Origin of the sequence: Haloarcula marina (genome assembly GCF_024218775.1) — an archaeon.
GTDB classification, from domain to species: domain Archaea; phylum Halobacteriota; class Halobacteria; order Halobacteriales; family Haloarculaceae; genus Haloarcula; species Haloarcula marina.
This window is the reverse complement of the sequence record NZ_CP100404.1, coordinates 2090541-2198065: the sequence shown is the minus strand read 5'-3', so window position 1 is coordinate 2198065 and position 107525 is coordinate 2090541. Positions and strand designations below refer to the sequence as shown.

The 107525-nt window shown below is 66.4% G+C and carries 124 protein-coding genes, 3 tRNA genes and 1 pseudogene (2 of these 128 cut by a window edge); 68 read left to right on the top strand and 60 right to left on the bottom strand.

Annotated elements, in window-relative coordinates:
- The 8 genes from NJQ44_RS11470 to NJQ44_RS11435 all read left to right on the top strand — a co-directional run.
- Positions 1 to 632, top strand: the end of a protein-coding gene (locus tag NJQ44_RS11470) for a cytochrome P450 (protein ID WP_254271488.1). The gene continues 706 nt to the left of window position 1, outside the view; the window shows 632 of its 1338 coding nt (coding positions 707-1338); its start codon lies beyond the left edge, outside the window; it ends in the stop codon at positions 630 to 632.
- Between the two features lie 63 nt (positions 633 to 695).
- Entirely contained in the window at positions 696 to 1679 is a 984-nt protein-coding gene (gene mvk, locus NJQ44_RS11465) for a mevalonate kinase (protein WP_254271487.1), read from the top strand.
- Positions 1676 to 2428 carry an isopentenyl phosphate kinase gene (locus NJQ44_RS11460; RefSeq protein WP_254271486.1) on the top strand — a complete coding sequence of 251 codons (753 nt, stop codon included), beginning with the start codon at positions 1676 to 1678 and terminating at the stop codon, positions 2426 to 2428. Before mvk ends, NJQ44_RS11460 begins: the two co-directional genes overlap by 4 nt.
- Before the next feature lie 74 nt (positions 2429 to 2502).
- Complete coding sequence (locus tag NJQ44_RS11455) at positions 2503 to 4134, top strand: hypothetical protein (RefSeq protein WP_254271485.1); 1632 nt, start codon at positions 2503 to 2505, stop codon at positions 4132 to 4134.
- Positions 4135 to 4405: 271 nt separating this feature from the next.
- Positions 4406 to 5752, top strand: coding sequence for a ribonuclease J (locus tag NJQ44_RS11450; RefSeq protein WP_254271484.1), 1347 nt, complete (start codon positions 4406 to 4408; stop codon positions 5750 to 5752).
- Between the two features lie 4 nt (positions 5753 to 5756).
- Positions 5757 to 6797, top strand: coding sequence for a geranylfarnesyl diphosphate synthase (idsA3, locus tag NJQ44_RS11445; RefSeq protein WP_254271483.1), 1041 nt, complete (start codon positions 5757 to 5759; stop codon positions 6795 to 6797).
- A gap of 70 nt (positions 6798 to 6867) precedes the next feature.
- A complete protein-coding gene (locus tag NJQ44_RS11440) occupies positions 6868 to 7797 on the top strand; it encodes an ArsA family ATPase (RefSeq protein WP_254271482.1) in 930 nt (309 codons plus the stop codon).
- A 45-nt stretch (positions 7798 to 7842) separates the two neighbouring features.
- Positions 7843 to 9576, top strand: a complete 1734-nt coding sequence (locus NJQ44_RS11435) for a glutamate--tRNA ligase (RefSeq protein ID WP_254271481.1) — start codon at positions 7843 to 7845, stop codon at positions 9574 to 9576.
- A 6-nt stretch (positions 9577 to 9582) separates the two neighbouring features.
- On the opposite strand, the pseudogene NJQ44_RS11430 reads toward NJQ44_RS11435, so the two are convergent.
- A pseudogene (locus NJQ44_RS11430) lies at positions 9583 to 9828 on the bottom strand (sensor histidine kinase); the annotation flags it as partial.
- Positions 9829 to 10217: 389 nt separating this feature from the next.
- Here NJQ44_RS11430 and NJQ44_RS11425 point away from each other — a divergent pair.
- The 7 genes from NJQ44_RS11425 (at position 10218) to NJQ44_RS11395 (ending at position 16984) form a co-directional block, all read left to right on the top strand.
- On the top strand, positions 10218 to 11138 hold the full coding sequence (locus NJQ44_RS11425; protein ID WP_254271480.1) for an alpha/beta hydrolase: 921 nt from the start codon (positions 10218 to 10220) through the stop codon (positions 11136 to 11138).
- A gap of 51 nt (positions 11139 to 11189) precedes the next feature.
- On the top strand, positions 11190 to 11519 hold the full coding sequence (locus tag NJQ44_RS11420) for a 4Fe-4S dicluster domain-containing protein (protein ID WP_254271479.1): 330 nt from the start codon (positions 11190 to 11192) through the stop codon (positions 11517 to 11519).
- A 133-nt stretch (positions 11520 to 11652) separates the two neighbouring features.
- Positions 11653 to 12507, top strand: coding sequence for an electron transfer flavoprotein subunit beta/FixA family protein (locus NJQ44_RS11415; protein WP_254271478.1), 855 nt, complete (start codon positions 11653 to 11655; stop codon positions 12505 to 12507).
- 2 nt (positions 12508 to 12509) lie between these two features.
- The gene (locus tag NJQ44_RS11410) at positions 12510 to 14168 is read left to right on the top strand and encodes an electron transfer flavoprotein subunit alpha/FixB family protein (RefSeq protein ID WP_254271477.1); all 1659 of its coding nucleotides are present in this window, start codon (positions 12510 to 12512) and stop codon (positions 14166 to 14168) included.
- Positions 14161 to 15819, top strand: a complete 1659-nt coding sequence (locus NJQ44_RS11405) for an FAD-dependent monooxygenase (protein ID WP_254271476.1) — start codon at positions 14161 to 14163, stop codon at positions 15817 to 15819. Before NJQ44_RS11410 ends, NJQ44_RS11405 begins: the two co-directional genes overlap by 8 nt.
- The gene (locus NJQ44_RS11400; RefSeq protein WP_254271475.1) at positions 15816 to 16175 is read left to right on the top strand and encodes a DUF8055 family protein; all 360 of its coding nucleotides are present in this window, start codon (positions 15816 to 15818) and stop codon (positions 16173 to 16175) included. The genes NJQ44_RS11405 and NJQ44_RS11400 overlap by 4 nt, the downstream gene beginning before the upstream one ends.
- Positions 16176 to 16252: 77 nt before the next feature.
- Complete coding sequence (locus tag NJQ44_RS11395; protein WP_254271474.1) at positions 16253 to 16984, top strand: GNAT family N-acetyltransferase; 732 nt, start codon at positions 16253 to 16255, stop codon at positions 16982 to 16984.
- On the opposite strand, the gene NJQ44_RS11390 is transcribed toward NJQ44_RS11395, so the two are convergent.
- The 3 genes from NJQ44_RS11390 to tmcA are packed head-to-tail and all read right to left on the bottom strand — an operon-like array spanning position 16985 to position 19901.
- Complete coding sequence (locus tag NJQ44_RS11390) at positions 16985 to 17149, bottom strand: DUF8014 family protein (protein WP_254271473.1); 165 nt, start codon at positions 17147 to 17149, stop codon at positions 16985 to 16987.
- Positions 17146 to 17637, bottom strand: coding sequence for a DUF456 family protein (locus NJQ44_RS11385; protein WP_254271472.1), 492 nt, complete (start codon positions 17635 to 17637; stop codon positions 17146 to 17148). The genes NJQ44_RS11390 and NJQ44_RS11385 overlap by 4 nt, the downstream gene beginning before the upstream one ends.
- Complete coding sequence (gene tmcA / locus NJQ44_RS11380) at positions 17634 to 19901, bottom strand: tRNA(Met) cytidine acetyltransferase TmcA (protein ID WP_254271471.1); 2268 nt, start codon at positions 19899 to 19901, stop codon at positions 17634 to 17636. The genes NJQ44_RS11385 and tmcA overlap by 4 nt, the downstream gene beginning before the upstream one ends.
- A gap of 276 nt (positions 19902 to 20177) precedes the next feature.
- Between tmcA and rpl7ae the strand changes: the two genes are divergently transcribed.
- The 5 genes from rpl7ae (at position 20178) to NJQ44_RS11355 (ending at position 21914) form a co-directional block, all read left to right on the top strand.
- Complete coding sequence (gene rpl7ae, locus NJQ44_RS11375) at positions 20178 to 20540, top strand: 50S ribosomal protein L7Ae (protein ID WP_254271470.1); 363 nt, start codon at positions 20178 to 20180, stop codon at positions 20538 to 20540.
- An 11-nt stretch (positions 20541 to 20551) separates the two neighbouring features.
- A complete protein-coding gene (locus NJQ44_RS11370; RefSeq protein ID WP_254271469.1) occupies positions 20552 to 20779 on the top strand; it encodes a 30S ribosomal protein S28e in 228 nt (75 codons plus the stop codon).
- Between the two features lie 2 nt (positions 20780 to 20781).
- Positions 20782 to 21126, top strand: a complete 345-nt coding sequence (locus NJQ44_RS11365; RefSeq protein WP_254271468.1) for a 50S ribosomal protein L24e — start codon at positions 20782 to 20784, stop codon at positions 21124 to 21126.
- Positions 21126 to 21590 carry a nucleoside-diphosphate kinase gene (ndk, locus tag NJQ44_RS11360; protein ID WP_254271467.1) on the top strand — a complete coding sequence of 155 codons (465 nt, stop codon included), beginning with the start codon at positions 21126 to 21128 and terminating at the stop codon, positions 21588 to 21590. The genes NJQ44_RS11365 and ndk overlap by 1 nt, the downstream gene beginning before the upstream one ends.
- An 84-nt stretch (positions 21591 to 21674) precedes the next feature.
- Entirely contained in the window at positions 21675 to 21914 is a 240-nt protein-coding gene (locus NJQ44_RS11355; RefSeq protein ID WP_254271466.1) for a glutaredoxin family protein, read from the top strand.
- Between the two features lie 27 nt (positions 21915 to 21941).
- Here NJQ44_RS11355 and msrB read toward each other — a convergent pair whose 3' ends face one another.
- The 10 genes from msrB to NJQ44_RS11305 form a co-directional block, all read right to left on the bottom strand.
- Complete coding sequence (gene msrB, locus NJQ44_RS11350; protein WP_254271465.1) at positions 21942 to 22349, bottom strand: peptide-methionine (R)-S-oxide reductase MsrB; 408 nt, start codon at positions 22347 to 22349, stop codon at positions 21942 to 21944.
- A gap of 79 nt (positions 22350 to 22428) precedes the next feature.
- Positions 22429 to 22502, bottom strand: a tRNA-Thr gene (locus NJQ44_RS11345).
- Positions 22503 to 22532: 30 nt separating this feature from the next.
- Positions 22533 to 23000 carry a GNAT family N-acetyltransferase gene (locus NJQ44_RS11340; protein ID WP_254271464.1) on the bottom strand — a complete coding sequence of 156 codons (468 nt, stop codon included), beginning with the start codon at positions 22998 to 23000 and terminating at the stop codon, positions 22533 to 22535.
- A 48-nt stretch (positions 23001 to 23048) separates the two neighbouring features.
- Positions 23049 to 23630: a CBS domain-containing protein gene (locus NJQ44_RS11335; protein ID WP_254271463.1), complete on the bottom strand. Its 582-nt coding sequence runs from the start codon at positions 23628 to 23630 to the stop codon at positions 23049 to 23051.
- 78 nt (positions 23631 to 23708) lie between these two features.
- The gene (locus tag NJQ44_RS11330) at positions 23709 to 24470 is read right to left on the bottom strand and encodes a GTP cyclohydrolase III (RefSeq protein ID WP_254271462.1); all 762 of its coding nucleotides are present in this window, start codon (positions 24468 to 24470) and stop codon (positions 23709 to 23711) included.
- A gap of 49 nt (positions 24471 to 24519) precedes the next feature.
- Positions 24520 to 24852 carry a DUF7344 domain-containing protein gene (locus NJQ44_RS11325; RefSeq protein ID WP_254271461.1) on the bottom strand — a complete coding sequence of 111 codons (333 nt, stop codon included), beginning with the start codon at positions 24850 to 24852 and terminating at the stop codon, positions 24520 to 24522.
- 71 nt (positions 24853 to 24923) lie between these two features.
- Complete coding sequence (locus NJQ44_RS11320) at positions 24924 to 25223, bottom strand: DUF5785 family protein (RefSeq protein ID WP_254271460.1); 300 nt, start codon at positions 25221 to 25223, stop codon at positions 24924 to 24926.
- Positions 25224 to 25284: 61 nt separating this feature from the next.
- A complete protein-coding gene (locus NJQ44_RS11315) occupies positions 25285 to 26691 on the bottom strand; it encodes a PGF-pre-PGF domain-containing protein (protein WP_254271459.1) in 1407 nt (468 codons plus the stop codon).
- 426 nt (positions 26692 to 27117) lie between these two features.
- Positions 27118 to 27201: transfer RNA gene (locus NJQ44_RS11310), tRNA-Ser, on the bottom strand.
- 26 nt (positions 27202 to 27227) lie between these two features.
- Complete coding sequence (locus tag NJQ44_RS11305; RefSeq protein WP_254271458.1) at positions 27228 to 27980, bottom strand: glycosyltransferase family protein; 753 nt, start codon at positions 27978 to 27980, stop codon at positions 27228 to 27230.
- 80 nt (positions 27981 to 28060) lie between these two features.
- On the opposite strand from NJQ44_RS11305, the gene NJQ44_RS11300 reads away from it, so the two are divergent.
- Positions 28061 to 28489, top strand: coding sequence for a CBS domain-containing protein (locus NJQ44_RS11300; protein WP_254271457.1), 429 nt, complete (start codon positions 28061 to 28063; stop codon positions 28487 to 28489).
- Between the two features lie 22 nt (positions 28490 to 28511).
- Here NJQ44_RS11300 and NJQ44_RS11295 read toward each other — a convergent pair whose 3' ends face one another.
- Both NJQ44_RS11295 and aroC read right to left on the bottom strand, forming a co-directional pair.
- Positions 28512 to 29138: a uracil-DNA glycosylase gene (locus NJQ44_RS11295; RefSeq protein WP_254271456.1), complete on the bottom strand. Its 627-nt coding sequence runs from the start codon at positions 29136 to 29138 to the stop codon at positions 28512 to 28514.
- Positions 29139 to 29142: 4 nt separating this feature from the next.
- Positions 29143 to 30342, bottom strand: coding sequence for a chorismate synthase (gene aroC / locus NJQ44_RS11290; protein WP_254271455.1), 1200 nt, complete (start codon positions 30340 to 30342; stop codon positions 29143 to 29145).
- 139 nt (positions 30343 to 30481) lie between these two features.
- Here aroC and NJQ44_RS11285 point away from each other — a divergent pair, with 139 nt between their 5' ends.
- The 3 genes from NJQ44_RS11285 to NJQ44_RS11275 all read left to right on the top strand — a co-directional run bounded on the left by NJQ44_RS11285 (position 30482) and on the right by NJQ44_RS11275 (position 31887).
- On the top strand, positions 30482 to 31150 hold the full coding sequence (locus tag NJQ44_RS11285) for a helix-turn-helix domain-containing protein (protein ID WP_254271454.1): 669 nt from the start codon (positions 30482 to 30484) through the stop codon (positions 31148 to 31150).
- Between the two features lie 73 nt (positions 31151 to 31223).
- Positions 31224 to 31580: a DUF7344 domain-containing protein gene (locus tag NJQ44_RS11280; RefSeq protein WP_254271453.1), complete on the top strand. Its 357-nt coding sequence runs from the start codon at positions 31224 to 31226 to the stop codon at positions 31578 to 31580.
- Positions 31581 to 31605: 25 nt separating this feature from the next.
- On the top strand, positions 31606 to 31887 hold the full coding sequence (locus NJQ44_RS11275) for a HalOD1 output domain-containing protein (protein WP_254271452.1): 282 nt from the start codon (positions 31606 to 31608) through the stop codon (positions 31885 to 31887).
- Positions 31888 to 31891: 4 nt separating this feature from the next.
- Here the strand turns inward: NJQ44_RS11275 and aroA are convergent, their stop codons facing one another.
- From aroA to NJQ44_RS11260, 3 genes are all read right to left on the bottom strand, one after another.
- Positions 31892 to 33178: a 3-phosphoshikimate 1-carboxyvinyltransferase gene (aroA, locus tag NJQ44_RS11270; protein WP_254271451.1), complete on the bottom strand. Its 1287-nt coding sequence runs from the start codon at positions 33176 to 33178 to the stop codon at positions 31892 to 31894.
- 73 nt (positions 33179 to 33251) lie between these two features.
- Positions 33252 to 33680: a DUF6069 family protein gene (locus NJQ44_RS11265; protein ID WP_254271450.1), complete on the bottom strand. Its 429-nt coding sequence runs from the start codon at positions 33678 to 33680 to the stop codon at positions 33252 to 33254.
- Positions 33681 to 33751: 71 nt separating this feature from the next.
- Positions 33752 to 34192, bottom strand: coding sequence for a luciferase domain-containing protein (locus NJQ44_RS11260; protein ID WP_254271449.1), 441 nt, complete (start codon positions 34190 to 34192; stop codon positions 33752 to 33754).
- A 96-nt stretch (positions 34193 to 34288) separates the two neighbouring features.
- On the opposite strand from NJQ44_RS11260, the gene NJQ44_RS11255 reads away from it, so the two are divergent.
- From NJQ44_RS11255 to NJQ44_RS11245, 3 genes are all read left to right on the top strand, one after another.
- A complete protein-coding gene (locus tag NJQ44_RS11255) occupies positions 34289 to 35464 on the top strand; it encodes a M24 family metallopeptidase (protein ID WP_254271448.1) in 1176 nt (391 codons plus the stop codon).
- Between the two features lie 141 nt (positions 35465 to 35605).
- Entirely contained in the window at positions 35606 to 35767 is a 162-nt protein-coding gene (locus NJQ44_RS11250) for a hypothetical protein (RefSeq protein WP_254271447.1), read from the top strand.
- Positions 35768 to 35812: 45 nt separating this feature from the next.
- The gene (locus NJQ44_RS11245; RefSeq protein ID WP_135303121.1) at positions 35813 to 36022 is read left to right on the top strand and encodes a CopG family ribbon-helix-helix protein; all 210 of its coding nucleotides are present in this window, start codon (positions 35813 to 35815) and stop codon (positions 36020 to 36022) included.
- Here the strand turns inward: NJQ44_RS11245 and NJQ44_RS11240 are convergent, their stop codons facing one another.
- Both NJQ44_RS11240 and NJQ44_RS11235 read right to left on the bottom strand, forming a co-directional pair.
- A complete protein-coding gene (locus NJQ44_RS11240) occupies positions 36023 to 36433 on the bottom strand; it encodes a JAB/MPN domain protein-containing protein (RefSeq protein ID WP_254271446.1) in 411 nt (136 codons plus the stop codon). It abuts the gene before it with no gap.
- Between the two features lie 50 nt (positions 36434 to 36483).
- Complete coding sequence (locus NJQ44_RS11235; RefSeq protein WP_254271445.1) at positions 36484 to 37164, bottom strand: hypothetical protein; 681 nt, start codon at positions 37162 to 37164, stop codon at positions 36484 to 36486.
- A 120-nt stretch (positions 37165 to 37284) separates the two neighbouring features.
- On the opposite strand from NJQ44_RS11235, the gene NJQ44_RS11230 reads away from it, so the two are divergent.
- Positions 37285 to 37974, top strand: coding sequence for a VOC family protein (locus tag NJQ44_RS11230; RefSeq protein ID WP_254271444.1), 690 nt, complete (start codon positions 37285 to 37287; stop codon positions 37972 to 37974).
- 18 nt (positions 37975 to 37992) lie between these two features.
- Here NJQ44_RS11230 and NJQ44_RS11225 read toward each other — a convergent pair whose 3' ends face one another.
- Positions 37993 to 38292, bottom strand: a complete 300-nt coding sequence (locus NJQ44_RS11225) for a DUF5779 family protein (RefSeq protein WP_254271443.1) — start codon at positions 38290 to 38292, stop codon at positions 37993 to 37995.
- A gap of 110 nt (positions 38293 to 38402) precedes the next feature.
- On the opposite strand from NJQ44_RS11225, the gene NJQ44_RS11220 reads away from it, so the two are divergent.
- The 11 genes from NJQ44_RS11220 to pfkB all read left to right on the top strand — a co-directional run bounded on the left by NJQ44_RS11220 (position 38403) and on the right by pfkB (position 49274).
- A complete protein-coding gene (locus NJQ44_RS11220; RefSeq protein WP_254274334.1) occupies positions 38403 to 39650 on the top strand; it encodes a LeuA family protein in 1248 nt (415 codons plus the stop codon).
- A gap of 336 nt (positions 39651 to 39986) precedes the next feature.
- Positions 39987 to 41756: a biosynthetic-type acetolactate synthase large subunit gene (gene ilvB, locus NJQ44_RS11215; RefSeq protein WP_254271442.1), complete on the top strand. Its 1770-nt coding sequence runs from the start codon at positions 39987 to 39989 to the stop codon at positions 41754 to 41756.
- Between the two features lie 14 nt (positions 41757 to 41770).
- Positions 41771 to 42358, top strand: coding sequence for an acetolactate synthase small subunit (ilvN, locus tag NJQ44_RS11210; protein ID WP_254271441.1), 588 nt, complete (start codon positions 41771 to 41773; stop codon positions 42356 to 42358).
- Positions 42351 to 43385 (top strand): ketol-acid reductoisomerase, encoded by a 1035-nt coding sequence (gene ilvC, locus NJQ44_RS11205; protein WP_254271440.1) that lies wholly within the window; start codon positions 42351 to 42353, stop codon positions 43383 to 43385. The genes ilvN and ilvC overlap by 8 nt, the downstream gene beginning before the upstream one ends.
- On the top strand, positions 43378 to 43614 hold the full coding sequence (locus tag NJQ44_RS11200) for a DUF7989 family protein (RefSeq protein WP_254271439.1): 237 nt from the start codon (positions 43378 to 43380) through the stop codon (positions 43612 to 43614). Before ilvC ends, NJQ44_RS11200 begins: the two co-directional genes overlap by 8 nt.
- Entirely contained in the window at positions 43611 to 45032 is a 1422-nt protein-coding gene (leuC, locus tag NJQ44_RS11195) for a 3-isopropylmalate dehydratase large subunit (RefSeq protein WP_254271438.1), read from the top strand. Before NJQ44_RS11200 ends, leuC begins: the two co-directional genes overlap by 4 nt.
- Positions 45029 to 45673 (top strand): 3-isopropylmalate dehydratase small subunit, encoded by a 645-nt coding sequence (gene leuD, locus NJQ44_RS11190; RefSeq protein ID WP_254271437.1) that lies wholly within the window; start codon positions 45029 to 45031, stop codon positions 45671 to 45673. The genes leuC and leuD overlap by 4 nt, the downstream gene beginning before the upstream one ends.
- Positions 45674 to 45843: 170 nt before the next feature.
- The gene (locus NJQ44_RS11185; protein WP_254271436.1) at positions 45844 to 46485 is read left to right on the top strand and encodes a hypothetical protein; all 642 of its coding nucleotides are present in this window, start codon (positions 45844 to 45846) and stop codon (positions 46483 to 46485) included.
- Positions 46486 to 46539: 54 nt separating this feature from the next.
- Positions 46540 to 47520 (top strand): isocitrate/isopropylmalate dehydrogenase family protein, encoded by a 981-nt coding sequence (locus tag NJQ44_RS11180; RefSeq protein ID WP_254271435.1) that lies wholly within the window; start codon positions 46540 to 46542, stop codon positions 47518 to 47520.
- A gap of 84 nt (positions 47521 to 47604) precedes the next feature.
- Positions 47605 to 48366 carry an HTH-type transcriptional regulator GlpR gene (gene glpR, locus NJQ44_RS11175; RefSeq protein ID WP_254271434.1) on the top strand — a complete coding sequence of 254 codons (762 nt, stop codon included), beginning with the start codon at positions 47605 to 47607 and terminating at the stop codon, positions 48364 to 48366.
- On the top strand, positions 48363 to 49274 hold the full coding sequence (gene pfkB, locus NJQ44_RS11170; protein WP_254271433.1) for a 1-phosphofructokinase: 912 nt from the start codon (positions 48363 to 48365) through the stop codon (positions 49272 to 49274). The genes glpR and pfkB overlap by 4 nt, the downstream gene beginning before the upstream one ends.
- A gap of 9 nt (positions 49275 to 49283) precedes the next feature.
- Here pfkB and NJQ44_RS11165 read toward each other — a convergent pair whose 3' ends face one another.
- Positions 49284 to 50411, bottom strand: a complete 1128-nt coding sequence (locus NJQ44_RS11165) for a hypothetical protein (protein WP_254271432.1) — start codon at positions 50409 to 50411, stop codon at positions 49284 to 49286.
- 2 nt (positions 50412 to 50413) lie between these two features.
- Positions 50414 to 51196 carry a class I fructose-bisphosphate aldolase gene (locus tag NJQ44_RS11160; protein WP_254271431.1) on the bottom strand — a complete coding sequence of 261 codons (783 nt, stop codon included), beginning with the start codon at positions 51194 to 51196 and terminating at the stop codon, positions 50414 to 50416.
- Between the two features lie 116 nt (positions 51197 to 51312).
- Here NJQ44_RS11160 and NJQ44_RS11155 point away from each other — a divergent pair, with 116 nt between their 5' ends.
- The gene (locus tag NJQ44_RS11155) at positions 51313 to 51462 is read left to right on the top strand and encodes a DUF7557 family protein (protein WP_254271430.1); all 150 of its coding nucleotides are present in this window, start codon (positions 51313 to 51315) and stop codon (positions 51460 to 51462) included.
- Here NJQ44_RS11155 and NJQ44_RS11150 read toward each other — a convergent pair.
- Together NJQ44_RS11150 and NJQ44_RS11145 are read right to left on the bottom strand one after the other, a co-directional pair.
- Positions 51459 to 51905, bottom strand: coding sequence for a DUF5799 family protein (locus tag NJQ44_RS11150; RefSeq protein WP_254271429.1), 447 nt, complete (start codon positions 51903 to 51905; stop codon positions 51459 to 51461). The two genes, NJQ44_RS11155 and NJQ44_RS11150, sit on opposite strands and share 4 nt — an antisense overlap.
- 94 nt (positions 51906 to 51999) lie before the next feature.
- A complete protein-coding gene (locus NJQ44_RS11145) occupies positions 52000 to 52395 on the bottom strand; it encodes an OsmC family protein (RefSeq protein ID WP_254271428.1) in 396 nt (131 codons plus the stop codon).
- 90 nt (positions 52396 to 52485) lie between these two features.
- Between NJQ44_RS11145 and NJQ44_RS11140 the strand changes: the two genes are divergently transcribed.
- Positions 52486 to 53382, top strand: coding sequence for an NAD(P)-dependent oxidoreductase (locus tag NJQ44_RS11140; RefSeq protein WP_254271427.1), 897 nt, complete (start codon positions 52486 to 52488; stop codon positions 53380 to 53382).
- On the opposite strand, the gene NJQ44_RS11135 is transcribed toward NJQ44_RS11140, so the two are convergent.
- Together NJQ44_RS11135 and NJQ44_RS11130 are read right to left on the bottom strand one after the other, a co-directional pair.
- On the bottom strand, positions 53383 to 54102 hold the full coding sequence (locus tag NJQ44_RS11135) for a metal-dependent hydrolase (protein WP_254271426.1): 720 nt from the start codon (positions 54100 to 54102) through the stop codon (positions 53383 to 53385). It abuts the gene before it with no gap.
- A 67-nt stretch (positions 54103 to 54169) separates the two neighbouring features.
- Positions 54170 to 54424: a hypothetical protein gene (locus NJQ44_RS11130; protein WP_254271425.1), complete on the bottom strand. Its 255-nt coding sequence runs from the start codon at positions 54422 to 54424 to the stop codon at positions 54170 to 54172.
- Between the two features lie 80 nt (positions 54425 to 54504).
- Between NJQ44_RS11130 and NJQ44_RS11125 the strand changes: the two genes are divergently transcribed.
- Positions 54505 to 55617 (top strand): S1C family serine protease, encoded by a 1113-nt coding sequence (locus NJQ44_RS11125; RefSeq protein WP_254271424.1) that lies wholly within the window; start codon positions 54505 to 54507, stop codon positions 55615 to 55617.
- Here the strand turns inward: NJQ44_RS11125 and NJQ44_RS11120 are convergent, their stop codons facing one another.
- The 4 genes from NJQ44_RS11120 to NJQ44_RS11105 are packed head-to-tail and all read right to left on the bottom strand — an operon-like array spanning position 55618 to position 58818.
- Positions 55618 to 56106, bottom strand: a complete 489-nt coding sequence (locus NJQ44_RS11120; RefSeq protein ID WP_254271423.1) for a TspO/MBR family protein — start codon at positions 56104 to 56106, stop codon at positions 55618 to 55620. It lies immediately after the preceding gene.
- A 54-nt stretch (positions 56107 to 56160) separates the two neighbouring features.
- Positions 56161 to 57114 carry a hypothetical protein gene (locus NJQ44_RS11115; protein WP_254271422.1) on the bottom strand — a complete coding sequence of 318 codons (954 nt, stop codon included), beginning with the start codon at positions 57112 to 57114 and terminating at the stop codon, positions 56161 to 56163.
- 6 nt (positions 57115 to 57120) lie between these two features.
- The gene (gene priS / locus NJQ44_RS11110; RefSeq protein ID WP_254271421.1) at positions 57121 to 58299 is read right to left on the bottom strand and encodes a DNA primase small subunit PriS; all 1179 of its coding nucleotides are present in this window, start codon (positions 58297 to 58299) and stop codon (positions 57121 to 57123) included.
- A gap of 39 nt (positions 58300 to 58338) precedes the next feature.
- Positions 58339 to 58818, bottom strand: coding sequence for a GNAT family N-acetyltransferase (locus NJQ44_RS11105; RefSeq protein ID WP_254271420.1), 480 nt, complete (start codon positions 58816 to 58818; stop codon positions 58339 to 58341).
- 118 nt (positions 58819 to 58936) lie between these two features.
- Between NJQ44_RS11105 and NJQ44_RS11100 the strand changes: the two genes are divergently transcribed.
- The gene (locus NJQ44_RS11100; RefSeq protein WP_254271419.1) at positions 58937 to 59950 is read left to right on the top strand and encodes a DUF502 domain-containing protein; all 1014 of its coding nucleotides are present in this window, start codon (positions 58937 to 58939) and stop codon (positions 59948 to 59950) included.
- 66 nt (positions 59951 to 60016) lie between these two features.
- Entirely contained in the window at positions 60017 to 61111 is a 1095-nt protein-coding gene (locus tag NJQ44_RS11095) for a DoxX family protein (RefSeq protein WP_254271418.1), read from the top strand.
- Between the two features lie 20 nt (positions 61112 to 61131).
- Here the strand turns inward: NJQ44_RS11095 and NJQ44_RS11090 are convergent, their stop codons facing one another.
- The 7 genes from NJQ44_RS11090 to NJQ44_RS11060 all read right to left on the bottom strand — a co-directional run bounded on the left by NJQ44_RS11090 (position 61132) and on the right by NJQ44_RS11060 (position 66669).
- Complete coding sequence (locus NJQ44_RS11090; RefSeq protein WP_254271417.1) at positions 61132 to 61488, bottom strand: FxLYD domain-containing protein; 357 nt, start codon at positions 61486 to 61488, stop codon at positions 61132 to 61134.
- 147 nt (positions 61489 to 61635) lie between these two features.
- On the bottom strand, positions 61636 to 62124 hold the full coding sequence (locus NJQ44_RS11085) for a cupin domain-containing protein (protein WP_254271416.1): 489 nt from the start codon (positions 62122 to 62124) through the stop codon (positions 61636 to 61638).
- Positions 62125 to 62169: 45 nt separating this feature from the next.
- On the bottom strand, positions 62170 to 64428 hold the full coding sequence (locus NJQ44_RS11080) for a DHH family phosphoesterase (protein ID WP_254271415.1): 2259 nt from the start codon (positions 64426 to 64428) through the stop codon (positions 62170 to 62172).
- Positions 64429 to 64493: 65 nt separating this feature from the next.
- Positions 64494 to 64757, bottom strand: a complete 264-nt coding sequence (locus NJQ44_RS11075) for a hypothetical protein (protein ID WP_254271414.1) — start codon at positions 64755 to 64757, stop codon at positions 64494 to 64496.
- 24 nt (positions 64758 to 64781) lie between these two features.
- Positions 64782 to 65414, bottom strand: coding sequence for a YIP1 family protein (locus NJQ44_RS11070; RefSeq protein ID WP_254271413.1), 633 nt, complete (start codon positions 65412 to 65414; stop codon positions 64782 to 64784).
- A 39-nt stretch (positions 65415 to 65453) separates the two neighbouring features.
- A complete protein-coding gene (locus tag NJQ44_RS11065) occupies positions 65454 to 66038 on the bottom strand; it encodes a thymidine kinase (protein WP_254271412.1) in 585 nt (194 codons plus the stop codon).
- Between the two features lie 52 nt (positions 66039 to 66090).
- Positions 66091 to 66669, bottom strand: a complete 579-nt coding sequence (locus NJQ44_RS11060; RefSeq protein ID WP_254271411.1) for an NADPH-dependent FMN reductase — start codon at positions 66667 to 66669, stop codon at positions 66091 to 66093.
- A 105-nt stretch (positions 66670 to 66774) separates the two neighbouring features.
- On the opposite strand from NJQ44_RS11060, the gene NJQ44_RS11055 reads away from it, so the two are divergent.
- Complete coding sequence (locus NJQ44_RS11055; protein ID WP_254271410.1) at positions 66775 to 66957, top strand: hypothetical protein; 183 nt, start codon at positions 66775 to 66777, stop codon at positions 66955 to 66957.
- Here NJQ44_RS11055 and NJQ44_RS11050 read toward each other — a convergent pair.
- Positions 66947 to 67888, bottom strand: coding sequence for an HhH-GPD family protein (locus NJQ44_RS11050; RefSeq protein ID WP_254271409.1), 942 nt, complete (start codon positions 67886 to 67888; stop codon positions 66947 to 66949). The genes NJQ44_RS11055 and NJQ44_RS11050 overlap by 11 nt on opposite strands.
- Positions 67889 to 67933: 45 nt before the next feature.
- Positions 67934 to 69745 carry an ATP-binding protein gene (locus NJQ44_RS11045; protein WP_254271408.1) on the bottom strand — a complete coding sequence of 604 codons (1812 nt, stop codon included), beginning with the start codon at positions 69743 to 69745 and terminating at the stop codon, positions 67934 to 67936.
- Between the two features lie 163 nt (positions 69746 to 69908).
- Here NJQ44_RS11045 and NJQ44_RS11040 point away from each other — a divergent pair, with 163 nt between their 5' ends.
- Positions 69909 to 70238, top strand: coding sequence for a ribbon-helix-helix protein (locus tag NJQ44_RS11040; protein ID WP_254271407.1), 330 nt, complete (start codon positions 69909 to 69911; stop codon positions 70236 to 70238).
- 3 nt (positions 70239 to 70241) lie between these two features.
- On the opposite strand, the gene NJQ44_RS11035 is transcribed toward NJQ44_RS11040, so the two are convergent.
- Positions 70242 to 71507, bottom strand: coding sequence for an MgtC/SapB family protein (locus NJQ44_RS11035; protein ID WP_254271406.1), 1266 nt, complete (start codon positions 71505 to 71507; stop codon positions 70242 to 70244).
- 83 nt (positions 71508 to 71590) lie between these two features.
- Between NJQ44_RS11035 and NJQ44_RS11030 the strand changes: the two genes are divergently transcribed.
- Entirely contained in the window at positions 71591 to 72868 is a 1278-nt protein-coding gene (locus tag NJQ44_RS11030) for an AI-2E family transporter (protein WP_254271405.1), read from the top strand.
- 6 nt (positions 72869 to 72874) lie between these two features.
- Here NJQ44_RS11030 and NJQ44_RS11025 read toward each other — a convergent pair whose 3' ends face one another.
- Positions 72875 to 73150, bottom strand: coding sequence for a PadR family transcriptional regulator (locus NJQ44_RS11025; RefSeq protein WP_254271404.1), 276 nt, complete (start codon positions 73148 to 73150; stop codon positions 72875 to 72877).
- Positions 73151 to 73360: 210 nt separating this feature from the next.
- Between NJQ44_RS11025 and NJQ44_RS11020 the strand changes: the two genes are divergently transcribed.
- Complete coding sequence (locus tag NJQ44_RS11020; protein ID WP_254271403.1) at positions 73361 to 73648, top strand: amphi-Trp domain-containing protein; 288 nt, start codon at positions 73361 to 73363, stop codon at positions 73646 to 73648.
- 219 nt (positions 73649 to 73867) lie between these two features.
- On the opposite strand, the gene NJQ44_RS11015 is transcribed toward NJQ44_RS11020, so the two are convergent.
- Positions 73868 to 74014, bottom strand: a complete 147-nt coding sequence (locus NJQ44_RS11015; RefSeq protein WP_254271402.1) for a DUF8555 family protein — start codon at positions 74012 to 74014, stop codon at positions 73868 to 73870.
- Positions 74015 to 74072: 58 nt separating this feature from the next.
- On the opposite strand from NJQ44_RS11015, the gene NJQ44_RS11010 reads away from it, so the two are divergent.
- Positions 74073 to 74792, top strand: a complete 720-nt coding sequence (locus NJQ44_RS11010) for a DUF7117 family protein (protein WP_254271401.1) — start codon at positions 74073 to 74075, stop codon at positions 74790 to 74792.
- A 5-nt stretch (positions 74793 to 74797) separates the two neighbouring features.
- Here NJQ44_RS11010 and NJQ44_RS11005 read toward each other — a convergent pair whose 3' ends face one another.
- From NJQ44_RS11005 to glyA, 4 genes are all read right to left on the bottom strand, one after another.
- Positions 74798 to 75280, bottom strand: coding sequence for an NUDIX domain-containing protein (locus NJQ44_RS11005; protein WP_254271400.1), 483 nt, complete (start codon positions 75278 to 75280; stop codon positions 74798 to 74800).
- On the bottom strand, positions 75281 to 76174 hold the full coding sequence (locus tag NJQ44_RS11000) for a bifunctional methylenetetrahydrofolate dehydrogenase/methenyltetrahydrofolate cyclohydrolase (protein ID WP_254271399.1): 894 nt from the start codon (positions 76172 to 76174) through the stop codon (positions 75281 to 75283). It abuts the gene before it with no gap.
- A gap of 100 nt (positions 76175 to 76274) precedes the next feature.
- Entirely contained in the window at positions 76275 to 76523 is a 249-nt protein-coding gene (locus NJQ44_RS10995) for a hypothetical protein (RefSeq protein ID WP_254271398.1), read from the bottom strand.
- 65 nt (positions 76524 to 76588) lie between these two features.
- On the bottom strand, positions 76589 to 77836 hold the full coding sequence (gene glyA, locus NJQ44_RS10990) for a serine hydroxymethyltransferase (protein ID WP_254271397.1): 1248 nt from the start codon (positions 77834 to 77836) through the stop codon (positions 76589 to 76591).
- 163 nt (positions 77837 to 77999) lie between these two features.
- Between glyA and NJQ44_RS10985 the strand changes: the two genes are divergently transcribed.
- From NJQ44_RS10985 to NJQ44_RS10975, 3 genes are all read left to right on the top strand, one after another.
- Positions 78000 to 80072 (top strand): hypothetical protein, encoded by a 2073-nt coding sequence (locus NJQ44_RS10985; protein ID WP_254271396.1) that lies wholly within the window; start codon positions 78000 to 78002, stop codon positions 80070 to 80072.
- Positions 80073 to 80294: 222 nt separating this feature from the next.
- On the top strand, positions 80295 to 81113 hold the full coding sequence (gene tbsP, locus NJQ44_RS10980) for a transcriptional regulator TbsP (RefSeq protein ID WP_254271395.1): 819 nt from the start codon (positions 80295 to 80297) through the stop codon (positions 81111 to 81113).
- A gap of 31 nt (positions 81114 to 81144) precedes the next feature.
- Positions 81145 to 82857, top strand: a complete 1713-nt coding sequence (locus NJQ44_RS10975; RefSeq protein WP_254271394.1) for a YcaO-like family protein — start codon at positions 81145 to 81147, stop codon at positions 82855 to 82857.
- A gap of 4 nt (positions 82858 to 82861) precedes the next feature.
- Here NJQ44_RS10975 and NJQ44_RS10970 read toward each other — a convergent pair whose 3' ends face one another.
- The 4 genes from NJQ44_RS10970 to NJQ44_RS10955 form a co-directional block, all read right to left on the bottom strand.
- Positions 82862 to 84010, bottom strand: coding sequence for a DUF63 family protein (locus NJQ44_RS10970; protein ID WP_254271393.1), 1149 nt, complete (start codon positions 84008 to 84010; stop codon positions 82862 to 82864).
- Between the two features lie 77 nt (positions 84011 to 84087).
- Positions 84088 to 84927: an inositol monophosphatase family protein gene (locus NJQ44_RS10965; protein ID WP_254271392.1), complete on the bottom strand. Its 840-nt coding sequence runs from the start codon at positions 84925 to 84927 to the stop codon at positions 84088 to 84090.
- Between the two features lie 54 nt (positions 84928 to 84981).
- Positions 84982 to 85182, bottom strand: a complete 201-nt coding sequence (locus NJQ44_RS10960) for a hypothetical protein (RefSeq protein ID WP_254271391.1) — start codon at positions 85180 to 85182, stop codon at positions 84982 to 84984.
- Positions 85183 to 85449: 267 nt separating this feature from the next.
- Positions 85450 to 85533 (bottom strand) — tRNA-Leu (locus NJQ44_RS10955).
- A 97-nt stretch (positions 85534 to 85630) separates the two neighbouring features.
- Between NJQ44_RS10955 and NJQ44_RS10950 the strand changes: the two genes are divergently transcribed.
- The 3 genes from NJQ44_RS10950 (at position 85631) to NJQ44_RS10940 (ending at position 87262) form a co-directional block, all read left to right on the top strand.
- On the top strand, positions 85631 to 85849 hold the full coding sequence (locus NJQ44_RS10950; protein WP_254271390.1) for a hypothetical protein: 219 nt from the start codon (positions 85631 to 85633) through the stop codon (positions 85847 to 85849).
- A 50-nt stretch (positions 85850 to 85899) separates the two neighbouring features.
- Positions 85900 to 86385, top strand: coding sequence for a DUF309 domain-containing protein (locus NJQ44_RS10945; protein WP_254271389.1), 486 nt, complete (start codon positions 85900 to 85902; stop codon positions 86383 to 86385).
- A gap of 88 nt (positions 86386 to 86473) precedes the next feature.
- On the top strand, positions 86474 to 87262 hold the full coding sequence (locus NJQ44_RS10940; RefSeq protein WP_254271388.1) for a M14 family metallopeptidase: 789 nt from the start codon (positions 86474 to 86476) through the stop codon (positions 87260 to 87262).
- A 31-nt stretch (positions 87263 to 87293) separates the two neighbouring features.
- On the opposite strand, the gene NJQ44_RS10935 is transcribed toward NJQ44_RS10940, so the two are convergent.
- Both NJQ44_RS10935 and NJQ44_RS10930 read right to left on the bottom strand, forming a co-directional pair.
- On the bottom strand, positions 87294 to 87746 hold the full coding sequence (locus NJQ44_RS10935) for a UPF0179 family protein (RefSeq protein ID WP_254271387.1): 453 nt from the start codon (positions 87744 to 87746) through the stop codon (positions 87294 to 87296).
- A gap of 32 nt (positions 87747 to 87778) precedes the next feature.
- On the bottom strand, positions 87779 to 88156 hold the full coding sequence (locus NJQ44_RS10930) for a DUF5820 family protein (protein WP_254271386.1): 378 nt from the start codon (positions 88154 to 88156) through the stop codon (positions 87779 to 87781).
- A gap of 465 nt (positions 88157 to 88621) precedes the next feature.
- Here NJQ44_RS10930 and NJQ44_RS10925 point away from each other — a divergent pair, with 465 nt between their 5' ends.
- From NJQ44_RS10925 to NJQ44_RS10895, 7 genes are all read left to right on the top strand, one after another.
- Positions 88622 to 90694 carry a PrkA family serine protein kinase gene (locus tag NJQ44_RS10925; RefSeq protein ID WP_254271385.1) on the top strand — a complete coding sequence of 691 codons (2073 nt, stop codon included), beginning with the start codon at positions 88622 to 88624 and terminating at the stop codon, positions 90692 to 90694.
- On the top strand, positions 90695 to 92977 hold the full coding sequence (locus NJQ44_RS10920) for a PrkA family serine protein kinase (protein ID WP_254271384.1): 2283 nt from the start codon (positions 90695 to 90697) through the stop codon (positions 92975 to 92977).
- On the top strand, positions 92968 to 94281 hold the full coding sequence (locus tag NJQ44_RS10915; RefSeq protein ID WP_254271383.1) for a YeaH/YhbH family protein: 1314 nt from the start codon (positions 92968 to 92970) through the stop codon (positions 94279 to 94281). The genes NJQ44_RS10920 and NJQ44_RS10915 overlap by 10 nt, the downstream gene beginning before the upstream one ends.
- Positions 94278 to 96311, top strand: a complete 2034-nt coding sequence (locus NJQ44_RS10910) for a SpoVR family protein (protein WP_254271382.1) — start codon at positions 94278 to 94280, stop codon at positions 96309 to 96311. The genes NJQ44_RS10915 and NJQ44_RS10910 overlap by 4 nt, the downstream gene beginning before the upstream one ends.
- A gap of 66 nt (positions 96312 to 96377) precedes the next feature.
- A complete protein-coding gene (locus NJQ44_RS10905; protein WP_254271381.1) occupies positions 96378 to 97658 on the top strand; it encodes an outer membrane protein assembly factor BamB family protein in 1281 nt (426 codons plus the stop codon).
- Between the two features lie 48 nt (positions 97659 to 97706).
- Positions 97707 to 98978 (top strand): histidinol dehydrogenase, encoded by a 1272-nt coding sequence (gene hisD / locus NJQ44_RS10900; protein ID WP_254271380.1) that lies wholly within the window; start codon positions 97707 to 97709, stop codon positions 98976 to 98978.
- Positions 98979 to 99003: 25 nt separating this feature from the next.
- Positions 99004 to 99378 carry a HesB/IscA family protein gene (locus tag NJQ44_RS10895; RefSeq protein ID WP_254271379.1) on the top strand — a complete coding sequence of 125 codons (375 nt, stop codon included), beginning with the start codon at positions 99004 to 99006 and terminating at the stop codon, positions 99376 to 99378.
- On the opposite strand, the gene NJQ44_RS10890 is transcribed toward NJQ44_RS10895, so the two are convergent.
- On the bottom strand, positions 99379 to 99579 hold the full coding sequence (locus NJQ44_RS10890) for a dodecin (protein WP_254271378.1): 201 nt from the start codon (positions 99577 to 99579) through the stop codon (positions 99379 to 99381).
- Between the two features lie 104 nt (positions 99580 to 99683).
- On the opposite strand from NJQ44_RS10890, the gene NJQ44_RS10885 reads away from it, so the two are divergent.
- On the top strand, positions 99684 to 101138 hold the full coding sequence (locus NJQ44_RS10885; protein ID WP_254271377.1) for an RtcB family protein: 1455 nt from the start codon (positions 99684 to 99686) through the stop codon (positions 101136 to 101138).
- A gap of 12 nt (positions 101139 to 101150) precedes the next feature.
- Here NJQ44_RS10885 and NJQ44_RS10880 read toward each other — a convergent pair whose 3' ends face one another.
- Positions 101151 to 101585, bottom strand: coding sequence for a type IV pilin domain-containing protein (locus NJQ44_RS10880; RefSeq protein ID WP_254271376.1), 435 nt, complete (start codon positions 101583 to 101585; stop codon positions 101151 to 101153).
- 96 nt (positions 101586 to 101681) lie between these two features.
- On the opposite strand from NJQ44_RS10880, the gene NJQ44_RS10875 reads away from it, so the two are divergent.
- Positions 101682 to 102533, top strand: coding sequence for an eIF2B alpha/beta/delta subunit family protein (locus NJQ44_RS10875; protein ID WP_254271375.1), 852 nt, complete (start codon positions 101682 to 101684; stop codon positions 102531 to 102533).
- Here NJQ44_RS10875 and NJQ44_RS10870 read toward each other — a convergent pair.
- Both NJQ44_RS10870 and NJQ44_RS10865 read right to left on the bottom strand, forming a co-directional pair.
- A complete protein-coding gene (locus tag NJQ44_RS10870; protein WP_254271374.1) occupies positions 102530 to 102724 on the bottom strand; it encodes a DUF8106 domain-containing protein in 195 nt (64 codons plus the stop codon). The genes NJQ44_RS10875 and NJQ44_RS10870 overlap by 4 nt on opposite strands.
- Before the next feature lie 124 nt (positions 102725 to 102848).
- Positions 102849 to 103595: a proteasome assembly chaperone family protein gene (locus tag NJQ44_RS10865; RefSeq protein ID WP_254271373.1), complete on the bottom strand. Its 747-nt coding sequence runs from the start codon at positions 103593 to 103595 to the stop codon at positions 102849 to 102851.
- Positions 103596 to 103671: 76 nt separating this feature from the next.
- Here NJQ44_RS10865 and NJQ44_RS10860 point away from each other — a divergent pair, with 76 nt between their 5' ends.
- On the top strand, positions 103672 to 104706 hold the full coding sequence (locus tag NJQ44_RS10860; RefSeq protein ID WP_254271372.1) for a mechanosensitive ion channel family protein: 1035 nt from the start codon (positions 103672 to 103674) through the stop codon (positions 104704 to 104706).
- On the opposite strand, the gene NJQ44_RS10855 is transcribed toward NJQ44_RS10860, so the two are convergent.
- On the bottom strand, positions 104691 to 105110 hold the full coding sequence (locus NJQ44_RS10855) for a universal stress protein (RefSeq protein ID WP_254271371.1): 420 nt from the start codon (positions 105108 to 105110) through the stop codon (positions 104691 to 104693). The genes NJQ44_RS10860 and NJQ44_RS10855 overlap by 16 nt on opposite strands.
- A gap of 32 nt (positions 105111 to 105142) precedes the next feature.
- Complete coding sequence (locus NJQ44_RS10850; RefSeq protein WP_254271370.1) at positions 105143 to 106501, bottom strand: bifunctional metallophosphatase/5'-nucleotidase; 1359 nt, start codon at positions 106499 to 106501, stop codon at positions 105143 to 105145.
- A gap of 357 nt (positions 106502 to 106858) precedes the next feature.
- Here NJQ44_RS10850 and NJQ44_RS10845 point away from each other — a divergent pair, with 357 nt between their 5' ends.
- From NJQ44_RS10845 to NJQ44_RS10835, 3 genes are all read left to right on the top strand, one after another.
- The gene (locus tag NJQ44_RS10845; protein WP_254271369.1) at positions 106859 to 107098 is read left to right on the top strand and encodes a DUF5816 domain-containing protein; all 240 of its coding nucleotides are present in this window, start codon (positions 106859 to 106861) and stop codon (positions 107096 to 107098) included.
- A 76-nt stretch (positions 107099 to 107174) separates the two neighbouring features.
- The gene (locus tag NJQ44_RS10840; protein ID WP_254271368.1) at positions 107175 to 107483 is read left to right on the top strand and encodes a DUF7116 family protein; all 309 of its coding nucleotides are present in this window, start codon (positions 107175 to 107177) and stop codon (positions 107481 to 107483) included.
- A gap of 24 nt (positions 107484 to 107507) precedes the next feature.
- Positions 107508 to 107525, top strand: partial view of a mechanosensitive ion channel domain-containing protein gene (locus tag NJQ44_RS10835; RefSeq protein ID WP_254271367.1) — the 5' portion only. It continues 516 nt past the right edge of the window; the window shows 18 of its 534 coding nt (coding positions 1-18); its start codon is at positions 107508 to 107510; its stop codon lies off the right edge, out of view.

The window sequence follows — 107525 nt, the reverse complement described above, 5'->3', positions numbered from 1 at the left end:
CGCGCGACGACGGGAAGCAGTCGCCCGACCAGTTGCGCGACGAGATGATGACGATGCTGTTGGCGGGCCACGACACGACGGCGCTGACGCTCACGTACACGTGGTTCCTGCTGTCGGAGCATCCGGAAGCCGAACGCCGCGTCCACGAGGAACTGGACGACGTGGTCGGCGACGAGCGACCCGGGATGGAACACGTCCGGGAACTCGACTATCTGGAGTGGGTGATTCAGGAGTCGATGCGGCTCTACCCGCCGGTGTACACGATTTTCAGGGAATCCACCGAGGCCGTCGAACTGTCCGGCTACCCCGTCGACGCGGGAACGACGCTGATGCTCCCGCAGTGGGGCGTCCACCGCTCGGCGCGGTTCTACGACGACCCCGAGGCGTTCGACCCCGAGCGGTGGCGGCCTGAGCGGGCCAGTGAGCGCCCGCGGTTCGCGTACTTCCCGTTCGGCGGCGGGCCGCGACACTGCATCGGCAAGCACCTCGCGATGCTGGAGGCACAACTCATCGTCGCCACCGTCGCCCAGCGGTACCGACTGGAGTTCCTCGGCGAGACACCCCTGGAGTTGCTGCCGTCGCTGACCGCGCACCCGCGACAGGAGATGTCGATGCGCGTGGCCGAACGCTGACGGCCATAGTTTCGGCCTCGGGAGTCCGAAAACGCCTAACCCCCTGCGGCCACAGGAGCGGGTATGGTTACGTCGAGCGCTCCCGGCAAGGTGTATCTGTTCGGGGAGCATGCGGTCGTCTACGGTGAGCCAGCGGTCCCCTGCGCGATAGAGCGCCGCGCACGGGTCACGGCGACGGAGATAGACGAGGGGTTGCGAATCCACTCCGATGACCTGAAACTCGACGGCTTCACGGTCGAGTACACCGGCGACGGCGACGGGCGGCCGGACGTCGACGCCGCGGAACCCCTGCTCGAAGCGGCGATGGGGTACGTCAACGAGGCCGTCGCGCAGGTCCGCGACGCCGCCGACGCTCCGGACGCGGGGTTCGAGATAGAGATAGAGAGCGACATCCCACTCGGCGCGGGACTCGGGTCGTCGGCCGCCGTCGTCGTCGCGGCTATCGACGCCGCCACGCGGGAGTTGGGGGTCGAACTTTCGCCCGAGGAAATCGCCGAGCGCGCCTATCGGGTCGAATCGGCGGTCCAAGACGGACAGGCCTCGCGCGCCGATACGTTCTGCTCGGCGATGGGCGGCGTGGTCCGCGTCGAGGGCGACGACTGCCGCCGCCTCGACGGCGTCGGTAACTTGCCGTTCGTCATCGGGTTCGACGGCGGTGCGGGCGACACGGGCGCACTCGTCGCGGGCGTCCGGAGTCTCCGCGAGGAGTACGACTTCGCCGCGGACACCGTCGGCGCTATCGGCGACGTGGTCCGCGAAGGCGAGTCGGTACTGGCCGCTGGCGACCACGAGACGCTCGGCGAGTTGATGGACTTCAATCACGGCCTGCTGGCGGCGCTCGGCGTCTCCTCGCGGTCGCTCGACTCGATGGTGTGGGCGGCCCGGGACGCCGGGGCGATGGGCGCGAAACTCACCGGCGCGGGCGGCGGCGGATGTATCGTCGCGCTGGACGACACGGACGACTCGCTGACGGCGCTGAAGTACACGCCGGGGTGCGCCGAGGCGTTCCGGGCCGAACTCGACACCGACGGGGTCCGGCGCGAATGACGACCGTCCTGAAACTCGGCGGGAGCGTCGTCACCGAGAAAGCGGAACCGGAGACGGTCGACGAAGACGCCCTGGCGGCCGCCGCGGACGCCGTCGCCGCGGGAACCGACGACCTCGTGGTGGTCCACGGCGGCGGGAGTTTCGGTCACCATCACGCCGCCGACTACGGCGTGAGTACGACGCAGGGCACACACGACGTGGCGGGGGTCGCCGCCATTCACGGCGCGATGAAGCGGCTGAACGCCGCGGTGGTCGACGCCCTGCAAGAACGGGGCGTCCCCGCCGTCCCGGTCCACCCGTTCTCCGCGGCGTCGCGGGACGCCGACGGGGCGCTCACGCTCCCGACCGGACAGGTCCGGACGCTCTTGGGCGAGGGGTTCGTCCCGGTCCTCCACGGTGACCTCGTCGCCCACGAGGGCGAGGGCGCGACGGTGGTCAGCGGCGACGAACTCGTGGTCGAACTCGCCACGGCGGTCGGCGCGACTCGCGTCGGCGTCTGTTCGACGGTTCCGGGCGTCCTCGACGAAGACGGGGACGTCGTCGACCGAATCGAAGCGTTCGCGGACGTGGCGGCCGCGCTCGGCGGGAGCGACGCGACGGACGTGTCCGGCGGAATGGCCGGGAAAGTGCGAGCGTTGCTGGCGCTCGATAGCCCGTCGTCGGTCTTCGGTCCCGAGGCGCTGGCGGCGTTCCTCGCGGGCGAGTCGCCCGGGACCACCATCGATTCGACCGGCGCGGAACCGCGGTAAGCCGACCCCAATCGGCGGGGGCGGCGGGTACGGTCGGCGTAACCTATTTCACCGGCGTTGTCAATTGTCGAACCATGTCCGCTGTTAGCCTGCCCGATGTCTACCGCTACGGCGCTCGCTTCGTGGGGTACGTACTCGTCGTCGCCGTCGTCGGCGGCGCGTTCGTCGGTATCGGGTTCGTCCTCGCCGGGTCGCCGGGTCCGTCGGCCGCCGTCGAGACGAACCGTGCCCTGCTGGGTATCGCCGTCACCGCCATCGGCGTCCTCCTCTCGCTGTCCGGCCTGTTCGGACTCCTCCACAAACTCGTCGCCGACGCGACGATGGTCGGCACGACTGCGGCCGTCGCGAGTCGACCGGCGCCCCCGGCCGCCGAAACGGCTGGTGCGTCTGAATCGGCCGCGGCCGCCGCTGCCGGAACCGCTGCCGGTGTCGCCGCGGCGACCGAGCGCACCGACGAAGCCGAATCCGCCCCCGAACCGGCGTCTGAGCAGTCGAGCGACGAACCGGCAGAGGAGGACCCGACGCACGAGGACTCCGCGCCCGAATCCGCGTCCGAAGAGGACCCGACAACTGACGAACCAGCGTCCCCGGACCCGCTCGCCGCGTCGGCCGCGGACACCGAGACAGCCGACGAGCAGAGCGAGACAGTCGAATCCGACGCGGAACCCGACCCGGCCAGGTCCGAGGCGTCGACCGTCCCGACAGATGCCGACGACGGCACGGACAGCGCGGACCCGACACCGGCGGCCGACACCGAGTCGGAGCCAGCGGCGGCGGAGACGCAACCGACCGCGACGGCCGAGAGTCCCGCCGACACCGCGACCGACTCGGAAGCCGACGCCGTTGCCGACCGGCAGACGGTCGTCTCCACCGATGCGCCCGAGGAATCCGCGGACGACGGCGGCGAAGACGAGTCCGCCGAAACCAGCGGTATCTTCGGCGGACCGACGAACGCCGAATCGACCGACGCCGCGCCGCTGGAGGACGAACCGACGGAATCGGCGGCCGAGACGACGGAGACCGACGACGGGCCTGTCGAACAGGCGGGCGACGAGTTTGCGGACGAACCCGCCGACCAATCTGTGACGGCGGATACGTGGGGCGATTCGGCGCCGGAGACGACCGCGGAGGCAGACGCGGCCGAAGCGGCCGGGGAGGCGGAGACGGCCCGGACGGTCGACGACATCTTCGGCGGGCAGACCGGTGAGACGGGAGATACGTCCGAGGAGACTGTCGATGCCGACGCCGCCGCAGAGGACCCGGCGGAGCAGACCCCCGCGCCAGAGGCCGAACCGCAGGAGTGGTCGCCCCCTGACCCGGCGGAGTTCGAGACGAATTCCGGGGACGACGAGGGCGCGGAAACGACGAAATCTGCCGATACGGCGGCGACGGAGACGACGACAGCGACCGGGACGGACTCGTCACCACAGTCGGCGTGGGACACGCCGGTCGACAGCGACCCGGCGGAATCGAGCGAGACGGAAACGAGTGAACCGCGGACGACGGCGGACCTCTTCGGCGAGAACGACGAGCCGAGGACGGCCGACGACATCTTCGACGACCCGGCGACGAGCGAGGGCGGAGAGTCGAAGGAAGCGACCGACGCCCAATCCGAGGACGACGAATCGCTCGCCGACGAGGGCGTCGAGTCGTTCGACGTGAAGACGGATTCGGACCCGCTGTCGGACGCGCTCGACGACGAGTAGCGCCGGGGTCGAACCCACACCGTTTTAAGAAGTGACGTTGTAACGTCGGATAACCGAGCGCACGGCCGCCCGCGACTCGCGGTTCGGCGGCCGGCAGACGACGGGGAATAGTCGTCGGGACGCGAGTCCCTTCCACTACAGGCTGCGAGGCTACGGGCGTACCCGGATGGCCTCGACGCCGACACCGGAACAGAGACGCCGTTTCAGCAGACACCGTCGTTGCCACCTCCGACCGCGGGCTCGCGGACGGCTCCTACTCGGAGCTACAACTATGGAAGTCGAAATTGCAACTATCGGCGGTTACGAGGCTGTCGGTCGTCAGATGACGGCCGTCCGTGCAGGTGACGACGTCGTCATCTTCGACATGGGCCTCAATCTCTCGAAGGTACTGATTCACGACAACGTCGAGACGGAGCGCATGCACTCGCTCGACCTCATCGACATGGGCGCGATTCCGGACGACCGCGTCATGTCCGACCTCGAAGGCGACGTGAAGGCCATCGTGCCGACCCACGGTCACCTCGACCACATCGGCGCGATTTCGAAACTCGCGCATCGCTACGACGCTCCCATCGTCGCGACGCCCTTCACTATCGAACTCGTCAAACAGCAGATCAAGGGCGAGGAGAAGTTCGGCGTCCAGAACGACCTCGTGAAGATGGAAGCGGGCGAGACGATGTCTATCGGCGAGCGCAACGAACTGGAGTTCGTCAACGTCACACACTCCATCATCGACGCCATCAACCCCGTCCTCCACACACCCGAGGGCGCGGTCGTCTACGGCCTCGACAAGCGGATGGACCACACGCCGGTCATCGGCGACCCCATCGACATGGACCGATTCCGAGAAATCGGCCGCGAGGGTAACGGCGTCCTCTGTTACATCGAGGACTGTACGAACGCCGGTCGGAAGGGCCGCACGCCCTCGGAGTCCGTCGCTCGCCGCCACCTCAAAGACGTGATGTACAGCATTCAGGACTACGACGGCGGCATCGTGGCCACGACGTTCTCCAGCCACATCGCACGCGTGAAGAGCCTCGTCGAGTTCGCCGACGACATCGGCCGACAGCCGGTTCTGCTGGGTCGCTCGATGGAGAAGTACTCCGGCACCGCAGAACGACTTGACTTCGTGGACTTCCCGGAGGACCTCGGGATGTACGGCCACCGCAAGTCCGTCGACCGCACGTTCAAGCGCATCATGAACGAGGGTAAGGAGAACTTCCTGCCCATCGTCACGGGTCACCAGGGCGAACCGCGCGCGATGCTCACCCGCATGGGCCGCGGCGAGACGCCGTACGAACTGGACAACGGCGACAAGGTCCTGTTCTCGGCCCGGGTCATCCCGGAACCGACCAACGAGGGCCAACGCTACCAGTCCGAGAAACTGCTCGGGATGCAGGGCGCGCGCATCTACGACGACATCCACGTCTCGGGCCACCTCCGCGAGGAGGGGCACTACGAGATGCTGGAAGCGCTCCAGCCCCAGCACGTCATTCCGGCCCACCAGAGCCTCAAAGGGTTCGCGCCCTACGTGGACCTCGCCGAGAACCAGGGCTACAAGGTCGGTCGCGACCTGCACGTGACGCGTAACGGCAACATGATCCAACTCACGGAATAAGCCTATGTCCGAACGCCATCAGCAGGTCGAAGACGCCATCCTCGCCCGGCGAGAGCGGGTCAACGAGGCGTTGCCGGAGGAACTGCCGGTCACGCGGCCGGACCACCTCTACGAGGCGACCCGCTACCTGCTGGACGCTGGCGGCAAGCGACTTCGCCCGACGGTGCTGTTACTCGTCGCGGAGTCGCTCTTGGACGTGGACCCGCTCTCGACCGACTACCGCGAGTTCCCGAGGCTGGACGGCGGGCACGCCGACGTGCTGTCGGCGGCGCTGGCTATCGAGGTCATCCAGACGTTCACGCTCATCCACGACGACATCATGGACGACGACGACCTCCGGCGCGGGGTCCCGGCCGTCCACAAGGAGTACGACCTCTCGACGGCCATTCTCGCCGGAGACACGCTGTACTCGAAGGCGTTCGAGTTCCTGCTCTCGACGGGTGCGGCCGACGGCCGGACCGTCGCCGCGAACAAGCGACTGGCGACGACGTGTACCCGCATCTGCGAGGGCCAGTCCCTCGACATCGAGTTCGAACAGCGCGACGCGGTCACGCCCGACGAGTACCTGGAGATGGTCGAACTGAAGACCGCCGTCCTCTACGGCGCGGCGGCGGCCATCCCGGCCACGCTCCTCGGCGCGGACGACGAGACGGTCGAAGCGCTGTACAACCACGGCCTCGACGTTGGCCGCGCGTTCCAGATTCAGGACGACCTGCTGGACCTGACGACGCCCTCGGAGAAACTGGGCAAACAGCGCGGCTCGGACCTCGTCGAGAACAAACAGACGCTCGTCACGCTCCACGCGCGCCAACAGGGCGTCGACGTGGACAATCTCGTCGACACCGACTCCGTCGCCGAGGTGTCGGAAGCCGAAATCGACGACGCCGTCGCGACCCTCCGCGAGGCTGGCTCGATAGAGTTTGCCCGCGAAAAGGCGCAAGAACTCGTCGAAAGCGGGAAGCAGAACCTCGAAGTGCTGCCGGACAACGAGGCCCGCGACCTCTTGGACGGCATCGCGAACTACCTCGTCGAGCGCGAGTACTGACTCGCCGCGCCGAATCCCGCCTTTTCCCCCGGCGCGCGGAACTAAGTGTCCCCGAGACGAACGTCTCGTCGTGACACGGTTCGTCCTCTACGGCGGCAAAGGCGGCGTCGGGAAGACGACCGTCGCGACGGCGACGGGACTGGCGCTCGCGAAGCGGGGACACCGGACGCTGGTCGTCTCGACGGACCCGGCCCACTCGCTGGCCGACGCCGTCGAGACGCCTATCGGCGGTGACCCGGTCGAGATACGCGACCGCCTCTGGGGCGTCGAAGTCGACCCGCAGGCGGGTGTCGACAGGTACCGGTCGCTGTTCGAAGCGCTGGCGGCCGAATTTTCCGAGGCGGGCATCTCGCTGGACGAAGACGAGATAACCGAGCTGTTCACCGCCGGGGTGATGCCCGGCAGTGACGAACTCGCCGCGCTGGAGGGGTTCGCGACGTACGTCGACAGCGACCGCTGGGACCGCGTGGTGTTCGACACCGCGCCGACGGGGCACACGCTCCGCCTTCTCGACTTACCGGAGGTGATGGACCGAGGGATGGCCACGGCGCTGGACCTCTCCGACCAGATACGCCGGAAGGTCAACGCCACCCGAACCATGCTGTTCGGGCCGATGGGCCGACGCCGAACGGACGAAGCGACGGACTTCACCGAGATGCGCGAGCGGATGGCCCGGGTGGGCGAGGTTCTGCGCGACCCGGAGCAGACGGCGTTTCGCGTCGTCACGATTCCCGAGACGATGGCGGTCAGAGAGAGCGAGCGACTGGTCACGCAGTTGCGGGAGTTCGAGGTGCCGGTGACGACGCTCGTGGTGAACAAGTGTATCGAGGACCCCGGCGACTGCGAGCGGTGTCGCGGGAAACGGGCGGTCCAAGAGGACGCGCTGGCGGCCCTCCGTGAGTCGATGCCGGACCTCGAACTGTGGACGGTCCCCGACGAGTCCGGCGAGGTTACGGGACTGACGGCGCTGGAACGGGTCGGCGAGCATCTCGGTGTCTGACTCGAACCCGACGGCGTTTTGACGGCGGCGGTGCCACTCCCGGACATGGACGACGCCGTACGACAGCGCATCGAGGAGGCCGCGGAGACGAACGCCCTCCTCAACGCTGTCAAACACGACAGCGAGGCACAGGTCGGGGCCATCATGGGCCCGCTCATGGGCGAGAACCCGGAGTTCCGGGAGTACGGTGACCAGATTCCGGGCGTCATCGCACCCGTCGTCGACCGAGTGAACGGGATGGACGCCGAGGAACGCCGCGACCGGTTAGAGGAACTCGCGCCGGAGAAACTCGCGGAACTCGAAGCCGAAGACGAGGGCGAGGACCACCCGCTACCGGACCTGCCCAACGCCGACGAGTACGACACCGTCCGGATGCGCGTCGCCCCGAACCCCAACGGCCCCTGGCACATCGGCCACGCGCGGATGGCCGCCGTCATCGGGACGTACAAAGACCGCTACGACGGCGAGTTCGTCTGCCGGTTCGACGACACCGACCCCGAGACGAAACGGCCGGACATAGAGGCCTACGACGCCATCCTCGACGCTATCGACTATCTCGGCTTCGAACCCGACGACGTGTTCAAGGCGAGCGACCGGGTGGAGACGTACTACGAGTACGCCCGCGAACTCATCGAGAAGGGCGGCGCGTACACCTGTTCGTGTCCGCAGGGCGAGTTCTCCGACTTGAAGAACAGCGGGAAGGCGTGTCCGCACCGCGAGAAAGACGCCGAGACGGTCCGCGAGGAGTTCGCGGCGATGGTCGACGGCGAGTACGAGAGCGGCGAGATGGTCCTGCGCGTTCGGACGGATATCACGCACAAGAACCCGGCGCTCCGAGACTTCGTGGCCTTCCGCATGATAGACACGCCGCACCCGCGCGAGACGGCCGCGGACTATCGATGCTGGCCGATGCTCGACTTCCAGAGCGGCGTCGACGACCACCTGCTCGGCATTACGCACATCATCCGCGGTATCGACCTCCAAGATTCGGCGAAGCGCCAGCAGTTCGTCTACGACTACTTCGGGTGGGAGTATCCCGAGGTCGTCCACTGGGGTCACGTGCAGGTCGACGAGTACGACGTGAAGATGTCCACCTCGACTATCGCCGAACTCATCGCCGACGGCGAACTCGACGGGTGGGACGACCCGCGTGCGCCGACTGTGGCGAGTCTCAAGCGCCGCGGCATCCGCGGGCAAGCCCTCGTGGACGCGATGGTCGAACTCGGCACCTCCACCTCGAACGTCGACCTCGCCATGTCGTCCGTGTACTCGAACAACCGCGACCTGATAGACGACGAGACGGACCGCGCCTTTTTCGTCCGGGACGACGACGCACACGGCGGCCTCGTCGAGCGCCAAATCGTCGGCGGGCCCGACGCGGGCGAACCGCCGTACCACCCGGACTTCGAAGAGCGCGGCCGACGCGAGATACCCGTCGCGGCGGGCGTCGTCGTCGAGGGCGACGACCTCCCCGGACATGGCGAGCGCGTCTGGTTGAAGGGCTACGGCTGTGTCCGCCACACCCGCGACGCCTTCGAGTACGTCGGCGACGACATCTCGGCGGTGCGCGAGGAGGGCGTCGACGTTGTCCACTGGGCGCCCGCCGACGGTCCCGAACTCCGACTGCGGACGATGGACGGCGACGTGACCGGGGTCACCGAACCCGGATTCCTCGATTATGGCGCGGACGACCTGCTCCAGTTCGAGCGCATCGGTTTCGTCCGCGTCGATTCGGTCGATGCCGACGGCGAGTCGGTCACGTACTTCGCCCACCCCTGAGATTCGTCACTCGGCGCGTTCGACGCCGCCGAACTCGAACCGTGCGCCGCCGTCGTGGCTCTCGGCCACCGATACGTCTCAGCGGTGGGCCTCGGCAATTGTCTCGACGATGGCGAGGCCGTAGCCCGTCCCGTCGCCTGCTGTGGTGAATCCATTGTCGAAGACGGCGTCGCGGTTCGCCGGGCCGATGCCCGGCCCGTCGTCGGCGACGGAGAACCCGTCCGTCGTTTCGCCGACGGTGACGGTGACCGAGACTGTGCGACCAGCCACACGCGCCCAGAGAATCTGGACGGCGAGCGTCGTGGCGAGGACGTCGCGGGCGTACGCCAGCGACCCGACGGCGATAGCGACGTGACAGAGGACGAGCGGCGTCCCACCGGAGTCGGTTCGTTTTCGCCACGCCACGCCCGCGAACAGCACCCGATAGCCCAGCCGTGGCGTACAACAGGCCGACGAACCGCTCGTACATCTGTCAATCTACTACGCGAAGACCGGTCATTGTTTTACGGCCAATTTCCGCGGATGATACTACCTGTAGACCCGTCGTGAGTGGCCGTCGCTATCGTGTGCGGATACCGGCCCTCGGCGGTGTCAGGACGCACCCCGACGCGCTTTTGTGCCGCGGGGTCACAGGCCGAGGTATGACAGAACGCGCCGCCTCGACGGTCACGGTCCAGCGGGACATCCCGTTCCACGAGGCCGACGGCGTGACGCTCGCTTTGGACGTGTACGACGACCCGGACGCGTCCGGTCCGAAACCGGTCGCGGTCCTCGTCCGCGGTGGTGCCTTCACGGTCGGCGACAAGGGCAAGTTCGCCCGCCACGCCATCGACCTGGCCAGCGAGGGGTATCTGGTCGTCGAACCGCAGTACCGACTCGCGCCCGAGCACACGTTCCCGGCGGCCCTCGTCGACGTGAAAGCCGCCATCGAGTGGTGTCGCACGGAGGCCGACCGGTTCGGCGCGGACTCGGACCGTGTCGTCGCCCTCGGTCACTCGGCGGGCGCGAACCTCGTCTGCTTGGCGGCGGCCACCGGCGACGACCCCGCCTTCGAACCGGACCTGTATCCGGGGGCGTCATCGTCACTCTCGGCGGTCGTCGGATACGCGGGCGTCTACGACTTCCGGGCGATGACCGGCGCAGGACCCGAACACGAAGATATCAACACGAAGTACCTCGGCGGGACTCCCGACGAGATACCGGAGGCCTACGACCTCGCCTCGCCGGTGGTACAGGCTGACGTGGCGATGCCGCCGACGCTGTTGCTCCACGGCGAGGACGACGAGGTGGTCCCGCCGAACCAGTCGGCACTGCTCGCCGACACGCTGGACGCCGTGAGCACCGTCGAGTACGACCGCGTCCCCGGCGGCCACGGGTTCCCGTTCCACGGCGCGTTTTACGACGACGTATACGACCGCACCGCAGAGTTCTTCCGACGGCACGTCGGCGTGGTCGACGACGCCGATGCACCGCCGCAGAGCGGCCCGAATGGGGGGCCACAGGGCGGCCCGGAACCGCGGGCGGGCGACCGGTTCGAGGGCCCCGGCAACCGCCGTCGCTGAGGCTCTTCGGTCGAAAGCTTAAGTATCACCGACGAGTGGTGTTAGATACCAATGGCCATAGACCCCGAGTTCGAGGACAACCGCGACGTGGTCGAACAGCACGAGGGACACAACGTCTGGGGACCGGTCGAGGAACCCGAGACGCTGGGAATTCACGGCACGCACGTCGCCGTCGACTTCGACATCTGTCTCGCCGACGGGGCCTGCCTGGAAGACTGCCCGGTCGACGTTTTCGAGTGGGTCGACACACCGGACCACCCCGAGAGCGAAATCAAGGCCGACCCGGCCCACGAGGACCAGTGCATCGACTGTATGCTGTGTGTCGACGTGTGTCCGGTCGACGCCATCGACGTCGACCCCGGCCGCGCCGGTCGTATCTGAGCGAGGTTCCGTTCTGTCGCTGACGCCGCGCCGTGAGTGACGGCCGTCGCGGTCACCAGTTGTCAACGGTTATTGTGAACATACATTTATGTTCCAGCCAACATGAGGTACGTTGACGAGGTTCGTGACAAATATGCACACAGTAGTTTTGACGAAGGGCGTCCCCGACTTCCGCGAGGGAAAGGTCTCCTTCGACGAGGACGGCCACCTCGAACGGGGAAAGACCCCGACGGTGATGAACCCCAACGACAAGCACGCGCTCCGTGCGGCGCTCCAGACGCGCGTCCGCAACGGCGGCCACGTCTCGCTGATGAGCATGGGGCCGCCGGGGTATCAGGAAGTGCTCCAAGAGGGGATGCGCGACGTGTACGCCGACGACCTGTATCTTCTCTCGGACCGCGAGATGGGGGCCGCCGACACGTGGGCGACGGCGATGACCGTCGCGACGGGCATCCAGAACTTGGAGACGGAACCGGACATCGCGTTCGCGGGCTTCAAGACGGCCGACGGGGAGACGGGCCACACCGGCCCGCAGACGGCGTACTGCCTCGGATGGCCGATGGTGACCCACGTCGTCTCCCTGGACATCGACGAGGAGGCGGGCCGACTACGAGCGAAGCGACTGGTCGACGGTGACGTGTCCGAAATCGAGACGGTCGACACGCCGCTCCCGTGTTTCGTCGTCGCCGACCCCGAGTTCGAACCGACCTACCGGAAGGCCGCCCACCGCCTCGAACACAAGGACCTGCGTGAGGAGACCCAAGAGCGGGCCGAACGGTACGAGGAACTGGTCACCGTCTGGGACCACGAGGACCTGAATCTCGACCCCGATTATATCGGACTCGACGGGTCGCCGACCATCGTCGCTGGCGTCGACCCGATTCCGAAAGCGCCCTCGGAACGCGAAGCGACGGTGGTCGACGGCGACGACGCGGCGGCGATGGAACCGGTACTCGACGAACTGACGCCGTTCGCGGGAGGTGACTGACGATGCCCGAAATCGACCCTACAGAGCACGAAATCGCCGACCTCGGACCGAAAATCAAGGACATCGAGGACGCCGACGAACTGCGCGAGATGCTGGCCCTGGAGGAAGACGGCGAGGACCGCACGCCGGTCAAGACACTCATCGAGAGCCGCATCGAGAAACTCGAAGGCGAGGACGACGAGGAGACGGACCCGGCGACGGCGGACCTCTCGGCGATGACCGTCGCGGACATCGCGAACATGGTTCGGGACGTAGACGACGCCGACGTGCTTCGGGACATCCTCGAACGCGAACGCGACGGGAATGACCGTTCCAGCGCTATCTCGCAAATCGAGAGCCGAATCGAGTCCATCGAAGGGAGCGACGAGGACGGAGGGGAGGTCGAAGTCGAGTACGTCCCGCCCGAGGAGAAGTACCCCGAACTCGACCACCCGACCAACGAGAAGCAGTGGGTCGAGGGGACCGTCGGCGGCGACTACCGCGACATGTGGGTCTACTGCGAGACGCAGGCCGGTGAACTCGTCGACGTTTCGAAGGAGATGCTGGGGAAGGCCCGCGGACTGATGGACCAGTACAACGCCGACTACGGCGAGGACGAACGGGTGGTGGCCGTCCTCATCGGTGCGGACGCCAGCGACCACGTCGAGGACGTAACCGCCTACGGCGCGGACCTCGTCGTCTACTACGAGGACAGCAGGTTGGAACGGTTCCGACACACCTCCTACACGGAGATATTCTGCGACATGGCGCGGGCCGGTGGCGAACTCGCCAGCGAGGGCCACGAGGCGGTCGACTGGAAGGAGTACCACGAGCCACGGTACACGATTTTCCCGGCGACCAACAACGGCCGGGACCTCTCGGCGCTGGTACAGGGAGCGCTCGACTCCGGCCTCGCGTCGGACTGCTCGGGGCTGTACATCGAGAACGCGATGATTTCCAACCCCGCGAAGGTCGGCACGGCGGGCGACAAGAAGGAGTTCGGGCGCGTCCTCCACATGAAGCGGCCGGACTTCTCCGGGTTCGAGTACTCGACCATCCTGTGTATCGACAAGCCGAACCGGGACTTCCACCCCCAGGGCGCGTCGGTGATTCCGGGCAGTTTCGACGTTCCCGACCCCGACTACGAGCGCGAGGCCGAAGTCGTCGACTACGAGATGGAGTTAGACGACGCGTGGTTCGAGGTGGACGTGACGGAGTTCGACCGCCTCTCGGGCGGTGTCGACCTCACCGGCAACGAAGTCGTCGTCGCCGTGGGCCGCGGTATCGGCGACGACCCCACGACGGGAATCGAACTGGCTCTCGATTTGGTGGACGCCTTCGACGAGGCCGACCTCGGCCTCTCGCGGGGCGTCATCACCTCCTCGTACGCCTTCGACAGCCACGTCGAGCAGTACGTCACGGAGGAGCGCCAGATCGGGGAGTCCGGACAGGTCGTCGAACCGGCCGTCTACATCGCCGCCGGTATCTCGGGCGCCATCCAGCACAAGGTCGGCTGTGACGAATCGGACACCATCATCGCCATCAACACCGACCCAGAGGCGGACATCGCCGACTTCTCGGACTACGTCATCGAGGGCGACCTGTTCGAAGTCCTGCCACGGCTGACCGAGGCCGTCGAGAGGGGCGAACTCGCCGCGGCCGTGGAGGCGAGCGATGACTGACCACGAACACTACGAGGCCGTCGTCGTCGGGTGCGGTCCCGGCGGGGCCGCGGCGGCGGCGAACCTCGCGCGCAACGGCGTCGAGACGCTGGTCCTCGAACGCGGCGTCGACGCCGGGTCGAAGAACGTCTCGGGCGGCCTCATCTACGCCGAGGAGTCCGCGCCGTACACCATCGACGGCCTGTTCCCCGACTTCCGCGAGGAAGCCACCGAACGGCCCGTCACCGATAACTTCATCCACAACGTCGCGGGCGACCGGGTGAAGACGTTCGACCTCGGGGACTTACACCACCACGACACGGCGTGGGCCGATAGCGTCCTCCGCCGGAAGATGGACTCGTGGCTCGGCGACCGGGTCCACGAACTCACGCGCGAGACGGGCGGCGGCCTGCTGACGGAGGTTCACGTCACCGGTCTCCTGCGCGAGAAGGGCGAAATCGTCGGCGTCCTCACCGAGGAACTGGACCCCATCGAGGCCGACATCGTCGTGGCGGCCGACGGCGTCAACTCGGAGTTGGCCCGCGACGCTGGCCTGATGGACTGGGACGACCCCGACGAGTGGTTCCAAGGCGTGAAGGCCGTCGCCGAGATGGACCCGGACGTTATCGACGACCGGTTCGACATCGACGACGACGAAGGCGAGGCCCACCTGTTCTCGGGCGACCTGTTCGACGGCGTGCGGGGCGGCGGGTTCCTCTACACGAACGACGCGTCGCTGTCAATCGGGACGGTGTTCCACCTCGACTCGCTGGCGGAGGAACGCGCCGAACCACAGGAACTGCTCGACGGCCTGCTGACCCACCCCCTCATGGCCCAATGGCTGGGTGACGAGTACACCGAACTGGAGTACAGCGCGAAACTCGTCCCCGACTCGAAGAAAGTCGCGCACACGTCGCCGCACAAGGACCGCCTCGTCCTCGTGGGCGACGCGGCGGGGCAGATGCAGGCCCAGGGCCCCATCATCAAGGGGATGAACCACGCCGTCACTGCGGGGGCGCTCGCCGCCGAGGCGTTCGCCGACGCCCGCGCTCGCGGGGACCCGCACCGGGCGGGCCAACTGTACGAGCGGAAACTGAACGAGGAGGGCGTGATGGACAAACTCCGGCCCACTGCCTACGACGTGGTCGGCAAGACCGGAGAAATCGGGCCGCTCGACGGCGTCGCCAACGCCGTCGTGGAGTCGTCGCTCGGCCGCTTCGGCGTCCGGGCCGCGTCGGGCCTCATCGAACGGGCGTACAACTCGCCGACGCTCGTCTCGATGATTCCCGACACGAAACTGCCCTACGTCACCCTCCCGACGGTCATCGGGGAGGAACTGGGTGAGGTGGTGACGGACGTGAATACGATCGAACCGCCGGAACTGGACGACCGAATCGGTGCCCTGACCTACGACGTGGGCGACCCCCACATCACCCTCTTGGACAAGTCCTTCGAGGCGTCGGGGACGGCCGTGACGGCCTGTCCCGTGAGCGCGAAGGACTTCGGCGGTGGCTGTTACCGCGACGAGATGGTCCGGACGAACGGGGACGAGGAACACCTCGTGAGCCTCGACACGCAACCCTGCGTCGAGTGCGGGACCTGCGCCGTCGTCGCCGACACCGAGTGGCGACACCCCGCCGGTGGGAAAGGTGTCGAGTACGAGCAAGGATGAGCCATCAGTCACACGACCGCATCCGTGCGCTCGAACGCCGGGCCGAGGCGGCCGCCGAGGGGTTCGACCCGACGCCGCCGGACGAGGCGCGCGCCCTCGAACTCCTCCGGGAGGGCGTCGGGCCGACAGTGGCGGTGTACTGCGAGGCCCGGACCGGTGACGCGTGGGTCCGGTTCGGCCAACAGGAGTTCGACCGCCTCGAACGGACGTTCAACCGGTGGCTAGAGATGTACGCCGCGTGCTACGGCGTGGCCCTCGACGGCGACTACTCGATTCGGACCGCCGCGGAACTTCTCGTCGACACGCACGACATCCGCGACGTGGCGACGGTGCTGACCGGCGTTCCGGAACGGTAGGCGGCGACTTCCACCGACGCAGTCGCTTCCTGAAAAGATGACAAACAATTAAATACTGGGTTGTGGTAACAATAATCATGGAGATCACAGAGCCACTGCAGTTCGACCACGCCGACCGCCGCGATATCTACGACTACGTCGAGTCCCACGGCGAGGTGAAGTCCGACACCGTGCGGAAGGCTCTCCAGATGGAACCGCGACCGTTCGGCCACCACGTGGCGATACTCCAGCGCGCCGGGATGGTCGAACGCGACGGGGACTCGATTCGCATCGCCTACGAGGGGGGCGACGCACAGGAGTTCGAGACGGAGGAGGTCGAGTACACCATCCGGCAGGCCAAACAGGAGGACCTACAGGGCCTCGTCGGGGCGATTCGCGCGGCCATCGGGAGCGGGGCCTACGTCGACGCCGAGACGCTGGCGGACATCATCGACAACGAGGGCGTCCTCCTGCGACACAACGAACTGGAGTCGCGCATCTTCTTCGTCGCCTGCGTCGACGACGACGTGGTCGGGTGGGTCCACCTCAAGCACCCCGAAATCGAGAAACTCAGCCACACCGCCGAACTGACGGTCGGCGTCCTCGTCCAGTTCCGCGGACAGGGTATCGGCGCGCACCTCCTCGAACGCGGGACCGAGTGGGCGACCGACCACGGCTACGAGAAACTGTACAACTCCGTTCCGTCGACGAATCAGGACGCCATCGACTTCCTCGAAGCCCACGGTTGGGAGACCGAGGCCGTTCGGGAAAAGCACTACAAGTTCGACGACGAGTACGCCGACGAGGTGATGATGGCGAAAGCCCTCTAATCAGCGCCACTCGCCCTCGAAGTCGTCCAGCGGCTCGGGGACGACGCCGTCCCTCTGTACCCACACGCGAGCGTGTGCCGTACAAACGACCCGATTTTCCGCCCACGGAATGTGGAGTTCGACCGCCGCGCGCTCCTCGCAGTCCGCTTCTTCGCACGTCGTCACAGCGCGACCACCAGCATCGTCACGAGTATCGATGCGGTGAGCATCACTTGGACGACGCCGGAGGCGAGCATCCCCGCCGTCGTGACCAGCGCCGCTTTCAGCCCCTTCCGGGCGTCCTGCTGGCGCTGGAACTCGATGGCGAACACCGTCGCCGTGACGCCGAGGATGATGCCTAGCGGTCCCGTGACGAAGAAGAGGAGCAGGCCGACGACGCCAGCGATGACCGCCGTCGTCGTCGACGCACCGCCGACGCGGGCCGCGATAGCGCCGCCGAGGAAATCCACGAGCCACGTCAGTACGCCCACCAGCGTCAGGGCGACGAGGAGCACGGTCCCGGGTTCGGTCATGTCGGTGGCGAACCAGTAGAGATAGACGCCAGCGAGCGACACCGGTGCGCCGGGCAGTTGGGGAATCAGACTCCCGATGACGCCGCCGACGAGCAAGGCGAACGCGAGGACGACGAGCAGCGGTTCGAGGCCGGAGATCATGTGTGGCGGTCGAGTTCCTCCTGTACCCACGCATCGCCGTAGCGACGCGTCAATCTTTCGACGGCTCCGCCGAGCGCGCGCATGCACTGGCGGCGAGAGACGAAGTCCAGTTCGTCGGCGACGGCGTCCCACTCGCTGGCCTGCAACACTTTCCGGACCAACAGGCGTTCCTCGCGGTCGGTGAGGGCGACGACATCGCCTCCGGATGTCTCGGCCCCGTCGGACGCGACCAGATGGCGAACTGCGAGCGTGCGGAACGGTGCGGGGTCGGTGTCGAGGATGCCAGCGCCGCCCGGGACGCCCGCGACGAGTCGCCACTCCAACTCGGAGAGGGCCACCGGCGGCGTCGAGTCGACGGCCCGCAGCGCCGCCCGGACCACGTCGGGGTCGCAGTCGTCCAAGGCGTCCGAGAGGACGGCGGCGATGCGGTCACAGAACCAGTCCGCGTGCCTGTCTGCGAGGGCCTTCCCCTCCTCTGAAACCGGGTCCAGCATGATTGCGGAGTACTCTCCGCTGGTGTCGTTGCGCGTCGTCGAGAGGTGGACCGTCGCGTAGCCGTTCTGCCGCCAAAATCGGACGAGTTCCGGCGTCGCGCCGTAGCCCACGCCGAGCCAATCGACCTCGTCGCCGAACTCGCTCCGGGCGGCAGCGAGCAGTTTCGACCCGAGTCCCCGCGAGCGGACGGCGGCGTGGGTCGCGATGCGCAGGACTCGCTGGCCGACCGGCACGCCCGCCGACTCGTCGCGCAACTGCGTCGTCAACACGTCGGGGACCATGTTCCCGCGGATGCGCCCGCCTTCGTACATCGTCGCTCTGAGGTCGGCGGGCAGGTCCCCCTCGCGGGCCAGCAGTGCGACGGCGACGACGTGGCCTTCGTAGGTGAGCGCCCGAACGGTGAGATTCGGGGCATCCAGTAGGCGCGCGAGGTCCGCCGGTTCCGTCCGGTAGTGCGCGAGGACGAGCAGTCCGAACACCTCTCGGAGCAGGTGTTCGTCGGCGAGCAAGTCGGCGGTCGAGATGCGGCGGTAGGAGGCGGTCTCGGGCGTCGCGTCGGTCACCAACTGCTCGACCGGCGGTCGTGCGTCGAGCAACAGCGCCCGGAACGCCCACGCCTCGATGGGGTCGGCGTCGGCGTACCGAATCGGCGTCGTCATCGTCACGTCCGTCACGTCGTGGTCGCTCTCGTCCAATCGGTCGCGGAAGCGGACGGAGAAGCCCCGTCCCGCGCCCTCGTAGCCGTGGACCGTCGTGGTAAAGGCGACGGCGGGCGCGGCCAGCAGGGCTTCGAGGCGGCGAACCGGGAGCGCGGCCGCCTCGTCGACGATAACCACGTCCGGGTCCCCGGGTAGTTCGACGGCGGCCGACGGCTTGCTGAATCGGATGCGGCCGCCTGACTCGGGAACGAGGAGTTCCTGCGGGGCGTCGGGACGGTCACGCTCGACGGTGACGCCGAGCGTCTCGAACAAACCGACGGCGCGTGCGAACACCTCTGCGGCGCTCCGGTACTGCGGTGCGGTCACGAGTACGTCGCGTCCCTCTAGCACGAGGGCGGCGGCCGAGAGACCCGCGGCGCTCGACTTCCCGCGCCCTCGGTCGGCCTCCACGACGACGGCAGTGTCGGGATCGCGGAGTCGCTCGAAGGCCCGGACCGCCGCGCACTGGTCGTCTGTGAGACAGGCCTCGTAGGTCGCCAACGGAAAGGTGGCGTCCGTCGGGGCGGTCGGTTCCGTCGGCGGGCGTCGGGGCGGCGGGTTCGTCAGCCCGTCGCGTTCGACAGTCTCGCCGTCTTCGGACAGGCTGACGACGGCGATGCCGCGGTGAGCGCGCAACGTCTCGACCAGCCGTCGCCGGAAGTGGCCGGTCGCGTCGCCGACGGCGAACGGCGGGACCGCCAGCGTCTCGTCGAATGCGTCCCGAATCTCGGGCCACTCGTCGAGCGGCGGCGTCAGGAGGACGAGCAGACCGCCGCCGTCGACGGCCCCGACCGCCGTCCCCAGCGCGTTCGGTCGGAGTTCGCCGTGACAGTCGAGGACGACAGCGGTCCGCGTTCGTCCGAGGAGTTCGCTCGCTCTGGACTGTTCGTAGTGTTCGCAGTCGAGAAACGGCATCGACCCGAGTGTCGTCGTCTCGTCGAGCGAAACGTCGGCGGCGTCGAGCGCGGTGCGGGCACGGTCGCGGCTCTGTTCGGCAGGCCCGGCGAGGACGAGGCAACGACGCTCGTTCGCGCGACGGGCCTCGGTCCGAAGCGACCGTGCGAGGTCCATACCGCAGGTCCGGCGGCCGCGGATATGGGCCTGACGGATACGGAGGGGGCTGAGCGGTCCGCCGCCGTCGACGGGTTGCGACCGTGCGGCGGGCTGGCACGCGATAGCGGCTTCGAAAGCGCTTTTAGGGCCGGTGGCACAGAATTGGGTACAGCCTGCGCCGGGTTGATGATGCTCCCAGCCTTTATAGGACAGCGCACACCGACGGGGTGTGCCGCGGGAATTCCCGCGAACGGCGGGGGAGCCTGAGCCCGCGCGCAGGAGGTGAACATACAAATGCCAGTGTACGTAGATTTCGACGTTCCGGCCGACCTCGAGGACGACGCCCTCGAGGCGCTGGAAGTCGCACGAGATACAGGAAGCGTAAAGAAGGGAACCAACGAGACGACCAAGGCCGTCGAGCGCGGCTCCGCGGAACTCGTCTTCGTCGCCGAAGACGTTCAGCCCGAGGAAATCGTCATGCACATCCCGGAACTCGCCGACGAGAAGGGCGTCCCCTTCATCTTCGTCGAGCAGCAGGACGACCTGGGCCACGCCGCTGGGCTCGAAGTCGGCTCCGCCGCCGCCGCCATCGTCGATTCCGGCGAGGCCGAGGCCGACGTCGAGGACATCGCCGCGAAGGTCGAGGAGCTTCGCTGAGGTGACCACGGATGAGTGCTGAGGAATCCGAAGGAAGCGGCTCCACGCCCGCCGAAGTCATCGAGATTGTCGGCAAAACGGGGATGCACGGCGAGGCCATGCAGGTCAAGTGCCGCATCCGCGAGGGCGAGAATCAGGGGCGCATCATCACCCGAAACGTGCTGGGTCCCGTCCGCGAGGGCGACGTGCTCCAGCTCCGCGAGACGGCCCGCGAGGCCGACTCCATCGGGGGGCAGTAACGATGCCGCGAACCCGAGAATGCGACTACTGCGGCGCCGACATCGAGCCCGGCACGGGCACGATGCTCGTCCGCAACGACGGTTCCACCACCCACTTCTGCTCCTCGAAGTGCGAGAACAACGCGGACCTCGGCCGCGAGGCCCGTAACCTCAACTGGACCGAGGCTGGCCGCGCCAGCAAGCCGGTGGCGGAAACCGAAACCGCAGACGAGGACGCGGTCGACGAAGAGCCCGAGGAACCCGAGGCCGACGACGTGTCCGAGGAAGTCGAGGAAGCCGACGAAGACGCCGAGTCGGAAGCCGCCGAGGAGGACGACGAGGAAGAAGCCGAGGAGGCTGAAGCCTGATGTCCGACTACGAGCGCACCTTCGTGATGGTCAAGCCCGACGGCGTCCAGCGCGGCCTCATCGGCGACATCGTCTCCCGGTTCGAGGACCGCGGTCTGAAGATGGTCGGCGGGAAGTTCATGCAAATCGACCAGGACCTCGCCGAGGAACACTACGGCGAGCACGCCGACAAGCCGTTCTTCGACGGTCTGGTCGACTTCATCACGTCCGGCCCCGTCTTCGCGATGGTCTGGGAAGGACAGGACGCGACCCGACAGGTCCGAAACATGATGGGCGAGACGGACCCCGCCGAGTCCGCGCCGGGGACCATCCGCGGCGACTACGGTCTCGACCTCGGTCGGAACGTCATCCACGGCTCCGACCACGAGGACGAGGGCGCGAACGAGCGCGAAATCGACCTCTTCTTCGACGAGGACGAACTCGTCGACTGGGAGAGCGTCGACGAGACCTGGCTGTACGAGTAAGCCACGGTCGCGGACTTTTCGATTCCGTTTTCCCGTCACCCCTGACCGCAACTTCCTTTGAGTCGCGACGCCCTACGTAGGGTCGTGACTCGCACGCTCTACCAACTGGACGGCTGTCCGTACTGCGAGAAGGTGGCGGACCGACTGGACGAACTCGACGTCGACTACGAGAGCATCTGGGTCGACGCCCTCCATTCGGACCGCGACGAGGTCAAGCGCGTCTCCGGACAGCGCGGCGTCCCGGTCCTCGTCGACGACGAGTACGGCGTCACGATGGCGGAGTCCGAACGGATTCTGGAGTTCGCCAACGCGACCTACGCCTGACGGGGGCGGTTGGTCTCGCCGAAGTCGTCACTCGTCGGCTTCGAAGTCCAACGCCGCGCCGTTGATGCAGTAGCGCTTCCCGGTCGGTTCCGGTCCGTCGTCGAAGACGTGTCCGAGGTGGCCGCCGCAGTTGGCACAGACGACTTCGGTCCGGCGCATCCCGTGGCTCTCGTCCAGTCGCGTCTCGACGGTGCCGTCGTCGTACACGTCCCAGAAACTCGGCCATCCGGTTTCGGAGTCGAATTTCTCGTCGCTGTCGAACAGTTCCGCTCCGCATCCCGCACAGGTGAATACGCCGTCGTCTTTCACGTCCAGCAGGTCGCTACTGAACCGCGGTTCCGTCCCGGCTTCCCGAAGGATAGTGTACTCCTCGTCGGTCAGCATCTCGCGCCACTCCGCGTCGTTTTCGGGGAGGTCGCCCGCTTGTTCGCTCATGCTTTTCGGTAGGGGCTGGAAGGGTATAAGCCCACGTCAGTGTTCGGCACACACCCGTTCGGTTCGTTCGAGAGAAGAGAGCCAGGGGTGGGATTTGAACCCACGAACTCTCGATTACAAGTCGAGTGCTTGGACCACCCAAGCTCCCCTGGCGCTCGCATTCGTTCGTTGTGGGGGGACCATTTAGAGGGTATCGTTTTCTGTCGGCTTTTCCAGCGTCACGCGGTGAGGCGCGTACCCGTGGTCGGCGTAGAAGCGCCGGGCCGCGTCGTTGTCGGCCATCACTTCGAGTGAGACGACATCGGCCCCGGCGTCGGTGAGGGCGCGTTCGGCCCGCCGGAGGAGCGCACCGCCGATACCCGCGTCTCGATAGGCCGGTTCGACGAAGATGTTCTCGACGAGGCCGCGGGTGACCGACTGTCGGTAGCGGCCGCGTTCGATGGTGACCATGACGAATCCGACTATAGCGTCGTCGACGGTCGCGAGAAAGACGTCGTCGGTGACGAGTCGCTGGGCGACGGCCTCGCGGACGGCGGGACGGTTCCCCTCGGCCAGCAGGTGTGACCCGACGGCTTGCTGATCGCGGGCGAGTTCGACCCAGAGGTCGACGATAGCGTCCACGTCGTCGGTCGTCGCGGGGGAGATCTCCACACGACTACTCCGTCGGCCTGGCGCAAAACAGTTGCCGCCGCGGCGGGTCTACACGTCCCGACAGTCGGTACAGAGCAACTGGCCGTTGAAGGACGCGAGGTTCCGCGTGAAAGTCCCGCAAGCCGAGCAGATGCCCTGTTCCTCGAAGGAGTCGTCGGCGGCAGTCTCGCCGCCCGTGGTCGCCGCCTGTCCGGTCGTCGCTATCTGCGTCTGGTCTTCGATGGGGGTCGTCGCTTCTGTCACATCGCCCTCCATGCGTGCCGCGGCGAGAATATCGTGTTCGGTGAGGGTCCCCAACAGGTCACCGTCTTCGGTCACCAGCGCCCACGACGTCGACCACGCGACCAGTTGGTCGCGTGCCTCCGGCAGGCCCGCGTCTGGCGAGAGCGATGGCACGGCGTCGCTCATCACGTCGCCGACCGTCGACGACGCCAATGCCTCGCCCTCGACGACGTGTGCGAGGATGTCCGCCTGTTTGACGACGCCAATCGGGTCCGTTCCGCGGAGGACCACGGCGGCCCGTTCCTCCTCACGGACGAGGAGTTCCGCCGTCTCGTGGAGGGTGTCAGACTCACTCGCACCGACGTACTCCCGATTCATCACCTCCCGAACGGATACCGGTTCGTTCATGTGTGAATGTATCACACGGTCGTTCTAAAAGCTACCTGCACCACGCTTATGTTGTGTGGTGACTAATACCAATGCCGCTCAGTCGGCGATAGTCACCGTCTCGCCTGTCGCCCGGCACGTCTCCAGCGCGTGTTTCGCGTCCATCCCCGCGTCCGAGGCGATACGGCCGCGGCCGACGCCGACCTTCAGTTCGACGTCGACGGATTCGCGGACGTGTTCGATGGCGTCCTGATACTCCGGTTCGCCCAAGTCTGGACAGACGGCGATGACGTTGTCGCCGCCGACGAAGAAGGAGAGCGAGTCGTGGGCCTCGCGCATGTACTTCATCAGCGCGGCGTAGCCCTGTTCTATCTGGATGAACGTGTCGAACTCGTTGAGTTGGTCGGTGTACTTCCCGGTGGCGTCGTCGACGTCGAAGTGCGCGAACTGGAGGTCGGTCTCGGTTCGGAACTGGTCGGCGATGGTCTGTCCGCGGAGGACTTCTCGCCGCCCGTCGTCCTGTGCGCTCCCGGCCTCCTGTAGTTGCTCGGTGGCGGTTCCCAACGCCGAGACGGGCGTCGTCCCGGTGGCGACGGAGAGACTCATCGTCACCGGATAGCGGTTGCCGACGGATTCCTGAATCTGGGCGTGGTCGGCCTCGTCGAGGCCGTTCGTGACGGCAATCATATTATCGAAACGAGAGAAAAAGATGTAGCCGTCCCGATTTCCGATGAGTTGGGCGAGGTCCGCGTACAGTCGTGACTGGAGGGTCTGAAGGTCCACTTCGCGTCGTGGCTCCGGCGTCACGGTCCACGGCCCGTAGTTGTCGATTTGGATGTGGGTGACCTGCGTATTCGTCACTGTCAACCGGCAATTTGCGGTCGAAAGCTATTGGTCTGTCGGAATCCGCTTACGACCGGCCTCGCTCTGCGACATCTCGCCGAGCGAGTTCGACGGTGCCGACCATCGAGTCGTACTCGACGACGCCCGTCGCTGTCAGTTTCGGGATGTGTTCGGTGTACAGTTCCTCGCGCATCGCGTCGCGGTCCGCCGCCGGAACTGCCGACTCGGGAACCCGCCGTTCTCTGGCGACGATGGCCGTCGCGAGGTCCTCGACGACCATCGGCGAACCGCGGTCATACAGGACGGAGAGGGCCGCTCGTCGACTCTCGGTCGCCAAGAGGTCGGCGACGACCGACTCCGGGAGTTCGTCCGGGCGCGTATCGGTGCTTCGTGTCGCCATACGAAATGATACAACGCACCGCTACAAGTATGTGTCGTGGGCACACACCACGTGAGAATCTGCTCGCCCGCTCAGGCGTGTTGGAGGCGGTACGGCCACAGGTCCGCCTCGCGGAGCGCTCGGCCGAGAGCCTTGTGGAAGTCCGGGAAGTCCTCGAACTCGTCTTGGTCGACGTGTTCGAAGATTTCCTCGACGCTGACGACCGTCTCGTAGTCGATACGGACGGGGTGGTCCCCGTACTGCTCGACGTACTCCGCGGCCGTCAGCGGGAAGTCCTCGTCTTCGTCTATCTTCTTCGCGAGGACGGCGTGCCCGTACTTCCGTCGGCCTTCGCTGCCCTCTTCACCGTCTGGGTCGTGCGGCCAGTCCATACCCGACTCTGGGAACACCGACACAAAAAGGATTGCTCTCCGGCGTCCTTCGCAGCGTCCGTCAGAGTTGGTCGAACCCGCCGGTGTTCCCGCCGCTACCGCCGTTCCCGCGCCGCAGGAGGAGGACGACGCCGAAGAACACGACGAGGGCGACGCCGACGCCCCCGGCGAGATAGCGGGTGTCGATACCCGCGACGGTCGGCGGCACGCCCGCGGGAAGCACGCCGTTCGGGTCCTCGACGTTCTGTGCGGGCGTCGCCGTGGCCGATTCGACGGAGTCCGTACCGCCCGTCTCTGTCTGTTCACCGGAGGCTGGCGTCGCCGTCACCGTCTCCGTCGCGACCTGACTACTGCTGATGACGAGGCTCCCCGCGTCCTCACCGTTGAGTCGAATCTCGTAGGTCCCCGCCTCGGTAACGTCGTGGGTGAGCGTCACCGAGCGCTGGTCGTCCGCCGGAATCCGGACTGTGGTCGCGTTCACCGCGCCGTCGTTGACGTACATCGTGGCGTTGTACTCTCCCGCTACGCCGCCGTCGTTCCGCACGACACCGTCGAGGACGATACGCTGACCGGCCTCGGAGTCGAGCGACTCGAAGGAGGTGTCGACGATTTCGTAGCTCGGTTCGATGTGGCCGACGGCGAACGTCGAGAAGTCCGTCGCCCGCGCCTCGTAGACGACGCTGTCGGTTCGCTGGTCCACGATAGTGGTCTCCAACGGCTCCCACGTCGACCCGTTCTGGTGGTAGATACCGACCGCGGACTGGTCGAGACCCGCAGAGCGCAGTCCGTCGCGGGACACGACGACGCGCATCGTCGCCGCGTCGATACCGCCCGTCGACCCGACGGTGACGACGCCGACGACGTTCGCCGCCTTACTCGGGAGTTGCGCCTCCGAGGCCAGGGGTTCGTCGTAGGTGGTCACCCGCTGGGTGAACTGCTCTTGGTTCGCCTCGACGGTCCACGATTCGACCGCGACGGAGTGGTTCGACTCGGGGAACGAGAAGGTGTACGGCTCCGTCGTCGGCACGCTCCCAGCGCGCGCTTCGACGGTCCGATGGGTCGCGGTGTTGTTCACCACCGACGCCGCCGCCGGGAGGACACGTACCGTCCCTAACTCCCGGTTCCCGGCATCGATGACGTACTTCCCCGGTTCGTCGAACTGTACCGTCTCGGTGAACCGCCGCGTCTCGTCGCTCGGGACGACGACGCGGTGTTCGGCTATCTTCGACCCGTTTCGCTGGATACCGACGTTGAGTGCACCGCCGTCGGAGCCAGTGTTTTTCACTGTGACGTTCACGTCGAAATCGTCGCCGACGAGGGTCGTCCTGTCCTCTAAGGACCCGCCGCTTACGAAGAGGCGGGGCGCGGCCGCCGCCGTTCCGACGGCCGTCGACAGCAAGAGGAGGACCATCCCGACGGCGAGTATCTGTGTACCGCTGTGTTCGGGGGACCGAATCAGTCGCTGCATCACGTGTTGCTGAACCACAGCAACGGCTTAAAACCGCCCGATTACTCTCACTTGGTTTGTAGTTTCCCTCGACGGGGATATGCTCGGCTTACCGTGGCTGTCTGTGCGGGTCGTGAGCCACCGTCGACCGTCTCGGTTGTCGTCGACTACTCCCTGTGGGCTGGGAGTGCGCCACTCTCGCGCGGTTATTCGGAGCAAAACGGTGGGGCCGGGATTCGAACTCGATGCCAGACATCACTCCGTTCGGTCTGCCGTAGTTCAAATCGCCAAGGGCACCGCTCTTCACTCACGTTCGGTCCCTCAGAAGCGGTGGGGCTGGGATTTGAACCGGAGGAAGACGATCACACTCACTCCGTTCGTGCGCTGCGACTTCCAGGGGTCAAATCCAGTTGTACCGCTCACTACTCACTGTCGTTCGCAGAGAAGCGGTGGGGCTGGGATTTGAACCCAGGAATCCGTGAGGATACCTGCTTTCAAGGCAGGCGCAATAGGCCGCTCTGCCACCCCACCGCAAATCCGCCTACCGGGCGGGTCCTCTAAGAGTTGTCGGTCTGGCGGACCAGTTCGGGGCCGTCGTCGCCGTCGCGCACGCGCAGGCCCAACTCTTGGACGAGCGTCGTCGTCCGCGGCGGGACCACGCGTTCGGCCCGGCGGCGGGCGCGAAGCCACGGAACGACGGTCAGCAGGTCGGCGGGCGTCTCGACGGTCGGGACGGTCGGGAGGAAATCGACGCGCATCCCGGCGTCGGCCGCCCGGTCGACCAGCGTCTCGACGGCGGGCGTCGCGTAGGCCTCCTCGAAGTCGATGGGGGCGCTGAACCCGGCGTAGTAGACGCGGCCGTCCGTTCCCGGACCGAGGACCACGTCCGACGAGCGGAGTTTCATCGCGGCGCTGTCTATCTGCTGGCGAGCGAGGAGTCCGGCGGTCGGTTCGACGGCCGCGGCGGTGGTCACTTGCTCGCGTTCGAGCAGGTGGGTGACCGTGTTGCCGACGCGCGCGGCGAACGTCGACCCGACCTGCACCTCGTAGCGGGCCTCGGCGGGCGCGTCGAGGGCCTCGTCCAGCACCTCGCTGACCGCCGCTTCGGGGTCGACCCCGTCGGGAACGTTATCGGCCGAGCGGTAGTTGACGAGGAGGTCCGCGCCGCTGGCCTCGATGGCGCGACACACGTCCGCGAGCATCGCCGCGTAGAGGGCCGACGCCTCGGACTCGTCGAGCGGTCCCGCCGCGAGTTCGGGGAGGACGAACCCGTCTACTGGCGGGTCCGCGAGTACTGCAACCGTAGTCATACCTCTCTCTGGGGGCGTCGGTGGTTAGTCGGTTCCGCTCTCGCGGCGGGACTTATCACGCCGGACGGCCAATCCGGCGTATGCTCGTCCGGGAGCTCATGTCGACGGACGTGGTCACCGTCGGCCTCGACGCGACGCTCGGGACCGTCGCCGACCGACTGCTCACTCGCGGCGTCGGGTCGGCTATCGTCGTGGACGGTGACGAGACGCCGCTGGGCATCGTCACCGAGTCCGACGTGTTGCGGGCGGCACGCGAGACGGACGCCCCGCTCTCGTCGATTCCGGTCCGCGAAGTCGGGCATCAGGCGGTGGTCACGACCACACCCGACACCGCCATTCCGACCGTCGCGCGGCGGATGGCCGACGAGAGCGTCAAGAAAGTGCCCGCGATGGACGGCGTGGACCTCGTCGGGATGATTACGCTGACCGATGTCGTTTGGCACCTCTCGGACCTCCGGGCGGAGGTCGACCGGGTGGAAGCGGTCAGAGAGGAATGGGGGCCGGACTGAGGGCGCAACGACGAACGGTCCGCTATCGCCCGCGTCGACCCTTCGTCTGTCGGTAGTCCTGTCCGAGCACGTCGCTGAAGTGTTCGAGGAACGCCTCACGCTCCTCGTCGGTCTGTTCGGCCGGCGGTATCATCGGGACAATCTCGAACCCGCGGCCGCGAATCGTCGTCGCGTGGCGCTCCTCGATATCGAGTTCGTCCTCGCTGAGCGTGGTGTACTCGAAGGCCAGTTCTTCGAGGGGGCGCTGGCCAACGGGAAGCAGGAGTTCGGGGTTGATCATCCGTATCTCGCTGTTGAGGTACGGTTCGCAGTTCACCACCTCGTCGTCGGTCGCCGCGCGGTCGGGGTGGCGACAGCGGGTGACGTAGGTGAGGAACGTGTTCTTCATCTCGGGCCGGTCGGCGTCGGGGTCCTCGACCATGTCGACGGCGTGGAGGATGTCCAGCAGTTCGCGCTCCTTGTCCCCAGTGAAGGGCAGACCCGTCTGGTCGGCCGCCTCGCTCGGCGAGTCGCCGAGGACGATGAACTCCGCGCCCACGTCGCCGTAGCCGTGGACGACGGACTCGCGCGTCTCGCACAGTTCGGGGCAGTTCTGACACGACTCGTCCATCCCGAAGGGGTTCGACATCGATTCCTGATTCGCGTCCATTGGCTCAGTCCTCGTCGACGGTTTTCGCGTGGGTGGCGGCGTCCTCGGGGTCGTTCTGCGGACTCGACGGGTGGTAGTCGGTGTCGTACTCGCCGGGGCGGCCGTCGAGTCGGTCGGGGTTGATGCGGCCGCCAAGCAGCATGAAGTCCAGCACGGTGCAGTACAGCATCGCCTCGACGACGGGGACGGCCCGCGGCGGCAGGACGGGGTCGTGACGGCCGGTGACGGTAATCTCCTTCTCCTCGCCCGTCTCCCAGTCGACGGTGGTCTGGGTCTTGGGGATGGAGACCGGCGGGTGCCAACTCACTTCGCCGTAGATTGGCTGGCCGGTCGTGATGCCACCTTGGATGCCGCCGTGGTCGTTCCCGACGGGGACGGGGTCGCCGTTCTCGTCGAACTCCCAGTCCTCGTTGTACTCGCTCCCGCGGGTCGTGCGGGCGTCGCGGCCGATGCCGTACTCGAAGTCGTTGACCGCGGGGATGGAGTACATCGCCTGCGCGAGACGGGTCGGGAAACTGTCGAACCGGGGCGCGCCCAGTCCGGCGGGAACGCCGCGGGTTTCGAAGTAGATAGCGCCCCCGATGGAGTCGCCTTCTTTCTGGTACTGGTCGGCCACGTCGCGCATCTCCTCGGCGGCCTCGGGGTCGGCACACCGGACCTCGTTCTCCTCGGAGTGTTCGAGTATCTCCTCGAAGGTCACGTCGTCGGCGACCACGTCGCCGATTTGGCAGACGTGGGCCTTGATGGTCACGTCGTAGTCGGACTGCGCGAGGACTTGCTTGGCGACGCCGCCAGCGGCGACCCAGTTGACCGTCTCGCGGGCCGACGACCGACCGCCGCCGCCCCAGTTGCGGGTTCCGAACTTCGCCGAGTAGGTGTAGTCGCCGTGAGAGGGCCGCGGGGCCGTGATGAACGGTTCGTACTTCCCCGAGCGGGCGTCCTTGTTCTGGATGACCATCCCGATTGGCGTCCCCGTGGTGTACCCGTCCTGTACGCCGGAGTTGAGTTTCACCTTGTCCGGTTCGCCCCGCGAGGTGGTAATCATCGACTGGCCGGGCTTGCGGCGGTCTAAGTCTTCCTGAATCTGCTCTTCGGAGAGTTCGACGCCCGCGGGCACGCCGGACACCGTACACCCCATCGCCTCCCCGTGCGATTCGCCGTAGGTCGTCATCCGAAAGAGACGACCGAACTCGTTGCCGTTCATTACCGTGGTGTCGGGGACGGGGGCATTTGAACCTTGTAGATGTGTGAGACGCGCGGTTCGACCGGGGTTATTCGACCCCGTCGACGAACAGGAAATATTCGAACTGCTTATCTCAGTCCCACGACGAATAGTAGGCGAGATGACGGTCATCGCCGAACTGAGCATAAACTCTGACGAGTTCATTCTCGGCCGTGTCCTCTCCAGAGACCCAGATACGCACATCGAGATGGAGCGCGTCGTTCCGTCGTCGCGGCGCGTCATGCCCTACATATGGGTGACCGGCGATGACCTCAACGAGTTCGAGAAGGCGGTCAGAGAGAGTGATTACGTCAGTAAACTCGTCGCGTTGGACGTCGTCAACGACAGCGGTCTCTACCGGGTCGAGTGGGATACGGAAGTCGAGAGCCTCATCTACGGCATCTCGGAGACGAACGCGACGATTCTGGAGGCGAAGGGCAACGAGCACTGGACGTTTCGGCTCCGGTTCGACGACCACCGCGGCCTCGCGGACTTTCACAACTACTGCACCGAACACGAAATCACCTTCCAGTTAGAGCGTGTCTACACGCTCGCCGATATCGCAGGTGAGGGGTTCTCTTTCGACCTTACTGACGCCCAGCGACGAGCGCTCGTCCGCGCCGTCGAAACGGGATACTTCGAAGTGCCGCGCGGCACGACGCTCGGCGAAATCTCGAAGGAACTCGGCGTCTCCCAACAGACGGTGTCTGAGAACGTCCGACGCGGGGCAAACAAAGTCCTCCGGGCCACGGTCTTAGACCAGTCTGCGGCGGATTTAGTCTCTGATTGAGTATCCGACGGTACTTAATGAACTTGTAAAAACAGGCAGTATCGTTTGGGGGAGGCGGTGCTTTACTGGGTCCATGGGAGCGCCTACTGACCCCGACTGGGAGTCTATATTCCACGCGTTGAGCAAACCGGAGCGCCGGACCACGGTGAACTTCCTGTTCGATTCGGACCAACCGGCGACGTTCGATGCTATCGCCGCCCACCTCGACGAGACGGGCGACGAATCGCGGACCGATGTCGAGGTTCGGCTCTATCACGTGACCCTTCCCATGTTGGACCGAGTCGACCTGGTCGACTGGAATCGAGACGGAGACACCGTCTCGCTCACCGAGACGGCGCATCGTGTTCCGGTCGGCGCGCTGAACCCGTCGACGCTCCCACAGCAAGTGGGCGTGGCGTCGACTTCGGACGAGCAACGGGCCGACGATTGAGATTGAGTCCGGTGGTGTAAACACAATGAACGAGCGCACGAACGACGACGACTTCGAGACGGTGTACGAACCGACAGCGACGAATACGATCTGTGAACACCTCGTTTCGTTCGTGGGTCGGATCAGTGAACGGGACGTTATCGACCTCCCGCCACTGTACGAGGCGGTCGACACGGACGCGCTGGAAGCGCTCTACGCCACCGCTCCCGACCAGTGGCCGACTGTCGTCTTCGAGTACGCGGCGTTCGAGGTCACGGTCGGACAGAACGGCGACATCTCACTTCAGGAGTCGGCGGCCTCCGATTGACGCCCTACCGCTCGACGGTCGCGCCGAGGTCGGCGAGTACGTCGAAGAAGTTCGGGAACGACACGTCGACGTGTTCCGCGCCGGTCACCGTCGTCTCGCCGTCGGCCACGAGGCCTGCGACTGCAAGCGACATGATGATGCGGTGGTCCGCGCGCCCGTCGACCGTCGCGCCGTGCAGGTCTGTTTCCTCGCCGTAGACGACGAGTTCGTCCTGCTTCTCCTCGACTTCCGCCCCCATCTTGGTCAGTTCTTCGGCCATCGCGCTCACGCGGTCCGTCTCCTTGTACCGGACGTGTTCGGCGTCGGTGATGCGGGTGACCCCGTCGGCGGCCGCCCCGAGGGTCGCGATGGTCGGAAGAAGGTCCGGCGTGTCCTCGACGCCGACTTCGACGCCGGAGAGCGACGACCGTTCGACCGCGATTTCGCCGTCCTCGCGGTCCCACTCCAGTGTCGCGCCCATCCGGTCGAGGATATCCACGATAGCCGAGTCGCCCTGTGCGCTCGGGAACGCCGAGGTGACGGTGAGGCCGTCCTCGGCGGCGAGCGCCCCCATCGCGAGCAGGTAGCTCATCGAGGAGAAGTCCCCGGGCACGTCGTACGCGCCGCCGTCGGGGTCGTAGGTCTGCCCGCCCGCGACGGCGTAGCCGTCGTCGGTCCGTTCGGCGGTCACGCCGAAGTCGGAGAGGACTTCGAGGGTGATGTCGACGTACGGCGAGGACTTGAGTTCGGTCGTCAGTTCAACGTCGATGCCGGTGTCGGTCACCGCTCCTGCCATCAGGAGGGCCGTGATGTACTGCGAGGACACGTCGCCGGGGATGGCGACGGTGCCGCCGTCGACGCCGCCGCCGACGACGAGGGGGGCCTGCCCGTTCGAGCGTGTGCTCTCGGCGCGGCCGCCCAACTGTCCGATGGCATCGAGGAGCGGTCCCTGCGGACGCGAGCGCAGGGAGTCGTCGCCTGTGAGGACGGTCAACTCGTCTTGGAGCGCTGCCGTCGCGGTGACCAGACGCATCGTCGTCCCGCTGTTCGCGCAGTCGATGACGTTGTCGGGCGTCTCCGGCCGCCCGTCGAAGCCGTCGACGACGATAGCGCTCTCCTCGCTCCGGTCGACCGCGCCGCCGTAGGCGGAGACGGCCCGCATCGTCGCTTTCGTGTCGGCGCTGACCAGCGGGCTTCGAACCGTCGCGCCGTCGGCGTACCCGGCGGCGAGGATGGCCCGGTGCGTGTAGCTCTTCGACGGCGGGGCCTGTGCGGTGCCCGCGACCGTCGATTCGCGTATCGTGACGTCCATGTCCGGGCGATTGCGGGCGGGCGACAAGAGGCTACCGCTCTCTACAATTCGAACGCAGAATCCAGTTTTTCACTCAGAAGCGAACCGCACCGACGACGAACGCAACCAGCGAGGCTGCCACGACGACGTGCAAGACGCCGAGGACGGCCTGTCCCGCAGTCGTGACGCCGAGGCCGGGAGCGACGAACGCGACTGGGAAGAGCATCCCGACGAAGACGAGGACGGCCAGCGCAGTGAAGTTCCGGACCGGGCGCTCGGTGAATCGGGCCAGCGCGGCGTAGGCGACGGCCGCGCCGACGCCCGCGACGATTGTCGTCGTGACGACGGGGACGGCCGCGAACGGACTTTGCGGCCCGCTCGCGCCCAGCGAGAGGCCGAGCGCGCCGACGATGGCCAGCACCGAAAGCGCCGCGACGACGCTGACGAGGACGCCGAGCGCCGTTCTCCGCGCGAGTTCACCGCCGCTCCGTGCGACCGGGTACCGTGACGTGACTGTAGCCATACCCGTCCTACGCCGTCTCAGAGCATAAAGTAGATAGCTACCGACAGCAGGCAGGACGCGTCCTCCCGGAGTCAGCGCCGCTCGAAGGCCGCGCGGACCGCCTCGCTGGTGTCGAGGGCCGCGAGTTCGTCCTCCACGTCCACGTCGGCGAACTCCTCGGCCCCCGCGGGCGTCCCCTTCAGGACGTTCACGTGGTAGAGATACGAGAGGCGCAGAAGCCACTGCGCGTGGTCGTAGTCCGCGGGCGATTCGATGTACTCGGTCGTCCATCCGGACTCCGTCAGCAGGTGGTGCGGCCCGGTGTGGTCCTCGTCGATGAGGACGTCACGGAGCTTTCGGAGGTAGGCGATGTCGAGCATCCCCCACCCGTGGACGTGGCCGATTTCCCGCGGGCCGACGCGGAACTCCGTCCCGCCGAAGCGGTGGTCGCCGACGGTGACGTGGGGCCACTCACTCACCTCGTCGATTAGTCGCTGGACGGTCTGTGCGACCGCTTCTCTGTCGGATGCCATACGGAGAGAACGCTCCGGGAGGCGATAACTGTCTCCGCGGAGAGGGCCGATATTCGCCGTCGGTAGCCCTTTGCCCTCCCCGGTCCACCGACGCATATGGACCCCGACTTCTCCGCGCTCGACGGGTATCTCGACGACCGCGACACGGACGGCTACCTCGTGGACGCCGATTCGACGGACTCCGACCAGTACTATCTCTCTGGGTTCGACGCGCCGGACCCGTTCGTGACGCTGTACGACGGCGAGACGCACCTCCTCTTTCCGCGCAGTCTGGAGTACGGCCGCGCCGTCCGCGAGGCGCGGGCCGAGAGCGTCGAGCGCTACGTCGACTTCGACCACGCGAAACTCGTCGACGAGCACGGTCCGGAGGAGGCCGTCTCACACGTCCTCGCTCGCTTCCTCCGCTCGTACGACGTGGACAGCGTCGCCGTCCCGCCGCGGTTCCCGCTCAAGACCGCCGACGGTCTCCGCGCTCGCGGCGTCTCCGTGACCGCCGACACCGACGGCGTCGTCACCGAGATTCGCGCGACCAAGACGGAGGAGGAAATCGACCACGTCCGCGCCGCCCAACGGGCCAACGAGGCGTCGATGCAGGCCGCCGAAGACCTCCTGCGGTCGGCCACGGTCGCCGACGACGGGACGCTCGAACACGACGGCGAGGCGCTGACGAGCGAACGCGTCAAAGAGGAGATTGAGGTGACGCTCCTGCGACACGGCTGTTCGCTCGACGAGACCATCGTCGCCTGCGGGAGCGACGCCGCCGACCCGCACGACCGCGGCAGCGGCCCCCTCTCGGCCGAGGCGGCCATCATCGTCGACATCTTCCCGCAGGACAAGGCGACGAAGTACCACGCGGACATGACCCGCACGTTCAGCGTCGGCGAACCGAGCGAGACGATACGGGAGTGGTACGACCTGACCGAACGAGCGATGGACGCGGCGTTCGACGCGCTGGAACCCGGGGCGACCGGCAAAGCGGTCCACGACGCGGTCTGTGACGTGTACGAGGACGCCGGACTGCCGACGCTCCGGAGCGACGACCGCGCCGAGACCGGATTCATCCACAGCACCGGCCACGGCGTCGGCCTCGACGTTCACGAACTCCCGCGCCTCTCGCCCGCTGGCGGCGAACTGAAACCGGGACACGTCGTCACCATCGAACCGGGCCTCTATGACCCCGAAGTCGGCGGCGTCCGCATCGAAGACCTCGTCGTCGTCACCGAGGACGGCTACGAGAACCTCACGGAGTACGAGAATCGGTTGGTCCTGTAGCCGCCGATAGTCAATCATTAACTTTTATTATAGATGGGGCGAAAGGTGGGGGTAGCCTATGCTTGTACCCAAAGCTTGCGCCGCACGCCCGTTCACAGCCCAGTTCGACGACCGACACACGACCCCCACACGACCCCCAGGATGACAACCCGAATCACGACACCCACCGACGACGAAGCGTATCCCACCGAAATCCCGACCTTTGGGCGCGAGTCACGCACCGACCGCGCGCCGATGATGTTCTCACCGACCAGTTCGGCGACCGCCGGGCAGTTCGACACCGAGGCCGACGAGCCTCGCTGAACCGCGGACACAACCGTTTTCAGCGTCGCTATCTTCCCGTCGCGTATGGCCGACTACACAACGGTATCCATCCCGAAAGACCTCGCGGAGCGCGTCGAAGGTACTATCGAGGGGACCAGTTTCTCCAGTACGTCCGATTTGGTCCGGTTCCTCCTGCGCAGCATCGTCGTCCAACACCAACGAGAGGGCGAACTGACGGAGGCGCAGTTTCAGGACATCGCCGACCAACTGCGCGACCTCGGCTACCTCGAATAATCAGGCGAGCGACTCCTCGGGCGGTTCCACGTCGAGGACGGTGACCTCCTGCTTCCTACCCGAGCGGTCGAACGCCCCGAAACTCTCGTCGTCCCACGGCGGAATCGCGACGAACACCACCTCGTGGAGGTCGTCGGTCTTGCTGACGCCCATGTAGCCGCCGGGGTGGGAGACGAACCGGCCCTGCGTCTGTCCGGCGGGCGTCCCGAGGTCCATCCCGAAGACGGCGTTGACCGACCCTCCGGCCGACGGGAGGTAGAAGTCCGTGAACACCGGCGTCTCGGGGTCCAGGTCGGCGTCCGGGAGGTCCTTCGCCCGCGTGACCGCGAGGGAGATGGTCACGTCGTCGGGTTCGGCCTCGCTGGCTAAGCGTAACAGCGTCTCGACGAGTCCGCGCGTGACGTACACCACACGTCACTGTTCGTCGGGCGCGCGTATAATCCCGTCGGCGAACTGTCGAGTCAGCCGAGGACGAACGACTTGAACGCCTTCGCGTACAGTTGCGGCGTCCGGCTACGCGACCCGCTGAGGGCGTAGGCTATCGCCTCCGTCGCGTCGTCCATGATACCGTGACCGTGGCCGACCAGCAGGCGGTCGGGGCTCAGCCGTTTCAGTTTCGACGGCGGGAACAGGCGGAGCATCGGGTGGACGCCGAGGCGTTCGTTCCCCGCGAGGAAGTAGTCGGCCGTCCCCAGCGATTCTGAGACGACGAGCGTGTCGTCCGCGTCGCCGTACAGCGTCGCCTCCTGCCAGAACGGGTTGTTGATGTGCTTGTGGACCCCGTAGTCGGTCCCCGGAATCTGCCGGTGGACGCGCTCGACGGGCGCGTCGAGGGCCGATTCCACGTCGTCCATCCAGTCGGGGACGTAGACGGGCGCGTCGTGGCGGTTCGCGATGGCCGCGCTGTCTCGCTTGTGGCGGTCTAGGAGGATGACGACGCCCGCCACCTCGCCGAACTCGGCGAACAGGTCGTCGATGCCGTCGGCGTCCACCGGGTCGACGACGATAGCGCCCGCGTCCGTTTCGAGGACGTGGCTCGCCCGTTGCATCGTCTCGTGGGGATACGCGAGCCAACTGGCCCCGCGCTCCCAGCGGTTCGTCTCCTCCCAACTCGTGGCCGCGCCCGAACCTTTCATCGGCATACCCCCTGTACGGCTTCGGCGTGGATAAATGCTCTAAAACGCTCGGGTTCGTGCCGAGAGTTTGGCGACCCGGTCGGCGACGGACGGAGAGTTTTGTCGCTCGCGCCCCAATCGCCAGCCATGCTTTCACGCCCGGCGTGGCTCACGCTCGAAGTGAAGTACACCGACCGGATGACCGCGTTCTACGACGCCTTCCTCGAACTCGACGTTGTCGAGGAGACGGAGGGAGAGGCGGTACTCGCGGCTGGCGAGACTGACATCCGACTGCGCGCGCCCGGACCGGTCCCTCGCGGCGGCCTCCACACCCACTACGCGATGACGATTCCGGAACGGGAGTACGACGACTGGTGGGACCGCCTCGACGAGCGTTTCGACCTCGTGGAGGAGACGTTCGGCGACGCGCGCTCGCTGTACTTCTACGACCCGGAGGGCAACTGCGTGGAACTGGGCGAACGGAGCCACGAGGGGTCGGGCGTCACCGGTCTGTTCGAACTCGTCCTCGAAGTCGAGGACCTCGATTCGGCCGTCGACTTCTACCGGCGACTCGACTTCGAGATGGTTGACGACGGCCGCGATGCGGGACGGGTCCGACTGACGACGGGAGAACTGGACCTCGAACTGTGGGAACCCCGTCTCGGTATCGCCGACGCCCGAGGCGGCGTCCACGTCGATTTCGGGATGGTCGCCGACGACCCGAGCGCCGCCGCCCGCCAGGTGGCCGACGACGCCCTCGCCGTAACCTCTGTCGATGAAGGGGTGAGAATCCGCGACCCCGACGGCCACTACCTGACCCTCGTGGCCGGGGAGTGAGGCGAGTCCTCGACGTACTCAGAGTCGGTCGGTGTCGATGCTGACGCCCGGCGGCGTCACCACGAGGAAGCCTCGGAAGTGCATCAGTTCGCCGTCCGCTTCCTTCACCGGCCGGGCGAACCCGGCGGCCAGTTCGTTCAGGTCTCCGTCGACGTTCAGGACGAGGGCCGCGCCGTCCTCGATGAGGTCGACCCACTCGTCGTCGTCGGTATCCCCGTCTAGCACGCCGAGGACGACGCGGTTGCATCCGCCGCCGTCCTCGTCGGCCGCCATCTGGTCTTCGACCGCCTGAAGGTCCAATCCCTCGAACTCACTCATACGCCCGTACAGACGCTGGGACGGCAAAAATCCTCTCCCCGTGTCTGACGCCCGGCATCCGCGTGAGAGTGACACACGTTCAGAACCGACCCGATGGACAAGTATAAGTACTGGAAGTGTCCATTTACGGGTGCTTATGTCCAACAACGAGGGCACGTCGGAATCTCCGGCGGATCGAGTTCTTCCAGGGCACACTGGATTCCACGTCTGAGATAACAGACGCACGTATTTTCGACACCACACTGCGCGATGGTGAACAGTCGCCACGCACGTCGTTCAATTACGAGGACAAACGCGAGATAGCCGCTGTACTCGACGAGATGGGGACCCACGTCATCGAGGCCGGGTTCCCCGTCAACTCCGACGCGGAGTTCGAGGCGGTGCGCGATATCGCGGAGTCGTCCCACGTGACGACGTGCGGCTTGGCGCGTGTGGTCGAGAAAGACATCGAGGCGGCCTTGGACTCGGGTGTGGACATGGTCCACACATTCGTCTCGACGTCGGACGTACAGTTGCAAGATTCCATGCACGCCACCCGGCAGGAGGCACTCGACAGCGCCGTCGAGAGCGTCCAGCGCATCACCGAGGCCGGTGCTGAGTGCATGTTCTCGCCGATGGACGCGACCCGGACCGACGAGAGCTTCCTCTTGGAGGTCATCGAGGCCACGTCCGAGGCGGGCGCAGATTGGATAAACATCCCGGACACCTGCGGCGTCGCGACGCCGCGTCGGTTCTACGACCTCATCGAGAAGGTCGACGCACACACCGACGCGCGCATCGACGTGCACGCACACGACGACTTCGGACTGGCGTCTGCGAACGCCATCTCCGGCTTCGAAGCGGGTGCGAGTCAGGCGCAGGTGTCCGTCAACGGCATCGGTGAACGGGCCGGTAACGCGGCCTACGAGGAAGTCGTCATGGCGCTGGAGTCGCTGTACGACGTCGAGACCGGTATCGACACGACCCGTATCACGGAACTGTCGCGACTGGTCGAGGAGAAGTCCGACATCCCGGTCCCGGCCAACAAACCGGTCGTCGGCCGGAACGCCTTCTCACACGAGAGCGGCATCCACGCCGCCGGCGTCATCGAGAACTCCAGCACGTTCGAACCGGGCGTCATGACCCCCGAGATGGTCGGCGCGGAGCGCGAACTCGTCTTGGGCAAACACACCGGCGCGCACTCGGTGCGCGAGCGGTTGGTCGACGCGGGCTACGCCCCGACGGACGCCGAAGTTCGAGAAGTGACCCGTCGCGTCAAGGACTACGGCGCGGAGAAACAGCAGGTCACGCTGAGCGAACTGGAACGGTTCGCCACGGAGGTCGGCGTCGAAGAGGAGAGCGAGGAGGTCCGGGCGTAGGCCCATGACCTCGTCTCCGGCAGTGTCGAACCGTCAGCAGCGGCGCGCAGTGTCGGCTCGCGACGACGACGGCGTTCGTCAGCACCTCTCACAGAACGTTTATTATCTACCGACGTTTGTCTCTCGACACGATGACAGCGCGCGCAGGCCGTCCGACTCGCCGGGCCGCAAGCGGCGCGCTCCTTCTTCGCGTCGGGCGTATTGTAGGGGCTGTATAGCCCCTTCTACCCCACCTTCGTCGCCGACCGTATCGACCACACATTACACAGCAGACACGCCAGCTATGCACACAGCACACACAACACTGCGGTATCGACCGTCGACGGGGGGGATGGCATGAGCGAACGTGCCTCCGTCCCCGCAGAGGACGAACAGCAAGAGGAGACGGAAGCCGAGGAGCAGACCCAAGCGCCGGTCACCACCGGCGCGCAGTCGGTCGTCCGCGCCCTCGAAAACGCGGGTGCGGAGTACGTCTTCGGCGTCCAGGGCGGCGCAATCATGCCCGTCTACGACGCCCTGTACGACTCGGACATCACGCACGTCACGATGGCCCACGAGCAGGGGGCGTCCCACGCCGCCGACGCCTACGGCATCGTCACGGGCGACCCCGGCGTCTGTTTCGCCACGTCCGGGCCGGGCGCGACCAACCTCGTGACCGGCATCGCCGACGCGAACATGGACTCGGACCCGATGATTGCCCTGACCGGGCAGGTCCCCTCGAACTTCGTCGGCAACGACGCGTTCCAGGAGACGGACACCGTCGGCATCACTCAGCCAATCACGAAAGAGAGCTACTTCGCGAACCACTCCGACACCGTCGGTCACGACGTGAGCGAGGCGTTCGCGCTGGCCGACGCGGGCCGACAGGGGCCGACGCTCGTCGACCTGCCGAAAGACATCACGCAGGGCGAAACCGACGTCGAACCGAACCCGCCGACGACGCCCGACACGTACCACGTGCAGGAGGAGGCCGACGAGGCCGACGTGCAGGCCGCCGCCGACGCCCTCGCGGCCGCCGACCGCCCGGTCATCCTCTCGGGCGGCGGCGTCATCAAGGCCGACGCCTCGAACGCTCTGCGGGAGTTCGCCATGGAGTACGAGATTCCCGTCATCACGACGATGCCCGGCATCGGGAGCTTCCCCGAAGACCACGAACTCTCCCTCGAATGGGCGGGCATGCACGGCACCGGCTACGCCAACATGGCCATCACGAACACCGACTGCATGCTCGCAATCGGGACGCGGTTCGACGACCGCCTGACCGGCGGCGTCGACTCCTTCGCCCCGGACGCGGAGGTCATCCACGTCGACATTGACCCCGCCGAAATCAGCAAGAACATCTACGCGGACTACCCGCTCATCGGCGACGCGCGGGAGGTCCTGCGCCAGTTGTTCGACGCGATGCCGCGGGCACCCGACGCCGACGAGTGGCGCGAGCAGTGCCAGACGTGGAAAGACGAGTTCCCGATGAGCTACGAGATGCCCGACGACGAACCGCTGAAACCGCAGTACGTCGTCGAGACGTTCTCGGACGTGACGCCCGAGGACACCATCGTCTGTACCGGCGTCGGCCAGCACCAGATGTGGGCCTCCCAGTTCTGGGAGTACACGGAGCCCCGGACGTGGGTCTCCTCGCACGGTCTGGGCACGATGGGGTACGGCGTCCCCGCGGCCATCGGCGCGAAACTGGCCGCCCCCGACCAAGAGGTCGTCTGTTTCGACGGCGACGGGTCGTTCCTGATGACCGTTCAGGGCCTGTCGGTCGCGGTTCGCGAGAACCTCGACATCACCTACGTCATCCTCAACAACGAGGCCGTCGGGATGGTCCGCCAGTGGCAGGACGGCTTCTACGAGGGTCGCCGGATGGCCTCGGAGTACCCGTGGATTCCGCAGTTCGACAAACTCGCCGAAGCGTTCGGTGCTCGCGGGTTCCGACTGGAGGACTCCGAGGACGTCGAGGAGACGATTCAGGCCGCGCGCGACTACGACGGGCCGAGCGTCATCGACGCCCACATCGACCCCGGGGAGAACGTCTTCCCGATGGTCCCGAGCGGCGGTGACAACGGCCTGTTCGCACTGGAAGAAGACCATCTGGAGATGCTCTAACCATGACCGGAGGAATGCCAGGTCCCGCACCGACGGAACGGATTCGCCCGGAAGGTCGACGCAACTCGCAAGGGATTCGCGTCGACCCCGAGGCCGAAGTCACCCACGACCCCCGACAGGCGGTCCTCTCGGCGCTCGTCAAGCACAAGCCCGGCGTGCTCGCGGAGGTGTCCGGGCTGTTCAGCCGTCGGCAGTTCAACATCGAAAGTCTAACCGTCGGCCCCACGAGTGACGAGAACATAGCCCGGATGACCATCCTCATCGAGGAGCCGGAGCCGGGAATCGACCAGGCGAAGAAACAACTGCAGAAGCTCGTGCCCGTCATCTCGGTGACGGAACTGGAGCCCGAGGCGCTCCGACGCGAACTCGCGCTCATCAAGGTCGGCGGGGAGAAACCCGACGACGTGAACGCCGTCGCGGAGATGTACGACGGGCAGGCCGTCGACGCCTCCACCGACTCGGTGACCGTCGAGATAACGGGCAGCAAGCAGAAGATAGACGCTGCCGTCGAGGCGTTCAAGCAGTTCGACGTGCAGGAAATCGTGCGAACCGGGGCCGCCGCACTGGAACGCGGCCCGAAAACACTAGACACAGATGTCTGACGAACTCACCACTGAAGTCTACTACGACGACGACGCTGACGTATCGACACTCGACGACGAGACAGTTGCCGTACTCGGCTACGGCTCGCAGGGCCACGCCCACGCGCTGAACCTTCACGACTCCGGCGTGGACGTCGTGGTCGGCCTCCGTGAGGACTCGTCCTCCCGCGCGGCCGCCGAAGACGCGGGCCTGCGCGTCGAGACGCCGGACGTGGCGGCCCGCGAGGCCGACCGCGTGGTCGTTCTGGTCCCGGACACCGTCCAGCCAGCCGTCTACGAGGCCATCGAGGACGAACTGGACGCCGGTGACACGCTCCAGTTCGCACACGGCTTCAACATCCACTACGGCCAGATCGAACCGCCGGAAGACGTCGACGTGACGATGGTCGCGCCGAAGTCCCCCGGGCACCTCGTCCGCCGGACCTACGAGCGCGGCGAAGGGACCCCCGGTCTCATCGCTATCTATCAGGACGCCACGGGCGACGCCTTCGAGGAGTCGCTGGCCTACGCGAAGGGTATCGGCTGTACTCGCGCGGGCGTCATCGAGACGACCTTCCAGGAGGAAGTCGAGACCGACCTGTTCGGCGAGCAGGCCGTCCTCTGTGGCGGGGTCACCGAGATGGTCAAGGCTGGCTTCGAGACGCTCGTCGACGCGGGCTACGCGCCGGAGATGGCCTACTTCGAGTGTCTGAACGAACTCAAACTCATCGTCGACCTGATGTACGAGGGCGGCCACATGGAGATGTGGAACTCCGTCTCCGACACCGCCGAGTACGGCGGCCTCACCCGCGGTGAGGAGGTCATCGACCGCGAGGGCATGGAGAAGATTCTCGAAGAGGTCCAGAACGGCGAGTTCGCCCGCGAGTGGATCAACGAGAATCAGGCCCACCGGCCCGCGTACAAGCAGTACCGACAGGCCGAACAGGAACACCAAATCGAGCAAGTCGGCGGCGGCCTGCGCGAACTGTTCGCGTGGGGCGGCGACGACGCGGACCAGCAGCAGGAAGAAGCACCAGCAGATGACTGACGACGAAACAACGATGCGGGACGTGGACCACACGCACCCGCACACGAACGACACCTTCGGCGCGGCCTTCCAGCGCGGCCCGGCAGTCGCGGCCGACGGCGGGAACGCAGACGCCGAAGACGAGGCAGAGACCGGCGAGACGATGGAAGACGTCGACCACGAAGCGCCCGGCGAGGGCGTCTCGCGCGCCTACGAACGCGGCACCGAAGGACGGGACGAGACAGTATGAGCGAAGGAACCCTGTACGACAAGGTATGGGACCGGCACAAAGTCACGACCCTGCCCAACGGGCAGGACCAACTGTTTGTCGGCCTCCACCTCATCCACGAGGTGACGAGTCCGCAGGCGTTCGGGATGCTCCAAGAGCGCGGCCTCGAAGTCGCGCGCCCGGACCTGACCCACGCGACGGTCGACCACATCGTCCCGACGGCGAATCAGGACCGACCGTACGCCGACGACGCCGCCGAGCGGATGATGGCCGAACTGGAGGAGAACGTCCGCGACGCGGGCATCCAGTTCTCGGACCCGACGACGGGCGAACAGGGCATCGTCCACGTCATCGGGCCGGAGCAGGGCATCACCCAACCCGGTAAGACCATCGTCTGTGGCGACAGCCACACCTCGACGCACGGCGCGTTCGGCGCGCTGGCGTTCGGTATCGGGACCAGCCAGATTCGCGACGTGCTGGCGACCCAGACCATCGCGATGGAGAAACAGAAGGTCCGCAAAATCGAGGTCAACGGCGAACTCGGCGAGGGCGTCGAAGCGAAGGACATCATCCTCGAAATCATCCGCCGTCTCGGCACCGAGGGCGGCGTCGGCTACGTCTACGAGTACGCTGGCGAGGCCATCGAGAACCTCGACATGGAAGGGCGGATGTCCATCTGTAACATGTCCATCGAGGGCGGCGCTCGCGCGGGCTACGTCAACCCCGACGAGACCACCTTCGAGTGGCTGGAAGGGACGGATTACTTCCAGGAGAACCCCGGGAAGTTCGAGGAACTGAAGCCGTACTGGCAGTCCATCCAGAGCGACGACGACGCCGAGTACGACGACGTGGTCGAAATCGACGCGAGCGAACTGGACCCCGTCGTCACGTGGGGGACCACGCCCGGACAGGGCATCGGTATCGACGACCCGATTCCGGCCCCCGAAGACCTCCCCGAGGACAAACAGGACACCGCTCGACGCGCGCAGAAGCACATGCGCGTCGAACCCGGCGAGTCGATGGAGGGCTACGAAATCGACGTGGCCTTCCTCGGGTCCTGTACGAACGCCCGCATGCCCGACCTGCGACGCGCGGCCCGCATCGTCAAGGGTCGACAGGTCGACGACGACGTGCGCGCGTTCGTCGTCCCCGGCAGTCAGCGCGTCCAGAAAACGGCCGAGGAAGAGGGCCTGAAGGACATCTTCGAGGCCGCTGGCTTCGAGTGGCGCAACGCTGGCTGTTCGATGTGTCTCGGCATGAACGAGGACCAACTGGAGGGCGACGAAGCGTGTGCGTCCTCGTCGAACCGCAACTTCGTCGGGCGGCAGGGGAGCAAGGACGGCCGCACCGTCCTGATGAACCCGCGCATGGTCGCCGCAGCGGCCATCACCGGGGAAGTCTCTGACGTGCGCGACCTGAAGGAGGTGGCGCTGCAATGACTGACCCGACCGAGGAGATTCCGCAGGTCGACTACGTCGAGGGAACGGGTATCCCCATCCGCGGGAACGACATCGACACGGACCAGATTATCCCGGCCCGATTCATGAAGGTCGTCACCTTCGACGGCCTCGGGGAGTTCGCCTTCTTCGACCTCCGGTTCGACGACGAGGACAACCAGAAGGACCACCCGATGAACGAGGAGCGATTCGGTGACGCCAACGTCATGGTGGTCAACAACAACTTCGGCTGTGGCTCCTCGCGCGAACACGCCCCGCAGGCGCTGATGCGCTGGGGCATCGACGCCATCATCGGCGAGGGCTTCGCCGAGATTTTCGCGGGCAACTGCCTCGCGCTCGGCATCCCGACGTTGACGGCCGACCACGAGACCATCAACGCGCTTCAGCAGTGGGTCGACGACACCCCCGACGGCGACATCGAAGTCGACGTGGAAGCCGAAACGGTCCGCTACGGCGGCAACGAAATCTCCGTCAGCGTCGACGACGCACAGCGACAGGCTCTCGTCGAGGGCATCTGGGACACGACGGCGCTGATGAAGGCCAACCGCAACGCCATCGAGGAGACGGCCGCGCAGTTGCCGTACCTCGACCAGACGCGGTCGGACCTCGAAGCGGACGATTAGGTACGCGGCGTTTCAACCCCGTGGCGTACGCGACTGCTTCGTAGGAGCGGCCGACTGACCGCCCGGCGCGGCCGGAACTCGCTTTTCGCGTTCGAATCACCGAGACGCCGGGAGCACGCGGTGTCCGATAATCGGTGGGTAACTATACACCGTGCACACGGCTGAGCGATATGGCTACGTTCGACGGGCGCGAACGGACCTCACTCGACGAACTGTTTCTCACGGGGCAGACCTTTCTGATGGTCGGTTTCACCGTGGTCGAGACCCTCGCGTTGGGGTTATGGTTGGCGCTCGTACAGGGCGAACCCGTCATCTCGCAGGCGGCGGCCGTCGGCCTGACCGTCCTCACGGTCGGCCTCGTCATCGAGCACATCCTGACGGACGCGACGGTCAACGGACTTTCGCTGTCGTTTCCCCTGACTCGAATCGTCGGAATCAGCCTCTCCGAGGCGCTTCTATGGGGGCTTTGGCTCGGCGTGGCTGACCAACTCGGCGGCGTCGACGGCGTCCTCCTCGCTGGCGTATTGCTCACGCTGTTGCTCGTTCCACAGCACACTGTCGAGGACAACGTCTTGCGGGGAGAAGCCCCCCTCTCGATGATGTTCGATATCGGCACGCTGGGATTCAGCATCGTGGAGGGTCTCGGTGCGACCATCTGGTTACTGCTCGTCTTCGAGGGCGAGCAGTTCACGGCGATTCTCCAGACGCTCGGCTTCGGCGGCGTCGACCCCGCCGTCGTCGGCCTCGCGGCACTCGGCGTCTTCTTGCTCGTCGAACACGACATCGGCGTCGCGATAGCGCGACGGGGGTAGCGCGCCCGAACCGGAACCGAACCACTTTCAGCGGACGCCCGCCTCTCGGCGCACATGACACACGAGATCGCGGTCATCCCCGGCGACGGCATCGGGCAGGAAGTAACGCCCGCCGCCGTCGAGGTGCTTGAGGCTATCGAGACGGTCGACTTCGAGTTCACGGAAGCCGACGCTGGCGACGCCGTGAAGGCCGAGACCGGCGAGGCACTCCCGCAGGAGACACGAGACCTCGCGGCCGACGCCGACGCGACGCTGTTCGGCGCGGCCGGTGAGACGGCGGCGGACGTAATTCTCCCGCTTCGCCAGGTCGTCGGGTCGTTCGCCAACATCCGGCCCGCGGTGGCCTACCCCGGACTGGACGCGCTCCAACCGGACACCGACCTCGTGTTCATCCGCGAGAACACCGAGGGCGTCTACAAGGGCATCGAGAGCGAGATAACTGACGGCGTGACGACGTGTACGCGCGTCATCACTGAGGAGGCGTCCGAGAAAATCGCGGAGTTCGGCTTCGACTACGCCAAACAGAACGGGTACGACGTGACCATCGCCCACAAGGCCAACGTCATGCGGACCACCGACGGCCTGTTCCTCGACACCGCCGAAGCAGTCGGCCAGGACCGCGGGGCCGAGTACAACACGGCCCTGATGGACGCGCTGGCGATGCACCTCGTCCAGCGACCCGAAGAGTACGGCGTCGTCATCTGCCCGAACCTCGCGGGCGACATGCTCTCCGACCTCGCCGCGGGCATCGTCGGCGGCCTCGGCCTGCTCCCCTCTGCCAACGTCGGCGAGGAGAACGCGCTGTTCGAACCCGTCCACGGGTCCGCGCCGGACATCGCGGGCGAGGGCGTCGCCAACCCCTCGGCGATGATTCTCTCCGCGGCGATGATGCTCGACCACTTCGGCTACGACGAGGAGGGCGACCGCGTCCGCGCGGCCGTCGAGAGCGTTCTCGAATCCGGGCCGCGGACGCCCGACCTCGGCGGCGACGCCTCCACCGACGCGGTCACCGCGGCCGTCGTCGACGAACTGTAGGCCCGACAACTCCTTTTCGCGCAGAAACAAGCAGTAGTCGATAGAAAGTGGTAAATCCGAAGCGAAACAATCACGCGAAAGAGTATGCTCCCGGCCGAACGCAAGCGGACTATCGTCAAATTAGTGACAGAGCGCGACGGCTGTTCGGTCGCGGTGCTCGCTGACGAACTCGACTTCTCGAAGGCGACTATCAGGCGCGACCTGCGTGACCTCGAAGCCGAGGGGCGCATCGAGCGCTCGCACGGCGGTGCTGTCCCCGCGTCGTCGGTCGGCACCGAGCGGTCTTACGACCAGCGAGAGGTCGACCGCCTCGACGCGAAACAGCGCATCGCGGCCCGCGCGAGCGAGGAGATACGCGACGGGCAGGTGGTCTTCTTCGACGCGGGGACGACGGTGATGGAAGTCGCGCGCGCCGCGCCCGACGCCGGATACGTCGCGGCGACGAACATGCCCGAACTCGCGATGGAACTCTCGGACCGAGAACTCGACGTCAAACTGACGGGCGGCACCCTGCGACCCCGGACCCGCGCGCTCGTGGGACCGACCGCAGAGTCGTTCCTCGAACGGACGAACTTCGACCTCCTCTTTCTGGGGACGAACGCCCTCGACGCCCGCGCGGGTCTCTCGACGCCGAACGAGGCGGAGGCCGCGGTCAAGCGCCACATGGTCGAACGCGCGGGGCGCGTCGTGTTGGTCGCGGACAGCACGAAGTTCGGCGAGCGGAGTTTCGTCTCGTTCGCGGACGTGGACGACGTGGACTTGCTCGTCACCGACGCGGAGTTACCGGCGGCCCTCGCCGACGCGTTCGCGGACGCCGACGTAGTCGTGGAAGGAGATAGCACATGATTCTCACAGTTACGTACAACCCAGCGGTCGACCAGACGATACAGTTCGACGAGCCGATGCGTCCCGACCGGGTCATGCGGACGGACGACTCCCGCTTCGACGCCGGTGGGAAAGGCATCAACGTCGCACAGTTCCTCACCGCCCTCGACACGCCGTGTGCGGCGACGGGCCTCATCGGTGGGTTCACCGGCCACTTCATCCGCGAGGACATGCAGGCCGACGGCGTCGAAACGGACTTCGTCGCCGTCGAGGACCCGACACGGCTGAACACGACGGCCCTCGCCGACGGCGAGGAGTACAAACTCAACCACAACGGACCGAAGGTGACGCCCGACATCGCCGACTCGGTGGTCGACGTCGTCCGGAAGCGGGACCCCGAGACGGTCCACATCGGCGGGAGCCTCCCGCCGGGCCTCTCGACGGACGCCGTCGACGCCATCGCGACGGCGGGCGACTGGCGCACCGTCGTCGACATGGAGGGGTCGAAACTCCGGCAACTGGACGCGCAGTACGCCCTGTGTAAGCCGAACCGGGCGGAACTCGGGGAGGCCACCGGTGCTGACGTTTCGACGGTCGAAGGCTGTGCGCACGCGGCAGACGCGTTCCGCGAGCGCGGGTTCGACCGCGTACTGGCGTCGCTCGGCGGGGATGGGGCCGTCCTCGCGACGGGGTCGGAACTGCTGTTCGCCGAGGCGCTGAACGTCGACGTGGTCGGCACGGTAGGCGCTGGCGATGCGCTTCTCTCGGGCGTCGTCGCGGCGTGGGAGGACGGCGCGGACGACGCGACGGCGCTCCAAACTGGCGTGGCCGTCTCCTCGCGTCTCGTCGAACAGGCCGGAACAGCAGTCCCGGCGTTCGAAGACTTAGCGACGCTGCGAGACCGAGTGACGGTCAGAAAACTGGACTGAGCCGCGGCCTTAGAACTTCTCGTCGTAGTCGTCGACGAACTGCCGGACCTCGGCGAGCGACGGCTGGTCTGCGGTTCGGACGAAGTACCCGGCGACGCTGTTGCCCAGTACCACGGCCGCCGCGGGGTCGAGTCCCGTGACGAGGCCGAGACCGAGGCCGGCGTTGAAGTGGTCGCCGGAACTCGTCGTCAGTTCCGGGTCCGCGACGGCGGGCACCGAGACGGTGTCGGTCCCGCGCGGCGAGACGACGACGGACCGGTCGACGCCGTGGCCGACGAACCACGTCGGGTCGAGTGCGTCCGCGACTATCTCCGCGTCGGCCTCGAAGGTGCGTTCGGCTTCGCCCTCGAACGCGGTGGCGAGGACGCCGGTCTCCGCGCGGTTCGAGGAGACGACGACGTTCGTGTGTTCGTCGAGTCGGCCGATGGCTTCTCGCCCGGCGCGCAGGCGGTCGGCGTCGAGTTTCCGCACGTCGCCCGGGTCGACGAGGACGTGTTCGGGGGGGTCGGCGATGTCGTCCCAGCGCTCGCAGAGGCCGTCGAGGATGTCGGGGAGGTTCGGCGTCTCCGACCAGTAGCCCATCCCCAGCAGTGCCGCGCCGCTGATGTGGTCGAGGAGGGCGTCGTGACCGAGACGCTCGTCGAGGCCCGCCCAATTGAGGTCCATCGTGTCGCCGATTTCGGTCAGCATCAGCTTTCCGTCGTCGAACTCGACGGCGTCCGTGATGCCCGGCGCGCCCATCGAGGTGAGGTCGTACTCGCCGAACTCGGCCTCGAAGGCCTCGTGAACGGGATTCCCGTACATCCCGACCAGTACCGGCGAGAACGCCCACGTTCCGAACGCCCGTCCGAGGTGGCAGGTGTGACCGCCGGTTCGGCTCCCTTCCTGAAGCCACTCGAAGGTGAGCGAACTCGCCGCGGCCACCGAGTCGTCGACGCGTTCACCGAAGGCCGCGAGCGTCGACACTCGCTCGTAGCGCTCGGGGTCGATGCGGTCGGCGACGACTTCGCGGACCCGGTCGAGGTAGCCGTCGAAGCCCAAGACGACCCGGCCCCGGTCGACGCCCTCCGGGAGGGCGTCGGGCGACGGGAACTGCTCGCGGGCGGCGGCGACCGCTGTCTGCGTATCGTCGTCCATGCCTACAGCACGTCGTCGGCGCTGGCCCCTTCGAAGACGACTTCGTCGAGTTTGTCGAGGATGTCGTAGGGGTCATCGCGCTGCCAGACGTTCCGGCCGACGGCCAGCCCTGAGACGCCCACGTCCATGCAGTCCGCAACGAGTTCGAGGAAGTCCCGGTCCGAGGACTTCGACCCGCCCGAGAGGAGGACGCGGTTGTCGGCGGCGGCGTCGACGGCGTGAGCCATCGCTTCTTTGCTCCGCGGGTACTTCACCTTCGTGAAGTCAGCGCCGAGTTCGAGGCCGATACGGGCGGCGTAGGCGATGATGTCTCGCGTCCGGTGGTCCTTGACGGCCTGTCCGCGCGGGTACGACCACATCGCGATGGGCAGGTCGTGCTCGCGGGCGGCCTCCTGGACCGGTCGGAAGTCCTCGAACATCTCTGGCTCTTTGTTCACACCGGGGTAAATCGTATAGCCGATGGCGTCGGCCCCGAGTTCGGCGGCGTAGTCGACGCTCCAGTTGTGCGCGGAGTAGGGGTCGCCCATCCAGAGGTCGGACCCGCCGTTGAGTTTCGCCAGCAGGTTCACGTCGTCCTCGTAACTCGGATAGTACGTCTCGGCGAGGCCCTTGCCGACGGCGAGGGCGGTGACGGCGTCGTGGGTCGCCATCTCGAACACTTCGCGCGGGTCGAGTCGCTCCTCGACGCCGCTGAACTGCTTCGGGCCGTGTTCGAGGCCGTGGTCGTGGGCCAGCACGAGTGTCTTGTCGTTCCGAACGAGGGGGGAGTCTCCAAGTGGTCGCATACCATGCGATACCCAGAACGAACATTAACAGTTTTCGGTTTTGCATTTTTACTACTGCCTGAGTTCGTTTATGCTCGGTCGAGAGGGTTAAGTGTCGCCGAGCGAAACAGTTCGGTATGCCTTCAATAGAACTGGCGGAGTCGACAGTAGACCGTCTCGACGACCTGCGCGTCGAAGACGAGTCCTACGACGAAATCGTCACGGAACTCATCAACATCTATCAGGCCGAGGAACTGACGTTATTCCACGGCGGCGACGAGTACTAACCGGCGGCTTGCTCGCACACCGAGCGCCAGCGGCCGTTCGATTCCAACTTCTCTTGTAGTTTCTCCGCGTAGCGCTGTGTGAGTTCTTCGGCCTCGGATTTTCGTTCGTCGGAACCGCCCCCGCCGCCCAGTCCGAGGGCGTCTTTCACGCCGGAGAGGAACCCGCCGCCGCTTCCGCCCGACCCGCCGCCCGCCGCCTGCCCCATCCCCGACTGCTGTTCGATGCGGTCGAGTTCGGGCAGGATGCTCGGGAGTTTCGAGGTGTTCGCGACGATGCGGGCCTCGTCGGGGTCCTCGGGGTTCTCTATCTCGAACTCGACGGCGGTCATCACCAGTCCCCACTGCTGGCTGGAAAACGACGACGCCTCGACCTGGTCGTTGAACAGTTGGTCGACCTGCATCCGCTCGCCCGCGATGCGGTTCGTCCAATGGCTGTCGCTCATAACCGAGCGTTCGGTACCCTCGTGCAAGAGCGTTTCCCGACGAGGACGCCTTGCCCCCGCAATCCACACGAACTCGAAAACGAATCCCGACGATTCAGACGCCCGACTCGATGGAGATGTCGGCGTGCAGTTCCTCGCGCAGCGCCGAGTGGACGTGACAGATCTCCTCGCCGAGTTCGACGATTTCCTGTTCGTCGTCGCCGAGGTCCGCCTGGACCCGGATGTCGAAGGCGATGCTCTCTAAGTCGTCGTCCTCGTCGAGTTCCGCCGATACGTCCACTTCGACGGTCCCGATGTCGTCGTAGCCGGTCTTGTTGGCGGCGACCCGGAACGCCGGGATGTAACAGGAGGCGTAGTCGGCCGCCAGAACCTCGTTCGCCGAGGGGCCGTCCTCGCTCAGGGCGTCGACGACGAGTTCCCACTCGCCGTTGATGACGCTCTCGACTGTGTAGCCTTCCGCGCACGTGCTGGTGACTTCGATGTCTGCCATAGCGTCTGGATTCTCTCGGGCCCCGTAGGTAAACCTTGCTCGCTCGGGTCGGCACCGGATTCAAGACTCTGGCACGCGTTAGCAAGGGATATGACGAAAGTTGGCTTCATCGGTCTCGGTGCGATGGGCGCGCCGATGGCGTGGAACCTGGACGACGCGGGCTTCGACGTGGTCGTCTACAACCGAACGACCGACCGCGAGCAACCGTTCGCGGAGGCCGGGATTTCGGTCGCGGACTCACCGAAACACCTCACGCACCGCGCAGACGTGGTCTGCCTGATGGTCAGCGACGGGGACGCCGTCGGCGAAGTCCTCGAACGCGACCTGGGCGTGTTGGATGGCCTGCGGGACGATACGACGGTGGTCCAGATGAGCACCATCGGCTACGAGGAGACGATGGTCGCCGCCGAACTCGTCACCGAGGCTGGCGGGCGGTTCGTCGACGCACCGGTGTCGGGCACCGTCGGTCCGGCCCGCGAGGGAACGTTGGTCGGCCTCGCGGGCGGCGACGAGGGCGAGGTGGAGTCCGTTCGGCCGGTGCTCGAAGCGATGTGCGACCCGGTCGTCTACTGCGGCGGCGTCGGGCAGGGGACGAACATGAAACTGTTCATCAATCTGCTCTTGGGCGACGCGATGGCGGCATTCGCGGAGGCGCTGGTCTTCGGTCACGCGAACGGCCTCGACACCGAGGCGATGCAACGGGTCGTCGAGAACGGCGCGCTCGACTGCCCGCTGTTCGCCGGGAAGGGACCGCTCATCGCCGACGGCGACTTCGACCCGCGATTCCCCGTGGACTACCAGTTCAAGGACCTCTCGCTGGCACTCGACCGGGCCGGTGAGATGGGTGTTCCGCTCTCGGCGACGGCGGCCGCCCGCGAGGCGTTCAGCGCCGCCCGCGGCCGCGGCTACGGGAGCGAGGACATGGCCGCGGTGATAAAGCCGCTCGAAGAAACGGCGGGTGTGTCGGTCCGCGACGGGGCGGAGTGACTACAGGTCGAAGGACTCGTCGCCCGCTAAGACGACGACTTCGGCGTCGCTCCCCGTGGCTTTCACTTCCTTGACGAAGTCGTCGGTGTCGATTTCGATGGGCGGGAACGTGTCGTAGTGCATCGGGAACGCGTAGTCCACGTCCAACCAGTCGGCGGCGATGGCGGCCTGCATCGGCCCCATCGTGAAGTGGTCGCCGACGGGTAGCGCCGCCGCGTCGGGTTCGAGGTACGGGCCGATGACCTCGCGCATCTCGGTCATCAGGCCGGTGTCCCCGGCGTGGTAGAACGTCGTCGACTCCTCGTCGCTGACCTGCGTTGGCTTCGTATCGGAGATGACGAAGCCTGCGGGCATCCCGGCGCTTGTCCCGTAGCCCGTGTCGATGCCGTTCGTGTGGTCGGCGCGGTGCATGGTGACGAAGGCGTCGCCGATTTCGACGGTGCCGCCGAGGTTCATCCCCATGCCGCCGACGGCGTCGAACTCGCCGAAATTGTCCGCACAGTAGCCGACGAGTTCCGGCGTGGCGACGAGGCCAGCGCCCTCGTAGCGGTCCACGTCGCCGATGTGGTCGGAGTGGCCGTGGGTCAACAGCACGTAGTCCGGGTCCAGTTCCTCCGGGTCCGTGTCGGTCTTGGGGTTGTCGAAGAACGGGTCGATAAGGAGGTCCGTCTCGCCGACAGTGACGTGCCACGTCGAGTGGCCGTGCCATGTGAGTTCCATGATTCGCCCGAGGCTACTCGTGGCTCGCACTTAAGACTAGACGGCAACAGGTTTCGATCCGCGTCCGTCAGTCGAAGATGCCCATGTTCGTCGGTTTGCCCTGCGCGTACCGAATCCAGCGGCGCATGTGGCGGTTCATCGCCCAGAACAGGACGACGACCATCCCGAACAGCGCCGACAGCATGACGACGCCCAGCACCAGCGGTTCCTCCGTCGGGAGGCCCAGCAATGCGATGACCAGCGCGACCAGCGCCATCTCGACGGCACAGCGGAGGCCCGGGAGGACGAATCCGGGCGATGGGAGTGCGGAACTGTCTGCCATACCCGTCGTTCGAGAGCCCCGGTATAGTAGCTTGTGCCCCCGACCGTGGCTTTATTCGGTCGCTATCCTAACACCGGGACATGGAACGAGCGCGACTGACGCGACGGGGCTTTCTCGGCGCCGTCGGCGCGGCCATCGCGGGGACCGCCGGGTGCCAGTCGCCGGGGAGCGTCGACACGCCGCCCGAAGCCCAAACCGATGCGACTGGCGACGCCGAACTGCGACCGCTGAGCGGGAATCAGGTCGAGGCCGACGCGAACGCCTATACGGAGGTGTACCGCGCCGTCTCCGGGGCCGTCGCGTCCATCCGCGTCTACTCGCGGACGGGGACCGGGTCGCAGGGAAGCGGCTTCCTCGTGGACGACGACTACATCGTCACGAACGAACACGTCGTCTCCGGCGGCGACCGATTTTACGTCCGTTTCGCCAGCACCGACTGGCGGCGGGTTTCGGTCGTCGGCACGGACGTGTACAGCGACCTCGCTGTCCTGCGGATCCGGAACTCGCCGACCGACGTGGCCCCGCTCTCGTTCGCCGACCGCGACCCCGCCGTGGGGACCCGCGTCGTCGCCATCGGAAACCCGTTCGGCCTCTCCGGGTCCGTCTCGGAGGGCATCGTCAGCGGCGTCGACCGCACGCTGCGTGGCGCGAACAACTTCTCCATCGCCGGCGGTATCCAGACCGACGCCGCAGTGAACCCCGGGAACAGCGGCGGGCCCCTCGTCGACCTGAACGGGAACGTCCTCGGCGTCATCAACTCCGGTGGCGGCGACAACGTGGGATTCGCCATCTCCGCGCAGTTGGCCCAACGCGTCATACCGGCCCTCGTCGAGGACGGCACGTACGACCACTCCTACATGGGCGTCGTCCTCCAGAGCGTCACGCCGCTGGTCGCCGAGGCGAACGACCTCCGGCGGGCGAGCGGCATCTACATCGACCGGGCCGTCGACGGCGGCCCCGCCGACGGCGTCTTGCAGGGGACGTCGGGGACGCGCACCGTCGTCAACACGAGCGTCCCCGTCGGCGGCGACGTGGTCCGCCGTCTCGACGACACGCCGACGCCGACGCGGCAGGCCCTCGCCACGTTCCTGGCGTTGGAGACGAGTCCGGGCGACACCATCGACGTGACCGTCCTCCGAGACGGAAGCGAGGAGACGGTCGAACTGGAACTGGGGACCCGCCCGCGGCCGTAATCAGTTGAGGACGAGAAAGCGGTAGTTCAGCAGGGCGGCGAAGGCCACCCAGAGGAGATACGGGACCAGCAACAGTCCGGCCCGTCGGTCGACCCGAGCGAACGCGCCGGTCGTCGGGACCAAGAGGGCGAACAGCGCGAGGATGACCCCGAGCGCCAGCGTCAGGTTCCGGGCTTGGAAGAATATCGGCGTCCACGCGACGTTCAGCACCATCTGCCCGACGAACAGTGCGAGTGCGAGACGCCGCGTGCCCGTCCGTTCGCTGTCCCAGACGATGTACAGCGCGACGCCGATGAGCGTGAACAGCGTCGTCCAGACGACGCCGAACAGCCACGACGGCGGATATATTCCGGGCTTTACGAGGCTCTGGAACCACGCCGAGTCGGGGCCGCCCAGCGCGGCGGGCGCACCGCCGACGACGTTGACGAGAACGATGGCCGCCACCACGCCGGGGATGTCTTCGCGGCCGAGTGAGACAGTCGTCGTCATACGCCACTAGAGGCGACGCTCGAACGTATAGCTACGGACGTGGTGCGGGACCGCTCACTCCAGCGGTTCCGCGGCGTCGCGTTCGACCAGCGGGTCGGCGTTGTCCGCCGGCAGGGTCACCACGTCGTCCGTCGAGAGGTCGTACTCGCGCTGGTCGACGCCGAAAATCTCGCCCACGTCGTCGGTAATGCGGACCGTCTTTCGGGCGACATCCGCGTCTTCGGTGGACGACTCGTCATTCGTCGGGGAGTCCGAGGGTGCCGCGGGGCCGTCGCTCTCGGCGGAGGCGATTGCGCCCGCTTCACCCGACGGCCGCGCGGCGTCTCGGTCGGGGGCGGACGGCGACTCCGCCGTCGACTGAGCGGACGGGTCGGTGCTCGACTGTCCGTCGCCGCCGCCCATGATGTCTGCGGCGTCGACTGTGGACTCGCTCGGGTCCTCGCCGTCCGGAGCAGGCACGTCGGGTGGCGATTGGTCTGGGGTCGAAGTGTCGGGCGGCGATTGGTCTGGGGTCGAAGATTCGGGTGGCGATTGGTCTGGGGTCGACGGCTCTGGGGCCGGTGTGCCGGTCGGTCCAGTGTCGGCCGCAGGGTCGTTGTCGCTCACCGCACCTGTGGGCGCTTCGCCAGCGATAACGTCCAAGACGTGATTCCGGTTCTGCTTGATGGCGGTGACCATCGTCTCGAAGAGGTCGCGTTCCTCCTGCGTGAGGCCGTCCTCTTCGGTGGGCATGTCCGCGGCCGCGAGCGACGCCATCTTGACGATTTTGCCGACGCGGCGCTCGTAGACGGCTTCGACGGTCTGCTCGGCGGTCTTGATGTCGTCCGTGAGGCGGTTGACCTCCGGCGCGTCGAAGGGGTCGTCGGCGCGTTCGGCGGCCCGTTCGCGCTCCTCGCGGAGTTGGTTGACGAACTGTCCGGCCTCCTCGTAGAACGTCGAGCGCAACTGCTGGAGCTGGTCGGTCTGGCGCTCGCGTGATTGGACCGATTGGAGTTCGTCGAGATTCATACTGTACTACTCCTGCGCCTTCTCGGCGCGGCCGCGGGCCATCAGGAACACGCCCACGTGCTCTGGTACTGACTGAATGCCCCCCGCCACCGTAAAACTATCCCCGTCGAGTTCGACGAGGCCACCGTCGGTCACATCCACCGCGATTTCGTGGCCGCGGAACGTCTCGGGGACGGCGTCGACGAGTGGGTCGAACGTGTCGATGTCGTCCCTGTCGATGCGCCTGACTTCGAGGCCGCTGCCGCCGTGGAGGGACCCCGGTAGCCGGATGAGGCGGTTCGTGTCCGTCGTCACGGGTTCGTCTATCGGGGCGTTCTCGTCGGCGACGGTCTCGTGGACGAGGACCTGTGCAATCTGGTAGAAGGCGGCGTGGACGTCGATGTTGCCCGCCGCCAACTCGTCGTAGTTGTTCCGGGCCGCGGTGAGCGCGGCGTTGGCCTTGCCCTGTCCGATGCCGTCGTATGCCTGGAGGCGTTCGAGCGCCGCGCTCTCCTCCATCGAGAGGAGCGTATCGACCTCCGACATGATGTGTCGGTGGGCGCGCGCGCTCCACCCGCCCTCGGTGGTGAGGGTCCGCTTCGTCGCCGGACTGGACCGCCCGGCCGTCCCGGCGACGGTCTGTTCGTCGACGAGTTCGTCGAAGTCCAGTCCGATGCCGCGGACGTAGTCGACGACTTCGCGGCGGGCGTCGCGTTCGAGGCCGCGAATGCTCTCGTCGCGCACGTGGACGTGGTAGCCGCGGCCGCCGGAGAAGACGACGGTCATGTCTTCGAAGCCGAAGTCGTCCTCCAAGAAATCGAGGAGGCGCAGGAGCGCGTCCTTACACTTCGCGAGCATTTCGGCGTAAGTGTCCTCGCCCAGCGTGACCGACGGCAAGTGGTCGGCGTCTAGGTCGAAGACGAGGTCCGAGGAGCGCCATCCCTTCTTGCTCATCGTCGAGATACTCGGGTCGTCGTATCTCCCCGCCGAGAAGTAGACGTGCCGGGGTTTCTTCCGGCCGAGGAAATCGCCGATACTGCCCAAATCGAGTAGCGAGCGATGGCGCACCATCGTCTCGCCGGGCCCTTCGGTCCACGGAATGAACCCCCACTCGCGCTCGTTGGCGGCGGGCGGCAGCGCTATCTCCGCTCGCCGATAGTGGTCGCCGAACCGACCGCGAAGGTACGAGAGCGTCCGCTCTTCCATCGGATATTCGGTTGGGCGGAGCCGTTGAAAAGCGTTCGCTTACCCGCGAAGAAGCTTCGAGAGTTTGTCGGTTATCGAGTCGTCGCCGAGTTTGAGGTAGTAGGCGTCCCCGCCGTCCTCGTAGTAGTTGTCGATGCGGCGGCGGACTTCGAACCCGATGTGCTTGTAGAAGCCGAGGGCCTCCTCGTTGGTCGCGCGGGCGTGGCAGGTGACGCTACCGTAGTCTTCGGCGACGCGGGCGACGAGTCGCTTCCCGAAGCCGTGGCCGCGGTAGTCGCCGCTGACGGCGAGAAAGAGGATGTATCCGTCGCGCCGGACGGCGGCGAAGCCGACGAGTTGGTCCGTCGACCGGTCGATGTAGAGGTACACCGTCGACCGGCGGTACGCGCTGCGGAAGAACCCGCGGCGCTGGCGGAGGACCCCGTCGGCTTCACGAATGTCCTCTTTGAGTCGCCACGCGGCGTCCACGTACTCGTCGGACCCCCGGTCGACGACCCGTGTCTCGATGTTGACGCTCACTGGCACAGTCGTAGTACTGGGACGAATATAATTCCACCGCCCGATTCACGTAGGTGGCGGTTTTTTCCGGTCCCGTATCGTCTACCCGGGCATGAGTGATAGGCGGGGGGCGCGGCGCATGTCGACGACAGCCGTCCGGACGACGGCACGGCAGGCGTTGCTCACTGGATTCGCACTAACGATTCCGCTGCTGGTGACGATACTCATCATCGGGTTCGTGGTCAACGCCCTCTCGAACGTCTTGGACCCCGTCGTCGCGTTCGCGGTGGAGATGACGGGACGCCAAACCTCTGAGACGCCGACGGTCTTACTGAAAGTGCTGGCGCTGTTCGTCCTGATTACCGTCATCTTCGCACTCGGATTCGTCGCGGAATTTCGCTCGGGAACGGGGCGTATCGAGTCGGTGTTCGACGCGACGATGGAGCGAATTCCGGGTATCGGGTCGCTCTATACGAGTTTCGACGAGATGAGCGAGATGCTGTTGAACGAGGACACGCAGAGCTTCAAAGAGGTGGTCCTCGTGGAGTACCCCACAAAAGGCTCCTACGCCGTCGCGTTCGTCACCGCGAACACGCCCCAGTCGATAGAGGACGCCACCGACAGCGGGGAGATGCTGACCCTGTTCATGCCGATGGCCCCGAATCCCGTGATGGGCGGCTACGTCATCCACGTCGACACGGACCGGGTCTACGACGTGGACATGACCGTCGAGGAAGGCATCCGCTCCATCGTGACCAGCGGCGTCGCCATCGGCGAAGGCGCGGTTTCGACCCCGCTCGATACGGACGGCCCCAGTCCGAACGCTGGACACCCCGCACAGGCGCAGTATCTCCCCAGAGAGGCGATTCGCGAACCGATGCCGCGGTCCGACTCGGCCGACCGAGAGACGGCTTACACCGACGACATCGACCCCGAACACGCCGAGACGCCCTCGGCCGTCGCCCGGCGGAAGCGGACCGATGGGAACATCGGGGACGAAGCCGACAGACCAGACGAAATCGAGGGCGGCGACGGGACCCTCGGCGACGACGCGCCCCGACCGGACGACATCGAAGACGGCGACGGCACCGTCGGGCCGGACGCCGAGACGCCAGCCGACATCGAAGGCGAGGACGGTGGCCCGGTGGAATGAGGCCTGCAACGGCACGAACGACCGTGTAGGAGTAGCGTTAGGTGGCCGCGCCCCCTGGGTTCGAACATGCTCACGCGTTCGATACCCGTCCCGTCGCTGGTCGCGTTCGCGTCGGTGCTGTTCGCGCGACCCGCGGCGGCACACGTCGACTACGTCACGGACGGCCCGGGGGCCGCGATAGACGGGCTGCAGTTTTTGGCCGAAGTCCTCTCGAACCCCGTGAATGCCGCGGTGTTCGCCGTCTCCGGCCTCGGCATCACCGCCGCCGTCGCGGTTTACCTCTGGGTCCGGCCGACGATAACGGACATCGTCATCCTCCGGGAGAAACTCGCGGGCTACGCTGACCTCGTGCCGTGGATGCTCCGTCTCGCTGTGGGTCTTCCCCTCGTCGGCGCGGGCTTTCAGGGCTACTTGTTCGCGCCCACAGTGGTCGTCGACACGGCCGCGAACCCCGTCATCCGCGTGGTGTTCATCGGCCTCGGGTTTTGCGTCCTGTTCGGCCTCGCCACCCGCATCGTCTCCACAATCGGATTGCTCACCTACGCGTGGGCGCTGTCCGTCGACACCGGCGTCATCCTCGCCCTGGAGTACGTCCCCGTGTTCGTCGCGCTCCTCATCCTCGGCGGCGGCCGCCCCAGCGCCGACGATATGTTGCAGGAAGTCGCCAGCACCGACGGGACCTACTACGGCCGTATCGACCCGGTCCACCACCTGAAAGGCTTCCTCGACGAGACCACCGACCCGTTCCGCCGGTACGTTCCGACGATTCTCCGGGTCGGCACGGGTCTCGCGTTCGTCTACCTCGGCCTCGTTCAGAAACTCGCCGACCCAGGTAGCGGTCTGCTCGTCGTCGAGAAGTACAACCTCACCGCCGTCGTCCCGGTGGACCCCGGTCTGTGGGTCGTCGGCGCGGGCGTCACCGAAATCGCCGTCGGCCTCGCGCTCATCGCGGGCTTTTTCACCCGCGGCGCGGCCGCCGCCTCCTTCGTCCTCTTCACGACGACGCTGTTCGGCCTCCCCGACGACCCCGTGTTGGCCCACGTCACGCTGTTCGGTATCGCGTCGGCCGTGTTCACGCTGGGTGCGGGGCCGTTCTCCTTCGACCAGTGGTTCGGGCGGCCCGCACTGGACGATTCGGAAAGCGTCGTCCCCTCGGACTGAGCGACGGACTCCCCCGCTCCCTATCCGGTTTCTGTCGTCGCCGTCGCGGACGCGTCAGTCGCCGTATCCGCGCGGTCGACCGAGACGTCGATTCGGTACGACATCTCCGCGGTGAGTTCCTCGCCCTCGAACGGTATCCAGAAGCGCCACTGGAGGCCGGGCACGAGCGATTCGAGTTCCTCGGCGCTCGTGTCCTCGAACTCGGCGATGCGGTCGGTCTGGTCGAGGAGCGTCACCGTCGCAGTCACCTCGGTGAACGTCACGTCGCCGACGTTCTCGACGACGCCAGTGACGCCGACGCCGTCTGCCGTCTCGTAGACGCCGTGGCTCAGAAGATTCAGACCCTCCGCGATTTGTCGGGGGGATTCACCCTCCATGGTGACCGGGTCGAACTTCTGGTCGATGCGCTCGGTGGTCCCTGTCTCCGTTCCCGTCTCGGTACTCGTCGCCGCCTCGGTATTCGTTTCGGTCGTCTCCTCGCCGTCCGCGGTTGGACTTGCGCCGTTGCCTCCCGCGCCGTCGCCTCACTCCTCCCAGTAGTCCATCTCGGCGTTTCGGTCCAGATACGTCGAGAGCGTTCGGTCGTCCTTCTCGCCGCCGGGGGCCGCCCCCGCGTACAGGCCGACCATCTCCTTGTCGGGGTAGACGGTGATGTCCGGTTCGTCCATCGTCGACGACATCAAGAGGCGGAGACCATCGTCGCCCGCGGCAATCTCGTGGGCGCTCGCCTCGCCCGCCGGAAGCGCGACGTAGTCGCCCGCTTCGAGACGGTGTTCCTCGGCATCCGGACCGAGAAACAGCGTCCCGCTCCCTTCGAGGACGAAAATCGACTCCTCGTTCCCCTCGTGGTAGTGTCGCAGCCAGAGCCGTTTCCCCGGTGACACCTCGTAGAGACTCGTCCCGAGTTGCTCGCCACCAGCGGCGTCGCCGAGTTGCTTGCGCCTGAACGCGCGGCGGCCGTGGTCGTACTCGGTCCACTGGAGGTCGTCGACGTTGACGGGGCCGTCGGTCATATCGGGACGACGGCGAGCGGTGTCAAAAAGTTCTGGCTTCGTTCCTCAGACTTCGGTCGCGAGGACCCGAAGCGTCGCTTCGAGTACCGCGGAGCGCTCACCGGCGAGGTAGCGAACGGAGCCTTCGCGGACGCTCCGGGTCGCGACGCCGCCCTCGGGAACTTCCTCGGCGACGGTGTCGACCAGTTCGTGCAGGTCCGCGTCGGCGTCGGTGCGGACGTACAGCGTGTCGGTGGCGACGCCGACGAGAGCATCGACGTCTTCGCGGATCTCTCGGTGGAGTTCGTCCAGCAGGAGCGTCTCCGGCGGGAACTCGTACTGGTGGGAGAACGCGTCCGTGTCGAGAACGGCGATGTCGTGGCCCTCGACGGTCTGGTAGTCGAGGTTCGCGCGGGCCGTGCCGACTTCGGTGTCGACCTTCTCGCGGAACTGCTCGGCGATGTGGCCAGCGAGGCCGCCCACGTCGTCTTCGTCGTCGCCGAAGACGAGGTCCGTGATGAGTTCTCGCTTGTCCTCGTAGGACTGGTAGTGCGCTTCCAGCGCGACGGCTTCGCGCAGTTGGGACACGGCGGCGGCGTCGTAGCCAGCCTCGTCGGCCGCGTCGAGGTACGCCTCGGGGGCGCCCTCCCAGAAGCTCACCGCGGGCAGGTGACGCAGGTCGTCGCGCACGTCGTCGTTGACGTGGGCGGCGACGTTGGCCGCGAGTGTGGTGGCGCTGGTCTCGGGCGCGTCGGCGAGACTCGGCGAGACGACGGCGTCGACGGCGTCGGTCACCGCGCCGTCGACTTCGATGTCGTCGACCACGACGGTCGGCGCGCCGTAGACGTTCAACAGTTCGAAGCCGTCGAGGCTCTCGCGCGTGCCACCGGCGGCGACGAAGACGAACAGCGGGAGCGCCTCGTCGTGGCGCGCGCGGTTGTCGAGCATCGTCGTCGTGTCCTTCGTGGCGTCGTCCATGTCGTAGACGCCGCCTTCGAGGGGTCGGCGGTCGAAGTAGTGGTACTGCGCGTCCGACCGGCGGTGTTGGTCGGCGACCAGCGGGAGGGTCGCGCGTTCGAGCGCGCTCCCGGCGAGGTAGCCGTCGGCCGTGTTGGCGTGGCGGACGATGACCGGCCGGTCCGTGAGGACGGCCTTCCGGATGTGGGTCGCCGCTTCCACGAGGTCGTCGGCCAGCGCCTCGACCGTCGAGTCCTCGGCGAGGGGGTCGACGGCGTCGGGTCGGGCCTCGTCGTCCAGCGCGTCAGCGAGGCGCTGTTCGACCGCGTCGCGCTCCTCGTCCGCGAGGACGGTGAGGTCCTCCGTCTCGACCTGAATCTCGCCGCGGCGGCGGCGCACTTCGCCGTCGAGTCGGACGAAGTCGGTTTCTTCCACGTCGGGGTAGGCGCGAACGCCCGCTTCGACGAACGCCGCGCAGTCGACCGTGCCGGTCTCGTCGTGGAGTTCGAACACCGTCGGCCCGGAGGTCTGTCGGACGCCGACGACCTCCCCTTCGAGTCGCACGTCGTCGCCGACGTGGTCTTCCAGGGACCCGACGGTCACCGTCGGCAGGTCGGCGTCGTCGCTCGCTGCGTCCTGCGCTTCGGCCTCGGCGGCCTGCTCTTCGACGACGGCGGCGCTCCCACCGGCCGACGCTTCCTCGATGGTCTCGGTCGCCGTCTCCGCGGCCTCGTCGTCGGTTGCACCGACTGATCCGCCAGCGTCGTCGACGCGGTCGGCGTCGCCGGTCTGACTGACCGCTCCGGCGGCCGTCGCCGCACCCTCGCCGTTGGTCGTCTCGTCGATGTCGACCGACGCGCTGTCGTCGTCAGCGGATTCCTCGGTCGCATCTGCCGATTCCTCGGTCGCATCTGCCGATTCCTCGGTCGCGTCTGCCGACTCCCCGTCGGCGTCAGCGTTTCCCGAGTCGGCCTCGCTCTCCTCTTCGAGGAGCGTCGAATGACCGATTTCGGGGTCGTCGACCAGGACGCCGCGGAACTCGCGTTCGGCCTGTCGAATCGACCATCCGAGGTCGACGTTGCCGTTGTCGCGGACGTTCTTCACCTGCACGAACACCTCGTCGCCGGAGTCCCAGTCGAGGGAGTCGAGGCGGCGGTCCAGTTCGCTCCGGTGGAGCAGACCGGTGACGCTGTCACCGATGTCGACGAAGACGCCGAACTCGGCGAACCCGTCGACGCTGCCGCGGTAGTATCGGCCGACCGACAGTTGGTCGGGACTGGTACCTCTGAACTCGAATACGGCATCCTCCTCGTGGAGGTCACAGATGCGTCCTTCAACAGACGTGCCGCAAATGATACACGAACCCATTGAACGGAGGAAGCGGTTCGGGCCTAAAACTGTTGTCGAATTCCGCGCGTCGGTGCGATGCCGGGTCAGTCCAGTACGTCGCTCTCGGATTCGAGAAGTTCGAGGCCTGAAGCGACCGCTCGCGCCTGTTCTGGGAATAGCGAGACCTCGACGGTGCTCCCCTGTTCGTCTTCGAAGGCAATTTTCACGCGCTTGTCACCGTATTCGCGAACGTCGACGCCCTCCACGTCGTATAGCTTCACCGTCGCCTGCTTGTTCGACGGGCCGACGTTCTTGAATGCGCCGTCTTTCAGTTCCAGCATGAAGTCGTCGATGTCGAGTGTCAGCATACCGGGAATGAGACGGGCCGGGGTCTAAAACCCACTACTCGATAGCAGTCGGAGCACCGCATCGAACCCCCGGAAGCCGTAGCCGAAGACGATAGCCGCCGGGAGGGCGGCGACGGCGGCGGCGATACCGACGCGCACCTCGTGGATGACCGCCGTCCCGACGACGTACAGCGCCGCGGCCCACGCGGTGACGAGGACGCGAACCTCGGGGAACGGCAGGCCCGCGAAGACGCAGGGGGCCATCGCGTAACAGAGGACCTGCACCGTCTCGCTGACGCCGCCGCGGTTCGGCGCGGCGGGCATCAGGATGAGCGTCTGGAGTGCGGCAGTCAGATGGACCGTCGCGGGCGTGACGAAGACGATGATGGCGAGAATCGCGAGGACGGCGACCCCCGGCGAGAATCCCCCGATGGCCGGATACGGGAACGGACCGGTCGAGAGCATGCCGCGGCGCGCGAGGTCCACGACGAGGAAGCGACTCGCCTCCTCTATTAGGACGACGACAGCGGCGAAGACGAGGCCGGGTGCTTGGTCGCCCGGCGCGACACCCGTCTGGAAGAACCGCCGCGGGCGGACCAGAATCTCGGCCCACGCGCGTGCGAGTGCGGTCGGCCCCCTGTCGCGTCCGCCGGTCGGATTCTCGACCCACTGAGTCACGTCTCCGTCTCGGGCCTCCGCGAGTAAGACGATTGCGAGTCAGTTCCGCCGGAGCGTGTGACACTCCCGACAGCGGGCCTCGTAGGACTCGGACGCCCCGACCACGATAGTCGGGTCGTCGACGTGGGCGGGGTCGCCGTCGACGAGTCGCTGGTTGCGCGTCGCGGGTTCGCCACACCGGGCGCAGATAGCCTGTAACTTCTCGACGTACTCGGCGACGGCGACGAGTTCCGGGACGGGGTGGAACGGCTCTCCTCGAAAGGTCTGGTCCGTGCCGCTGACGACGACGCGGCGGCCCTCGGCGGCCAGCGTCTCGCAGGCGTCGACCAGCGACGACTCGAAGAAGTTCGCCTCGTCGATAGCGACGACGGTTTCGCCGTTCAGCGACGCTCGTATCGCCGGAAGCGGGTCCGCCGGGTCGACGACAGTCGCGTCCCATCCGCGCCCGTCGTGCGAACCGATTCGCTCCTCGCCGTACCGGTCGTCGACGGCGGGCGTGAACGCCGCGACCGACTGGCCCGCGATTTCCGCGCGGCGAAGCCGTCGGAGCAGTTCCTCGGACTTCCCCGAGAACATACACCCCGTGACGACCTCTATCCACCCGCTGTTCGTGATAGCGTGCATCCGGGTTGGTCAGGGGTGGGCGACAGAAAATCGGTTTCGGTTCCGGAACCGTTCAGTCGTCCGCACCGACGTTCTCGGTGCTCTCCAGACACGGGGGGTCCGGTTCGATGTTGGCGTACTGCACCGCCTCTTCGCCGAGTCGGTCGACCCGTTCTCGGATGTCGGCGTCGGCGATTTCCCCCTCGGCGATGCTGTTTCGCGCCCGCGGGACGGCCGCCTGGTGCGGGATGACCCAGCAGTTCAGCGACCGACAGACCGAGCGGAGGTGCTCCAGCGCCGTGATGGGGAACCCACCGCCGGCCACCGCGAGCAGTCCGACCGTCTTGTTCTCGAACTCGTCGAACCCGCAATAGTCGAGAGCGTTCTTCAGCGGCGCGGAGTACGAACCGTGATAGACGGGCGTCCCGAGGAGTATCGAGTCGGCGTCGGCCACCGCGGCAGTCAGTTCCGGCGCGTCACCGGCCTCGCGGGCGTCGGCGTCGAAGACGGGGAGGTCGAGGTCCCGCAGGTCGAGCAGTTCCGTCTCTGCACCGGTCGACGCTGCGGCATCGAGGGCGCGGGCGATTCCGATTCGAGTGTAGCTCTCGTCTCTGAGGCTCCCGACGATACCGACGACGGTGGGTCTGGACATGGGTAGGTGCAGACGGGCGACCACCAAAGGGCTAGCGGCCTGTTCCGCTGCGGGAGTTCGGACTCCGGACGATACATCGACCCGAAGGTGAGTCGGGGATGGCGTATGCACCGACGAACTCTCCTCGGGACGCTGGCCGCCGAACTAGGGACGCTGCTGGCCAGGGTTAGCGGGCCGACTATCTCGGGCGGCGTCGCCGAGAACCCGACGCCGCTGTCGCTCGTCCGACATGAAGGGGCAGATGAATCGGGTTCCTATCCCGGTTTCGGCCGGCCAGTTATCGCTTGAGACTGGCCGTGGTCCCGTCGTCGCCCTCGTTCACGGCGACGATACCGTCGTCGGCCAAATCGTCGAGCAACCCCCGAAGCCACTCGCGGCCGTACTCCCCGCCGGGCGCGTAGTCGACGCGCACCCGCGGGCCCAGTTCGTCGAGCGCGAGTTCGTCGTACTCCGTGAGGACGCTGACGACGCGGCCGCGCATCTGTCGCCGCGACCCCTCGAAGGTCGGTTGCGTCGGCACGTCCGGCGCGGTGAAATCACCCGTCTGGTAGGCGGCACACCACTCGCGCCACGGGCACTGCGCGCCGTCGCAGTCCGGCGTCTTCTCGCAGGCGACGCCGCCGAGTTCCATGACGGCGTTGTTCCAGATTCGTGACTCGCCCTCTGGCATGAGTCGCTGGGCGACTTCCTCGAAGGTCGCGTCGTCGTCCGGCACGTCGAAGGCGCGGTACAGCACGCGCTTGACGTTCGTGTCGACGACGGCGTTCCCGTTGTCGAACGCGAAGGAGGCTACGGCGTTGGCGGTGTAGGGACCGACGCCCATCAACTCCGAGAGGCCGTCGGGGTTCCGGGGCCACTCGCCGTCGCGCTCTTCGACGACCTGTCGGGCGGCCTCGTGGAGGTACTTCGCGCGGTTGTTGTAGCCCAGCGAGTGGGCCGTCCAGAAGCCGACCACGTCGCTCCGGTCGGCCGCCGCGAGGTCCGCGACGGTCGGCCACCGGTCCAGAAAGTCGGTCCACGCGCTGACGACGCGGTCCAACTGAGTCTGCTGGCTCATCACCTCGGAGACGAGAATCTCGTAGGGGTCGGTCGTCTCGCGCCACGGGTACGACCGGTGGTCCGCCGTGTACCACGTCACGAGGGCGTCCTGCACCGCTCCGGCGTCGGCCGGGAGGTACTCCGCTGCGGAGGCGTCGTCCGTCGCCGACTGGTCGCTCATCGGCGTTCGGTTAGGGGCGTCCCGATTTGTGTGTGGTGGTTCCGGTCAGTCGTCCGTCTCGCCCCGCTCGATGGCCGTCTCCTCCGACGCCGCGGTGCCGCGGTCGAACACGTCCGCGAAGACGAACATCGCGCCGTCCTCGTAGGTGGTGTCGACGTACAGCCGCCAGCCGTGGGCCTCGGCGATGGTCCGGACGATAGAGAGCCCCAGCCCCGTGCCGCCGTCGCTCGTGGTGTGACCGTACTCGAAGATATCGTCGACTTCCTCGAATGGGATGCCGGGTCCATCGTCGGCGACGTAAAAGCCGTCCCTGAGCGTCCCCAGTTCGACGGTCACGTCGTCGCCGACGTGGTCGACGGCGTTTCGAAACAGGTTCTCGAACGCCCTGAGCAGGCGGTCCCGGTCGGCCTCGATGGGACGGCTCCCGGTAATCTCGATGGTTGCGTCCCCGCTGTCGACGTTGGCCCACGCCTCTTGGGCCGCGTCCTCCAGCGACACCTGCTCCGTCTCGTCGACGCTCTCGCCCTCCCGGGTCAGCGTGAGCACGTCGTCGATAATCGACTCGATGCGGTCGTGCGAGCCTTCGAGTTTCTCGACGTGGGTCCAATGGTCGGCGGTGTCGAGGCCCGCCGATTCCGCATCCGAGAGCCGCGTCGAGAGCAGTTCGACGTGCCCGCGGGCGACGGTTAGCGGGTTCCGCAGGTCGTGTGACAGCGTGGAGGCGAACTCGTCTAAGCGTTGGTTCTGCCGCTGGAGTTGCTGTTTCGACTGCTCGGCCACCTCCTCGGCCTCCCGTGCCTCGCGAATCTGCGCTCGAAGCTCGGTCTGCACGTCTGCGAGCGCGTCGTACAGCGCGCCGACTTCGCCTTCGCGGTCGGTCGAGAAGTCGACGTTGAGGTCCCCGTCACCCATCGCACGGACCCGTCGGCGGAGCCTATCGAGCGGTTCGGTCGTCTGTCGTCGGTAAACGACCGCGAGGACACCCAGCGACAGCAGCGAGAGGGCGGTGAGTAACCAGAGTGCGTGTCCGGCACGCGTGGCCGTCGGCGCGAGCGACGAGCGCTCGGCCGCGCTGACGAGGACCCACGACGTGCCCGGGACGGGCGCGTACGCGAGCAGTCGGCCCCCCGCCGCTGTCGTCGTCACGCGCCCGTCCCGGGCCTGCGTCAGTCCCGCGTCGGTCGCGTCGTCACCCACGCTGTTCCCGTCGGCGTCGGCCGCGAACACGACCTCTCGCTCCGCGTCGAACACCGCCGTTCCCGAGACGGGTCGGGTCTCGGGCAGTGGGATGCTCCCGACGACCAACACGACGCCGTCTCTGCCGGGGACCGGACTGCCGAACGTCATCCCCCGGCCGCCGTCGCGGTCGTGGGAACTCGCGGTGTGGAACACGGCGGTGTCGTTCGTCTCCGGTGCCATCGCTCGCTGGAGCACCGGTTCCCAGTCGGACTCGACGCCCGCGACGGTCCGCCCTGAGACCGAGTCGTCGGTGCTGGCCGTGACGACGTGGGGACGGTCCCTCGTATCGACGTAGTGGACGGCGACGACGGTGCCGGGCAGTCGTTCCGAGGTGGCCGAGAGATACCGTTTGATTCGTTCCTCGTCCCCGTTTTCGACCGGCGACGCGGCGGACAGCAGGCGCGCCTGTGCGGACAGTTGCGACTGCCAGTTCCCGACCGAATCGGCCTGTGTCGTCGCCGTCGAACGGAGGTCGGCCGAGGCCGCCGCTCCGGCGGCGTCCTGTACGTAAACGTAGCCGCCGATGCCGCACGCGAGGACGAGGAGGGCGGCCACACCGAGTCCGGTGACGACTCGCGAGACGCGTTCCTGACCGCCGTCGGCGCCAGTCTCAGTCATCCCGTTCCCAGAGCACCCCTGTCAGAACCGAGGACAGATACGTAACTGTCAATGGTATCGATATATAAATATTGAGATGTGGTGGCGCAAGTTACCACTCCACTCTCCCGAGGTCGGTACGGAGTCGCAAGGTGTTTCCCCCGCCGTCGCCGACGAGAACGACGTGACTCTCGAAGACCTTCAGGACGATGTCGAAGCCCGCTACGCCGAGCTGGACGAGGAGCTGTCGGTCGGCCTCGACCGGGAGACGCGAAACGAGTTAGCGATGCTGTCGGCGGCGATGGACCCGGAGGACGCCGACGAACTGGTCAGGCGCGCGGTCCACATGCTCTTTCAGTCGGCGGTCGAACGCGGCACGCTCGACTTCCACCTCCGAAGCGGCTACGACTGCACCTACGACGAGTACCTTTCGGGGATGACCTTCGACGAGATGACCGGGGCCTCCCAGTTCCCCCAGCAACAGGACAACGACGACCGTCGGTACCAGTTCTGACACTCACAGCAGTACGACAACCGTTACCGCGCTCACGCCGACGAGGACGACAGCGCTCCAGAGCGAGACCCGGTACGCGAACCCCCGATTCGGTCCGAGAGCAGTGAGGATTGCTTTGACCGTGATGCTGGCGGCGGTGGCGACGAGAATCGCGACCATCGCGGTCTGTTCGTCGATTGCGCCTCCGCGGTACAGTAACACCGCCGACGTGGTCGCGCCAGCGCTCGACACCAACCCGCTGAGCGCCGACGCTACGTAGAGTCCCGTGGTGCCGAGGCGGGCGCTGGCGACACCGCCGACGACAAGGACGAGGAGGAATATCCCGCCGAACCCGAGCGCGTTCCGTAGCGAGAAGGGACTCTCTAACTCCATCTCGACGGCTTCGGACCAGTCGGCCGCGAACGCCGCGACGACGATGCTCCCGACGACGACGACGAGCAACGGGATGGTCGCCGAGACGAGAACGCCCTGCTGAAGCGTGAACAGCACGGTAATGAGGAGGTTCCGGAAGGCCATCGCGGAGTCCGCGAGCAAGATCGCGGCCACGGCGTAAGAGGCCGCATCCGGGCGCTGCCTGACGTGGTCGAGCATCGTCCCGACGACGGCCGTCGAGGAGGCGAGGCCGCCGAAGAAACCGGTGACCGCGATGCCGCGGCCGCCGAACTGCTGGACGACGGCGTAGTTGACGATACCGATACCCGCCACGAACACGACCATCAACCAGACGACGCGGAGTTCGACAGCGATGTCCAGGACGTTGCCCGGGAGTCGGATCGGTTCCGGGGGTAACAGCGGGTAGACGACGAACGCGAGGATGGCGAACTCAGTCGTCGAGCGGAGTTCCGCCCGCGTCAATCCCCACGCGAAACTGTGGAGTTCGCGTTTGAGGACGAGCAACAGCGAGGAGACGACGGCGACGGTGACGCCTTCGATGGTCGCGCCGCTGGCGACGAGCGCTCCGACCCCGTAGGCGACGAGCATCGAGACAGACGTGGTCAGCGAGATGTTCTCCTCCTCCTCCAACAGCCCCTGCACCGCGATGAGGATGCCTTGGACGATGACGAGCGCGCCGCCGACGACCAGCAAGACGCCGTTCTCGACGATAGTGAACACCGCGCCCAGCAGGCTAATCAGCGCGAACGTCCGGATACCAGCGGTCTTGTGCGACCACTCCCGTTCGAGACCGAGGAGCATCCCGAGCGCCGCCGCCAACAGAATCCGCACGATTTCGGTGTCGACCGCCACCGGACTCAACTGTAGGAGACTCACGTGGGTCCGTTACGCGAGCGTCCGTGAAATATTCGTCTCTCCGACAGAACAGTTTTTTGCCACCCGCCGTGAAACGGAGACACATGGCAGAGACTGGTGGGGAGGTAGACTGGCCGCGCGCCTTCTGGATCGGGTTCGGCGTCGTCCTCTCCGCCGCGTTGCTCTTGGTCCTCTATACCTTCGTGGGCACGTTCGTCTTCGGCGTCTTCCTCTACTACGCGACGCGTCCGCTGTATCGGCGTGTGTACCGGCGCGTCCGCCAGCGGACGCTCGCGGCGTTCCTCTCGCTGTTCTTGCTCGCCCTGCCGGTCATCGTCCTGCTGTACTACACCATCGCCATCGCCCTCCAGGAGTTCGGCCGGTTCGCCGACACCACCGATGTCGGTCCCTACGCGGAGGTGTTGGACCCGTACCTCGACGCCTCCGCCGCGGTCCAGAACCCGGCGGCAATGCTCGGTGACACCGGGGCGACCGACGCCATCGTCGGGACGGTGACGCAGTTACTCGACTACCTCGGGTTCGTCGGGACGGGACTGGTCCACGTCTTCGTGATGTTCGCGCTGGCCTTCTACATGCTCCGTGACGGCCCCCGACTGGCCGAGTGGGCGAAGAACTTCCTCGACCACCGCGGCGTCTTGGACCACTACTTCCACGAGGTCGACCGCAGTTTCCACAAGGTGTTCTACGGAAACATCCTCAACGCCATCGTCACCGGCGCTATCGGCGCTATCGCGTTCAGTCTCGTCGACGCGGCGGCCCCGGCGGGGCTTTCTGTCCCCTACCCTGCGCTGACCGGTCTGCTCGCGGGCGCGGCGAGTCTCATCCCCATCATCGGCATGAAAATCGTCTACGTGCCAATGGCGATATACCTCGGGGCGCAGACCGCGGTCGTCGGCGGCGAGTGGTGGTTCGTCGGCCTGTTCGTCGGCGTCGCGTTCGTCATCGTCGATACGATTCCCGACCTCCTCGTGCGACCCTACGTCTCCAGCGGCGGCGGGTTCTCGTTCGGCCCGTTCGGTGTCGAGAACACAGAGGAGCAACCCCAAACGGGGCTGCACACCGGGACGCTGATGTTCGCGTACATCCTCGGGCCGTTCCTGTTCGGGTGGTACGGCATCTTCCTCGGGCCGATGATACTCGTGCTTATCGTCCACTTCGCCCGGTTCGTCCTCCCGGAACTCATCGAGGGCGAGCACATCAAACCGCACGCCGTCGACCCGACGAACATCGTCGGTGACGACGAACTACCGACCGGCATCGACGCCGAGACTGCGTTCGACGGGGACGAGACCGACGACCTGGACTCGGCACCGTCTGCCGCGCCGTCGTCGCCCGCGTCGAACGACGCGGACCTCGGTTGACGTGTCTCAGTAGTCGACGTACTGGTCCTCCCAGTCCCGCCGAGCGTCGAGTTCTCGCCGCCCGCGGCGAGTGAGCGTGTAGAAGTTCGTCCGACGGTCACGCTGTCCCTTCTCGATGAGGCCCTTATCGACGAGCGTATCCAGGTTCGGGTAGAGGCGGCCGTGATGTATCTCCTTCTCGTAGTACGCCTCTAACTCCTCCTTGATGGCCAGGCCGTGGGGTTCCTCCAGCCCGGCGATGACGTAGAGGAGGTCCCGCTGGAACCCTGTCAAATCGTGCATCGGTACGTTCTATAAGAATATACTTGTCGGACTCGGTTAAATGTTTCGGAGCGGATAGTTTTCGTTTGGCGGTGAAGAGTATTACGACATTCATCGGCTACAGAGCCATATTTAGACGAACACGGGATTTCGAGAATCAAGTCAGTATTGCGTCATTCCAGGATACGTGATGCCGAAGACATTAATTAGCGACGACACCAACTGTTGGACATGCCAGAAACAGTTCTGTTCGAGACCGAGCAAGACCTCAGCCGCGATGCCGTCGCGGAGTACCTCCACACGTTCGCCGATTCCATCGCGTCCGGCGGGGACGTGACGCTTCGCGCTGGCGACCAGTCCGTCACCCTCGACCCGCCCGCGCAAGTCGAGTTCGAAGTGAAAGCCGAACGGGAGGGGCCGGCGGACGGCGACGGCGAGTTGAGCATCGAGGTGGAACTGGAGTGGCCCGAGAACGCGACGGGCGGCGACGCGACTGGCGGCGCGCTCGAAATCGAATAATCGAGATACGGAAAGACTAACCGCTCACGGTTCGAGTCCAGCGAAGTAAGTGGAAAGCGGCCGCGAAATCCGCGGCCGCTTGCCGCCCTGAATTGGTCCCCGCTGACGCTTCGGCCCTCCAAGCGAAGCGTCATGTGGTGAGATGGGTGTCGAGGACTTAAAATTACCGGCACTCGCCTATTGCTGTCGATTTTCAAATTAGACTCAGACTACTACTTCTCACAGCTCCTCTTCTTCCAGTACCCAACCGAGAGCGCGCTTGTAGTGGGTGAACAGCAGTCGGATTCGCTCGTGACGCATCTCCTCGCTCGCTAACTGTGCTGACAGAAACTCGTACTGTTCGCGCACTTCGGCTTCGGAGCGCATGCTCGACGTACGGGTCGCTCGCGGAACAAACTTGAGGTCGGCGAGTGCATACGTATACATGAAAATCCGAGGGGAGCGCGAGTGTCAGTCCTGCGGGACGCGATGGTCCTACTACGACACGGGTAGCGTCGCCTGCCCGGAGTGCGACAGCGTCCACAGCGTCGGCGTCGACGACCGGACCGAACACACCGACGCCCCCGCGTCGTTCGACCTCACCGCCATCAGGAACCGCATCGACGACGACCCACTCGACGAACTCGCGCGCGCCGCTGGCGAGGCGGCACGGGAGTACGTCCGCAAGCGCGGGTTCATCGACGCGGGTCGCCTCCGACCGCTGGACGAGACGTACGTCGCCGCCGTCGAACTCCGCCACGCCGCCACCCACGTCGCCACCGAGATGCGCCCCGGCGACCGGACGGAACTGTACTTCTACGAGTTGCTCGGCGGCGCGGACGCGGGCGACCGACCCGACGTGGAGACGGTCCCGCCCGAGATGCGGTCGCCGTTCGGCCTCGCGATGGCCGCCGCCGTGGAGGCGTACCAGCGCGACGTGCGGACGTATCTCGACGGCAATCCGAACGAGCAGGGCCGACAGTTGGCCGGGCGCATCCGCGACCACCGCAAGCGCATCGAGGCGCTGGACGGCGACGTGGACCCGGCGGACGCGAACCGCCTCCTCCACGCCGCGCGCGACCTGGGCCGATTCGTCGGCGAGGACGACGAGAGCGCCGCCGTCACCGCCGATAACTGGCTCACGGGGCTGGAAAACGAGAGCTGAATGGACTACTGGAAGCGCGCGAGCAGTTCGGCGTCGAGACAGTTTTCGGGCACCGCGTCCCGCCACTCGACGCGCTCGATTTCCTCGTCGGTGAGACCGGGATCCGACGCGAGCGCCGTGGTCTCTGGCGTCGCGCGGTAGGTCCCGAACCGGAACGCCGTCTCTCGCTCCCCGTCGGTCAGCGTGACGTGGGTCACCGCGAGCAGTTCGTCGGGCGACACTTTCACGCCGGTCTCCTCGCGGACTTCCCGCACGAGCGCGTCGATTCGGGTCTCGTCGGCTTCGACGCCGCCGCCGGGGAGTTTCCACGTCTCGTCCTCGTAGACGAGCAGTAGCCGTCCGTCGGCGTCCTCCGCGAGCGCGCCGACGCCCCACTCCAGTCCGTTCTCGACCCGCCGCCGGAACGCCTCGAACGAGGCGGAATCCGTCGGCCGCGTCACTCGGCGGGTGAACACGCCGTCGGCCTCGAACGCCGAGAGCGAGCGCATTCAGGGCAGGTCGACGGCCACGTCGTGTTGCAGGCCAGCGGCCTTCACCGTGTTGTAGAGGAGCATCGCGCGGGTCATCGGACCGACGCCGCCGGGGACGGGCGTAATCGCGCCCGCGACTTCCTTCGCGCTCTCGTATTCCACGTCACCGACGAGTTCGTAGCCCTTCTCGGTGTCGGCCTCCACGCGGTTGATGCCCACGTCGATGACCGTCGCGCCTTCGCCGATCATGTCGCCGTCAATCATCTCTGGGACGCCCGCGGCGGCGACGAGGATGTCCGCCTCGCGGGTCTTCTCGGCGAGGTTCTGCGTGCGGGAGTGACACACCGTCGTCGTCGCGTTGCCGCCGGGGGCCTTCTGGATGAACAGGTTCGCCATCGGTTTGCCGACGATGTCCGACCGGCCGACGACGACGGCCTCCTTGCCCTCGGTGTCGACGCCAGCGGACGCGATGAGTTTCTGAATGCCGTGCGGCGTACAGGGCTTGTACCGAGCGTCACCGGCGACGAGGCGGCCGACGTTCTCGGGATGGAACCCGTCCACGTCCTTCTGGGGGTCGATGGCCCGCAGGACCTCGCGGTCGGAGACGTGGTCCGGCACCGGCATCTGGACGAGGATACCGTTGACGTTCTCGTCGGCGTTCAGGTCGTCGATGGTGTCGTACAGTTCGCTCGCGTCGGCCTCGGGGTCGATTTCAATGTCGATGGCTTCGATGCCGACCTCGGCGCAGTCGTCCTGTTTCATCGAGACGTACGTCTCGCTGGCCGGGTCGTCGCTCATCAGCACCGTCGCCAGCGAGGGCTGGACGCCCGCGTCGGCGAGTTGGTCGATGGCCGTCGCGAGGTCGTCCCGCACCGACTGGGCGACCGCGTTCCCGTCGATAATGTCTGTCATCACGTGGAGAGGGACACGGAGGGGCCAAAAGCGTCACTACACGAAGTCGTCATCGGCGTGCCGAACCGGCGAGCGGAACGGAGACCGACCGCGGCAGGGACTACCGTTCGAGGATGGCCCCGCCAGCACCGACGGCGATGTCGGTCGCGTCGCGGACGACGGCAGTCAGGTTCTGGCCGGTCGGTGTCGACTGCTGTGTCCACCCGTCCGCACCGCGACCGTACACCGTGCCGCCGCCACCGACCGCGGGGCCGCCGAGGACTCTGAGTAACACCGTCCGTCTGGTCTGACACTGGACGTCGAGACGGTTCTCGAAGAGCGCTGGCGACAACTTCTCACGGTGGGCCATCGCGGTACACCTGTCGCTGGATAGTCCAGAGACGAGAGTGAGAACGGGAGAGCGGGAAATAGCGGTTATTCGTACAGCGTGTACTCGTCGGTCAGTTCGTCCACGCGGTCGCTGACCTCGGCGACCACGTCCTCGTCGTGCGGGGCGTCGACGACGTCGTAGATGAGGTCGGCGACTTCGCGGCAGGCGTCCTCGTCGAACCCGCGCGTCGTGAGGCCGGGCGTGCCAGCGCGGATGCCCGAAGGATTGAACGAGGAGCGCGTCTCACCGGGGACGGTGTTCGCGTTGAGGACGATGCCCGCTTCTTCGAGGGCCTCCTCGACTTCCTTGCCGGTCGTGTCCGGGTGCGAGGGGCGGAGGTCCACGAGGACGAGGTGGTTGTCCGTGCCGCCAGAGACGAGTTCGAGGCCGTGCTCTTTCAGGCGCTCGCCGAGCGCCTTGGCGTTCGCGACGGTCTGTTCGGCGTACTCCTCGAACTCGGGTTCGAGGGCCTCGCCGAAGCCGACTGCCTTGCCGGCGATGTTGTGCATCAGGGGACCACCCTGCGCGCCGGGGAAGACGGCGCCGTCGATGTCGCTGGCGTACTCCTCGTCGCACATGATGATGCCGCCGCGACCCGCGCGAATCGTCTTGTGGGTCGACCCAGTGACGAAGTCGGCGACGCCGACGGGCGACTCGTGGGCACCCGCGGCGACGAGGCCGGTGATGTGGGCGATGTCGGCGAGGTGGTAGGCGTCGACGGCGTCGGCGGCCGCCTGAATCCGCTCGAAGTCGACTTCGCGGGGGTACGCGGAGTAGCCCGAGACGATGATGTCCGGTTCGAACTCCTCGGCGTGTTCGCGCAGGGCCTCGTAGTCGATGTAGCCCGTCTCCTCGTCGACTTCGTACTGCTCGACTTCGTACACCTGTCCGGCGAAGTTCGCGGGGTGGCCGTGCGAGAGGTGACCGCCGTGGGTCAGGTCCAGCGAGAGAATCTTGTCGCCGGGTTCCAGAATGCCCAGATAGACGCCCATGTTCGCCTGCGACCCCGAGTGGGGCTGGACGTTGACGTGCTCCGCGCCCCACAGTTCCTTGGCTCGCTCGATGGCGAGTTCCTCCACGTCGTCGGCGTACTCACAGCCGCCGTAGTAGCGCTCGCCGGGGTAGCCCTCGGCGTACTTGTTGGTGAGCTCGGAGCTCTGAGCCTCCATGACGGCCTCCGAGACGTGGTTCTCGCTGGCAATCATCGCCAGCGTGTCGTTCTGTCGCGCTCGCTCGCCTTCCAGCGCGTCGGCGACTGCCGGGTCCGTCTCGCGGACGGTGTCGTAGCTCATATCCGACCTTCGGAACGCCCCGGTCAATAATCTACCCTTTGCCCGAGCGCGTGCCAGTCCGTCACAGGTGTCGTGCTCACTCCCAGAATCTTTAATTTAAGAAGAAAAATGACACTCATCATAGCAGTGGTTATTTATTGGACTAGCCCACACTGGTTACCACATGGTCACCTGGGGGGTGCCAGACGCGGGAACCGGGGAGGGTGAAATCCCGGCCGTCGAGGGCGAACACACGAGATGGCCGACGAAGTTGCTCGAACAGTTAGACGAGCGTCGGGAGGCGGTCGACCGGCCGATTCCGCGTCCCACGGACGCGGCGTATGCGGGGGAAGCGACGCGACTGCGGCTACCCGAGGCGGACGTGACGGTGACTGCGATGGACTTCGAGGCCCGGTACCACCTCCGGTCGTCCTCGGAACTCCCGACCGGGACGTTCCTCCTCTCGGGAACCGTCGAGCGGCGTCCAGACGGTTCCCGAACGAGTCCGCTGACGACCGAGACGGTGGAGGTGTTCGTCCTGTTCGACGGCCCGGCATCGTTGCGACCAACCGACGACGGGACGGTTCTCTCGCTGTGGGATTCGAAACCGGTCACTGTCGGGTTCAGCGAGGGCGCTTCGGACCCGCCTCGCGTCGTCGTTCCGCCGACCGCCGAGGGCCTCGCCACTGGCCTGTCCTGTTTGAGTGCGGCCCATCACACCAGCGCCCCGATGCGGTCCCATCCCGACCAGCGCGACCACCCGCCGTTGCTGACCACGGGCGAGACGGAATCGGTCCCGCAGAGCGTCGCCGCCGACCACCTCGAAACCGACATCCACCTCCGTCTCCCGTCGTCTATCGACGCGCTGTTCGTCGCCGCGCCGTTGGCCTACTATCTCGGGGCAGACGTGCGCGTCGAAGACCGCGAGCGCGCGGTGCTGACCGCCGAAGGGACCGACCTGCACCGCGAGTTCGACCCGTTGCCGGGGTTGCAGGAAGACGTGGCGACGGTGCTCCGTCACGTGTTCTACTTCGACTGTCTGGTCCGTCGTCTCAGTCCCGAGCGGAACCCGGAACTGCTCGACGCGTGGTCGCTCGACCCGGCGGAACTCCGCTCGCTGTCGCCCGGAGTCCGACTGGCCCGATACCTCTCGGTTCCGTCCGCGGAGATACGCGAGTCGGTCCCCGAATGGCACCTCGCCACGTTCGCGCGCCCGTCGACCGACCGAATCCGCTGTCTCCCCTTCTTGCTGGACAAACTGAGCCTCGTCTACCTCCCGGACGCCTCGGAACTCGACCGGAGCGACCTGCTCGAACGGACCCTGACCGACGCGTACCCGACACGCGGGGCCAGCACTCCGTCGACGATGCTCGACCCTGGAACCGGCCGGGGCCACATCAACGCGTGGTTGGCCCCGGGAACGCCCATCGACGCGTTCAAGACGACGCCGACGGCCTACGAGAACCGCTATCGGTACCACGACACCGGCGAGGACCGCGTGCAGGTCGCGGTGGTGCTCAACGACGATTCGATGGCGGACGAACACGGGGCCGTCGCGGACATCTATCGAGACGCGGCGCTCCCGGTGGACGTGACGCTCTCTGAACACCTGACCCGGCGCGAACTCGGCGCCGTCTTCGAAGCGTCGAACGATTTCGTCCACTTCATCGGTCACTGCGAGGAGGACGGACTCCGGTGCCGGGACGGGCCGCTATCGACGGCGACGCTGTCGACGGTTCGAACGCGGACCTTCTTCCTCAACGCGTGCGGGTCGTTCGACCAAGGGATGGGTCTCGTCGAGAACGGGTCTGTCGCCGGGGCCGTCACGTTCACCGACGTTCTGGACGACCACGCGGCGACGGTCGGCCGCACGTTCGCTCGCCTCCTGAGCAACGGTTTCAGCATCCAGCGCGCGCTCCAGTTGGCCCGGCGTCGCATCATGATGGGCAAGGATTACACCGTCGTCGGCGACGGGACGGACGGACTCCTGCCGACGCCGTCGACGCCCGTCGTCGTCTGGGTGAGCGAGGCGGCGGACGAGTTCCACGTCGTCTGCGAAGTCGTGACGCCGCGGGCTGGCGAAAGCTACTCACTTCCCTTCGGTGACGCGTCGGCGCTCAACGGACGACAAGCGGAGTTCACGATGGACGAGGCGGAACTCGTTCGTTCGCTCGCGGCGACGACGGTTCCGGTGGTGTTCGAGGGCGAGTTCCACTGGTCGTCGGCGTTGGCCTCGCGTCTCCGCGGCCGTGCATGAATTGACAGGGAAGTATCACGACCGACAATTGGGGGGTCGTACGGGGGTCGATTCCAGTTATTTTAGGCGTCCTCCACCGGCCGATTTTCGACGCTGATATCGTGACGGGTAACCGTACATTTAATCACGTTCAGTGGTGTGTCTGACCGATACGTTCACGAATTCAACTATTTTTGGCCGATGAAATTAAATGTCTCAAAGCACAATACAGAAGTTAGGACAATGAGTGCAACCCTGCTGGAAGACGACGTCGGAACCATGCTGTCGGCGGTGTTCGACGGCACGGACGACGACGTGTACGTGGTCAATCCCGACCGAGCGTCGATTTCGGCGTTAGTGCGGACACTGGACGAACTGAGCGACCCGCCGACCGTTCGACTGCTGGCCGACGAACGGGCGCTCAAAGACGTGATGGACGACTTCCTCGTCGCGAGCACCGCCGCCGACCTCATCGAGGCGGACGTGCTCTCGATACGCCTCCTCGACGACGTGCCGAACCACTCCCTGGCTGTGACGGGCGAGTCGGTGTACGCGCTGGTGACCATCGGGGACGGCGTCGGCGGCCTGAGCACCGACGACGACGGGTTCGTTGGCGACGCCTACGACTACTACGAGGCGGGTTTCGAGGACGCCGAATCGTACTCGCTTCGCACGCCGCCCATCTCGCGGGTCCGCGAGACGCTTAAGGCGGACATCGGTGACGCGACGGCAGCGGACTTCGACAGCGTCCTCGAATCGCTGTCGACCGCCCGCGGCGACGGCGACGGCCTCGACGAGGTGACTATCAGCCTCCTCGTCGCCGCGCGCAACGGCGAACTGCTGTACGACATCAGCAAGTGGGGCGAGGACGTGGGCCTCGCGAGCAAGGCGACGTTCTCCCGGACGAAGACCAAACTCGAGGACATGGGCCTCATCGACACCGAGAAGGTCCCCATCGACGTGGGTCGCCCGCGCCTCCGTCTGATGCTCGGCGACGAGCGACTCGAAGAGGCCGACACGGACGAACTGGCGACCGTCGCACAGAGCCTGCTGGCCGCATAGGTTTTTCAGCCCCCTCCGTGTCATCCCGGGCATGACCACTGTCGAAGTCGCCGGGGACGGCCCGGCGGTCGAGTCGTTGGGTGCCGCGCTGACCGACGCCGGAGTCGAGGTTCTCGAACGGGCAGACCCGCTCGTCGATTCGACCGCCGACGTGAGCGTCGTCGTCGCACCGGTCACCTCGGACGCGTTTCAGACCGCCGACGAACGCGCCCGCGAACTGGGCCTCCCGTGGGTCGCCGTCGAACTCGGCGGTCTCGCTGGGGTCCCGGTCACGGACGCCGCGGTGAGCGGGTTCGGCCCGGAGACGGGGTGTTACGACTGCCTCCGAACGCGCGTCCGCGCCAACGTCGACCAGCGACAGGACCCCGCGGAAGCGCCGTCGGCCGCGACACAGCGGTTTGCCGGAGCGGTCGCTGGCCGTCGCCTCGAAGCGGCACTCGCTGGCGACGCCCCCATCGTCGGAACCACCGTCGAACTCCCCTACACCGAGCGGCAGTTCCTCCCAGTGCCGGGGTGTTCGTGCAGGGACGATTCTCGCTGGACGCTCCGTCACGCCGACACAGAGCACGAACTCGACGCGCTGAGTCGGGCCGAGGCGGGCCTCGACGACCGCCTCGGCGTCGTCCGGAACGTCGGGGAGGCCGAGTCGTTCCCCGCGCCGTACTACCTCGCGTCGCTCACGGACACGAGCGGGTTCAGCGACGTGACCGCGCCGCAACAGGCCGCGGGCGTCGCGGACGACTGGGACGCGGCGTTCATGAAAGCCCTCGGGGAGAGCTACGAGCGGTACGCCGCGGGCACGTACCGGGCATCGACCATGACGACGGGAACCGCTGACAGCGTCGAGAGCGCGCTCGACCCGGCTTCGTTCGTCGCGCCCGAGGACGCGACGTGGGACGCGGAGACCGACCTCGCGTGGGTGCCTGCGGAAAATCTCGCGACCGGCGAGACGCGTCAGGCCCCCGCCGAAACCGTCGTCTACCCGCCACCGACACGGTCGATTCGCCCGGCGGTGACGACCGGTCTCGGGTTGGGGAGCACCGAAAGGGATGCGCTCCTCTCGGGCCTCTACGAAGTTGTCGAACGAGACGCGGCGATGCTGTCGTGGTACTCGACGTACGACCCGCTGGAAGTGGTCGTCGAGGAGGCGGACGCCTTCGACGTGCTCCGCCGACGGGCGCGCTCGGAGAATCTGGACGTGACCGCGCTGTTGCTCACGCAAGACATCGACGTGCCCGTGGTGGCCGTCGCCGTCCAACGCGACGAGTGGCCCGCGTTCGCGCTCGGGTCCTCCGCTCGGTTGGACCCCGTCGACGCCGCCGTCGGGGCGCTCGAAGAAGCCGTGCAGAACTGGATGGAACTCCGCGGGATGGGGAAGGCGGAGGCGACGGACGCCGATGGCGCAATCGGGCGGTACGCGGGTGACCCGGCGGCCGCGCGCTCGCTGACCGAGTCGGAGACGGCAGTCCCCCTCTCGAGCGTCGGCCCGGAAACCCCACCGACCGGCGCGGACGAACTCGAGGAACTCGTCGACCGCGTGACCGATGCCGGGTTGCGTCCCTACGCGAGTCGGCTGACGACGCCCGACCTCGATGGAATGGGGTTCGAGGCGGTCCGGGCGCTGTGTCCGACGGCGCAACCGCTCTTCTTCGGCGAGAGTTACTTCGGCCAGCGAGCGGAAAGCGTCCCGGACGACCTCGGATTCGAGCCGCGATTAGACCGGGCGCACCACCCGTTCCCCTGACTCGTTAGATAGCGAACGTCGCCCGCAACATGTCTCGGGTGCCCGGCCCGAGGCCGACGGCGGTGACCGCGACGAGCAACAACAGCGCGTAGCGCGGGCTCTCGTCCATGAACTCCTCGTTGAACAGCCAGACGACCAGCGAGGCGACGACGAGTTTCACGACGAGGAACGGCCACGACGTGCCGATGGCGGCCGTGAGTCCCGCCGGTTGCAGCGCCTCCGTCGTCGAGATGATGAACGCGTTGGCGGGGTGCTTCGGGTAATAGGTCAGCGGCACGCTCAGCGCGTCCAGCCAATCCGCGAGGATGACGTTCGCCACGCCGTCGATGGCGTGGCCCCAGATGACCAACAGCCCGATGTACCCGGTGCCGCTGTTGACCTCGGGCGCGTACGCTCCGAAGGCACGGTAGAGACCGTACGCGAGGACGGAGGCGATGCCCACTGTCGAAACGAGGACCGAGGGGTAGAGCGTGGAGTAGTCGGTGGTCAGCGCGACGCCCGTGAGGTAGGCGAGGGTGAGGAGGACTAACCCGCTGCCGACGGCGGCCGTCGCCCGGTAGTAGTTGTCGAGGTACCCCTCGCGGTCCAGTCGGAGGCAGGCCACCAGCGTCACCAGCGTCATCACGAACAGCGTCCCGTAGATGACCGGGCTGATGATGAGCGAACTCAGCGGGTAGTCGACGATGGGCGCGACGCCCGCGTCCAGTGCGCGGTCGGTGGCGTCCTCGACGGTGCGGAGCGCGCCACCGAGCAGCATGAACGGCACGAACGCGAAGTACAGTTTCGGGTCGTCGGCGATGTCCAGTCTGTCGAGGAGGAGGTAGACGCCGACGAGCATGTACACCAGAATCAGCATGTAGCCGATTTCCGAGACGACGGTGTAGCCCGGTTCAGCGACGACACGGCCGCTCTCGATGGCTGCCGTACAGCCCTCGTACAACGGTTCCGGACCAGCGTCGGTCATGACCGCGCAACTCGCCGCCATCGCGTCGGCGTACACCGGTCCCCAGAAGTAGTGCCACAGGAACCGGTCCCAGACGACTCGCGGGGCGGCGGCCACCGCGCCAGCACCGGCGACGAGGACGGCGACGAACGAGACCACCCACAGGCGGCCCGCGCCGTACTCGTTGACGACCCGGTCGAACGTACTCATGGCCGAAAGGGCGGCGTGAGTCGGTTTCAGGTTTCCGGTCGCGTGCGCCAGCGCCGGGCGACCGCAGAGGGCGGGAGTTAGGCGTCGAGCGCGTCGTCCGCGGCCGCGAGCAGTTCAGCGTGGGCCTCGCCGTTCGAGGCGACCAGCGTCTCGCTGTCGTGGCGCCAGCGCTCGCCGTCGGCGTCGGTGACGGTCCCGCCCGCCTGCCGGACCATATGGACGCCCGCCATGGTGTCCCACGGGTTCATCGGCGTCGTACAGATTGCGCCGTCGAGTCCTCCGTCGGCGACGAACGCCAGCGTCGCCTGAAAGCTCCCGATGCGGCGCATGTCCCCGAACCGCTCGACGACTGCCCCACAGAGGTCGGCGAACTCGCTTCGGTCGTCCCGGTCCCACCAGCCGACGGGCGCGACGGCGAACGTCTCGGGGTCGTCGCGGTCGCTGACTGCGAGCGTCGCGCCGTCGCGGGTCGCGCTCTCCGGCCCGGCCGCGAAGAGGTCGCCCGCCGCGGGCATGTACGTCGCCGAACCGACAGAGTCGCCGTCTCGAATCGCCGTCACGCTCGTCGCCCAGGTCCGCATCCCCCGGATGTAGTTCGCCGTGCCGTCTATCGGGTCGACGACCCACGCGTCGCCTGTCTCTGGCACCTCGTCGAGCACGGCCGGGTCCGTTTCGCCGGTTTCCGGCCCGCTGAGCGTGACAACCTCTTCTTCGAGGACGAACGCGTCGCTCCCGAACTCCTCGCGAATCGTCGCGACGACCTGCGCTTGCGCGTCACGGTCGACTTCCGTGACGAGGTCGTTCTTGTGGTCCTTCGTCTCGACGGCGAGGTCGCCGCGGAACTGTTGGCGGGCGACGACCCCTCCGGCACGTGCGGCACGCTCGGCGAGCGCCGCACGATGATGGTCATCAGACATGTCTGTGGGTGACAGGCCCGGCCCCTTACCAACTCGGTATCCAGCAAAAGAGCGCTACGACTTCTCGGTGGCGGCGTCGACTGCGTCGAGTATCGCGTCGGCGATGTCCCGCGCCTCTTCCGGCGTGTACAGCACTTGATTGCCGAGCGACTGCTCGATGCGGACGTATTCGTCGTCGGCTTCGATGGAAAAGAACGCCGTGTTCTCAAGCGGCGGAACTCGGATGCTGCGGCCATCAGATTGGTCGGTCGCCATGTGTGTCATTACCTCACGTCACCGTATAAAGCTACTCATATGTTAGAATTCGACTGACTCAGGCAAAACGAGTGAGGAATCAGTACATAGATTATTCCCCGACGATGACAAGTTAGTTCTACCGGGGCCGGGATGACTCTGACTACCACGCTCTGTGGTGACGACGCCTGTCGCTCGTCGGTCGACGCCACGGGAAATTGCGAGGGAAGACCGCTCCGAGCGAGTCTTCCAGCACTGTTGTGCGAGGGACCGCGGTGGGTCCAACAGTGCGAGGGAAGGGATTTGAACCCTTGGACCCCTACGGGAGCGGATCTTGAGTCCGCCGCCGTTTCCAGGCTTGGCTACCCTCGCACGCTTGCTCGCATCGAAGATGATGGCGGTACAGTATAAAGGTCGTACGGAACCGGACGGGCAAACGACTAACAGCGTGCGCCGAGAGACTGGAGGTATGGGGCCGTCTGCAGTAGTCCTGCAACTCGGTGGGGCGCTCCCGGTCGTCGGCGTCCTCGTGGCGCTGATGGCCCTCGCTATCGTGGTCTACGCGCTCCGGGAGGACTCGGCGTACCACAACGTCGGCACGAGTGACCAAGTGGTCTGTCCCCGCTGTCGGCACGCGACTGCGGGGACCGACGCCGTCTGCCCGGAGTGCGGGAAAGACCTCACCTGAGGACCCGACGGGACCGGTGGATTGACCCATCCCGCAGTCCAACGGTGGGTATGGACGACCACACGCGGGACCCGTCGGTCGGCCCGCCCGAGGGGGACCGCAGTCCGGCCGGGTGGCGTACCGACGGCCAGTGGGAGCACGCCACGCTCCGGCGGGCCGTCGTCCACGGCGTCCGCCTGTACAACGACGGCGACTTCCACGAATCGCACGACTGCTTCGAGGACGAGTGGTACAACTACGGCCGCGGGTCCACGGAGAGCAAGTTCCTCCACGGGATGGTGCAGGTGGCCGCTGGCGCGTACAAACACTTCGACTTCGAGGACGACGACGGGATGCGGTCGCTGTTTCGCACCTCGCTCCAGTACTTCCGCGGGGTCCCCAACGACTACTACGGCGTCGACTTACTGGACGTTCGCACGACGGTCACCAACGCGCTGAACGACCCGAGCGTGCTGGAGGGGTGGCAGATTCGACTCGACGGTGGCTATCCGGTCGCCGACGAGACGGACTACGCGTTCGCCGAGAACCTCGACTGAGTGGGCGCGGTCGAGCGGTGTGCTGTCGTGTGCCGTGCCAGCGTCGATTCCACACGACTCTAATGGCCGGGTATCGTACGATGGATAGATGCGAGTGGAGCAACTGGGCGAGGGTGAGCCGAAAATCGCCGTCGTGGGGAGTATCCACGGCGACGAACCGTGCGGCCGCGACGGCATCGAGGCGGTGCTCGCTGACCCGCCGTCGCTGTCGGAACCGGTGAAGTTCGTCGTCGCCCACGAGGACGCGTTGGCGGCGGGCAAGCGATACATCGAGGCGGACATGAACCGCGTCTTCCCCGGCGACGCCGAGAGCGACGTGCTCGAAGAGCGGTTAGCCGCCGAACTCGCGGCGGAACTCGACGGCTGTACCGTCCTCTCGCTGCACTCCACGCAGTCCTACGACGGCATGTTCGCGCTCGTCGACGAGATGACGCCGTTCGCCCGCGAGGTGCTCCCGCACCTCTCTGTCGACGCCGTCGTCCGGACGGCGGGGCACAACGAGGGCCGTCTGTTCACCGTCGCGCCGGGCGCCATCGAAGTCGAGTGCGGCTATCAGGGGTCCGCACAGGCCGCCGCGAACGCCGAACGGGTCATCCGCGAGTTCCTCGCGGCCATCGGCGTCAGCGACGGGGATGCGGTCGGCCGCGACAGACCGCTCCCGGTGTTCCAGTTGGGCGACCCGATTCCGAAGTCGGCGGCCGACAGCTACGAGGTGTACGCCCGGAACTTCGAGGAAGTCGCGGCCGGTGACCCCGTCGCCGCCGCCGACGGCAATCAGGTGGTCGCCGAGAAGTCGTTCCACCCGATTCTGCTTTCCGCGGAGGGCTACGAGGACGTGTTCGGCTACACCGCCGACCGGGTCGGGGTCCTCGACTGACACTCGTCGGAATCGCAGCGACGGGACCGGCTTACGTGTCGTCCGGGGCCTCGAACTCGACCAGCGTCAGGTCGCGGTCCAGCATGCAGTAGTCGTGGGGCGGGTCGCCCACTATTGTCTCGATGCGGTACTCCTCGCCGAATGCCGCGCCCGCGGGTTCGCAGTAGCGATGGCTGGGACACTCGGTGTGGGGGCACGGTCCGCCGAGGGAGGCCTTGCTCCCGGCGTAGGCTCCTTTCGAGGGGACGTTCGCGCGAATCGCCGCCGGACGGACTTCGACGGCGCGGGCGCCGGTGTCGTGCATCGCGCAGTCGAGCGTCTGTCCGTTCTCGCGGACGCTCGTCACCTCGTAGCGGCGACCGGGCGTGAGGTTGAGACACTGGTCGCGGTACGGACACCCGGTACAGCCGTCGGCCTCGCCGTGGTAGACGAACTCCTCGCCCACCGCCGCGAGGCGGGTGCCGACGAGTGTAACTGTGGTCATGTGTGGGGGTAGAGCGGCACGTAATTTAAGCGTCAGGCCCGTCCGGTCAGGGAGTCGAGTTCGTCCAGATAGTCGTCGCGGGGGACCTGATACAGCGAGCGGAAGTCGAACTCGCCGCTGGCGAAGCGGTTGGCGAGCGTCCTCGCGGCGTCGACGGCGGCATCGCGGTCGGGGAACGACTCGGCGTCGCGGGCGACTTCGGGTTCGAGGTAGAGCGTGACGTACCAGTCCTCGCCGGTCCGGTCGACGCCGGGTCGACGCGTCCGCTTCCCCCGCGTGAGGTATATCGTCGGGAGACACGGCGCCGGGAAGTTTTCGCTGTCGAAAACGTCCGGGCGGTAGGCGAGGATGAGTTTCTCCTCGGTCTCGTTCCACACCGTCCAGTCGTCGGCCAGGCCGTCGAGGTCCATGCCGGGCAGGTGTCGGTCCGAAGGCAATACTCTGTCGACTGGGGGTGTCGAGCGCCCGCCGCCGTCGCCTTTGAGAATCAGGGTATATAAATACTGAGTCGGGGCTATGGTCATTGTTCACATACCTCGGATGCGCCGTCTCCGTATTAGGGTCAAATACCGGGTTTACAAATCCGGTCCTATATGGGTACTGGGAAAAGGCTCTTAGTGATGAAGCGCTCATATGATAAATAGTATCGGAAGCAGTACCACACTGTCACCCGTTACCACAGAGGTGGAGACGGTCCCCGCGACCACCTCCCTCGAACGTATGGCAAGGTATACAACCCGACCCGCGTTGACGGGTCCTGCCCCGGCCGCCCGCCTGCACGCACGGAGCGCCAGTCGGGGGAAGACGTGTGCTGGGTCCGACACGGTCGCGCCGACACGTGGTGCGCCATCGCGTGCCGAATTCATCGAGATAGCATGAGCAAGAACAAAGAGACACTCGAAGCGCTGAGCAAGGAGTACCAAGACACGATACCGGCGGACCTCCGAAAAACCCGGAGTTTCGAATGGTATCTCGAACAGCTCTACGACGAACCCCGTATCGCCCGGAACGCCCACCAACGGGTCGCGGACATGTTCGACTACTACGGGACGGCCTACGACGAGGACGCGGGCGTCGTCGAGTACGAAATCGCGAGCGACGACCCGCTCCACGACGGCGAGAACACCTTCTACGGACGTGAGGTCCACGAGGCCATCCACGAGTTCGTCAACAAGGTCAAATCCGGCGCGCGGGGACTCGGTCCCGAAAAACGCATCAAACTCCTGCTCGGTCCGGTCGGGTCGGGGAAATCCGACTTCGACCGGCAGGTCAGGACCTACTACGAAGACTACACCCGCCGCGACGAGGGGCGGATGTACACCTTCCGCTGGACGAACCTCTGTGACGTGGTCCACGACCAGGACCCCGGCGACGACCTCGTCCGCTCGCCGATGAACCAGGACCCCCTCGTCTTGCTCCCGCAGGACCAGCGAGACAGGGTCATCGAGCAGATAAACGAGGAACTGGACGCCCCCTACACCATCCGTAACGAGCAAGCGCTGGACCCCGCCTCCGAATTCTACATGGACCAGTTGCTGGCCCACTACGACGACGACTTACAGGCGGTCCTGGAGAACCACGTCGAGATAATCCGTTTCGTCGCCGACGAGAACCAGCGACAGGGTATCGAGACGTTCGAGCCAAAGGACAAGAAGAACCAGGACGAGACGGAACTGACGGGCGACGTCAACTACTCGAAAATCGCCATCTACGGCGAGAGCGACCCGCGGGCGTTCGACTACTCCGGCGCGTTCTGTAACGCCAACCGCGGCATCTTCTCCGGCGAGGAACTGCTGAAACTCCAGCGGGAGTTCCTCTACGACTTCCTGCACGCGAGTCAGGAACAGACCATCAAGCCGAAGAACAACCCCCGTATCGACATCGACCAGGTCATCGTCGGCCGGACGAACATGCCCGAGTACCGGGACAAGAAGGGCGACGAGAAGATGGAGGCGTTCAACGACCGGACGAAACGCATCGACTTCCCGTACGTCCTCCAGTACGAGGAGGAGGCGAAGATTTACCGGAAGATGCTCCGGAACGCAGACCTGCCGGACATCCACGTCGAACCGCACTCGCTGGAGATGGCGGGCCTGTTCGGCGTCCTGACCCGCATCGAGGAACCCGACACCGAGTCCGTCGACCTGGTCCAGAAGGCGAAGGCCTACAACGGCGAGATAGACGAGGCCGACGACATCGACGTGAAGAAACTCCGCGAGGAGGCCGACAAGATGGCCGACATCGGCGAGGGGATGGACGGCGTCTCCCCGCGGTTCATCGGCGACGAAATCGCCGAGGCCATCATGGACTCGATGCACCGCGACCGGCAGTTCCTCTCGCCGCTGACGACGTTCAATCACCTCGAAGGCAACTTGGAGAACCACGGCTCCATCGACGAGGAGTCCTTCGACGAGTACTACCGCTTCCTCGAACTCGTCCGCGAGGAGTACAAAGAGCGGGCCATCGAGGACGTGCGCCACGCCCTGGCCTACGACATGGACGAGATTCAGCGGCAGGGCGAGAAGTACATGGACCACGTGATGGCGTACATCGACGACGCGACCGTCGAGGACGAACTCACGGGCCGCGAACAGGAACCGGACGAACAGTTCCTCCGCTCCGTCGAGGAGAAACTCGAACTGCCCGAGGACCGGAAAGACGACTTCCGCCAAGAGGTGTCCAACTGGGTCTCCCGCAGAGCGCGCGAGGGCGACACGTTCAATCCGCAGGACAACGACCGCCTGCGCCGCGCCCTGGAACGCAAACTCTGGGAGGACAAGAAGCACAACATCAACTTCTCGGCGCTGGTGTCGTCCGGCGAGATGGACGACGACGAGCGCAACCAGTGGATAGACGCCCTCATCGAACAGGGCTACTCCGAGGCGGGCGCGCGAGAAGTGCTCGAATTCGCCGGCGCGGAGGTCGCCAAGAGCGAGATGGAGGACTAGATGAGCGGCGAGGAGTACATCGGCCGGGCGGACGAGTCCCTCGACGCCACCTACGAGGCCCCGATGAGCCTCGCGCAGTACGTCGACACCGTCCTCGAGACGCCCGAGATAGCGGCACACGCCTCGAAGTACCTGCTCGCGGCCATCGAGGCGGCGGGCACGCGGACCGTCATCGAGGAGGGCGACGAGAAGGAGCGCTACCGCTTCTTCGACGACCCGCACAACGACGGCGAGCACGCCATCCTCGGCAACACCGAGGTGCTGAACGCGTTCGTCGACGACCTGCGCTCCATCGCGGCGGGACGGGGCAAAGACGAGAAAATCGTCTGGCTCGAAGGGCCGACGGCGACCGGGAAGTCCGAACTGAAGCGGTGTCTCATCAACGGCCTTCGAGAGTACTCGAAGACGCCCGAGGGTCGACGGTACACCGTTGAATGGAACGTCGCCGGGGCGGGCGCGAGCGACAGCGCCCTGACCTACGGCGATTCGCCGGTCCAAGACGAGGACGACTGGTACGAGAGTCCCGTCCAAGTCCACCCGCTGACCGTCTTCCCCGCCGACGTGCGGGCGGACTTGCTGGCCGAACTGAACGAGCGACTCGACGACCACATCGAGATTCGGGTCGAGGGCGAACTGGACCCCTTCTCGCGCGAAGCGTACGAGTTCCTCGAAGAGCAGTACCGCCGAGAGGGAGTCGAAGACCTGTTCTCGGCGGTCACCGACCCGTCGCATCTGCGGGTGAAGAACTTCGTCGTCGACGTGGGCCGGGGCATCGGTATCCTCCACTCCGAGGACGAGGGGACGCCGAAGGAGCGACTCGTCGGGTCGTGGATGCACGGGATGCTCCGCGAACTCGACTCGCGGGGCCGGAAGAACCCGCAAGCGTTCTCCTACGACGGCGTCCTCTCGCAGGGCAACGGCCTGCTGACCGTCGTCGAAGACGCCGCTCAGCACGCCGACCTGCTCCAGAAACTGCTGAACGTGCCCGACGAGAGTCGAGTGAAACTGGACAAGGGCATCGGGATGGACGTGGACACGCAGTTGGTCATCATCTCGAACCCCGACCTGGAAGCCCAGTTGAACCAGCACGCCGAACGCGAGGGACAGGACCCGCTGAAGGCGCTGAAACGACGCCTGGACAAACACGAGTTCACGTACCTGACGAACCTCTCCTTGGAGGCCCAACTGCTCCGACGGGAACTGACCAACGAGACGCAGGTCTGGGACCCCGAGTCGTGGGAGCAGTTGGAGACGTGGATTCAGGAGCCGGTCACCGTCGCCGTGCGCGACGACATCGAGACGGCCACCGAGAAGGAACTGGCTCCGCACACCATCGAGGCGGCGGCGCTGTACGCCGTCGTCTCCCGTCTCGACGGGACGAACGTCCCGAACGGGTTGGACCTCGTGGACAAGGCGCTGTTGTTCGACCGCGGCTACCTGATGGAGGGCGACGAGCGAGTCGACATCGAGGACTACGACTTGGAGACGACAGACCGGGACGGCGACCACGGCATCCCCGTGACGTACGTCCGGGACATCGTCGCCGACCTCTTACACGAGACGCAGGACCGCCACCATCCGGACCTCCCCGTCGAACACGTCATCATGCCCCGCGACGTGCTGAACGCGATTGCCGAGGGGATGGGTGACGCCCCCGTGTTCTCGACCACCGAAGCGAGCGAGAACGAGGAGCGCGTCGTGCCCGTGAAAAACCACATCTTCGGCGAACAGGAGCGGGACGTGTTGGACGCGATGATGCGCGATAAGCGGGTCGACGAGGCCACCGTCGAGGAGTACATCGAGCAGGTGTACGCGTGGGCCTCCGACGACAAGATAGAGAACGAGCGCGGCGAGTACGTCGACCCGGACCCCCTGAAGATGAAGGTGTTCGAGATAGAGCACCTCGGGCGGTTCGACGAGTCGAACTACGCGAACAACGACCCCGACGAGGCGGTCGCCGCGTTCCGGACGGACAAGATAATCACGGCGCTGAACCGCCACGCGTGGCAGCGCCGCGACGAGGAGTTCCGGGTCGCCGACGTGAACCCGAAGGAGATCCCCGTCATCAAGACCGTGCTCGGGAGCCACGACTGGGACGACGTGAAGCGGACCTACGAGGACTTCGACCCACGGCAGTGGGACACCCCGCCGTCGGGGACCGAGACGGCCCGCATCAAGGAGCAGACGATAGCGAACATGGTCGACATGCACGGCTACAGCGAGGCGGCGGCGGAACTGACCAGCCGTCACGTCATGAATCAGGTGAGTTACCGATGGGACTGAAAGACGACCTCGAACGCTACCGCGAAGTCGGCGAGGAGCGCCGACAGGACCTCGCAGAGTTCATCCAGTACGGCGACTTGGGACAGTCCCGCGGCGACGAAGTCCGCATCCCCATCAAAATCGTCGACCTGCCGGAGTTCGCCTACGACCAGCGGGACAAGGGCGGCGTCGGGCAGGGCGAGGGCGCGCAACCGGGCGACCCCGTCGGTCAGCCACAACCACAACCGGGCGACGGCGACGAGGACGGCGACCCCGGCGAGGAGGGCGGCGAACACGAGTACTACGAGATGGACCCCGAGGAGTTCGCCCAGGAACTCGACGAGCAACTCGGTTTGGACCTCGAACCGAAGGGCAAGAAGGTCATCGAGGAGAAGGAAGGCGACTTCACGGACATCACCCGCACCGGCCCGTCCTCGACGCTGGACTTCGAGCGCCTGTTCAAACAGGGGCTGAAGCGGAAACTGGCGATGGACTTCGACGAGGACTACGTCCGCGAGGCATTGCGAGTCGACGGCTGGGGACCGGCGACGGTGTTCGAGTGGGCGCGCGGTAAGAACATCCCCGTCTCGAAGGCGTGGATAGACGACGCCTACGACGACATCCCGGCCGACGAGAAGGGGACGTGGGACTCCATCGAGGAGATGGAGGAGAACGTCGACCAGGTGTCGACGCCCCAGCGCATCCGCCGTGAGGGGGTCGACGAGATTCCGTTCCGGCGGGAGGACGAGCGCTACCGCTACCCCGAAATCGTCGAGGAGCGCGAGAAGAACGTCGTCGTCGTCAACATCCGCGACGTGTCCGGGTCGATGCGACAGAAGAAGCGCGAACTCGTCGAGCGGACGTTCACGCCGCTGGACTGGTACCTCACCGGGAAGTACGACAACGCCGAGTTCGTCTACATCGCCCACGACGCCGACGCGTGGGAGGTCGACCGCGAGGAGTTCTTCGGCATCCGGTCGGGCGGTGGCACCCGAATATCCAGCGCGTACGCTCTAGCGGCCGAGATACTGGAGGAGGAGTACCCGTGGAGCGAGTGGAACCGCTACGTCTTCGCGGCCGGTGACTCCGAGAACTCCTCGAACGACACCGAGGAGCGCGTCATCCCGATGATGCGCGAGATTCCCGCGAACCTCCACGCCTACGTGGAGACCCAACCCAGCGGGAACGCCATCAACGCCACCCACGCCGAGGAGGTCGAACGAAGCTTCCGCGACAGCGACAACGTCGCGGTGGCGTACGTCTCCTCGCCGGAGGACGTGGTCGAAGCGATTTACGAGATACTGAGCACGGAGGACGACGGATGAGCACCGACGACAGATTCGCGAAGCAACGCATCGCCGACGACCTGGAAGAACCGGTCCGGGAAGCGGGCAACCTCGCCCGCCGACTCGGACTGACGCCGTACCCGGTGAACTACTGGGTCGTCGACTACGACGAGATGAACGAACTCATCGCCTACGGCGGGTTCCAGAAACGATATCCGCACTGGCGCTGGGGGATGCAGTACGACCGCCAGCAAAAGCAGGGGCAGTTCCTCGGCGGGAAGGCCTTCGAAATCGTCAACAACGACGACCCGGCCCACGCGTTCCTCCAAGAGTCGAACACGCTGGCCGACCAGAAGGCGGTCATCACCCACGTCGAAGCCCACGGCGACTTCTTCGCCAACAACGAGTGGTTCGGGATGTTCAGCGACGGCGCGCCGCGGTCGGCGGGCGAGGCGGGACGCGACAGAGGCCCGGACGCCGCCGGAATGTTGGCCCGGCACGCCGACACCATCCGGGAGTACATGCAGGACCCGGACATCGACCGGGGCGAAGTCGAGCGGTTCATCGACCACGTCCTCTGTCTGGAGGACAACATCGACCAGCACGAACCGTACAGCCCGGTCGAGACGGCGGACGAACACTTCGAGGACATCGAGGGCGTCGACGTGGCCGACCAACTCGACGAACTGGACCTCTCCGAGGAGGTCAAGCGGCAGGTGTTCGACGACGAGTGGTTGGACGCCCAGCGCGACGACGAGGACGGCATCTCCTTCCCTGCCCACCCCGAGAAGGACGTGCTCGGCTTCCTTCGCAAGCACGGGATGGCTTACGACGAGAGCGCCGGGAAGGCCGTCGACATGGAGGACTGGCAGAAGGACATCTTGGAGATGCTCCGCCGGGAGGCGTACTACTTCGCTCCGCAGAAGATGACGAAGGTGATGAACGAGGGCTGGGCGGCCTACTGGGAGTCGCTCATGATGACCGGCGAGCGGTTCGCGGGCGACGACGAGTTCGTCCTCTACGCCGACCACATGGCCCAGGTGCTGGGGTCGCCCGGACTGAACCCGTACAAACTCGGCATGGAGATATGGGAGTACGTCGAGAACACGGAGAACCGTCGGGAAATCGTCGAGCGCCTGCTCCGCGTCGACGGGGTCACGTGGCGGGCGTTCCACGACGTGGTGGACTTCGGAGCGGTCCAGGACCTGCTCGAACCGCCCGCGTGGCTACGCGACGTGGCGGGCCATCTGGACGAACTGGACCCAGACGACCCCCGCGTCGACGCCGAGGGACTCGAACAGGCCCGTGGCGGCGAGATAGACGTGGAGAAATATCCGTGGAAGGTCCTCACCTACGAGGGACTGGCCCAGCGACACTACTCGCTCGTAAAGCCCCAGTATCGCGGGTTCGTCTCGCGAGTCAGCCAGTCCGAACTCGAACGCGTCTCGCGGTACATGTTCGACGACTCGCGTTACGAAAGCGTCGAAGACGCCCTCGCGGACGTGGACTACACTCGCGGCTGGGAGCGGATGCGCGAGATTCGCGAGAGCCACAACGACGTGACGTTCTTGGACGAATTCCTCACGCAGGAGTTCGTCGACGACAACGACTACTTCACCTACGAGTACACCCACGCTTCCGGGGACTACCGGGTCACGTCGACGGACCACGAGGACGTGAAGAAGAAACTGATGCTCAACTTCACGAACTTCGGGAAGCCCACCGTCGTCGTCGAGGACGGCAACTACCGCAACCGGAACGAACTGCTGCTGGCCCACCAGTACAACGGCGTCATGCTGGACCTGAGTCAGGCTCAGAGCGTCCTCAAGCGCGTCTTCGAGTTGTGGGGCCGCCCGGTGAACCTCCTCACCATCGTCAAGGAGTTCGACGACCACGACATCGAGGTGGCGAAGCGCCGCGACCGGGAACCGGAACCCAAGGAAGTGGGTAAGCGAATCCGCTACGACGGCGACCAGATTACTGTCGAGGACGTGTCGTGGGAGGCGGTCGAACACCTCGCGGCGACGGACATCGACTACAACACGAAACCCGACGAGTGGCTGGCCTGACCGGTCGCTCAAAGCGCGTTCAGAGTCACCACAAGGCACGTACCCCGTCTGGGAGTACGACGGGCCATGCCCTCTCGACGAACCTTTCTGGCGCTCTCGGCGACGGCGGCCGTCGCCGGGTGCATGGACACCGCGCAGTCACCGACCGGTTCGACGCCGCAGAACGGAACCGACGGTAGCGGCGGCGAGTCGACACCTGATACAGAGAAAGCACAGACGATTACCGACCGCGCCAGCGCCGAACACGTCGCGTGGGCGCAGTCGCTGTCCGGCGCGGTGGTGAATCCGCCGACGCCAGCCAGCGACAGCGTGTACGTCGGCACCGACGCCGGAACGGTGGCGGCACTGTCTCCCGCAGACGGGACGACGCAGTGGACCTACGACGCCGAACGGAAGGTACAGCGCTCGCCGGTCGTCGGTGACGGAACGGTGGCCGCCATCGCCGGAGCGGACGGGCTGAACTCCGCACACGCGGCCCACGCCATCGACGCCGAGACCGGTGACCGGCGGTGGACGTTCTCGCCGACGGACTGGTGGCTCGACGTCGTCGGCACCGACGGCGACACCGCGTACGTCGCCACCGGAGACGACCACGTCCAGTCGTCGGGACAGACGCTGTACGCGCTCGCCTTAGGCGACGGGACCGAGCGGTGGGCCGCCGAAATCGGGGACCCGAGCGGTGGTCTCGTCACAGACGAGCGCGTGTACGTCCCGTCGTATGGCGTCCTCTACGCCGTCGGGAAGGACGGCACTCCCGCGTGGCAGTACGAGGTGGGCGAGTACCAGTTCCGGACCCTCTCGGTCGTCGATGACACCGTGGCGTTCGTGGACGCCGAAGACCCGCGGGAACCGACCGTCGTCGCCCTCGACCGGGAGACGGGCGAACAGCGGTGGTCATTCGAGGAGTGGAAGGCTTACACCACGCAGGCCGTCGGTGACCGACTGCTCGTCGGCGGGGACTCCGTCGCGAGCCTCGACCCGACGACCGGCGACGTGGAGTGGCGTGCCGACGTGCCCGCGACCATCTACGACGCGCCGGTGGCCGACGGCACGCTGTACGTCGTCAACGAGGACGCCGCGGCCATTTCGCTATCTGACGGGAGCGTCGAGTGGCGGACGCCCGTCGACGCGTACCTCGCTCGGCCCACGTGCCTGCTGGACGGCCAGTTGGTGATACAGCGCTCGGCGAGTCAGGACGACCGGGACCGGCACGTCCTCGCTCTCGACGCCGAGACGGGCGAGAGCGCGTGGTCCTACGCCGCCGAGTCGAGGCTCACCCGTCTGGTGGGCGGCGAGGCGTACGCCTTCGCCGGTGAGGACGAGACGGTGCTGGCTATCGCGCCCTGACCACCGCGAAAGGGAAACCCGTTTTTCCGCCCGTCTCGAACGGCGGGTATGAACGTACGCAGTGTCGCCGACCTCGGGCCGGACGAGCGGTCGGCGCTGTTCGACCGGGACGCGGGCGTCGACGCGGTGAGAGACGACGTGCGCGACATCGTCGGCCAGGTCCGCGAGGAGGGGGACGTGGCGCTTCGCCGCTTCGCCAGCGAGTTCGACGGCGTGGAAGTCGGGAACGTCGACATCACCGACGCCGCCGAACGCGCCTACGAGGAGATAGACGACGACGTGCGCGAGGCCATCGAGACGGCGGCCGCCAACATCCGCGCGTTCCACGAGCGACAGGTCCCCGAGGACTGGCGCGCGGACTTCGACGGCCGGGAACTCGGTCGCCGGTTCCGACCGCTGGACAGCGCGGGCGTCTACGCGCCGGGCGGCACGGCCGCCTACCCCTCCAGCGCCCTGATGGGCGTCATCCCCGCGAAGGTTGCGGGCGTCGACCACGTCGCCGTCGCGACGCCGCCCGCCGACGAGGTGAACCCCGTGACGCTGGCCGCGATTCACGTCGCCGGGGCGGACGCCGTCTATCAGGTCGGCGGCGCGCAGGCCATCGCGGCGCTGGCCTACGGGACCGAGACGGTCACGGCGACGGACATCGTCGTCGGCCCGGGCAACCGCTGGGTCACGGCCGCGAAGGCCGAAGTGCGGGGCGACGTGGCCATCGACTTCCTCGCTGGCCCGTCGGAAATCATGGTCGTCGCCGACGAGACGGCAAACCCCGAGTTCGTCGCGTCGGACCTCGTCGCGCAGGCCGAACACGACGAGAACGCCTCCGTCGTCGCGGTCACCGACGACGAGGGCCTCGCGGAGGCCGTCGCCGAGAGCGTCGAGGAACAGGCCGCCGAGCGCGAACGTGAATCCGTAATCGACGGTGCGCTCGCCAACGACGCCTCCGGCGTCTTCCTCGCCCGGTCGATGAGCGAAGCGGTGCTGTTCGCCGAGGAGTACGCCGCCGAACACCTCTCGATTCAGGCCGACGACGACGAGGCGCTACTGGACCGCATCCCCTCGGCGGGGTCCGTCTTCCTCGGGCCGTACAGCCCCGTCGCCGCGGGCGACTACGCCGCCGGGACGAACCACGTCCTGCCGACGGGCGGGAGCGCGCGGGTCACCGGCGGCCTCTCGGTGGACACGTTCGTTCGGTCGACGACGGTGCAACGCCTCTCCGAGGACGCACTGTCGGACTTGAGCGAGACGATTACGACGCTCGCCGAGGCCGAAGGGTTGGAAGCCCACGCCGAGAGCGTCCGAAAGCGGCGTCAGGATTAACACGCTCGGGAACGCATCTGCTTGTATGAGTAGCACTGCAGAGGACGGCGACTCTGAACTCGGCGGGTCCGACGTGGCCGTCACCGAGACGGCCGCCGCGGAAGCCCTCGACCTCTTGGAGAGCGAGGGGCTGGACACCGACGTGGCCGGTCTGCGCCTGTTCGTCCAGCAGGGCGGCTGTGCGGGCCTCTCGTACGGGATGCGATTCGAGCACGAACCGGAGGAGGGCGACAACGTCTTCGTTCGGAACGGTCTCCGCGTGTTCGTCGACGGCGCGAGTATCGACTACATCGAAGGCTCTGTCCTCGACTACGAAGGGGGACTGCAGGGCGCGGGGTTCCACGTCGAGAACCCCAACGTGGTCAGCGAGTGCGGGTGTGGCGAGTCCTTCCGGACCTGATTACTCTTCGAGTTCGAACGCCACCGTCACTTCCGCTTGGTACTCCCGACCCTCGACGCTCGCTATCTCGACGCCGAGTTCGTCCACTTCCACCCACTTCAGGTTGTCCAGTGTCCGCTCTGCGCGTTCGATGGCGTCGTCGGCGGCGGCGTCGAAGCTCTCTGGACTGGTTCCGATCAGGGTTATCTTCTTGAACACCATAGCGTGTTACCACGTCGCATGGTCTGGATATAAAGCTACGGACGGTCGACTCGCGGGACTGCCCGCACCACACCTCTTTGACCGCTGGGTGCGAACGTTCATCCATGTCGACATATACTGCCGGGGAGATAACGCTCGAACGGGTCCGGGAGTACGTCTGGGAGATTCCCAAGCAGGGGGAGATGCGCGTGCCAGCGCGGGTACTCGCGAGCGAGCAGTTGTTGGACGAGATTAGCGACGACAAGACACTCGAACAGTTACGGAACGTGGCCCACCTGCCGGGGATTCGCAAGCAGGCGCTGTGCATGCCCGACGGCCATCAGGGGTACGGCTTCCCCGTCGGCGGTGTCGCCGGAATCGACGCCGAGGAGGGCTGCATCTCGCCGGGCGGGGTCGGCTACGACATCAACTGTGGCGTCCGGATGCTGACGACGCCGCTCACCTACGACGACGTGCAGGGCCACGAGGAGGAACTCGTGAACCGACTGTTCGAGGCGATTCCGTCGGGACTCGGCGGGGGCGGCGTCTTCGAGGGGACGACCGCGGACATCGACGCCATTCTCGCCCGCGGGATGGACTGGGCGCTCGAACACGGCTACGCCACCGAGGCGGACCTCGAACACTGCGAGGACGAGGGGTATCGACCCGAGGCGGACCCGAGCGCAGTCTCGGACCGAGCGAAGGACCGCGGGGCGACGCAGGTGGGGTCGCTCGGGTCGGGCAATCACTTTCTGGAGGTCCAGCGGGTGACCGACGTGTTCCGCGAGGACGTGGCGCGCGAGTTCGGCCTCGAAGTCGACCAAATCGTCGTTCTCGTCCACTGCGGGTCTCGCGGCCTGGGGCATCAGGTGTGCACCGACTATCTGCGGCAGATAGAGAAACGGCACGGGGACTTGCTGGCAGAACTCCCCGACCGGGAACTGGCCGCCGCACCCGCCGGGTCGGAACTGGCGGAGTCGTACTACGGCGCGATGTGCGCGGCCATCAACTTCGCGTGGGTGAACCGGCAACTCATCACCCACCAGACGCGGACCGTGCTGACGGAGGTGTTCGACGTGCCGCGGTCGGACCTCCGACTGTTGTACGACGTGGCCCACAACATCGCGAAGAAGGAGGTCCACACCGTCGACGGCGAGGAGCGCGAACTGTTCGTCCACCGGAAAGGGGCGACCAGAGCGTTCCCGGCGGGGCGGCCGGAACTCCCGAAAGCGTACGCCGACGTGGGCCAACCGGTCATCATTCCGGGGAGCATGGGGGCCGGGTCGTACGTCCTCCGGGGCGGGGAACACTCGCTGGCCGAGACGTTCGGGTCGACGGCCCACGGGGCCGGACGGCTGATGAGCAGGACGCAGGCGAAAAAGCAGTACTGGGGCGAGGACGTGCGCGACGAACTGCGCGACCAACAGCACATCTACGTGAAGGCCCAGTCGGGCGCGACGGTTGCCGAGGAAGCGCCCGGGGTCTACAAGGACATCGACGAGGTGGTGCGAGTCTCCGACGCGCTGGGAATCGGCGACCGGGTCGCCCGGACGTTCCCGGTCTGCAACATCAAGGGCTGAGGCGGGACGGCGCTACGCGCCGGTCCACTGGTCCAGTTGGGTGCGGTTGCCGCTCTGGTTGTAGTAGATTGTGATGGTGTCTCGCGCGCTGACCCGCCGCCCATAGGCGTTGCCACTGCTCAACTGCGCGATGTCGCCCGGGTCGACCATCGACGTGTCGTTGCGGTTGGCGACGGCCGCCCACGTCGTCGTCTCCGAGGGTCCCTCGAACTCGATGCTGCCCGCTTCCAGCGAGTCGCCGCGACTGTGGGTGACGATGAGGATTTCGCCGTCGTCGATGTAGTCGTAGGTGAAGTTGGCCTGCGGGCCGCCGGTGTCGTCGGACTCGACGACGAGGACGTTCAGGCCGACGATAGAGGTGACGACGAGCGTCAACCCGATGAGGACGGCGACGCCTATCGACTCGGACATCCCCACGGTGTCGGCGCTGAAGCCCCCTCGTCCCATCGTTCGTGCGTAGGACATGGACAGAGGGCGTTATATCTTGTGGGGTCCGGGCGGGCGAGGGGAAAACACATATCGATTCGGGTCACAGTCCGCGATATGATAGACGAGACGGTCGAAGAAATCGAGGAGATGCAGACCCATAGCTCGTCGGTGGTCGCGATAAAAGCGGCCCGAGCGTTGCGAGTGCTGGCCGACCGGGAGTTCCCGACGGTCGAGGAGTATCTCCGCTCGCTCGAACGCAACAGCCACGCGTTCCGCCGGGCTAACCCATCCCACGCGTCGTTGCACACGACCCAGCGAGACATCGTCGAGATGGTCACGGACGCCGACCCGGCGGACGTCGAGACGGCGAAACAGCGGACCCTCGACGCCATCGACGCCGTCGTCGACGAAGTGGAATCGGCGAAAGACCGGGCGGGCGCGCGGGCGGCGGACCTCATCGCCGCCGACGACGTGCTCCTGACCCACGACTTCTCCTCGACGGTGCTGGCCGCCATCGACGACGCCCTCGCGGCGGGGGCGACGTTCGAGGTGTACGTCACGGAGTCGCGGCCGCGGTTCCTCGGGCGGAAGACGGCCCGAAAGCTCGCCGAGCGCGACGGCGTGGACGTGACGCTCATCATCGACAGCGCCGCGGGCCACTACCTTCAAGAGGTCGACCGGGTCCTCGTCGGGATGGACTGCATCGTCGAGGAGACGCTGTACAACCGCGTCGGGACCTATCCTATCGCGACGGCCGCCGCTCACTCGGAGGTACCGATGACCGTCGTCGGCGCCGACGCGAAGTTCGTCGACGGCGCGTTCGCCTTCGAGAACGAGTTCCGGTCGCCCGCGGAGGTGTTGCGCGAACCGGCGGAGGGGTTCGCCGTGGCGAATCCCGCCTACGACGCGACGCCGACGGCGCTACTCGATTCGGTCGTCACGGACGAAGAGATACGCGAGTACTAGCGGTCGCTGACGAGCGTCCGGCACTCCGGGCAGGTCAGCGACCGGGTGTCGCCGCGCCAGTCGACGTGCCAGTCCCCACCCACGGGACTCTCGTGACCGCACGTCGGGCAGAACAGCACGCCCTTCGGTCGGTTCTGCGGACACCGCTCGGTTCGAGTGGCGTCCACGGGGTGGGTTTCGGTGTGCGTCATCGTCTATATTCACGTCCCGGAGCCGCAAGTACTTGTTGGCGAACTGTTTGATTGTTCACGGAGAACCACCACGTACACCGATAATAAACGTGACAGACTCCTGACCTCGTGCGGGGGCGTCGGGTTACATATACATGCGGTCGTCGGGCGTGGCGTCCTCGTCGGCGGCGTCGATACGCTCTGCGAGCGCCCGGTACTGCGCTTCGACGGTGGCGGCGAACGCCGCCAGCGGTTCGGTGTCGATGTCGATACCGTGGGTCCGTGAGAGTGCGTCGAGGAGTCTGATGGCCGCCTCCGCGTCGGGGGCCTGCGGATGGGCGGGCGTCGTGAACACGCCGACCGGTCGCTCGTCGTCGTCGATACCGCGGGCGAGGAGGTCGGCGGTGACGCCGTCGACGAATCCGGTCCCCATCGGGGCGATGCTGGTGTCGGCGAGGAACCGTTCTTGATAGTCTTCCGTCGCGATGTAGAACGGGACGTGGTCCTCCGGACCGTGCGCGACGGGGACGCCGGAGAGAACAGTCAGATTCGACGGCGAGACGGCCGCACAGAGGTCTTCGATGGCGTCCGCAATCGAACCCGTCGACTGCAGGGGGACGAACCGCTCGGCGACGACGACAGCCAGCGACAACGGTCCACTGGCGTACACCCGCGTGTGGTGCCGCGGCGTCCCCTCGTCGAATGGGGTGATGGTCGGTGGGCCGCTATCGTCGAGATAGCCGACCTCGGAGAGCGGCAACTGGTCGGTGAGGTAGTCGACGGCGGTTAGCCCGGCGAGGCCGTACTCGGTGAATCCGACGACGAGCGTCTCGACGTCAGGAACCGTGGCGGTTAGCTCGAAGTGTGGTCGCTGGCGGTCATCCATTGCCATACTGGGGACTCGGTCGGTCCGGAGTAAGCGTTTGTGGAGGACAACCCTTTTCTCGCGGGGCCGTGCAGTCAGGCCCATGCGACCCGGTCCCGTCTGGGAATTCCAGACCTCTCCCACGCCGACGGACACGCCGACTGCGGCGGAGGCGACGCAGTCGTTGCTGTCGTGGCTCCCCTTCGCCGTCCCGAAGTGGGCCGCGCAACTCTTGGCGTCGCTGTTCGTCGTCATCCTCGCGTTCGTCACCGCCCGACTGGTGGTCCTGGTACTGGGTCGACGCATCGCGCAGCGGTTCCGGCGGCCGAGCGTCACGCGGACCATCCTTCGGGGTATCAGAGTCGGCGTCTTCCTGTTCGCGCTGTTCACCATCATGGGCATTTACGGGCTCAGTATCAGCGATATCGGACTCTCCGTAGCCGTCTTCTCCGCCGTTGTGGGTGTCGTCATCGCACCCATCGTGGGCAGTTTCATCTCGGGCGTGTTCCTACTCGCGGACCAACCGTACGAAATCGGGGACATGATAGAACTCGCCGACCGAAACCAGCGCGGTTTCGTCGAGGACATCACGCTTCGCCACACGAAAGTGTTCACGCTCGACAACACCTTCCTGGTCATCCCGAACGGGACGATGCGGGACCGCGACGTAATCAACTACTCCGCCGAGGACCCGCGGACGCGGCTCTCTTTGGACGTGCTCGTCACCTACGAGAGCGACATCGACGAGGCCCGGAGTCTCATCGAACAGGCGGCCCGGAGCGTCGACAACGTCATCGAGGGCGGGCCGAACATCCGCGTCGGTGGCGCGCGGTACCCGGCCGCGCCGACGGCGTACATCGAGTCGTTCGCCGACCACGGCGTCAACCTCCGCCTGCGCTACTGGGTGACCGAACCGTACAAACTACTGACCGCCCGTTCGAAGGTGCAGACGAACGTCTGGAGCCAACTGGACGACGCCGACGTGGAGATAGCGTACCCCCACTCGCACCTCTACTTCGACGAGACGAGCGGGGAGATGCAGGTGTCAGTCGCGGAACGGGGGGCGGAGACGTTGGCTGGTGGCCAGTCCTCCGACGGGCAGTTGTCGGACGACGACGCGGACTACCGCGAAGACTGAACCTCGGGGCTAACGGTCACCACGTCGCAGTCGAGTTCGTCCCGGAGGAAATGTTCGATGTCCGGGTCGTCGACGAGGCGGCGAATCATGTCGCGCCATCGACTCACCTGTTTCGTGCCGATGACGACAACGTCGGCGTCCTGCGCGACGACTTCGTCGAGTATCGTCTCCTCGACGAGCATCCCCGAGCGGACGACGTAGCGCGTCCGCGGGAGGTAGCCGAACTCCTTCTCGACGGCGGTTTTCAGTTGCGACCGGGACACTCTGTGGCCGTTTTGATAGAGATTCACGTGCAGGACTGTCAGGTCCGCGTCGTCTTCTTCGGCGACCGCAATTCCTTCGGCGAGCGTCGCGCGCGAATTTTCGGAGAGCGGATAGCGAACGGGGACGACGACCTGTGGCATCACCGAGAAATTTGACAGCCGGCCTTAAATCCCTAGCGACGAACCACGCGCCCGGACACCGTCGGGTCGATACCTTCGGTGCGGGCGTAGGCCGCGAGCACTTCGTACTGCACGTCGTCGACTGCCGTCCGGTGACCCTCGGTCAGGACGGGGAACTCGTGAGTCGTGTGGAGGAGATACTCGGATGTCGCCACCGTGTACGTCGCCTCGGCATCGACCGGGTCGCCGCCGACGTGGAGGCGCTCGACGGTTTCGGTGTCACGGTCCCAGACGAGTTCGACGCCGCTGAGGTGGGCGTGCCACCACTCGGGGTCGCTGGCCGCGATAGTCGTTCCGCTCCCCTCGGCGCATAACTGTCGCAATTCTCGCCCCGTCAGTTCCGCGACGACCACGCGCTCGTCGAACGGGACGAGCGAGACGAGGTCGGCGACGGTCACCGCGCCCGAGAGGGGCGCGTCGTCGCTTCGAATGCCGCCGCCGTTCTGGAGGCCCACGTCGGCGTCGGTCGCCCATCGGTAGGCGTCGGCGACGAAGTTGCCGATACGGCTCTCGCCGCCGTAGGTGTCCATCCGTTCGCGATGAATCGGGTCCGAGACGTGCGCGACCGTCTGGTCTAATCCCGTCTCGGCGAGTCGCGCTTCGATGCGGGTCCTGACGGTTGCCGTCGGTTCGATTTCCGCGGTCGGCCGAAGCGTCGCATCGGGTCGGTCGCCGCCGAGGTCGACTACGGCGACGGCCTTGCCGCCCGACCCCGGCCTGACGATGAGCGTCCCGTCGACTCTATCGACTCGGCGGTCGTGGACGTGGCCGCCAAGTATCACGTCGACCGCACACCGGCGCGCCAGTTCGTCGTCCTCACGGCCGAGGTGCGAGAGGGCGACGACCAGTTCGGCCCCACGGTCGCGGAGGGTCGCCGCCGCGTCCCGGACGGCGGCGAACGGGTCGGTGAACGTCAGTGGTTCCGCTGCGGGGTTTCCGGACCCGGTCGACGGGGTGGTGACGCCGACGAATCCGACCGTTTGCCCGCCCAGTTCGCGGAGTGCCCACGGCGCGGTCACGTCGGGGAGGTAGCGGCGGCCGTCGCGCTCGATGTTCGCCGACAGCCACGTCTGCGGGGACCGTTCGACGATGTCTCGGGTGGCGTCTAGTCCGTGGTCGAAGTCGTGGTTGCCGAACACGTCGAAGTCGGGTCGGACTGCCTCGAAGAAGTCCAGCGCCTGCCGTCCTTCGGTCACGAGCGAAAGGACGCCCGGCGCGGTGTTGTCCCCGGTCCCGGCGACGACGGTGTCGGGGCCGGAAAGCGACGTGACGGTGGCGGCCAACCGGGCGATGCGGTCGGCGTCGTCGTAAGCACCTTCTACGTCGGCGTAGTGGACCAGTCGGGGACCCATTACCGACCGTAGCGGACGGGTCGACTAATCGGTTCCGCAGTCAGTCGGTGACGTCGCCGTCTGTGAGTAAGTGTCACACAATATGGTTAGGGAATTGTTACGTACCGTGAACGCTATAAACCGGCATACTGTACGGCGGCTATGAATGGATCGAATCCCAGAGGTGACGGGGAACCAAGGGTTTGTCTCAGCTGTAAGGACCCCTTTCGACTCGTCGGTGTGCTTCCCCTCGGTGGCGACATCGAGTACTGCCCCACCTGCTTCGAAGAGTACCTGAACCGGTAGGAGCGGCTTACACCGACGACGCGGGAAGACGGTATCGTAGTCGTTTAGCCGGTGGCCTGCCACCGCCACGGTATGAACGCACACGCCGGGCCGGACGGGGCGACGCTGTACGTGGACAGGACGGACGCCGATATCGGGACGAACGGACCGTTCTACGTCGTCTACGCCGACACCGACGGCGAGCGCCGGTGGGGGTACTTCTGCGGGAACTGCGAGACGTTCGACAACGCGATGGACTCGATGGGGCGCATCCGGTGTAACGTCTGTAGCAACCTCCGCAAGCCCGACGAGTGGGACGCCGCTCACGAGTAACTGCGTCGCCGCCGTTGTTGTTGGACGGCTGTCCAGTAGGAACGTTTATGATACAGCCACTGGTAGGCGTTGACAGATGGGGGCCGTTACCACATCACTAGGCGAGCAGGCCCAGTCGATATTCGACGACATCGGATACACCGTGTCGCGTACCGAACGGGGACTTCAGGCCGAACACAAGTGGCGCGTCGTCCGCGTCACCGTGGTCGAGAACAACGAGCGGTTGCCGGATACCGGCGATTTACGCTGTTTCGTCACGTGGGCGTCCGAGGCGTCGGCGCTCGGCCGTCGCCTCACACGTCTGGATGTCGACTACGAGTGGGCGGTCATCGGCGTCCACGGCGACGGGAGTTACGACGTCGTTCATCCTGAACAGAACCTTTAGGGGAGCGGCGTTCGACCGCTCTCCGTGCAAACGAATCTCGTC

Coding starts and splice junctions, on each gene's coding strand:
- NJQ44_RS10885 (WP_254271377.1), top strand. CDS start 99,684: ATGTCGACATATACTGCCGGGGAGATAACGCTCGAACGGGTCCGGGAG.
- NJQ44_RS10895 (WP_254271379.1), top strand. CDS start 99,004: ATGAGTAGCACTGCAGAGGACGGCGACTCTGAACTCGGCGGGTCCGAC.
- tbsP (WP_254271395.1), top strand. CDS start 80,295: ATGAGTGCAACCCTGCTGGAAGACGACGTCGGAACCATGCTGTCGGCG.
- NJQ44_RS10890 (WP_254271378.1), bottom strand. CDS start 99,579: ATGGTGTTCAAGAAGATAACCCTGATCGGAACCAGTCCAGAGAGCTTC.
- NJQ44_RS10930 (WP_254271386.1), bottom strand. CDS start 88,156: ATGGACCTCGACGGCCTGGCCGACGACTGGACGGTGTGGAACGAGACC.
- NJQ44_RS11235 (WP_254271445.1), bottom strand. CDS start 37,164: ATGCCGATGAAAGGTTCGGGCGCGGCCACGAGTTGGGAGGAGACGAAC.
- tmcA (WP_254271471.1), bottom strand. CDS start 19,901: ATGGACCTCGCACGGTCGCTTCGGACCGAGGCCCGTCGCGCGAACGAG.
- NJQ44_RS11125 (WP_254271424.1), top strand. CDS start 54,505: ATGGAACGAGCGCGACTGACGCGACGGGGCTTTCTCGGCGCCGTCGGC.
- NJQ44_RS11295 (WP_254271456.1), bottom strand. CDS start 29,138: ATGGACGCGAATCAGGAATCGATGTCGAACCCCTTCGGGATGGACGAG.
- NJQ44_RS11225 (WP_254271443.1), bottom strand. CDS start 38,292: ATGAGTGAGTTCGAGGGATTGGACCTTCAGGCGGTCGAAGACCAGATG.
- NJQ44_RS10880 (WP_254271376.1), bottom strand. CDS start 101,585: ATGGGACGAGGGGGCTTCAGCGCCGACACCGTGGGGATGTCCGAGTCG.
- NJQ44_RS11315 (WP_254271459.1), bottom strand. CDS start 26,691: ATGCAGCGACTGATTCGGTCCCCCGAACACAGCGGTACACAGATACTC.
- NJQ44_RS10840 (WP_254271368.1), top strand. CDS start 107,175: ATGGGGGCCGTTACCACATCACTAGGCGAGCAGGCCCAGTCGATATTC.
- NJQ44_RS11045 (WP_254271408.1), bottom strand. CDS start 69,745: ATGACTGAGACTGGCGCCGACGGCGGTCAGGAACGCGTCTCGCGAGTC.
- NJQ44_RS10920 (WP_254271384.1), top strand. CDS start 90,695: ATGAGCGGCGAGGAGTACATCGGCCGGGCGGACGAGTCCCTCGACGCC.
- NJQ44_RS11395 (WP_254271474.1), top strand. CDS start 16,253: ATGGAGATCACAGAGCCACTGCAGTTCGACCACGCCGACCGCCGCGAT.
- NJQ44_RS10860 (WP_254271372.1), top strand. CDS start 103,672: ATGCGACCCGGTCCCGTCTGGGAATTCCAGACCTCTCCCACGCCGACG.
- NJQ44_RS11255 (WP_254271448.1), top strand. CDS start 34,289: ATGGACCCCGACTTCTCCGCGCTCGACGGGTATCTCGACGACCGCGAC.
- NJQ44_RS10925 (WP_254271385.1), top strand. CDS start 88,622: ATGAGCAAGAACAAAGAGACACTCGAAGCGCTGAGCAAGGAGTACCAA.
- NJQ44_RS10845 (WP_254271369.1), top strand. CDS start 106,859: ATGAACGCACACGCCGGGCCGGACGGGGCGACGCTGTACGTGGACAGG.
- NJQ44_RS11300 (WP_254271457.1), top strand. CDS start 28,061: ATGCTCGTCCGGGAGCTCATGTCGACGGACGTGGTCACCGTCGGCCTC.
- NJQ44_RS10850 (WP_254271370.1), bottom strand. CDS start 106,501: ATGGGTCCCCGACTGGTCCACTACGCCGACGTAGAAGGTGCTTACGAC.
- priS (WP_254271421.1), bottom strand. CDS start 58,299: ATGGAAGAGCGGACGCTCTCGTACCTTCGCGGTCGGTTCGGCGACCAC.
- NJQ44_RS11100 (WP_254271419.1), top strand. CDS start 58,937: ATGTCGACGACAGCCGTCCGGACGACGGCACGGCAGGCGTTGCTCACT.
- rpl7ae (WP_254271470.1), top strand. CDS start 20,178: ATGCCAGTGTACGTAGATTTCGACGTTCCGGCCGACCTCGAGGACGAC.
- ndk (WP_254271467.1), top strand. CDS start 21,126: ATGTCCGACTACGAGCGCACCTTCGTGATGGTCAAGCCCGACGGCGTC.
- NJQ44_RS11135 (WP_254271426.1), bottom strand. CDS start 54,102: ATGGAACTCACATGGCACGGCCACTCGACGTGGCACGTCACTGTCGGC.
- NJQ44_RS11095 (WP_254271418.1), top strand. CDS start 60,017: ATGCTCACGCGTTCGATACCCGTCCCGTCGCTGGTCGCGTTCGCGTCG.
- glpR (WP_254271434.1), top strand. CDS start 47,605: ATGCTCCCGGCCGAACGCAAGCGGACTATCGTCAAATTAGTGACAGAG.
- NJQ44_RS11115 (WP_254271422.1), bottom strand. CDS start 57,114: ATGAATCTCGACGAACTCCAATCGGTCCAATCACGCGAGCGCCAGACC.
- NJQ44_RS11145 (WP_254271428.1), bottom strand. CDS start 52,395: ATGGCAGACATCGAAGTCACCAGCACGTGCGCGGAAGGCTACACAGTC.
- NJQ44_RS11450 (WP_254271484.1), top strand. CDS start 4,406: ATGGAAGTCGAAATTGCAACTATCGGCGGTTACGAGGCTGTCGGTCGT.
- ilvB (WP_254271442.1), top strand. CDS start 39,987: ATGAGCGAACGTGCCTCCGTCCCCGCAGAGGACGAACAGCAAGAGGAG.
- NJQ44_RS11155 (WP_254271430.1), top strand. CDS start 51,313: ATGCCTTCAATAGAACTGGCGGAGTCGACAGTAGACCGTCTCGACGAC.
- idsA3 (WP_254271483.1), top strand. CDS start 5,757: ATGTCCGAACGCCATCAGCAGGTCGAAGACGCCATCCTCGCCCGGCGA.
- NJQ44_RS11020 (WP_254271403.1), top strand. CDS start 73,361: ATGCCAGAAACAGTTCTGTTCGAGACCGAGCAAGACCTCAGCCGCGAT.
- NJQ44_RS10935 (WP_254271387.1), bottom strand. CDS start 87,746: ATGACCACAGTTACACTCGTCGGCACCCGCCTCGCGGCGGTGGGCGAG.
- NJQ44_RS10965 (WP_254271392.1), bottom strand. CDS start 84,927: ATGTCTGATGACCATCATCGTGCGGCGCTCGCCGAGCGTGCCGCACGT.
- NJQ44_RS10870 (WP_254271374.1), bottom strand. CDS start 102,724: ATGACGCACACCGAAACCCACCCCGTGGACGCCACTCGAACCGAGCGG.
- NJQ44_RS11275 (WP_254271452.1), top strand. CDS start 31,606: ATGAACGAGCGCACGAACGACGACGACTTCGAGACGGTGTACGAACCG.
- NJQ44_RS10865 (WP_254271373.1), bottom strand. CDS start 103,595: ATGGCAATGGATGACCGCCAGCGACCACACTTCGAGCTAACCGCCACG.
- NJQ44_RS11085 (WP_254271416.1), bottom strand. CDS start 62,124: ATGACCGACGGCCCCGTCAACGTCGACGACCTCCAGTGGACCGAGTAC.
- NJQ44_RS10905 (WP_254271381.1), top strand. CDS start 96,378: ATGCCCTCTCGACGAACCTTTCTGGCGCTCTCGGCGACGGCGGCCGTC.
- NJQ44_RS10995 (WP_254271398.1), bottom strand. CDS start 76,523: ATGGCCCACCGTGAGAAGTTGTCGCCAGCGCTCTTCGAGAACCGTCTC.
- NJQ44_RS10910 (WP_254271382.1), top strand. CDS start 94,278: ATGAGCACCGACGACAGATTCGCGAAGCAACGCATCGCCGACGACCTG.
- leuD (WP_254271437.1), top strand. CDS start 45,029: ATGACTGACCCGACCGAGGAGATTCCGCAGGTCGACTACGTCGAGGGA.
- NJQ44_RS11425 (WP_254271480.1), top strand. CDS start 10,218: ATGACAGAACGCGCCGCCTCGACGGTCACGGTCCAGCGGGACATCCCG.
- NJQ44_RS11030 (WP_254271405.1), top strand. CDS start 71,591: ATGGCAGAGACTGGTGGGGAGGTAGACTGGCCGCGCGCCTTCTGGATC.
- NJQ44_RS11400 (WP_254271475.1), top strand. CDS start 15,816: ATGAGCCATCAGTCACACGACCGCATCCGTGCGCTCGAACGCCGGGCC.
- mvk (WP_254271487.1), top strand. CDS start 696: ATGGTTACGTCGAGCGCTCCCGGCAAGGTGTATCTGTTCGGGGAGCAT.
- NJQ44_RS11015 (WP_254271402.1), bottom strand. CDS start 74,014: ATGCGCTCCGAAGCCGAAGTGCGCGAACAGTACGAGTTTCTGTCAGCA.
- NJQ44_RS11420 (WP_254271479.1), top strand. CDS start 11,190: ATGGCCATAGACCCCGAGTTCGAGGACAACCGCGACGTGGTCGAACAG.
- hisD (WP_254271380.1), top strand. CDS start 97,707: ATGAACGTACGCAGTGTCGCCGACCTCGGGCCGGACGAGCGGTCGGCG.
- ilvN (WP_254271441.1), top strand. CDS start 41,771: ATGCCAGGTCCCGCACCGACGGAACGGATTCGCCCGGAAGGTCGACGC.
- NJQ44_RS11335 (WP_254271463.1), bottom strand. CDS start 23,630: ATGAACGAACCGGTATCCGTTCGGGAGGTGATGAATCGGGAGTACGTC.
- NJQ44_RS11385 (WP_254271472.1), bottom strand. CDS start 17,637: ATGATCTCCGGCCTCGAACCGCTGCTCGTCGTCCTCGCGTTCGCCTTG.
- NJQ44_RS11090 (WP_254271417.1), bottom strand. CDS start 61,488: ATGGAGGGTGAATCCCCCCGACAAATCGCGGAGGGTCTGAATCTTCTG.
- NJQ44_RS10950 (WP_254271390.1), top strand. CDS start 85,631: ATGGGGCCGTCTGCAGTAGTCCTGCAACTCGGTGGGGCGCTCCCGGTC.
- msrB (WP_254271465.1), bottom strand. CDS start 22,349: ATGAGCGAACAAGCGGGCGACCTCCCCGAAAACGACGCGGAGTGGCGC.
- NJQ44_RS10915 (WP_254271383.1), top strand. CDS start 92,968: ATGGGACTGAAAGACGACCTCGAACGCTACCGCGAAGTCGGCGAGGAG.
- NJQ44_RS10855 (WP_254271371.1), bottom strand. CDS start 105,110: ATGCCACAGGTCGTCGTCCCCGTTCGCTATCCGCTCTCCGAAAATTCG.
- NJQ44_RS11415 (WP_254271478.1), top strand. CDS start 11,653: ATGCACACAGTAGTTTTGACGAAGGGCGTCCCCGACTTCCGCGAGGGA.
- NJQ44_RS11265 (WP_254271450.1), bottom strand. CDS start 33,680: ATGGCTACAGTCACGTCACGGTACCCGGTCGCACGGAGCGGCGGTGAA.
- NJQ44_RS11160 (WP_254271431.1), bottom strand. CDS start 51,196: ATGCGACCACTTGGAGACTCCCCCCTCGTTCGGAACGACAAGACACTC.
- NJQ44_RS11075 (WP_254271414.1), bottom strand. CDS start 64,757: ATGCTGACACTCGACATCGACGACTTCATGCTGGAACTGAAAGACGGC.
- NJQ44_RS11365 (WP_254271468.1), top strand. CDS start 20,782: ATGCCGCGAACCCGAGAATGCGACTACTGCGGCGCCGACATCGAGCCC.
- NJQ44_RS10985 (WP_254271396.1), top strand. CDS start 78,000: ATGGTCACCTGGGGGGTGCCAGACGCGGGAACCGGGGAGGGTGAAATC.
- NJQ44_RS10875 (WP_254271375.1), top strand. CDS start 101,682: ATGATAGACGAGACGGTCGAAGAAATCGAGGAGATGCAGACCCATAGC.
- NJQ44_RS11050 (WP_254271409.1), bottom strand. CDS start 67,888: ATGAGCGACCAGTCGGCGACGGACGACGCCTCCGCAGCGGAGTACCTC.
- NJQ44_RS11055 (WP_254271410.1), top strand. CDS start 66,775: ATGCACCGACGAACTCTCCTCGGGACGCTGGCCGCCGAACTAGGGACG.
- NJQ44_RS11320 (WP_254271460.1), bottom strand. CDS start 25,223: ATGGACTGGCCGCACGACCCAGACGGTGAAGAGGGCAGCGAAGGCCGA.
- NJQ44_RS11150 (WP_254271429.1), bottom strand. CDS start 51,905: ATGAGCGACAGCCATTGGACGAACCGCATCGCGGGCGAGCGGATGCAG.
- NJQ44_RS11305 (WP_254271458.1), bottom strand. CDS start 27,980: ATGACTACGGTTGCAGTACTCGCGGACCCGCCAGTAGACGGGTTCGTC.
- NJQ44_RS11245 (WP_135303121.1), top strand. CDS start 35,813: ATGGCCGACTACACAACGGTATCCATCCCGAAAGACCTCGCGGAGCGC.
- glyA (WP_254271397.1), bottom strand. CDS start 77,836: ATGAGCTACGACACCGTCCGCGAGACGGACCCGGCAGTCGCCGACGCG.
- NJQ44_RS11280 (WP_254271453.1), top strand. CDS start 31,224: ATGGGAGCGCCTACTGACCCCGACTGGGAGTCTATATTCCACGCGTTG.
- NJQ44_RS11140 (WP_254271427.1), top strand. CDS start 52,486: ATGACGAAAGTTGGCTTCATCGGTCTCGGTGCGATGGGCGCGCCGATG.
- aroA (WP_254271451.1), bottom strand. CDS start 33,178: ATGGACGTCACGATACGCGAATCGACGGTCGCGGGCACCGCACAGGCC.
- NJQ44_RS11010 (WP_254271401.1), top strand. CDS start 74,073: ATGAAAATCCGAGGGGAGCGCGAGTGTCAGTCCTGCGGGACGCGATGG.
- NJQ44_RS11165 (WP_254271432.1), bottom strand. CDS start 50,411: ATGGACGACGATACGCAGACAGCGGTCGCCGCCGCCCGCGAGCAGTTC.
- NJQ44_RS11180 (WP_254271435.1), top strand. CDS start 46,540: ATGACACACGAGATCGCGGTCATCCCCGGCGACGGCATCGGGCAGGAA.
- NJQ44_RS11370 (WP_254271469.1), top strand. CDS start 20,552: ATGAGTGCTGAGGAATCCGAAGGAAGCGGCTCCACGCCCGCCGAAGTC.
- NJQ44_RS11455 (WP_254271485.1), top strand. CDS start 2,503: ATGTCCGCTGTTAGCCTGCCCGATGTCTACCGCTACGGCGCTCGCTTC.
- NJQ44_RS10975 (WP_254271394.1), top strand. CDS start 81,145: ATGACCACTGTCGAAGTCGCCGGGGACGGCCCGGCGGTCGAGTCGTTG.
- leuC (WP_254271438.1), top strand. CDS start 43,611: ATGAGCGAAGGAACCCTGTACGACAAGGTATGGGACCGGCACAAAGTC.
- NJQ44_RS11435 (WP_254271481.1), top strand. CDS start 7,843: ATGGACGACGCCGTACGACAGCGCATCGAGGAGGCCGCGGAGACGAAC.
- NJQ44_RS11130 (WP_254271425.1), bottom strand. CDS start 54,424: ATGGCAGACAGTTCCGCACTCCCATCGCCCGGATTCGTCCTCCCGGGC.
- NJQ44_RS11025 (WP_254271404.1), bottom strand. CDS start 73,150: ATGCACGATTTGACAGGGTTCCAGCGGGACCTCCTCTACGTCATCGCC.
- NJQ44_RS11260 (WP_254271449.1), bottom strand. CDS start 34,192: ATGGCATCCGACAGAGAAGCGGTCGCACAGACCGTCCAGCGACTAATC.
- NJQ44_RS11120 (WP_254271423.1), bottom strand. CDS start 56,106: ATGACGACGACTGTCTCACTCGGCCGCGAAGACATCCCCGGCGTGGTG.
- NJQ44_RS11000 (WP_254271399.1), bottom strand. CDS start 76,174: ATGACAGACATTATCGACGGGAACGCGGTCGCCCAGTCGGTGCGGGAC.
- NJQ44_RS11080 (WP_254271415.1), bottom strand. CDS start 64,428: ATGGGTTCGTGTATCATTTGCGGCACGTCTGTTGAAGGACGCATCTGT.
- NJQ44_RS11005 (WP_254271400.1), bottom strand. CDS start 75,280: ATGCGCTCGCTCTCGGCGTTCGAGGCCGACGGCGTGTTCACCCGCCGA.
- NJQ44_RS11230 (WP_254271444.1), top strand. CDS start 37,285: ATGCTTTCACGCCCGGCGTGGCTCACGCTCGAAGTGAAGTACACCGAC.
- NJQ44_RS11405 (WP_254271476.1), top strand. CDS start 14,161: ATGACTGACCACGAACACTACGAGGCCGTCGTCGTCGGGTGCGGTCCC.
- NJQ44_RS10940 (WP_254271388.1), top strand. CDS start 86,474: ATGCGAGTGGAGCAACTGGGCGAGGGTGAGCCGAAAATCGCCGTCGTG.
- NJQ44_RS10945 (WP_254271389.1), top strand. CDS start 85,900: ATGGACGACCACACGCGGGACCCGTCGGTCGGCCCGCCCGAGGGGGAC.
- NJQ44_RS10960 (WP_254271391.1), bottom strand. CDS start 85,182: ATGGCGACCGACCAATCTGATGGCCGCAGCATCCGAGTTCCGCCGCTT.
- NJQ44_RS11285 (WP_254271454.1), top strand. CDS start 30,482: ATGACGGTCATCGCCGAACTGAGCATAAACTCTGACGAGTTCATTCTC.
- NJQ44_RS11060 (WP_254271411.1), bottom strand. CDS start 66,669: ATGTCCAGACCCACCGTCGTCGGTATCGTCGGGAGCCTCAGAGACGAG.
- NJQ44_RS11460 (WP_254271486.1), top strand. CDS start 1,676: ATGACGACCGTCCTGAAACTCGGCGGGAGCGTCGTCACCGAGAAAGCG.
- pfkB (WP_254271433.1), top strand. CDS start 48,363: ATGATTCTCACAGTTACGTACAACCCAGCGGTCGACCAGACGATACAG.
- NJQ44_RS11250 (WP_254271447.1), top strand. CDS start 35,606: ATGACAACCCGAATCACGACACCCACCGACGACGAAGCGTATCCCACC.
- NJQ44_RS11200 (WP_254271439.1), top strand. CDS start 43,378: ATGACTGACGACGAAACAACGATGCGGGACGTGGACCACACGCACCCG.
- NJQ44_RS10970 (WP_254271393.1), bottom strand. CDS start 84,010: ATGAGTACGTTCGACCGGGTCGTCAACGAGTACGGCGCGGGCCGCCTG.
- NJQ44_RS11325 (WP_254271461.1), bottom strand. CDS start 24,852: ATGGCGACACGAAGCACCGATACGCGCCCGGACGAACTCCCGGAGTCG.
- aroC (WP_254271455.1), bottom strand. CDS start 30,342: ATGAACGGCAACGAGTTCGGTCGTCTCTTTCGGATGACGACCTACGGC.
- NJQ44_RS11185 (WP_254271436.1), top strand. CDS start 45,844: ATGGCTACGTTCGACGGGCGCGAACGGACCTCACTCGACGAACTGTTT.
- NJQ44_RS11410 (WP_254271477.1), top strand. CDS start 12,510: ATGCCCGAAATCGACCCTACAGAGCACGAAATCGCCGACCTCGGACCG.
- NJQ44_RS11065 (WP_254271412.1), bottom strand. CDS start 66,038: ATGCACGCTATCACGAACAGCGGGTGGATAGAGGTCGTCACGGGGTGT.
- ilvC (WP_254271440.1), top strand. CDS start 42,351: ATGTCTGACGAACTCACCACTGAAGTCTACTACGACGACGACGCTGAC.